101 protein-coding genes, 1 tRNA gene, 1 other RNA gene and 1 pseudogene (1 of these 104 only partly in view) are annotated in these 110,721 nt (G+C 63.1%); 50 read left to right on the top strand and 54 right to left on the bottom strand.

Features of this window, described 5'->3' with window-relative positions; all coding sequences use genetic code 11:
* A partial coding sequence (locus tag NKI37_RS12600) for a hypothetical protein (protein WP_352794453.1) occupies window positions 1-203 on the top strand: 203 nt, incomplete at its 5' end.
* 34 nt (window positions 204-237) lie between these two features.
* Here the strand turns inward: NKI37_RS12600 and NKI37_RS12595 are convergent.
* On the bottom strand, window positions 238-1,515 hold the full coding sequence (locus NKI37_RS12595) for a 4-aminobutyrate--2-oxoglutarate transaminase (RefSeq protein ID WP_352788923.1): 1,278 nt from the start codon (window positions 1,513-1,515) through the stop codon (window positions 238-240).
* A 195-nt stretch (window positions 1,516-1,710) separates the two neighbouring features.
* Here NKI37_RS12595 and NKI37_RS12590 point away from each other — a divergent pair.
* Window positions 1,711-2,494: pseudogene (locus tag NKI37_RS12590) on the top strand (efflux RND transporter permease subunit); the annotation flags it as partial.
* A gap of 12 nt (window positions 2,495-2,506) precedes the next feature.
* On the opposite strand, the gene NKI37_RS12585 reads toward NKI37_RS12590, so the two are convergent.
* The 12 genes from NKI37_RS12585 to ffs form a co-directional block, all read right to left on the bottom strand.
* Window positions 2,507-2,845: a DUF2185 domain-containing protein gene (locus NKI37_RS12585; protein ID WP_023696743.1), complete on the bottom strand. Its 339-nt coding sequence runs from the start codon at window positions 2,843-2,845 to the stop codon at window positions 2,507-2,509.
* Window positions 2,846-2,883: 38 nt separating this feature from the next.
* Entirely contained in the window at window positions 2,884-3,633 is a 750-nt protein-coding gene (locus tag NKI37_RS12580) for an ABC transporter ATP-binding protein (protein WP_023669527.1), read from the bottom strand.
* The gene (locus NKI37_RS12575; RefSeq protein WP_023669526.1) at window positions 3,630-4,466 is read right to left on the bottom strand and encodes an ABC transporter ATP-binding protein; all 837 of its coding nucleotides are present in this window, start codon (window positions 4,464-4,466) and stop codon (window positions 3,630-3,632) included. The genes NKI37_RS12580 and NKI37_RS12575 overlap by 4 nt, the downstream gene beginning before the upstream one ends.
* Before the next feature lie 10 nt (window positions 4,467-4,476).
* Window positions 4,477-5,397, bottom strand: coding sequence for an ABC transporter permease (locus tag NKI37_RS12570; protein ID WP_023669525.1), 921 nt, complete (start codon window positions 5,395-5,397; stop codon window positions 4,477-4,479).
* Complete coding sequence (locus tag NKI37_RS12565) at window positions 5,394-6,461, bottom strand: ABC transporter permease (protein ID WP_023669524.1); 1,068 nt, start codon at window positions 6,459-6,461, stop codon at window positions 5,394-5,396. Before NKI37_RS12565 ends, NKI37_RS12570 begins: the two co-directional genes overlap by 4 nt.
* A 19-nt stretch (window positions 6,462-6,480) precedes the next feature.
* On the bottom strand, window positions 6,481-8,124 hold the full coding sequence (locus tag NKI37_RS12560) for an ABC transporter substrate-binding protein (protein WP_023682026.1): 1,644 nt from the start codon (window positions 8,122-8,124) through the stop codon (window positions 6,481-6,483).
* Between the two features lie 264 nt (window positions 8,125-8,388).
* Window positions 8,389-9,666: a lytic murein transglycosylase gene (locus NKI37_RS12555; RefSeq protein WP_023696744.1), complete on the bottom strand. Its 1,278-nt coding sequence runs from the start codon at window positions 9,664-9,666 to the stop codon at window positions 8,389-8,391.
* Window positions 9,667-9,860: 194 nt separating this feature from the next.
* A complete protein-coding gene (gene recR, locus NKI37_RS12550) occupies window positions 9,861-10,466 on the bottom strand; it encodes a recombination mediator RecR (RefSeq protein WP_023696745.1) in 606 nt (201 codons plus the stop codon).
* Between the two features lie 97 nt (window positions 10,467-10,563).
* Window positions 10,564-11,532 carry a cell wall hydrolase gene (locus NKI37_RS12545; protein ID WP_023696746.1) on the bottom strand — a complete coding sequence of 323 codons (969 nt, stop codon included), beginning with the start codon at window positions 11,530-11,532 and terminating at the stop codon, window positions 10,564-10,566.
* A 218-nt stretch (window positions 11,533-11,750) separates the two neighbouring features.
* The gene (locus NKI37_RS12540; protein WP_023669519.1) at window positions 11,751-12,074 is read right to left on the bottom strand and encodes a YbaB/EbfC family nucleoid-associated protein; all 324 of its coding nucleotides are present in this window, start codon (window positions 12,072-12,074) and stop codon (window positions 11,751-11,753) included.
* 31 nt (window positions 12,075-12,105) lie between these two features.
* Window positions 12,106-13,917: a DNA polymerase III subunit gamma/tau gene (locus tag NKI37_RS12535; protein ID WP_023708186.1), complete on the bottom strand. Its 1,812-nt coding sequence runs from the start codon at window positions 13,915-13,917 to the stop codon at window positions 12,106-12,108.
* 204 nt (window positions 13,918-14,121) lie between these two features.
* An RNA gene (gene ffs, locus NKI37_RS12530) (signal recognition particle sRNA small type) lies at window positions 14,122-14,218 on the bottom strand.
* 157 nt (window positions 14,219-14,375) lie between these two features.
* Here ffs and NKI37_RS12525 point away from each other — a divergent pair.
* The 3 genes from NKI37_RS12525 to NKI37_RS12515 all read left to right on the top strand — a co-directional run bounded on the left by NKI37_RS12525 (window position 14,376) and on the right by NKI37_RS12515 (window position 16,153).
* Entirely contained in the window at window positions 14,376-14,795 is a 420-nt protein-coding gene (locus tag NKI37_RS12525; protein ID WP_023682032.1) for an HIT domain-containing protein, read from the top strand.
* A 35-nt stretch (window positions 14,796-14,830) separates the two neighbouring features.
* Window positions 14,831-15,772, top strand: coding sequence for an NAD(+) diphosphatase (nudC, locus tag NKI37_RS12520; RefSeq protein ID WP_023682033.1), 942 nt, complete (start codon window positions 14,831-14,833; stop codon window positions 15,770-15,772).
* Window positions 15,773-15,847: 75 nt separating this feature from the next.
* Window positions 15,848-16,153, top strand: a complete 306-nt coding sequence (locus NKI37_RS12515; protein ID WP_023669515.1) for a Dabb family protein — start codon at window positions 15,848-15,850, stop codon at window positions 16,151-16,153.
* Between the two features lie 6 nt (window positions 16,154-16,159).
* Here the strand turns inward: NKI37_RS12515 and NKI37_RS12510 are convergent, their stop codons facing one another.
* Entirely contained in the window at window positions 16,160-17,023 is an 864-nt protein-coding gene (locus NKI37_RS12510) for a prephenate dehydratase (RefSeq protein WP_023682034.1), read from the bottom strand.
* Between the two features lie 23 nt (window positions 17,024-17,046).
* Window positions 17,047-17,772, bottom strand: a complete 726-nt coding sequence (locus NKI37_RS12505) for a 3-deoxy-manno-octulosonate cytidylyltransferase (RefSeq protein ID WP_023669513.1) — start codon at window positions 17,770-17,772, stop codon at window positions 17,047-17,049.
* 193 nt (window positions 17,773-17,965) lie between these two features.
* On the opposite strand from NKI37_RS12505, the gene NKI37_RS12500 reads away from it, so the two are divergent.
* The 7 genes from NKI37_RS12500 to NKI37_RS12470 all read left to right on the top strand — a co-directional run bounded on the left by NKI37_RS12500 (window position 17,966) and on the right by NKI37_RS12470 (window position 27,525).
* Window positions 17,966-18,631: a c-type cytochrome gene (locus tag NKI37_RS12500; protein WP_023669512.1), complete on the top strand. Its 666-nt coding sequence runs from the start codon at window positions 17,966-17,968 to the stop codon at window positions 18,629-18,631.
* A gap of 151 nt (window positions 18,632-18,782) precedes the next feature.
* Window positions 18,783-20,660 (top strand): extracellular solute-binding protein, encoded by a 1,878-nt coding sequence (locus NKI37_RS12495; protein ID WP_023682035.1) that lies wholly within the window; start codon window positions 18,783-18,785, stop codon window positions 20,658-20,660.
* The gene (locus NKI37_RS12490) at window positions 20,660-22,528 is read left to right on the top strand and encodes an extracellular solute-binding protein (protein ID WP_352788929.1); all 1,869 of its coding nucleotides are present in this window, start codon (window positions 20,660-20,662) and stop codon (window positions 22,526-22,528) included. Before NKI37_RS12495 ends, NKI37_RS12490 begins: the two co-directional genes overlap by 1 nt.
* 174 nt (window positions 22,529-22,702) lie before the next feature.
* The gene (locus tag NKI37_RS12485) at window positions 22,703-23,800 is read left to right on the top strand and encodes a microcin C ABC transporter permease YejB (RefSeq protein WP_023745250.1); all 1,098 of its coding nucleotides are present in this window, start codon (window positions 22,703-22,705) and stop codon (window positions 23,798-23,800) included.
* Window positions 23,800-24,939, top strand: coding sequence for an ABC transporter permease (locus NKI37_RS12480; protein ID WP_023730907.1), 1,140 nt, complete (start codon window positions 23,800-23,802; stop codon window positions 24,937-24,939). The genes NKI37_RS12485 and NKI37_RS12480 overlap by 1 nt, the downstream gene beginning before the upstream one ends.
* A complete protein-coding gene (locus NKI37_RS12475; protein WP_352788933.1) occupies window positions 24,936-26,564 on the top strand; it encodes an ABC transporter ATP-binding protein in 1,629 nt (542 codons plus the stop codon). Before NKI37_RS12480 ends, NKI37_RS12475 begins: the two co-directional genes overlap by 4 nt.
* Before the next feature lie 19 nt (window positions 26,565-26,583).
* Entirely contained in the window at window positions 26,584-27,525 is a 942-nt protein-coding gene (locus tag NKI37_RS12470) for a 2-hydroxyacid dehydrogenase (protein WP_023696755.1), read from the top strand.
* Window positions 27,526-27,537: 12 nt separating this feature from the next.
* On the opposite strand, the gene NKI37_RS12465 is transcribed toward NKI37_RS12470, so the two are convergent.
* Both NKI37_RS12465 and NKI37_RS12460 read right to left on the bottom strand, forming a co-directional pair.
* The gene (locus NKI37_RS12465) at window positions 27,538-27,894 is read right to left on the bottom strand and encodes a hypothetical protein (RefSeq protein WP_023725789.1); all 357 of its coding nucleotides are present in this window, start codon (window positions 27,892-27,894) and stop codon (window positions 27,538-27,540) included.
* Between the two features lie 104 nt (window positions 27,895-27,998).
* Window positions 27,999-28,931, bottom strand: coding sequence for a methyltransferase domain-containing protein (locus NKI37_RS12460; protein ID WP_352794451.1), 933 nt, complete (start codon window positions 28,929-28,931; stop codon window positions 27,999-28,001).
* A gap of 105 nt (window positions 28,932-29,036) precedes the next feature.
* Between NKI37_RS12460 and NKI37_RS12455 the strand changes: the two genes are divergently transcribed.
* On the top strand, window positions 29,037-30,047 hold the full coding sequence (locus NKI37_RS12455) for a ligase-associated DNA damage response exonuclease (RefSeq protein WP_023731394.1): 1,011 nt from the start codon (window positions 29,037-29,039) through the stop codon (window positions 30,045-30,047).
* A 244-nt stretch (window positions 30,048-30,291) separates the two neighbouring features.
* Entirely contained in the window at window positions 30,292-31,890 is a 1,599-nt protein-coding gene (locus tag NKI37_RS12450) for a cisplatin damage response ATP-dependent DNA ligase (protein WP_352788938.1), read from the top strand.
* A 7-nt stretch (window positions 31,891-31,897) separates the two neighbouring features.
* On the opposite strand, the gene NKI37_RS12445 is transcribed toward NKI37_RS12450, so the two are convergent.
* On the bottom strand, window positions 31,898-33,121 hold the full coding sequence (locus NKI37_RS12445) for a hypothetical protein (RefSeq protein ID WP_352788941.1): 1,224 nt from the start codon (window positions 33,119-33,121) through the stop codon (window positions 31,898-31,900).
* Between the two features lie 352 nt (window positions 33,122-33,473).
* Here NKI37_RS12445 and NKI37_RS12440 point away from each other — a divergent pair.
* From NKI37_RS12440 to NKI37_RS12415, 6 genes are all read left to right on the top strand, one after another.
* Window positions 33,474-33,549: transfer RNA gene (locus NKI37_RS12440), tRNA-Thr, on the top strand.
* A gap of 492 nt (window positions 33,550-34,041) precedes the next feature.
* Window positions 34,042-34,230, top strand: coding sequence for a hypothetical protein (locus NKI37_RS12435; protein WP_023669500.1), 189 nt, complete (start codon window positions 34,042-34,044; stop codon window positions 34,228-34,230).
* Window positions 34,230-35,411 carry an acyltransferase family protein gene (locus tag NKI37_RS12430; RefSeq protein WP_023703507.1) on the top strand — a complete coding sequence of 394 codons (1,182 nt, stop codon included), beginning with the start codon at window positions 34,230-34,232 and terminating at the stop codon, window positions 35,409-35,411. The genes NKI37_RS12435 and NKI37_RS12430 overlap by 1 nt, the downstream gene beginning before the upstream one ends.
* Window positions 35,408-36,520 (top strand): glycosyltransferase family 2 protein, encoded by a 1,113-nt coding sequence (locus NKI37_RS12425; RefSeq protein ID WP_023682047.1) that lies wholly within the window; start codon window positions 35,408-35,410, stop codon window positions 36,518-36,520. Before NKI37_RS12430 ends, NKI37_RS12425 begins: the two co-directional genes overlap by 4 nt.
* The gene (locus tag NKI37_RS12420) at window positions 36,517-37,563 is read left to right on the top strand and encodes a glycosyltransferase family 2 protein (RefSeq protein WP_352788944.1); all 1,047 of its coding nucleotides are present in this window, start codon (window positions 36,517-36,519) and stop codon (window positions 37,561-37,563) included. Before NKI37_RS12425 ends, NKI37_RS12420 begins: the two co-directional genes overlap by 4 nt.
* Complete coding sequence (locus NKI37_RS12415; protein WP_027049321.1) at window positions 37,563-39,359, top strand: ABC transporter ATP-binding protein; 1,797 nt, start codon at window positions 37,563-37,565, stop codon at window positions 39,357-39,359. The genes NKI37_RS12420 and NKI37_RS12415 overlap by 1 nt, the downstream gene beginning before the upstream one ends.
* A 123-nt stretch (window positions 39,360-39,482) precedes the next feature.
* Here NKI37_RS12415 and NKI37_RS12410 read toward each other — a convergent pair whose 3' ends face one another.
* The 5 genes from NKI37_RS12410 to NKI37_RS12390 are packed head-to-tail and all read right to left on the bottom strand — an operon-like array spanning window position 39,483 to window position 44,722.
* On the bottom strand, window positions 39,483-40,313 hold the full coding sequence (locus NKI37_RS12410) for a dipeptide ABC transporter ATP-binding protein (RefSeq protein WP_023682050.1): 831 nt from the start codon (window positions 40,311-40,313) through the stop codon (window positions 39,483-39,485).
* Window positions 40,313-41,158, bottom strand: a complete 846-nt coding sequence (locus NKI37_RS12405) for an ABC transporter ATP-binding protein (RefSeq protein ID WP_023682051.1) — start codon at window positions 41,156-41,158, stop codon at window positions 40,313-40,315. Before NKI37_RS12405 ends, NKI37_RS12410 begins: the two co-directional genes overlap by 1 nt.
* A complete protein-coding gene (locus tag NKI37_RS12400) occupies window positions 41,158-42,042 on the bottom strand; it encodes an ABC transporter permease subunit (protein ID WP_050485757.1) in 885 nt (294 codons plus the stop codon). Before NKI37_RS12400 ends, NKI37_RS12405 begins: the two co-directional genes overlap by 1 nt.
* A gap of 26 nt (window positions 42,043-42,068) precedes the next feature.
* On the bottom strand, window positions 42,069-43,076 hold the full coding sequence (locus NKI37_RS12395) for an ABC transporter permease subunit (protein WP_352788947.1): 1,008 nt from the start codon (window positions 43,074-43,076) through the stop codon (window positions 42,069-42,071).
* A 47-nt stretch (window positions 43,077-43,123) separates the two neighbouring features.
* Window positions 43,124-44,722: an ABC transporter substrate-binding protein gene (locus NKI37_RS12390; RefSeq protein ID WP_352788950.1), complete on the bottom strand. Its 1,599-nt coding sequence runs from the start codon at window positions 44,720-44,722 to the stop codon at window positions 43,124-43,126.
* 473 nt (window positions 44,723-45,195) lie between these two features.
* Here NKI37_RS12390 and NKI37_RS12385 point away from each other — a divergent pair, with 473 nt between their 5' ends.
* Window positions 45,196-47,187, top strand: coding sequence for a long-chain fatty acid--CoA ligase (locus tag NKI37_RS12385; protein WP_352788953.1), 1,992 nt, complete (start codon window positions 45,196-45,198; stop codon window positions 47,185-47,187).
* A gap of 80 nt (window positions 47,188-47,267) precedes the next feature.
* Complete coding sequence (locus tag NKI37_RS12380) at window positions 47,268-47,924, top strand: class I SAM-dependent methyltransferase (protein ID WP_352794455.1); 657 nt, start codon at window positions 47,268-47,270, stop codon at window positions 47,922-47,924.
* A gap of 84 nt (window positions 47,925-48,008) precedes the next feature.
* Here the strand turns inward: NKI37_RS12380 and NKI37_RS12375 are convergent, their stop codons facing one another.
* The 3 genes from NKI37_RS12375 to pgi all read right to left on the bottom strand — a co-directional run bounded on the left by NKI37_RS12375 (window position 48,009) and on the right by pgi (window position 50,671).
* Window positions 48,009-48,230: a hypothetical protein gene (locus NKI37_RS12375; protein ID WP_155923253.1), complete on the bottom strand. Its 222-nt coding sequence runs from the start codon at window positions 48,228-48,230 to the stop codon at window positions 48,009-48,011.
* 69 nt (window positions 48,231-48,299) lie between these two features.
* Entirely contained in the window at window positions 48,300-49,031 is a 732-nt protein-coding gene (locus tag NKI37_RS12370) for an HAD family hydrolase (RefSeq protein WP_023688783.1), read from the bottom strand.
* The gene (pgi, locus tag NKI37_RS12365) at window positions 49,028-50,671 is read right to left on the bottom strand and encodes a glucose-6-phosphate isomerase (protein WP_502896342.1); all 1,644 of its coding nucleotides are present in this window, start codon (window positions 50,669-50,671) and stop codon (window positions 49,028-49,030) included. Before pgi ends, NKI37_RS12370 begins: the two co-directional genes overlap by 4 nt.
* 427 nt (window positions 50,672-51,098) lie before the next feature.
* Between pgi and pdxR the strand changes: the two genes are divergently transcribed.
* Window positions 51,099-52,592 carry a MocR-like pyridoxine biosynthesis transcription factor PdxR gene (gene pdxR, locus NKI37_RS12360; protein ID WP_352788956.1) on the top strand — a complete coding sequence of 498 codons (1,494 nt, stop codon included), beginning with the start codon at window positions 51,099-51,101 and terminating at the stop codon, window positions 52,590-52,592.
* Window positions 52,593-52,799: 207 nt separating this feature from the next.
* A complete protein-coding gene (locus tag NKI37_RS12355) occupies window positions 52,800-54,404 on the top strand; it encodes a trimethylamine methyltransferase family protein (protein WP_023669483.1) in 1,605 nt (534 codons plus the stop codon).
* 17 nt (window positions 54,405-54,421) lie between these two features.
* Here the strand turns inward: NKI37_RS12355 and NKI37_RS12350 are convergent, their stop codons facing one another.
* Both NKI37_RS12350 and NKI37_RS12345 read right to left on the bottom strand, forming a co-directional pair.
* The gene (locus tag NKI37_RS12350) at window positions 54,422-54,820 is read right to left on the bottom strand and encodes a hypothetical protein (protein ID WP_023696770.1); all 399 of its coding nucleotides are present in this window, start codon (window positions 54,818-54,820) and stop codon (window positions 54,422-54,424) included.
* 140 nt (window positions 54,821-54,960) lie between these two features.
* Window positions 54,961-56,766 carry an IlvD/Edd family dehydratase gene (locus NKI37_RS12345; RefSeq protein WP_023669481.1) on the bottom strand — a complete coding sequence of 602 codons (1,806 nt, stop codon included), beginning with the start codon at window positions 56,764-56,766 and terminating at the stop codon, window positions 54,961-54,963.
* A 143-nt stretch (window positions 56,767-56,909) separates the two neighbouring features.
* Between NKI37_RS12345 and NKI37_RS12340 the strand changes: the two genes are divergently transcribed.
* Window positions 56,910-57,368, top strand: a complete 459-nt coding sequence (locus tag NKI37_RS12340) for an SRPBCC family protein (RefSeq protein WP_023826843.1) — start codon at window positions 56,910-56,912, stop codon at window positions 57,366-57,368.
* 160 nt (window positions 57,369-57,528) lie between these two features.
* On the opposite strand, the gene NKI37_RS12335 is transcribed toward NKI37_RS12340, so the two are convergent.
* The 3 genes from NKI37_RS12335 to NKI37_RS12325 form a co-directional block, all read right to left on the bottom strand.
* Window positions 57,529-58,719 carry an Mrp/NBP35 family ATP-binding protein gene (locus NKI37_RS12335; RefSeq protein WP_027049316.1) on the bottom strand — a complete coding sequence of 397 codons (1,191 nt, stop codon included), beginning with the start codon at window positions 58,717-58,719 and terminating at the stop codon, window positions 57,529-57,531.
* Window positions 58,720-58,796: 77 nt separating this feature from the next.
* Entirely contained in the window at window positions 58,797-59,801 is a 1,005-nt protein-coding gene (locus tag NKI37_RS12330; RefSeq protein ID WP_023688789.1) for an inorganic phosphate transporter, read from the bottom strand.
* Window positions 59,802-59,804: 3 nt separating this feature from the next.
* Window positions 59,805-60,446 (bottom strand): DUF47 domain-containing protein, encoded by a 642-nt coding sequence (locus NKI37_RS12325; RefSeq protein ID WP_023673429.1) that lies wholly within the window; start codon window positions 60,444-60,446, stop codon window positions 59,805-59,807.
* 158 nt (window positions 60,447-60,604) lie between these two features.
* On the opposite strand from NKI37_RS12325, the gene NKI37_RS12320 reads away from it, so the two are divergent.
* From NKI37_RS12320 to NKI37_RS12270, 11 genes are all read left to right on the top strand, one after another.
* Window positions 60,605-61,504, top strand: coding sequence for a LysR family transcriptional regulator (locus NKI37_RS12320; protein WP_023688790.1), 900 nt, complete (start codon window positions 60,605-60,607; stop codon window positions 61,502-61,504).
* 194 nt (window positions 61,505-61,698) lie between these two features.
* Entirely contained in the window at window positions 61,699-62,178 is a 480-nt protein-coding gene (locus tag NKI37_RS12315; protein WP_352788960.1) for a formate dehydrogenase subunit gamma, read from the top strand.
* A complete protein-coding gene (locus tag NKI37_RS12310) occupies window positions 62,175-63,731 on the top strand; it encodes a formate dehydrogenase beta subunit (protein ID WP_023673426.1) in 1,557 nt (518 codons plus the stop codon). Before NKI37_RS12315 ends, NKI37_RS12310 begins: the two co-directional genes overlap by 4 nt.
* 10 nt (window positions 63,732-63,741) lie before the next feature.
* Window positions 63,742-66,654 (top strand): formate dehydrogenase subunit alpha, encoded by a 2,913-nt coding sequence (gene fdhF, locus NKI37_RS12305; protein WP_023698931.1) that lies wholly within the window; start codon window positions 63,742-63,744, stop codon window positions 66,652-66,654.
* Between the two features lie 32 nt (window positions 66,655-66,686).
* A complete protein-coding gene (locus NKI37_RS12300) occupies window positions 66,687-66,911 on the top strand; it encodes a hypothetical protein (protein ID WP_023688794.1) in 225 nt (74 codons plus the stop codon).
* On the top strand, window positions 66,911-67,738 hold the full coding sequence (gene fdhD, locus NKI37_RS12295) for a formate dehydrogenase accessory sulfurtransferase FdhD (protein ID WP_023698930.1): 828 nt from the start codon (window positions 66,911-66,913) through the stop codon (window positions 67,736-67,738). Before NKI37_RS12300 ends, fdhD begins: the two co-directional genes overlap by 1 nt.
* On the top strand, window positions 67,728-68,042 hold the full coding sequence (locus NKI37_RS12290; RefSeq protein ID WP_023688796.1) for a formate dehydrogenase subunit delta: 315 nt from the start codon (window positions 67,728-67,730) through the stop codon (window positions 68,040-68,042). The genes fdhD and NKI37_RS12290 overlap by 11 nt, the downstream gene beginning before the upstream one ends.
* 134 nt (window positions 68,043-68,176) lie before the next feature.
* Entirely contained in the window at window positions 68,177-69,730 is a 1,554-nt protein-coding gene (locus tag NKI37_RS12285; protein ID WP_352710319.1) for an alpha/beta fold hydrolase, read from the top strand.
* 110 nt (window positions 69,731-69,840) lie between these two features.
* On the top strand, window positions 69,841-70,320 hold the full coding sequence (locus NKI37_RS12280) for a carboxymuconolactone decarboxylase family protein (protein WP_023688798.1): 480 nt from the start codon (window positions 69,841-69,843) through the stop codon (window positions 70,318-70,320).
* A gap of 76 nt (window positions 70,321-70,396) precedes the next feature.
* Window positions 70,397-70,759, top strand: a complete 363-nt coding sequence (locus NKI37_RS12275) for a nuclear transport factor 2 family protein (protein WP_352788963.1) — start codon at window positions 70,397-70,399, stop codon at window positions 70,757-70,759.
* Between the two features lie 55 nt (window positions 70,760-70,814).
* Window positions 70,815-71,129 (top strand): hypothetical protein, encoded by a 315-nt coding sequence (locus NKI37_RS12270; protein WP_023738143.1) that lies wholly within the window; start codon window positions 70,815-70,817, stop codon window positions 71,127-71,129.
* 27 nt (window positions 71,130-71,156) lie between these two features.
* Here NKI37_RS12270 and NKI37_RS12265 read toward each other — a convergent pair whose 3' ends face one another.
* The 10 genes from NKI37_RS12265 to NKI37_RS12220 form a co-directional block, all read right to left on the bottom strand.
* Complete coding sequence (locus NKI37_RS12265) at window positions 71,157-71,855, bottom strand: DUF3592 domain-containing protein (RefSeq protein ID WP_023673418.1); 699 nt, start codon at window positions 71,853-71,855, stop codon at window positions 71,157-71,159.
* Window positions 71,856-72,008: 153 nt separating this feature from the next.
* Entirely contained in the window at window positions 72,009-73,436 is a 1,428-nt protein-coding gene (locus NKI37_RS12260) for a gamma-aminobutyraldehyde dehydrogenase (RefSeq protein ID WP_023831166.1), read from the bottom strand.
* Window positions 73,437-73,541: 105 nt separating this feature from the next.
* Window positions 73,542-74,357 (bottom strand): ABC transporter permease, encoded by an 816-nt coding sequence (locus NKI37_RS12255; protein ID WP_023673416.1) that lies wholly within the window; start codon window positions 74,355-74,357, stop codon window positions 73,542-73,544.
* On the bottom strand, window positions 74,347-75,312 hold the full coding sequence (locus tag NKI37_RS12250) for an ABC transporter permease (RefSeq protein WP_023685099.1): 966 nt from the start codon (window positions 75,310-75,312) through the stop codon (window positions 74,347-74,349). The genes NKI37_RS12255 and NKI37_RS12250 overlap by 11 nt, the downstream gene beginning before the upstream one ends.
* Before the next feature lie 220 nt (window positions 75,313-75,532).
* Window positions 75,533-76,531: an ABC transporter ATP-binding protein gene (locus tag NKI37_RS12245; RefSeq protein WP_352788966.1), complete on the bottom strand. Its 999-nt coding sequence runs from the start codon at window positions 76,529-76,531 to the stop codon at window positions 75,533-75,535.
* 203 nt (window positions 76,532-76,734) lie between these two features.
* Entirely contained in the window at window positions 76,735-77,889 is a 1,155-nt protein-coding gene (locus NKI37_RS12240; RefSeq protein ID WP_023688802.1) for an ABC transporter substrate-binding protein, read from the bottom strand.
* Window positions 77,890-78,101: 212 nt separating this feature from the next.
* On the bottom strand, window positions 78,102-79,013 hold the full coding sequence (locus tag NKI37_RS12235) for a LysR family transcriptional regulator (RefSeq protein WP_023673412.1): 912 nt from the start codon (window positions 79,011-79,013) through the stop codon (window positions 78,102-78,104).
* A gap of 80 nt (window positions 79,014-79,093) precedes the next feature.
* Entirely contained in the window at window positions 79,094-79,705 is a 612-nt protein-coding gene (locus NKI37_RS12230) for a DedA family protein (protein ID WP_023702654.1), read from the bottom strand.
* 55 nt (window positions 79,706-79,760) lie between these two features.
* Window positions 79,761-79,982: a hypothetical protein gene (locus NKI37_RS12225; protein ID WP_023715587.1), complete on the bottom strand. Its 222-nt coding sequence runs from the start codon at window positions 79,980-79,982 to the stop codon at window positions 79,761-79,763.
* Between the two features lie 123 nt (window positions 79,983-80,105).
* Window positions 80,106-80,870: a DeoR/GlpR family DNA-binding transcription regulator gene (locus NKI37_RS12220; protein WP_352788969.1), complete on the bottom strand. Its 765-nt coding sequence runs from the start codon at window positions 80,868-80,870 to the stop codon at window positions 80,106-80,108.
* 420 nt (window positions 80,871-81,290) lie between these two features.
* On the opposite strand from NKI37_RS12220, the gene NKI37_RS12215 reads away from it, so the two are divergent.
* The gene (locus NKI37_RS12215) at window positions 81,291-82,175 is read left to right on the top strand and encodes a phosphotransferase family protein (RefSeq protein WP_023703531.1); all 885 of its coding nucleotides are present in this window, start codon (window positions 81,291-81,293) and stop codon (window positions 82,173-82,175) included.
* Window positions 82,172-84,625, top strand: a complete 2,454-nt coding sequence (locus tag NKI37_RS12210; RefSeq protein WP_023715586.1) for a GcvT family protein — start codon at window positions 82,172-82,174, stop codon at window positions 84,623-84,625. The genes NKI37_RS12215 and NKI37_RS12210 overlap by 4 nt, the downstream gene beginning before the upstream one ends.
* A gap of 12 nt (window positions 84,626-84,637) precedes the next feature.
* On the opposite strand, the gene NKI37_RS12205 is transcribed toward NKI37_RS12210, so the two are convergent.
* Window positions 84,638-85,270, bottom strand: a complete 633-nt coding sequence (locus NKI37_RS12205) for a class I SAM-dependent DNA methyltransferase (protein WP_023715585.1) — start codon at window positions 85,268-85,270, stop codon at window positions 84,638-84,640.
* A 107-nt stretch (window positions 85,271-85,377) separates the two neighbouring features.
* On the opposite strand from NKI37_RS12205, the gene NKI37_RS12200 reads away from it, so the two are divergent.
* The gene (locus tag NKI37_RS12200; RefSeq protein ID WP_023715584.1) at window positions 85,378-86,280 is read left to right on the top strand and encodes a phosphotransferase family protein; all 903 of its coding nucleotides are present in this window, start codon (window positions 85,378-85,380) and stop codon (window positions 86,278-86,280) included.
* A gap of 1 nt (window position 86,281) precedes the next feature.
* Here the strand turns inward: NKI37_RS12200 and NKI37_RS12195 are convergent, their stop codons facing one another.
* Both NKI37_RS12195 and NKI37_RS12190 read right to left on the bottom strand, forming a co-directional pair.
* Window positions 86,282-87,205: a DMT family transporter gene (locus NKI37_RS12195; RefSeq protein WP_023715583.1), complete on the bottom strand. Its 924-nt coding sequence runs from the start codon at window positions 87,203-87,205 to the stop codon at window positions 86,282-86,284.
* Between the two features lie 72 nt (window positions 87,206-87,277).
* On the bottom strand, window positions 87,278-88,558 hold the full coding sequence (locus NKI37_RS12190; protein WP_352788974.1) for an amidohydrolase family protein: 1,281 nt from the start codon (window positions 88,556-88,558) through the stop codon (window positions 87,278-87,280).
* A 175-nt stretch (window positions 88,559-88,733) separates the two neighbouring features.
* Here NKI37_RS12190 and NKI37_RS12185 point away from each other — a divergent pair, with 175 nt between their 5' ends.
* Together NKI37_RS12185 and NKI37_RS12180 are read left to right on the top strand one after the other, a co-directional pair.
* A complete protein-coding gene (locus NKI37_RS12185) occupies window positions 88,734-90,491 on the top strand; it encodes an ABC transporter ATP-binding protein (protein ID WP_023702647.1) in 1,758 nt (585 codons plus the stop codon).
* A gap of 54 nt (window positions 90,492-90,545) precedes the next feature.
* Entirely contained in the window at window positions 90,546-91,016 is a 471-nt protein-coding gene (locus NKI37_RS12180; protein ID WP_156033682.1) for a hypothetical protein, read from the top strand.
* A 10-nt stretch (window positions 91,017-91,026) separates the two neighbouring features.
* Here NKI37_RS12180 and ilvD read toward each other — a convergent pair whose 3' ends face one another.
* Complete coding sequence (gene ilvD, locus NKI37_RS12175) at window positions 91,027-92,871, bottom strand: dihydroxy-acid dehydratase (RefSeq protein ID WP_023702645.1); 1,845 nt, start codon at window positions 92,869-92,871, stop codon at window positions 91,027-91,029.
* 270 nt (window positions 92,872-93,141) lie between these two features.
* On the opposite strand from ilvD, the gene NKI37_RS12170 reads away from it, so the two are divergent.
* Window positions 93,142-93,612, top strand: coding sequence for a VOC family protein (locus tag NKI37_RS12170; protein ID WP_023688814.1), 471 nt, complete (start codon window positions 93,142-93,144; stop codon window positions 93,610-93,612).
* A gap of 83 nt (window positions 93,613-93,695) precedes the next feature.
* Here NKI37_RS12170 and NKI37_RS12165 read toward each other — a convergent pair whose 3' ends face one another.
* Complete coding sequence (locus NKI37_RS12165) at window positions 93,696-95,288, bottom strand: peptide chain release factor 3 (RefSeq protein WP_286461313.1); 1,593 nt, start codon at window positions 95,286-95,288, stop codon at window positions 93,696-93,698.
* Between the two features lie 140 nt (window positions 95,289-95,428).
* Here NKI37_RS12165 and NKI37_RS12160 point away from each other — a divergent pair, with 140 nt between their 5' ends.
* Complete coding sequence (locus NKI37_RS12160; RefSeq protein ID WP_352794448.1) at window positions 95,429-96,502, top strand: NAD(P)/FAD-dependent oxidoreductase; 1,074 nt, start codon at window positions 95,429-95,431, stop codon at window positions 96,500-96,502.
* Here the strand turns inward: NKI37_RS12160 and NKI37_RS12155 are convergent.
* From NKI37_RS12155 to NKI37_RS12145, 3 genes are all read right to left on the bottom strand, one after another.
* Entirely contained in the window at window positions 96,496-97,869 is a 1,374-nt protein-coding gene (locus tag NKI37_RS12155) for an amidase (protein WP_352788981.1), read from the bottom strand. The genes NKI37_RS12160 and NKI37_RS12155 overlap by 7 nt on opposite strands.
* 300 nt (window positions 97,870-98,169) lie before the next feature.
* The gene (locus tag NKI37_RS12150) at window positions 98,170-98,964 is read right to left on the bottom strand and encodes a class II glutamine amidotransferase (RefSeq protein WP_023685116.1); all 795 of its coding nucleotides are present in this window, start codon (window positions 98,962-98,964) and stop codon (window positions 98,170-98,172) included.
* Window positions 98,965-98,979: 15 nt separating this feature from the next.
* The gene (locus NKI37_RS12145) at window positions 98,980-99,234 is read right to left on the bottom strand and encodes a DUF6356 family protein (RefSeq protein ID WP_023685117.1); all 255 of its coding nucleotides are present in this window, start codon (window positions 99,232-99,234) and stop codon (window positions 98,980-98,982) included.
* Between the two features lie 113 nt (window positions 99,235-99,347).
* Between NKI37_RS12145 and NKI37_RS12140 the strand changes: the two genes are divergently transcribed.
* From NKI37_RS12140 to NKI37_RS12115, 6 genes are all read left to right on the top strand, one after another.
* Window positions 99,348-99,818: an Lrp/AsnC family transcriptional regulator gene (locus NKI37_RS12140; RefSeq protein WP_023672880.1), complete on the top strand. Its 471-nt coding sequence runs from the start codon at window positions 99,348-99,350 to the stop codon at window positions 99,816-99,818.
* An 85-nt stretch (window positions 99,819-99,903) separates the two neighbouring features.
* Entirely contained in the window at window positions 99,904-100,389 is a 486-nt protein-coding gene (gene dut / locus NKI37_RS12135) for a dUTP diphosphatase (RefSeq protein ID WP_023698959.1), read from the top strand.
* A complete protein-coding gene (locus NKI37_RS12130; protein WP_023831176.1) occupies window positions 100,390-101,049 on the top strand; it encodes an HAD family hydrolase in 660 nt (219 codons plus the stop codon). It abuts the gene before it with no gap.
* A gap of 176 nt (window positions 101,050-101,225) precedes the next feature.
* Window positions 101,226-102,044 (top strand): hypothetical protein, encoded by an 819-nt coding sequence (locus NKI37_RS12125; RefSeq protein ID WP_352788984.1) that lies wholly within the window; start codon window positions 101,226-101,228, stop codon window positions 102,042-102,044.
* A 77-nt stretch (window positions 102,045-102,121) separates the two neighbouring features.
* Entirely contained in the window at window positions 102,122-102,925 is an 804-nt protein-coding gene (locus NKI37_RS12120) for an isocitrate lyase/PEP mutase family protein (RefSeq protein ID WP_023736182.1), read from the top strand.
* Window positions 102,926-102,938: 13 nt separating this feature from the next.
* On the top strand, window positions 102,939-103,937 hold the full coding sequence (locus NKI37_RS12115; RefSeq protein ID WP_352788987.1) for a proline racemase family protein: 999 nt from the start codon (window positions 102,939-102,941) through the stop codon (window positions 103,935-103,937).
* A gap of 5 nt (window positions 103,938-103,942) precedes the next feature.
* Here NKI37_RS12115 and NKI37_RS12110 read toward each other — a convergent pair whose 3' ends face one another.
* Both NKI37_RS12110 and NKI37_RS12105 read right to left on the bottom strand, forming a co-directional pair.
* Window positions 103,943-104,644 (bottom strand): sulfate transporter family protein, encoded by a 702-nt coding sequence (locus NKI37_RS12110; RefSeq protein ID WP_023736183.1) that lies wholly within the window; start codon window positions 104,642-104,644, stop codon window positions 103,943-103,945.
* A gap of 197 nt (window positions 104,645-104,841) precedes the next feature.
* Window positions 104,842-105,744: a DMT family transporter gene (locus NKI37_RS12105; protein ID WP_352788990.1), complete on the bottom strand. Its 903-nt coding sequence runs from the start codon at window positions 105,742-105,744 to the stop codon at window positions 104,842-104,844.
* Between the two features lie 215 nt (window positions 105,745-105,959).
* On the opposite strand from NKI37_RS12105, the gene NKI37_RS12100 reads away from it, so the two are divergent.
* Entirely contained in the window at window positions 105,960-106,952 is a 993-nt protein-coding gene (locus tag NKI37_RS12100; protein WP_023692653.1) for an adenosine kinase, read from the top strand.
* Window positions 106,953-107,023: 71 nt separating this feature from the next.
* Here the strand turns inward: NKI37_RS12100 and NKI37_RS12095 are convergent, their stop codons facing one another.
* The 3 genes from NKI37_RS12095 to NKI37_RS12085 all read right to left on the bottom strand — a co-directional run.
* The gene (locus NKI37_RS12095) at window positions 107,024-108,097 is read right to left on the bottom strand and encodes a sensor domain-containing diguanylate cyclase (RefSeq protein ID WP_023732507.1); all 1,074 of its coding nucleotides are present in this window, start codon (window positions 108,095-108,097) and stop codon (window positions 107,024-107,026) included.
* Window positions 108,098-108,221: 124 nt separating this feature from the next.
* A complete protein-coding gene (locus NKI37_RS12090; protein ID WP_023698953.1) occupies window positions 108,222-110,501 on the bottom strand; it encodes an NADP-dependent malic enzyme in 2,280 nt (759 codons plus the stop codon).
* Between the two features lie 142 nt (window positions 110,502-110,643).
* Window positions 110,644-110,721 carry the final stretch of a glycosyltransferase family protein gene (locus NKI37_RS12085; RefSeq protein ID WP_032934763.1) on the bottom strand. The gene runs 1,104 nt beyond the window's last position, so 78 of the gene's 1,182 nt are visible here — the last part of the coding sequence; the start codon falls outside the window, past its right edge; the stop codon is at window positions 110,644-110,646.

The following is a 110,721-nucleotide window of genomic DNA, read 5'->3' as shown; positions in this document are numbered from 1 at the left end:
CAGGAGTTGGGTGTCTCTCCCCCTTGAGCGACGGGCGCCCGCTGCTGTGGCGCGCCACCCGCCAGATCGTCGCCTCTCTGATCGCGACCATCTTTACTCAACCTTCCTTGGCGGCCCTGCGCCAAAATCTCCATGCCTTGCGATATCGCTGGCGCGAACCACCACGAAAGCGCAAGTTTCAGTCCATGCCAAAGCTATCTTAGCGCCTATGCCCACCAGGGGGAGGTAGGGTTTGCGCTAGACAGCGCAGACTTCGCGGATCGAGCTTTCCAGAATGTCGAGCGCCTCGTTCATGACATTGTCCTGGATGGTGATCGGAGCCAGGAAACGGATGACGTTGCCGTAGACGCCGCAGGTCAGCAGGATCAGCCCCTTGTCGAGCGCCTTCAGCCGGATCGCATTGGCGATCTCGGCCGACGGCAGGCCCTTCTTGACGTCGTTGAACTCGACCGCGTTCATGAAGCCGAGACCCCTGATGTCGACAATCTCGGGCACATCGTCGCGGATCGACTGCAGCCGCTGTTTCAGCCGGGCGCCCAGCGTATTGGCGCGGTCGCACAGCTTTTCGTCCTCGATTACGTCGAGCACGGCGTGTGCTGCGGCGACACCGATCGGGCTGCCGCCATAGGTGCCGCCGAGCCCGCCAGGACCGGGCGCATCCATGATCTCGGCGCGGCCGGTGACCGCCGCCAGCGGGAAGCCGCCGGCCAGGCTTTTCGCCATGGTGGTAATGTCGGCCGCGACCTCATGATGATCCATGGCGAACATCTTGCCGGTGCGGGCAAAGCCGGTCTGCACCTCATCGGCGATCAGCAGCATGCCGTGCTGGTCGCAGAGCTTGCGCAGCGCCGTCAGGAATTCGCGCGGCGCGTCGTAGAAGCCGCCCTCGCCCTGGACCGGCTCGATGATGATGGCGGCAACGCGAGCCGGATCGACATCGGCCTTGAACAGTTTGTCGAGTGCGACCAGCGAATCGGCTGTAGACACGCCGTGCAGCGGCACCGGAAACGGCGCGTGGTAGACGTCGCCCGGCATGGCGCCGAAGCCGACCTTGTAGGGCACGACCTTGCCGGTCAGCGCCATGCCCATGAAGGTGCGGCCGTGGAAGCCGCCGGCAAAGGCGATGACGGCTTGGCGGCCAGTGGCGTTGCGGGCGATCTTGATGGCGTTCTCGACCGCTTCAGCACCCGTAGTGACGAAGATGGTCTTCTTCTCGAACTTGCCGGGCAGCATGCCGTTCAGCCGTTCGGCCAGCCTGACATAGCTCTCATAGGGCACGACCTGGTGGCAGGTATGGGTGAAGCGGTCGAGCTGTGCCTTGACCGCCTCGATCACCCTGGGATGGCGGTGGCCGGTGTTGACGACGGCGATACCGGAGGAGAAATCGATGTATCGGCGGCCTTCTACATCCCAGATCTCCGAATTCTCGGCGCGGTCGGCATAGATCTGCGTCGTCATGCCGACGCCGCGCGAGATCGACTGGTTCTTGCGCTCGGAAATGGCTGCGTTCTTCATTTCGTCCCTCATCGGGCCGACGCCCGTTCTCGTTAGATGAATGCCAAGGCCTCTTCTGACCTTATTTCACGTTTTCCTCAAGTTGGCACCGCCGCCGGGCGATTGGGCCTGTCGTCGATGCGGGCCACTTCGACAGACCGGTCTTAACCAGCCGACCGATACACGTACGGGGCAGTCCGTGACAGCTCACCCGTCACCGGGAACGGCGAAGCGATCCCGCTCGCCGCGGTGGCGAACTTCCGCTACGACCTCGAACAGCCGACGGTGTGGCGGCGCAACCGCATCCCGATGATCACCGTTCGCGCAGGCCTCGTTGGCGACGTGCTGCCGGCCACCGTCGTCAACGAATTGAAGCCGTCGGTCGACGCCTTCATCGCCAAACTGCCGCCCGGCTATTCCGTTGCAACCGCCGGCTCGGTCGAGGAAAGCGCCAAAAGCCAGGGACCGATCGCAGCGGTGGTGCCGCTGATGCTGTTCGTGATGGCGACCATCCTGATGATCCAGTTGCAAAGTTTTCAGCGCCTGTTCCTGGTCGTGGCGGTGGCGCCGCTCGGCCTGATCGGCGTGGTCGCGGCCCTGGTGCCGAGCGGCGCACCGCTCGGCTTCGTCGCCATTCTGGGCGTCCTGGCGCTGATCGGCATCCTGATCCGCAACTCAGGTGATCCTGATCGTGCAGATCGAGGATCTGGTGGCCGAGGGCCAAGACCGCTGGGAAGCCGTGATCGAAGCGACCGAGCACCGCATGCGGCCGATCGCGCTGACGGCCGCGGCCGCCAGCCTAGCGCTGATCCCGATCGCGCGCGAAGTGTTCTGGGGCCCGATGGCCTACGCCATGATGGGCGGCATCATCGCCGGCACGGCGATCACGCTGCTGTTCCTGCCGGCGCTTTATGTGACGTGGTTCAGGATCAAGGAGCCTAAGCAGGGGGACGAACCATCTGTTCCGGAGAACGGCGAACTGGCGCAAGACCCCGCTTAAGGCTTTGCCGGATCATTCGTTATCGTTAGAGGGTTCGGGGCGCGATTTCGCTCGCTGCCATGGCGATGATTTTGACGTCCGCCAAGCATGCCAGCCTTTTGGCAAGTCGGCCAATGCCAGGATGCTTTCATCCTGCTGCACCACCTCTTGCAGGCCAACGAGCATTATCTCGCGTTCATCCCAATCTCGAGAGTCGCTGCTATAGAATTGCCAACTGCCCCCTTCATCGTTGTAGTTCTCGTCATCGTCAGCTTCATGCACAACGTATGCGATCCAGTCGCCCCGTTTGAATATGCTCTTGTCCGATAGCACCGCGACATTGGGCGGATCTGCAAACTTCCATTCTTCCATGGAATTCCCCAAGCGATTATTCTGCGGAAGAAACTAGTTCACGCCGTCCGAACAAACCCCTCGCTCGCCCTAAGCAAATTGCGTGTGTAATCCTTCTCCACGCGGTGCCCGATCAGCTGGCCCGCCGTCAGGTTCTCCACCGCTTCGCCATTCTGCATCACCATCAGGCGCTCGCACATATGGGTGATGATGGCGAGGTCGTGGCTGACCATCAGGAAGGTCAGCTTGCGCCGACGGCGAACCTCTTCCAGCAGGTTGAGCACTTCCGCCTGCACCGAAGCGTCGAGCGCCGAGGTTGGTTCGTCGAGCAGCAGGATCGACGGTTCGAGGATGAGCGCCCGCGCGATCGCCACGCGCTGACGCTGACCGCCGGAGAGCTGGTGCGCGTAGCGGAAACGGAAACCGTTGCCTAATCCGACCTCGTCGAGGGCGCGCTGGATGCGTTGCTCGCCATCGGCAAAGCCGTGAATGGCGAGCGGCTCCTGTAGCAGGCGGTCGACGGTCTGACGCGGGTGCAGCGAACCATAGGGGTCCTGGAAGACCATCTGCACTTCGCGATAAAAAGCCTTGTCGCGGCGCGCTCCCAGCGTCTTGCCATTGACCGTGATAGTACCGGATGCGACAGGCACCAGGCCGGCAATGGCTTTGAGCAGCGTCGACTTGCCGGAACCGCTCTCGCCGACCAGGCCGAAGGATTCGCCGGACTTCACCTCGAGGTTCGCCCCTTTCAGCGCGCGAAAACGGTCGAACACCACCTCCAGCCCTTCAATCGAAATGGCTGGCGTCATGCCGCCCACTCCGGCTTGCGGTCGAGCACCGGCAGCGGGTGGCGTTCGTAACCGATCCTGGGCATGCAGTTGAGCAGGCCGCGCGTGTAGGGATGCTGGGCGTCGCGCAGCTCCGACGCCTTGAGCTGCTCGACCACCTTGCCGGCATACATGACGATGACGCGGTCGCAGAAGGAGGCGACCAGCCGCAGATCGTGCGAGATGAAGATCAGACCCATGCCGCGCTCACTGACCAAGCGGTCGAGGATGCCGAGCACATCGAGCTGAACGGTGACGTCGAGCGCCGAGGTCGGCTCGTCGGCGATCATCAGTTCCGGTCCGGCGATCAGCATCATTGCGATCATGGCGCGCTGGCCCATCCCGCCGGACACCTCGTGCGGATGCAGGTCGAAGACACGCGAGGGATCGCGGATCTGCACAGCTTCCAGCATGGCCAGCGCCCGCTCGCGCGCTTCGGCCTTGGAGACCTTTTCATGCGTGCGCAGCGTCTCGACGATCTGGCGGCCGATGCTCATCACCGGGTCGAGCGAATATTTCGGATCCTGCAGGATCATGGCGATGCGTTTGCCGCGCAGCGCCCGGCGCTGGCGGGCGGGTATGTCCAAAAGATCGATGCCGTCCAAGGCGAGCTTCTTGGCCGAAACCAGAGCCTGCGGCGGCGTCAGCCCCATGATGGCGCGGCCGGTCTGCGACTTGCCGGAGCCGCTTTCGCCGACAATGCCCAGCCGCTCTCGGCCGAGCGAGAAGGTGACGCCGCGCACCGCCTGGATGAGGCCGGTCCGAGTCGGGAAGGTGACGCGCAGGTCGTCGACATCGAGAAGTGCACCGCTCATTGGTCACCACTCATTGGTCGCCACTCCGGGGATCGAGCGCATCGCGCAGGCCGTCGCCCAGCAGGTTGAAGCCGAGACTGACGATCAGGATGGCGAAGCCGGGCGCGCCGGCCACCCACCATTGGTCGAGCACGAAGCGACGGCCGGACGCGATCATGGTGCCCCATTCCGGCAGCGGCGGCTGCGCGCCGAGGCCAAGGAAACCGAGGCCGGCGGCGGTGAGGATGATGCCGGCCATATCGAGCGTCACCCGGATGATCAGCGAAGAGATGCAGAGCGGCATGATGTGGCGCAGCACGATGCGGAACGGCGAGGCGCCCATCAATTGCACCGCCTTGATGTAATCGGAATTGCGCACGGTCATCGTCTCGGCCCGCGCAATTCGCGCGTAAGGCGGCCACGAGGTGATGGCGATGGCCAACACCGCGTTTTCGATCCCGGGGCCAAGGGCGGCGACAAAGGCCAGTGCCAGGATCAGCTTGGGGAAGGCGAGGAAGATGTCGGTAATGCGCATCAGAATGGCATCGGTCCAGCCGCCGGCATAGCCGGCGACGGTGCCGACCAAAAGGCCGATGGGGGCTGCGATGACAGCGACAAGAATGACGACATAGAGGGTCCAGCGTGAGCCAAAAAGAATGCGCGAATAGATATCGCGGCCGAGATCGTCGGTGCCGAACCAATGCGCCGCACTCGGCGCCAAAAGCCGGGCATTCTTGAGATCGCCGATGGTCGGCAAATAGGGCGCCAGCACATCGGCAAAGGCTGCGACCAGCAGCAGCGCGATGATGATGAGCAGGCCGAGAAACGCCAGCCGGTTGGCGGAAAAGCGCCGCCAAGCGACGTAGGCGCGGCCGAGCCGTGCCTGCATGCGCGAGGCCGGCCGATCGCTGAGCAGCCAATCGCGGCGCGTTTGGATTGCTTCGGCGCTCATCCTGTCTTCGTCCTCGGATCGAGCACCTTGTAGAGAACGTCGGACAGGAGATTGATGCCGATGAACACCGAACCGATGACGATGGTGCCGCCGAGCACGGCGTTCATGTCGGCGTTCTGCAGCGAATTGGTGATGTAGAGGCCGATGCCGGGCCAGGAGAACACCGTCTCGGTCAGCACCGAACCTTCGAGCAGCCCGGCATAGGACAGCGCGATCACCGTGACCATCGGCACCGCGGCGTTGCGCAGCGCATGGCCCCAGATGATTCGCGTTTCAGACAGGCCCTTGGCGCGCGCGGCGACGATGTATTCCTGCGACAGCTCATTCAGCATGAAGGAGCGCGTCATTCGGCTGATATAGGCGAGCGAGAAATAGCCCAGCAGCCCTGCCGGCAGGATGATGTGGCGGTAAGCGTCGTAGAAGACATCCCACTGGCCCTGCAGCGCGGCGTCGAGCAGGTAGAAGCCGGTGATCGGTGTGAATGTGTACTCGTAGACGATGTCGAGGCGGCCAGGAAAAGCCACCCATTGGAGCTTGGCGTAGAACAGGACAAGCCCCAAAAGCCCGATCCAGAAGATAGGCACGGAATAGCCAATCAGGCCGACAATGCGAACGATCTGGTCGATGAGACTGCCGCGTTTTACCGCTGCCAGCACGCCGAGCGGCACGCCGATCAACGAGCCTATCAGAGTGCCCAAAGTCGCCAGTTCGATCGTTGCCGGAAAGGCACGGCGGATGTCGGTCATCACAGGATTGGTGGTCAGCACAGAGGTGCCGAAATCACCGTTCAGCGCATGCTTGAGATAGATATAGAATTGCTCGATCAACGGAAGATCGAGCCCCATCTCGCGGCGGGTGCGCTCGACGACATTGGCCGGTGCGCGGTCGCCGAGCACCGCCAGCACCGGATCGATCGGGATGACGCGGCCGATGAAAAAGGTCACCGCGAGCAGGCCGAGATAGGTGGTGACGGCGATGACCAGGAAGCGGCCGATCGCCAACAAGATAGCGACGGCGCGGGCGCTTCCCTGCCCCGCCGTCGCCTGGTTTTCAATCGCGCTCATCAGGGCGCGTCCGCCGGCGCTATTCCTTGGAGACCGGGCCGACGAAGTTGGTGTCGAAGCTCGGACCGAGCGCAAAGCCTTTCAGGTTTTTGCGCAGGCCTGCCACTTCCAATTGCTGGTGGATGATGACGAAGGGGCTGGTGTCGAGGATCGTCTTTTCAAGACTCTTGTACATATCGGCGCGCTTGCCGGCATCCTTCTCCAGCAAGGCTGCTTCGGTCTGCTTTGTCAGGTCCGGGATGTCCCAGGCATTGCGCCAGGCCAGCGTCTTGGTCTTGCCTTCATCCGAATTGTCCGGGTTTGAGGCAAAGGTCTGGGCGTTGGAGTTCGGATCGAAATAGTCCTGGCCCCACTGGCCGATATAGATGTCATGATTGCGGGCGCGGTATTTGGTCAGCGTCTGCTTGCCGTCGCCCGGGATAATTTCCAGCTTGATGCCGGCTTGGCCAAGCGTCTGCTGGATCGATTCCGCCATGCCCGTTGTCGGCTGTCCCGTGCGTACGTCCATGGTTACGCTGAAGCCGTCGGCCAGGCCGGCCTTGGTCAGCAGTTCCTTGGCTTTGGCGACGTCGAACTTGAACGGATTTTCGTCCAGTTCGCCCAGCACGCCCTTGGGCAGGAAGGTCTGGTGAATCTCGCCAATGCCCTTGAGGATGGTCGTGCTCAGCGCATCGTAGTCGACCAGATATTTGAACGCCTGGCGAACCTCGGGCTTGGCGAGGTTCGGATTCTTCTGGTTGAGACTGATGTAAAAGACCGTGCCCTTCGGCGCGCTGGTCGTGGTGAGATCGGCATTCTTGGCGATGGCGTCGAGATCGTTCGGCTCGAGGTTGCGGGCAACGTCGATGTCGCCTGCTTCGAGCGCCAGGCGCTGTGCCGAGCTTTCCTTCATGTTGCGGTAGATGACGCGGGCGAGCTTGGCCTTCTCGCCATTGTAATTGTCGTTGCGCTCCAGCACGACGACCTCATTGGCCCGCCATTCGCGCAGCTTGTAGGCGCCGGAGCCGGCATAACCGGTCTTCAGGAAGGCGTTGCCGAAATCGTTGTCCCATTTGTAGTCGGCACTCGGCGTCACCGCGGCGACATGTTCCTTGACCAGCTTTGCGTCGACGACCGAAGCGACCGTTGCCGACAGGCAGTTTAACACGAAGCTCGGCGCATAGGCCTTGTCGACGGTGAACTGGAAGGTGGTATCGTCGACGGCCTTGGCCTTGTCGGCAACATTGTCGCCGCTGATGCCGAACTGGTTGATGATGAATGCCGGCGGCTTATCCAGCTTGATGGCGCGCTCGAAGGAATAGGCGACATCGGCGGCCGTCAGTGGATTGCCCGAAGCGAACTTTAGGCCGGGCTTGAGCTTGAACGTATAGACCAGGCCGTCGTCGGAGACGGTCCAGCTCTCGGCAAGGTCGCCCTTGACCTTGGAGGTGTCGCTGAGGTCGAGGCGGACCAGCAGATCATAGGTGTTGCCGGTGACTTCGGCGGTCGACAGTTCGAACGCCTCGCCCGGATCCATGGAGATGATGTCGTCGATGGCAAAACCTTCGACCAGCGTGTCGGCGGGGGTCACGGCAAAGGCCGGCGCGACGCCAATGAGCAGAGCGGACATGGCAGCACCTGCGAGCCAGACGCGCGAACGTAGAGCAAACTTTTCCATCATCATGATGATTGTTCCCTGTTTTGTTGATTGTTGACCCCGAGTTCCCGGCTCAGGGCTGCAGTAATCTTTTTCGCGGCCGGAGGACGACCGTTAGACCCCATACCGTGTTGATTTTTTTCCAGTTGGTCAACACCCTATCCGGCAGCCCTCCAACCGGCAACGGGCATTTTTGCGAGCCGGCATACTGGACCGGAATATGCTGTGCGCGTCGAAGCATGGGCGAGCCAATTGCAGCCGCCGATGGGGAAAAATCTGCTCTTTTCGGTGTTACTTGATGGCAGCAACCAGATCGGCGTCGGGGAAGCAGGTGGCGGGGCGGCCGTTCTTTTCCTGCCAGCTGCCGATCGAGCGGCGGGTCTTGAAGCCGGGCAGGCCGTCGGCGCTGCCGACATCGTAGCCCTTGGCCTCCAGCGCCCGTTGCAGCGCGGCGATGTCGGAACGATGCAGGCCGCCGACCGCACCCCAGCTGCCGACGAAATCAGCATCGCCATGGGCGATGCGGTCAGCGCCATGGCCGATGAACAGGGCGTAGAGGTCGCTGGTGTTGTATTGCTTCAGCACGTAGAAATTTGTCGTGGCGATGAAGGCCGGACCGCTGCGTCCGGCCGGCATCAAAAGGAACCCTTCCGCCTTCGGTTCGTTGGCCGGAAAGGCTTTGCCGCCGACGCGGCTGATTCCCATCGCCGCCCAGGCTGAGATCTTCTTGCCCTGGTCGGGACCTTCGAGCGAGCAGGAAACGCTTTCCGGAACCGTCACCTCGAAACCCCAGCCACGCCCCTTCACCCAGCCATAGTGGACGAGATAGTTGGCGATCGAGGCCAGCACGTCCGGCGTCGAATTCCAGATGTCCGGGTGCCCATCACCGTCGTAGTCGACGGCGTGCTTCAGGAACGAGGTCGGCATGAATTGCGGCTGGCCGAGCGCGCCGGCCCAGGACGATTTCATGGCGCCGACCGGCGCCAACCCATGCTCGACGATCTCGAGCGCCGCCAGTACCTCGGTGCGGAAGAAGTCCTTCTTGGTCGACATGAACGCCTTGGTGCCGAGAACCTCGAAGGCGTCGTAGGGCATTTTCGCCGCGCCGAAGCCGGTCTCGCGGCCCCAGATCGCCAACAGTATCTCGCCCGGGACACCGTAGCGCTTTTCGATCGCAGCCAGCGTCTTGGCGTTGGCCGCCTCGCGCGTGCGCCCACCTGACGTGACGGCGCGCACCGTCTTTTCGGCGAAATAGGCGCCGGGCGAACCGAACTCGGCCTGATGCTGTTTTTGCGGAGTTTTGGGTTTCTCGCCGGGCAGGACGAGGTCGGGCAATTTGAGGTTCGGCTTCACGCCGTCGAAAGCGGCGTCGAAGGTGGATTTGGAGATGCCTTTGGTCTGGGCTTCCGGCCAGAGATCGGTTTTCAGCCAGGCGCGGAACTGGTCGTCGATTTTGGCGGCGGAGGCGGGGGCTACAAAAAGCAGGGCAACGAGGGATGCGAGAAGCGCAACGAGCGCCAATCCAAAAGATCCGCGTTCTGTCGCGCCCCCCTCTGTCCTGCCGGACATCTCCCCCTCAAGGGGGGAGATTGGCTGTCGCTTCGGTTTTCGCCAACCACCAGCGTTGAAAGAAGAATGCCGCCCGAGAAGCTGCTGATCTCCCCCCTTGAGGGGGAGATGTCCGGCAGGACAGAGGGGGGTGTTTGGCGCAAACCTCGAAGAATGCGAAGCTTTCATGTCGCACATCCTGCCCGCCAATTGCGTCAAAACGCCGTCCGCGAGCGCAAGGCCGCCGCCAGCGTCCCCTCATCCAGATAGTCGAGTTCGCCGCCGACCGGCACGCCATGCGCAAGTCTGGTGACCTTGATCTCGAAACCCGAGAGCTGGTCGGTGAGATAATGCGCCGTCGTCTGGCCCTCGACCGTGGCGTTGACGGCGAGGATCACCTCCTTCACCTCGCCGCCGGCGACGCGGTCGACCAGCGAGCGGACATTGAGCTGGTCGGGGCCGATGCCGTCGAGCGGCGATAGCGTGCCGCCGAGCACGTGGTAGCGCACATTCATGGCCGCCGCCCGCTCCAGCGCCCAGAGGTCGGAGACATCCTCGACGACGATCAGCGTCGAGGCATCGCGGCGCGGATCGGTGCAGATCATGCAAGGGTCGGAGGTATCGACGTTGCCGCAGGTCGTGCAGATGCGCACCTTGTCGGCGGCTTCAGCCATGGCGGCGGCGAGCGGCGACAAAAGCTGCTCCTTCTTCTTGATGAGGTGCAGTGCCGCACGCCTGGCCGAACGCGGCCCTAGCCCCGGCACCTTGGCCAGGAGCTGGATCAGGCGTTCGATCTCGGGACCGGCGATTCGCTTCGACATCGCACTGATCTAGGATTTTTCCGCGCGCTTTGAAACATGCCGCATACGCACCGAGCCCGCCATGCTGCCATGGCGGGCTTGGAAACTGTTTTTGGCGTCAGTAAGCTGACGCTGGCCGGGTCTGGTCGATAATCATCGCGCCGATAGCGTCGGTATTCTCAGGCGTCGACTGGAAGCCCATCGACGCTTCCTGCGTTGCCGATGGAACCGAGGTGATGTGGCGGGCGTTCAGCGTGCCGCCGAAACGCGAGGCATCGGGCTCGGCCATCGGCTCCTGCATCGCCACCTCCGTCTGCTTGGCGGCGACGCGGGCGCTCTTGGCGGGCGCCGCGGAAGCCGTCACATAGGTCTGCTCGGCCGGGGCACGTGTCGCCTTGGCTGCGCGAACCGCCGCGGCCTGCTTGGCAGGATCTGGACGGACAATGGTCTTCACCACCGGCTCGGCGTAGGCAACCTGCACCGGCGCTTCAGGCACAGGCGCGCGCGGCTGCGCCGAGGCAACCATGGTCGTGGATTCATCCGGCAGCGGCTGCCAGTTGCGACCGCGCTTCTCGTAGAAGGCGTTGCCGCCGGCAACCATGGTGTAATGCATGTTCTTGTAGGGGAACCTCAGGCCGGCGGTGTGGAAGTACATCGTGTTTTTCAGCTTGGCCTTGCGCTCGCCCTTGAGCACCGCATCGGCGGCCTCCTCGACATCGGGCATCGCTTTCGAATTCATCGCCCGCGTCATCACGCCGGGCGCGAACTGGCCCGGTTCGCCAACCACTTGGCAAATGGTGCTGCCATGATTGCCGGAGCGCAGCCGGTTCATCACCACCGTGCCGACGGCGATCATGCCGTCACGGCTCGAGCGGTTGGACTCGAAGAACATCGCCCGCTCCAGACATTCCTTCTCCTTCGGCGTGTTGCGGTAGGCGCGCGTCGAAAGGAAGCTGGGCGTGATGGCGTCGGTCAGACTGGCGACCGACAGGCCGTGCGAAGACGTGGTCTGGCTGCAACCGGCCAGGAACATAGGGGAGAAGATGATGCCGAGCAGAAGCGGCGTCTTCCATCGCGTCGCGATCAACAAAAATGCCTCATTGTCCAGATGCCACCCCGCCCCGAGATGTGGCAAGAATGAGACTCTTAAAGGCAAAAAGATGGCTAAAGGATTAGCTTTCGTGCAGCATAGGTAAAACTTTATAAATGCCCGGATATGTCCGCGTGAGCAAAGCCGGAGAAAGTCTTAACAACAGCCTCCGCAGCCGATTTCCCTTCATAATCAATTAACTGGTTGGAGCCGGCTCAGAACGGCAATTTCATTCCGGGCGGGATCGGCAAGCCTGCCGTCAGCGCCTTGGTCTTCTCCTGCATAATCTGCTCGACCTTATTTTTGGCGTCATTGTGAGCGGCCAGCAGCAGGTCTTCGAGAATCTCGACCTCGTCCTCCTTGAACAGCGACGGATCGATCTTCAGCGACTTCATTTCGAACTTGCCGGTCAGCGTGACATTGACCAGCCCGCCGCCCGCCTGCCCGCTTGCTTCAATCGTCGCGATCTCGTCCTGCATGGCCTGGAACTTGGCCTGCATTTCCTTCGCCTTGCCCATCAGGCCGAGAAGATCTTTCATGGTCGGGTCCTTTGCGGATTCGTGGCTATGGTCAGGTTTCGTCGTCGTCGGACGGCGGCTCGACCGGCGCTTCGGCCTTGTCGGTGTCGACTTCCGGCGCGTCGGGAATGCGCACGTCGATGATCTTGGCGCCGGGAAAGCGCGCCAGGATGGCGGCCACAGCCGGATCGCTTTTCGCGTCGGAGAAAGCAGTCTCGCGCCTGGTCGATTCCATCTCGGCCAGCGTTTGGCCGCCCTCTTCCTTCGACAATGACACCAGCCAGTTGCGGCCGGTCCAGGCGCGCAGCTTCGTCGTCAAGTCGTTGAGCAGCATCTTGGGCGCATCGGCGGTCAGGCCGACGTCGATACGGCCGGGCTCGATGCGCACCAGGCGAATACAGCTCTTGACCAGCACCTTAAAGGCGATGTCACGCTGCGCGTCGGCAAGAGCGACAATATCGGCCAGCGATTTCAGCGGCGGCGATTGCGGCTCGACGACCGGCTGCGGAGGCGCGACAAAGGCGACCGGGGGCGCGTCGACCAATCGCATGGTTTGCGCACCGGCTGGCCCGGACGGCATCCGGGTCTGCGCTACCGCGCTGGCGCCGCCGCCATTGCCGGCATTTACCGGCGCACCATTCGGGCGTGACGCACCACCGGACGCCGGAGCGCCGCTCTCTAGAGATTTCAGCGCCTCGTCCAGCGTCGGCAGGTCGGCGGCATGCGCCAGCCGGATCAGCACCATCTCGCCGGCGCTGACCGGTCGGTTGGACGACTGCACCTCGGGAATGCCTTTCAAGAGCATCTGCCAGGTTCGCGACAGAACCTTGACCGACAGCGTGCTGGCGAAGTCGGCGCCGCGGCGGCGCTCATCCTCGGACAGGGAAGCGTCGTCGGCAGCCGTCGGCACGAAGCGCAGCCGGGTGACGAGGTGGTTGAATTCGGCCAGATCGGTCAGCACGGCAGCCGGATCGGCGCCGGTGTCGTACTGGTTGCGGAATTCGGCAAGGGCGGCCGCCACATCGCCTTTCATGACATGTTCGAACAGGTCGACGATGCGGGCGCGGTCGGCGAGACCCAGCATGGCGCGCACCGCTTCGGCGCTGACGGCGCCGCCGCCATGGGCGATTGCCTGGTCGAGGATGGAGAGCGAATCGCGGGCCGAGCCTTCGGCGGCGCGCGCGATCATCGCCAGCGCGTCGTCGTCTACCGAAATGCCTTCCTTGCCGGCAATGGAGGCGAGATGCGCGACCAGCGCGCCGGCATCGATGCGTCTCAGGTCGAAACGCTGGCAGCGCGACAGCACGGTGATCGGCACTTTGCGGATTTCGGTGGTGGCAAAGATGAATTTGACGTGCGGCGGCGGCTCTTCCAGCGTCTTCAACAGGCCGTTGAAGGCCTGGGTGGAGAGCATGTGCACTTCGTCGATGATGTAGACTTTGTAGCGCGCCGACACCGGGGCATAGCGCACGCGCTCGATAATGTCCCTGATGTCGTCGATGCCGGTATGCGACGCGGCGTCCATCTCGATGACGTCGACATGGCGGCCTTCCATGATCGCCTGGCAGTGCTCGCCCAGGAGGGCGAGGTCGACCGAGGGATGGTCGACCGTCGGCGTCTTGTAGTTGAGCGCCCGCGCCAGGATGCGCGCCGTCGTGGTCTTACCGACGCCGCGCACGCCGGTCAGCATCCAGGCCTGGGCGATGCGGCCTGTGGAGAAAGCGTTGGTCAAAGTGCGGACCATCGGCTCCTGGCCGATCAGTTCCGAGAAATTCGACGGACGATATTTGCGCGCCAGCACGCGATAGGCGACGGCCTTTTGCTTCTCCAGGTTTTCGGGGTCCGAATTTCCGGCTTCGCTCATTCGCCCGTAAAGCTCCAAAAGGCCGCGTCTCAGCGTAGCCGATTCCTGCTAGATCGTTTCACCGTTTTCTGAAACGGCAAACCGCTCTACCCTTTGCTTTAACGCAATTCCGGACGGGAAACCGCTCACACTTTCCCTGGAATTGCTCCAATAGTCTCGCCCGCGCTGCAATGCGTCGTCAATGTCGCGAGAGGGGCCGATGAGGTGGGAGGCTGGAACAATGACCCGTTCCGGGCTCGTTAGGGCTGCTTCCTTCCGGACCTGACCCGGTTGGCGAGTGGATCGTCCACCACCAACCTCCCGCGTTCCATATCGGCAATTCAGCGATCAAATGCAAGGGTGCATTGAGAATCGGATGCCCTTGAACTCCGCCGCTCAATGAATCGCTTGCAGCCCCCGTGCAGCCGCTCTAGCGTCATGAGTTTGGGAATAATGCGAGAAGCGCAAGGGAAACGCCAATGCTACCGGGCCTCAAGGCCGGATTCACGCTCGACTCCAGGCTGGAGGCGGATAGCGAGCAGCTGATGTGGCTCGGCCTGTGCGAGCTCAGGGTGATGAACGATAGCCGCTGGCCATGGCTGGTCCTGGTGCCGCAGCGGCCGGGGGCCGAAGAAATCCACGACATGACGCCGCTCGACCAGGCGATGTTGACCTTCGAAACCAACATGGTGGCGCAGGCGCTGAAAAGAACCACGGGCTGCACCAAGATCAACACCGGCGCGCTCGGCAACATCGTTCGGCAATTGCATGTCCACGTCATCGCCCGCTCGGAAGGCGATCCGGGCTGGCCGGGGCCGGTGTGGGGGCACGGCATGCGCGAGCCCTATGAGCGTTCAGGCATCCGCCAATTTGCGCAACAGATCAAGGCGGCGCTATAAGCCGCCTGTGTCCATCCCTAGACGTTCGAGCTTCCATGACCTTTCGCCTTTTTGACGCGCCCTTGCGCGAACCGAGCCAGTTCGTCGGCTTCGCCGGAAACACGATTGATCGGCAATCCGAGAACCGCGCCGACGATTCCGTCGAAAGGGCGTTGGCCGATCCCTCGGCACGTCTTCTGCCGATGCATGGCGGACGGCTGTATCTGAAATTGCACGATGGCAGCTTCGACCCTTGGTTCGATCTGGCTGAGAGCCAGAAGCTGCAGCCATCACTCGCACAAGGCGTGCTGCTTGGCTTTGCCGAGAGCGGCCCGGTCCTTGCCGTGCCGGTCGGCCTCGATCCCGAACAGCTACCGGAGACCATGAAGGCGATCGATTATCGCTCGGTCTATATGCAGGGGCTGATCGACGAGGCGGCAGCGGGCGCGCTGGCGCAAGGCGCCGCCCTGCTTGCCTGGCATGCCACCCATCGCTTCTGCAGCAAATGCGGCCATGAATCGCATATGCGGGCCGGCGGCTACAAGCGCCATTGCCCAAATTGCGGCACCGAGCACTTTCCACGCACCGATCCGGTGGCGATTATGCTGACGGCGACGCGGGAAAAATGCCTGCTCGGCCGCGGCCGGCATTTCGGGCCCGGCATGTACTCGGCGCTTGCCGGCTTCATCGAGCCGGGCGAGACGATCGAGGCGGCGGTGCGCCGCGAAACGCTGGAGGAAGCCGGCATCCGGCTCGGCCGCGTCGTCTACCATGCCAGCCAACCCTGGCCGTTCCCCTATTCGCTGATGATCGGCTGTTTCGGCGAACCGCTCAATGACGACATCCAGGCCGATCTCAACGAGTTGGAAGATTGCCGCTGGTTTTTTCGCGACGAGGTGCGTTCCATGCTGGAGAGGACGCACAAGGACAATCTGGTCACGCCGCCGAAAGGCGCGATCGCGCATCATCTGATCCGCGCCTGGGTCGACAGCGAATAAGACTTGTTATTTTACGCAATTCCGGACGGAAAACCGCTTCACACTTTTCCTGGAATTGCTTAACGGGAGCAAAAAATGATCCGTCACACCGTGGTTTTCACCCTGAAGCACCCGCAGTACTCGCTGGAGGAAAAGCGGTTCCTCTCCGATGCCAAGCGCATTCTCAGCGCAATCAAGGGCGTCACCCATTTCGAGCCGCTGCGGCAAGTCAGCCCGAAAAACGACTATCACTTCGGCTTCTCGATGGAGTTCGTCGATCAGGCCGCCTACACCAGATATAACGAGCATCCCGACCACGTTGCCTTCGTGCGCGACCGCTGGATCCCGGAAGTCGAAACCTTCATGGAAATCGACTATGTGCCGCTGACCCTGCTGGTTTAGGGAACCTTAGTCCGCGACCTTCCACTGCTCGCGCGACTCGCTGGCGGGATAGACACCCAAAATGCGCACTTCGCGCGAGAAGAAGCGCAGTTCGTCCAGCGCCAGCTTGACCAGTGGATCGTCGGGATGGCCCTCGATATCGGCGTAGAACAGCGTCGCGGTGAAGGCGCCCAACTGATAGCTCTCCAGCTTCGTCATGTTGACGCCGTTGGTGGCGAAACCGCCCATTGCCTTGTAGAGCGCAGCCGGCACGTTGCGGACACGGAACATGAAGGTCGTCATCATCTTGGTGTCGGCCGAGGGCCGTTCGGCCAATCGCTTGTCCTTGGTCAGCACGACAAAGCGGGTGACATTCGAATCCGTGTCCTCGACGTTCTTCTCGATGATGTCGAGGCCGTAGAGTTCTGCGGCTAGCGCCGGGGCGAGCGAGGCCATGGTGCGGTCCTTGAGCTCCGAGACCAGCTTCGCAGAGCCCGCCGTGTCGCCGGCGATCACCGGCTTCCAACCGTTCTTGCGGATGTATTTGCGGCACTGTCCCAGCGCATGGATATGGCTGTGCACGGTCTTGATCTCTTCGCGTTTGACGCCTGGCAGCACCATCAGCTGGAAGTGGATCGGCAGAAAATACTCGCCGACGATGTGGAGTTTCGATTCCGGCAAGAGATGATGAATGTCGGCGACGCGGCCGGCGATGGTGTTTTCGATCGGGATCATGGCGAGGTCGGCCTTGTTGGTCTCGACCGCGTTGAAGGCATCCTCGAAGGTGGGGCACGGCAACGGCTCCATCGAAGGGAACATGTTGCGGCTGGCGGTGTCGGAATTGGCGCCCGGTTCGCCTTGGAAGGCTATTCTGTTGGTCTTGTCAGGCATGCCGATATCTCAGGTTGAAGGTCTCAGGAAAGAATTTGTCGGGCGCGTTCGAGGTCTTCCGGCGTGTCGACGCCCAGCGGCAGCGATTGCACGATCTCGGCATCGATGCGCATACCGGCCTCCACCGCCCGCAACTGCTCCAGCCGCTCGCGCCGTTCGAGCGGCGAAGGTTTTAGCGCGACGAAGCGTTCGAGGGCTGAGCGCCGATAGGCGTAGAGGCCGACATGGTGATAGAGCGGCCCCTCGCCCCAGGGCGCGGTGGCGCGGGTGAAATAGAGCGCCTTCAGCCGCGTCGCCGACAACGGCGAACCGACGATCTTGACGACGTTGGGGTTGGCCTTTTCCTCGTCGCGGACGATCTCGACGCCGAGCGTGGCGATGTCGACCGCAGCGTCCTCGAACGGTTTCAGCGCCGCACCGATGATCTTGGGATCGATGGTCGGCAGGTCGCCCTGCACATTGACGATGGTTTCGACCTTGCGATCGGGGTCGAGGGCGGTCAGCGCCTCGAAGATACGGTCGGAACCGGATTCGTGGTCGGTGCGCGTCATCACCGCCTCGAAACCGTGCGCGCGCACCGCTTCGGCCACGTTGCGCGTGTCGGTTGCCACCACTACCCGGCCAAGCCCAGCCTCAGCGGCGCGGCGGGCGACATGGACGATCATCGGCGCGCCGGCTATGTCGGCCAGCGGCTTGCCCGGCAGGCGCGTCGAGGCCATGCGGGCCGGGATCAGGATGAGCGTGGACATCGAGGTTGCAAGGCGTTCGAAAGAGGATGGGGAAAGTGGCAAAAGGTCTCACTGGAAGCGCCCTTATAGGTGTTGCAACGCCCAAGCAAAAGACCTAGTTTCCGCCCGATTTGACCGGCTCGACGGGGTGGGTCACGATACCGACGGACGGAGTGGACGGAGAGGTCCGCCGGAAAAGGGAGCCCTGGGGCGTATGGATTCCAACGAAGTCAACAAACTGCTCGCCGGGTTGCTTGGAACCTGTTTCGTCGTCTTCTCGGTCGGTTTGGTGTCCGACGCCCTGTTTGCCTCGCCGGCGCCGGAAAAACCCGGCTTTGCCATCGAGGCGACGGAGCCTGCCGAAGGCGGCGCCGCCGGACCCGCAGCAGAGGCGAAGCCGATCGCCGACCTTTTGGCCACCGCCAATGTCGAGCAAGGTGCGGCCGTCTTTAAGAAATGCCAGGCCTGCCATTCCGGCGAAAAAGGCGGCCCCAACAAGGTCGGCCCGGATCTCTGGGACATCGTCGACCGCCCCGTCGCCGAGCATGAGGGCTTTGCCTATTCGGCCGGCATGAAGGAGTTTTCCAAGGGCGGCGCCGAGAAGTGGACCTATGACAATCTCAACCACTTCATCACCTCGCCGAAGAAATTCGTGAAGGGCACGGCGATGGGCTTTGCCGGCCTGCCGAAGGACGAGGACCGCGCCAACGTCATTGCCTATCTGCGCACGCTGTCGGATAGCCCGAAGCCGCTGCCGACGCCAGGTGCCGCCGCCGATGCAACGGCGCCGGCCAAGCCGGCCGAGGGTGCCGCTCCGGCCAAGCCGGCTGAAGGTGCAGCTCCAGCCCCTGCGACGCCGGCACCGGCGCCCGCCAAATAACCGAATTGTCATCTCCATGACCTCAAAAAAGCCGGGTTCAGCCCGGCTTTTTGTTAGGAAAATCGCATATGCGGCGACAAAGCCGCCGCATGGCGGTTTTCACCGGCGTCAAATCATTTAGGATTGCCGGGCATCGCGACGAGGAGAACGCATGACGGTTGGCCGAACGCTTCTGAGGTCCTTTCTGGTTGTGGGCGCCCTCGCAGGCGGCCTGCAGGCATCCTTCCCCCAGGAATGGCACACCACCTCTTCGCTGATCGGCCCCTCCAAATATGGCGAGAACTTCCAGCGCTACGATTATGTGAATCCGGATGCACCGAAGGGCGGTACCTACAATTCGGTCGTTTCCGGCACGTTCGACAGCTTCAATCCCTACGTCGTGCAGGGCTCGCCGGCGGCCGGCCTGCAGCCATTTGGCGGCGGCCTGCTCTACGACACGCTCATGGATCAAGCGACTGACGAAGGCAGCGTCAGCCACCCGCTCATCGCCGATGCCTACAAGTACCCTACCGACTATTCCTCGGCCACCTACCGGCTCGACCCACGGGCGAAATGGCATGACGGACAGCCGATCACCACTGACGACGTGATCTGGTCGTTCCAGGTGCTGAAGGCCAACAGCCCGATGTACAGCCGCTATTTCGAAAACGTCACCGACGCCGTCGCTGTCTCGGACCGTGAGGTCGAGTTCCACTTCGACCAGAAGGGCAATCGCGAACTGCCCAAGATCCTCGGCGACCTTGTCGTGCTGCCCAAGCATTGGTGGGAAGGCACCGACGACAATGGCAAGAAGCGCGACATCACCAAGGGGACGCTGGAGCCGCCGCTGGGCTCGGCTGCATACAAGATCGCCAGCTTCAAGGCGGGGTCGGAAATCGTCTGGCAGCGCGTCCCCGACTATTGGGGCGCCAAGCTGGCTGTGAAGATCGGCCGGGAGAATTTCGACACGCAGCACTTCACCTACATTCTTGACGACAACGCCTCCTGGGAGGCGTTCAAGAAAGGTGGCCTCGACGATATCAAGCCGGAAAACAGCTCGAAGCGCTGGGCGACATTTTATGATTTCGCGGCGATCAAGGCCGGCGATGTGATCAAGCAGGAGTTCAAGACCACCTCGCCCGAGCCGATGCAGGCTTTCATGCTCAACCAGAGACATAGGTTGTTTGCCGATCGTCTGGTCAGGGCCGCGCTCACCTACCCGTTCGATTTCGAATCGATGAACCGCACGCTGTTCTTCGGTTTCAACACTCGCACCCACAGCTATTTCCAGGGCACGGACCTAGCCTCCAGCGGCTTGCCGCAAGGCAAGGAATTGGAGATCCTGGAGAAGTACCGCGACAAGCTGCCGCCGGAAGTATTCACCCAGGAATTCAAGTTGCCGGTCTACGATTCGCCGCAGGCGGAGCGCAAATATCTGAAGCAGGCGGTCGACCTGTTCGCCCAGGCCGGCTGGGTGATCAAGGGCGGCAAGATGGTCAACGCCAAGACCGGCGAGCCATTCAAGTTTGAAATCCTAGGCTCGAATGAAACCGACCAGGTCATTTCCAGCCCCTGGATCGCCAATCTGCGCAAGATCGGCGTCGATGCAACACTGCGCATCGTCGACCCGAGCCAGTACACCAACCGCGTCAGAAACTTCGATTACGACGTCATCACAGGACAGCTCCAACAGTCGGAATCGCCCGGCAACGAGCAGCGCGATTTCTGGAGCTCCAAGGCCGCCGACACACCGGCATCGCGCAATTATTCCGGCATCAAGAACCCGGTCGTTGACGCCCTTGTCGACCGCATCATTTTTGCCACGGATCGCGATGACCTCGTCGCCACCACCCATGCGCTCGACCGCGTGCTGCTGTGGAATTACTATGTGGTGCCGCAATACTATCGCGCCGTTGTGTGGCTGGCTTACTGGAACAAGTTCGGCATCCCGGAAAAGCAGCCCGGCTACCGTGGCGCCGATATCGATTCCTGGTGGATCGATGCGGACAAGGAAAAGGCCCTGGCCGCCAAGTACAAGGGCAGCAATTGATGGCGGGGCTCCCTCGCCGCGATTTCCTGGCCCTCAGTGGCGCCGCGGCCGTTGCTGCGCTGCTGCCGGGCAAGGCTTTCGCCGCCAGCCCAACCGGCGTGAAACTGCATGGACTGTCGGCTTTCGGCGACCTCAAATACAAGCCGGACTTCACTCATTTCGACTATGTCAATGTCGATGCGCCGCAAGGTGGCGTCTTCAACTTCCTGCCGCGCAACTGGCTTGCCAACCAGACGCCGCTGACCTTCAACACGCTGAATTCGTTCGTTCCCAAAGGCGATTCGCCCCAGCGCACGGAGATGTGCTTCGATTCACTGATGGTGAGAGCGTACGACGAACCTGACGCCCTTTACGGGCTGATCGCTGACGGCGTGACGATTTCCGACGACCGCAACGACTTCACCTTCTCGCTGCGCCCGCAGGCCCGCTTCCATGACAGGACGCCATTGACGGCAGAGGATGCCGCCTTCACCTTCAAGCTGCTCAAGGACAAGGGGCACCCGTACTATTCCCTGCCGCTAACGCATCTGGATGACGCGATTGCCGTGGATGCCCACACGCTGCAGCTTAGGTTTTCCGGCAAGCAGACAAGCCGCACCATCCTCAACGTCGTCGAGTTCCCGGTCCTGTCGAAGGCGTTCTACACGACCAACCCGTTCGATTCCTCGCAGATGAACCCGCCGTTGGGGTCAGCCGCCTACAAGGTCGGTCGCTGGTCGGCAGGGGCCTGGATCGAATATGAGCGTGTGGCTGATTATTGGGGCAACGACCTGCCGGTCAATCGCGGCCAGAACAATTTTCAGCGGATCCGCGTTGAGTTCTATCAGGACCGTAGCGTTGCCTTCGAAGCGTTCAAGAAGGGAGAAATCCTCTACAGGGAGGAATTCACCTCGCGCGTCTGGGCGACCGGCTACGACTTCCCAGCCTTCACTGCTGGCAAGGTGGTGAAGCACGAATTCCCGGCCGAAACGGTGCCTTCGATGCAGGGCACCGCCGTCAACCAGCGGCGCGAGCAGTTTCGCGACTCGCGCGTGCGGCAGGCGATCGGGCTGTGCTTCGACTTCGAATGGACGCGGCGCAATTTCTTCTACGGTTCCTATGAGCGCTCGCAATCCTGCTTCGAGAAATCCGAATTTCGCGCCGAGGGCAGACCGTCGCCACAAGAATTGGCTCTTCTTGAGCCGCTGCGTGAGCAGATTCCCGCCGAGGCTTTTGGCGAAGCCGTGGTCCAGGACGCGTCGAACGGCTCCGGCCGCGACCGGCAGTTGCTTGGCAAGGCGGCCAAGCTTCTGGCCGAGGCCGGCTGGAAACGGTCCGGCAATTTCGTCGTGAACGACAAGGGTGGTCGGTTGTCCGCAGAGTTTCTTGTCGACGACGAAGTCTTCGAGCAGGTCTACTCGCCCTGGGTCGAAAACATGAAGGCGGTCGGCATCGATGCCTCGATCCGGCTGGTGGATGCCGCGCAATATCAGCTGCGGCAGAATTCGTTCGACTACGACCTCGTCTCGGTCGCGGCCTCGTTTCCGGCGACGCCAACCCGTGACGACCTCGAAACCATTTTCCATTCGCGAGCAGCTACCGTATCGGGCTCTCGCAATCTGCCGGGAACGTCGAGCCCGGCCATCGACGCCCTGGTTGACGCCGCGGGCGCCGCCAAGGATCGCGAAGGCCTGACAATTGCCATGCGCGCGCTCGACCGGGTCTTGCGTGCACGGCGGGATTGGATTCCAAGTTGGTTCCTGGCGAATCATCGAAGCGCCTATTGGGACATGTTCGGTTTTCCCGAGCGGAAACCCGATTTCGACTTCCCGGTCGAAGCGCTGTGGTGGGTCGACAAGGGCAAGGCGGCAAAAATTGGCAAAGGGTAGGCTGTTGCGCGGCACTTTACCCTCCCCCTCGTGGGGAGGGTCGGTGAGCACTTCGTGCGCAGCGCGAATGGCGAACCGGGGTGGGGGTGTGACGGCGTACGCCGGATCGAGACTACCCCCACCCCGCCCCGCTTCGCGGATCGACCCTCCCCACAAGGGGGAGGGTGAAAGCTGATGGGCGCCTACATACTGCGCCGTATCCTGCTGATGATACCGACCCTGTTCGGCATCATGGCGGTTGCTTTCGTCGTCACTCAATTCGCACCGGGTGGACCGGTCGAGCAGGTCATCGCCAGCCTGACCAACCAGGGCGGCAGCGACCGCCTCGGCAGCGGCGGTGGCGATGCAGGAGGCGGCGGCAATTTCGATGTGGCCGGTGACGTCGGCTCGAAGTATCGCGGCGCGCAAGGGCTCGATCCGGAATTCATCAAGAAGCTGGAAAAGCAATTCGGCTTCGACAAACCACCGCTCGAACGCTTCGTCATGATGCTGTGGAACTATGCCCGCTTCGATTTCGGCGACAGCTATTTCCGTGACATCTCGGTTCTTGACCTGATCCTGGAGAAGATGCCGGTGTCGATCTCGCTTGGGCTGTGGATCACGCTGTTGTCCTATCTGATCTCGATCCCCCTTGGCATCCGCAAAGCGGTCAAGGACGGCTCCGCCTTCGACGTCTGGACCAGCGGCGTGATCATCGTCGGCTATGCCATACCGGCCTTCCTGTTCGGCATATTGCTGATGGTGCTGTTCGCGGGCGGCTCCTTCTGGGACTGGTTCCCACTGCGCGGCATCGTCTCCGACAATTGGGACCAATTGTCGTGGCCCGACAAGATCGTCGATTATTTCTGGCACATGACCTTGCCGCTGACGGCGCTGGTGCTGTCGGCCTTCGCGACGACGACGCTGCTGACCAAGAACTCCTTCCTGGAAGAGATACGCAAACAGTATGTGGTGACGGCCCGTGCCAAGGGCCTGTCGGAGCGGCGGGTGCTTTACGGACATGTGTTCCGCAACGCAATGCTGATCGTCATTGCCGGCTTTCCAGCGGCCTTCATCTCGGCCTTCTTCACCGGCTCGCTTTTGATCGAGAACATCTTTTCCCTCGACGGTCTCGGGCTGCTCGGTTTCAGGTCCGTGTTGGCGCGCGACTATCCGGTCGTGTTCGCCAACCTCTATATATTTTCGCTGCTTGGTTTGTTCGTGACGCTGTTGTCCGACCTGATCTACACATGGGTCGATCCGCGCATCGATTTCGAGCGGAGAGACGTCTGATGACGCAAGCTGCAGCCGAGATCACACCGACAAGGATCGCCCGCCCCTGGCTGTCGCCGCTCAACAAGCGGCGCTGGCAGAACTTCAAGGCCAACCGGCGCGGCTACTGGTCGTTGTGGATATTCCTCGCTCTGTTCGTGCTGTCGCTGTTTGCCGAACTGATCGCCAACGACAGGCCGATCGTCGCCTACTACAAAGGCGAGATCCTGTTCCCGGTGGCGGTCGCCTACCCCGAGGAAAAATTCGGCGGCTTCTACGCCGTCACCGACTATCGCGACCCGGTCATCCGCGACGAGATCAACGCCAATGGCTGGATGATCTGGCCGCCAATCCGCTATTCCTACCGCACCGTCAACAATGCGATCCCCGACGCCGCTCCCGCAAAACCGTCATGGGAATACGACGCGCAGAGGCGATGCAGCCAATATCCGCAAGGCGCTGCCGATCCTGACTGCATTGTCGGCAACTGGAACTGGCTGGGTACCGATGACCAGGCGCGCGACGTGCTGGCGCGCATCATCTACGGGTTCAGGATTTCCGTGCTGTTCGGGTTGATCCTGACTGCGGGTTCGTCGGTTATCGGCGTCGCCGCCGGCGCGCTGCAAGGGTATTTCGGCGGCTGGACCGACCTTCTCTTTCAACGCTTCATAGAAATCTGGTCGGCGATACCGCTGCTGTATCTGCTGCTGATCGTCGCCGCCATCCTGCCGCCGGGCTTCTTCATCCTGCTCGGGCTGATGCTGCTGTTCTCCTGGACGTCGCTTGTCAGCGTGGTGCGCGCCGAATTCCTGCGCGCTCGCAACTTCGAATATGTCAACGCTGCCCGCGCCCTTGGCGTGTCCAACCGCACCATCATGCTGCGCCATCTTCTGCCCAACGCCATGGTCGCGACGCTGACCTTTATGCCTTTCCTGGTCAGCGCCTCGATCTCGACGCTGACCTCGCTCGACTATCTCGGTTTCGGCCTGCCGCCAGGCACCGCTTCGCTTGGCGAACTGCTTAAACAGGCGCAGAGCAATCTCAACGCTCCCTGGCTTGGTATATCCGGCTTCGTGGTCATCTCGCTGATGCTGTCGCTGCTGGTGTTCATCGGCGAGGCGACGCGCGATGCGTTCGATCCGCGCAAGGCGTTCCGATGAGCGAGCCCCTGCTCTCGGTCCGCGATCTCAGCGTTGCCTTCACGCAAGGCGGCAACCAGTCGATAGCCGTCGACCACATCTCCTTCGACCTCGCCAAGGGCGAGACGGTGGCGCTGGTCGGCGAATCCGGTTCCGGCAAATCGGTCTCGGCGCTGTCGGTGCTGAAGCTTCTGCCCTACCCGACGGCCAGCCATCCCTCGGGCAAGATCCTGTTCCAGGGCGCCGACCTTTTGGCGATGAACGAAAAGCAGTTGCGCAGCGTGCGCGGCAACAAGATCACCATGATCTTCCAGGAGCCGATGACCTCGCTCAATCCGCTGCACACGATCGAGCAGCAGATCGTCGAGATCCTGGCGCTGCATCAGGGCATGGGCGACCGCCAGGCCAAGGCGCGCACGCTGGCGCTGCTCAACGAGGTCGGCATTCGCGAACCGGAAAAGCGGCTCGACGCCTATCCGCACCAATTGTCCGGCGGCCAGCGGCAGCGCGTCATGATCGCCATGGCGCTGGCCAACGAACCGGAACTGCTGATCGCCGACGAACCGACGACGGCGCTCGACGTCACCGTGCAGGCGCAGATCCTCGAATTGCTGGCGGAGTTGAAGAGCCGTAAGGGCATGTCGATGCTGTTCATCACCCATGATCTCGGCATCGTCCGCAAGATCGCCGACCGCGTCTGCGTGATGACCAAGGGCAAGATCGTCGAGACCGGACCGACGAAGGACATCTTCGCCAACCCGCAGCACGCTTATACCAAGCACCTGCTCGCCGCCGAGCCGAAAGGCAAGCCGCCGGCCGCCAACGACGCCGCCAAGCCGGTTATGACCGGCAAGGACATCAAGGTTTGGTTCCCGATCAAAAAGGGTTTCTTTCGCACCACCGTCGACAATGTGAAGGCGGTGGACGGCATCGACGTCACCGTGCGCGCCGGCCAGACCCTCGGCGTCGTCGGCGAATCCGGCTCCGGCAAGACGACGCTCGGGCTGGCGCTGGCGCGGATGATCTCATCGACCGGCACCATCCAGTTCAATGGCAGCGACATCAACCAGCTTTCCTTCAACGCCATGCGGCCGCTGCGCCGCGAGTTGCAGATCGTTTTCCAGGACCCGTTCGGCTCGCTCAGCCCGCGCATGTCGGTCTCGGAGATCATCGAGGAAGGCTTGAAGATCCACGAGCCGAAGCTGTCGCCCGATCAACGCGACGACAAGGTCGTCGCCGTGCTGAAGGAGGTCGGGCTCGATCCGGCGACCAGGAACCGCTATCCGCATGAATTCTCCGGCGGCCAGCGCCAGCGCGTCGCCATTGCGCGCGCCATGGTGCTCAATCCACGCTTCGTCATGCTGGACGAACCGACCTCGGCGCTCGACATGAGCGTGCAGGCGCAAGTGGTCGACCTCTTACGCAATCTGCAGGCCAGGCACGACCTTGCCTATCTGTTCATCAGCCACGATCTGAAAGTCATTCGCGCCCTTGCCAATGACGTCATCGTCATGCGCAATGGCAAGATCGTCGAAGCCGGCCCTTCCGAACAGATTTTCGAGCGGCCGCAGACCGACTATACGAAGGCGCTGATCTCGGCCGCGTTCAAGATCGAGACGGCGCCGGTCGGTATCGTCAGCGAATAACAGGGAATACAATCCGCAAATGGAAAAAGGCAAAATCCTGCTTGCCGTCACCGGCTTTCATCCGCAGCGCTGGCGCGAGCTGCTGTCGGCCGAGCGCGAAGTGGTGCTGGAGCCGGACGGCGCTTCGGATCCGTCGATCACCTATGCGGTGGTGTGGAAGCAGAAGCCGAACCTACTGAAATCGCTGCCCAATCTGCGCGCAATCTTCTCGATCGGCGCCGGCGTCGACCACATCTTCGCCGATCCCGGCCTGCCCGATGTGCCGATCGTCAAAGTGGTCGCCGAGAACCTGACGCAGTACATGACCGAATATGTCGTCTGGCGCGTGCTCGACCATCACCGCCAGGGCATGCTCTATCGTGCGCAGCAGCCGAAGAAGACCTGGCACGAACCGCCGCAGCGGCCGGCCGGTGACATCTCGGTCGGCATTATGGGGCTCGGCAATCTCGGCCGCGCGGCGGCATCGGTGCTGTTGTCGCTCGGCTTTGCCGTCAATGGCTGGTCGCGGAGCGACAAGGCCATGAAAGGCGTTGCGACCTATGCCGGAGAGGCCGGGCTGATCCCCTTCCTCAACGCCACCGACATACTGGTGGTGCTGTTGCCGCTGACGCCGGACACGCACGGCATCATCAATTACGGCGTGCTGAAGGAATTGCGCAAGCGAAACGGCCTCGGCGGCTCGGTGCTGATCAATGCCGGGCGCGGCCGGCTGCAGAAGGACGCCGACATCTTGCGAGCGCTGGACGACGGCACGCTGAAGGAGGCGAGCCTCGACGTGTTCGAGGTCGAGCCGCTGCCGAAGACCAGTCCGCTTTGGAGTCACCCGAAAGTGTTCGTGACGCCGCACGCGGCGGCGACCTCCGACCCTGTCCACCTGGCGCCGAGCATGTTGCGGCAGATGGATGCCTTCGAGCGCGGCGAAAAGCTTGATAACGTGGTCGACCGCAAGGCGGGGTACTGAGGAAGTTCAGGTTCAGCTCGGCAGGGTGAACTTCTTCTGTTTGTTGGGCTTGCCGCAGTCGCGGCGGACGATCGAGCGGTTCATGGCGTCGATCTTGCCACTTGCCAGATCAGTATCGCGCTTGCTTTTGGAGCGCATATCCGGCGTGAACGGGCCGAAGCCCATCGCCGGATTGGAGAAGCTCGGCTTGGCGTCCGTCGACAGATGGTATTGCTGCGCCAGTTCGTTGCGCTGCGCCAGCAACTGGTCGCAAGGCACGTTGTCATATTGCAGCGACGATTGTACGTCCTGGTCCTGCCGCTCCGACATCGAGCTGCTGCAGCCGGCCATCGCCAGGCAGGACGCCAAGACCATCATGTTCCAGCGCATGTGTTCCTCCTCAATGCCTGCCGAGGGCTTTTCTCGGCTTGTATCCTACCTGATGCCGCGCGAGCCGCAAAAATCCTATTCACGTTTTCGAACAAGACGAGACATCAACCCTTGGACGAGGGCACCGCCAGCGCGGCAAGCCCGCCGACCGGCTGGCGGCGATCCCAGCGGATGACGGTCGGCTGCATCGACAGCACCGACAGGCCGTTTGCGGCAAGCACCCGCTCGACATAGGCTTGAGAATGGGCGTAGCGACGAGACGGCTGCAGCGCAAAACCGGCGTCGCCGCCCGCCCCGCCCTTGGCTGGCGTTTCGACGGAAAAGGCAAACAGGCCATTGGTGGCCAGAATGCCGGCGACGGTCTTCACCACGCGATCGAGCGCGCCGACATAGATGAACACGTCGGCCGCCACCACCAGATCGGCTTTCGGCCCGGCATAGGCAAAATGCTGCAGATCGGCCTTGGCGAGCAGGTCGTAGACGCCCTTGGAGCGGGCCTTTTTCAGCATGGCGGCGGAGATATCGTAGCCCTCCAGCCGTTCGGCGACCGGCCGCAGTTTCTCGCCCATCAGACCGGTGCCGCAACCGAGATCGAGCGCCAGCGAAAAGCGGCCCGGTCTTGCCGCGCGAATGGCGCGATCGAGAAACTCCGGCAGCCGGTAGCCGAGCTTGTCGACCAGCGAGTCCTCGAAAGTCTCGGCATAGTGGTCGAACAGCGTCTCGACGAAGGCGCTGGGTGGCGCTGCGGCAGCCGGCGCCTTGCCGATGAGTTGCAGCTTCAGCGCAGCGCCAAGGCGATCCGCCGGGTCGAGTTTCAGCGCCGTCGCCCAGGCTTGAGCCGCCACGTCGAGCCGCTCGGCCGTCTCCTGCATCTCGCCAAGACGGAACCAGCCCGCCGCCCATTGCGGCGCCAGTTCCAGCGCGCCGAGCAGCAGCTCCGCCGCTGCCGCGTGGTCGCCCGAGCCGAAAAGCATCTCGGCATAGTCGGCGCGACGGTCGGCGGTCAGGTCGCCGGACGAGATTTTCAGCGGTTGCATGGCGATGGCCCCGCCTGCTGATGCGGCCGGTGGCTGGCTGTAGGCCGAGTCAGCAGTCTCTTGCAACAGGCTTCCCGCGCTGGAATTAGCCACTATCTTGACTGGATGCGCGCCAGCGACCTGCTCCATCCCCGGCCTGAAGGCCTTTATTGCCCATGCGGCGATTTCTTCATCGACCCGGTGCGGCCAGTCAACCGGGCGTTGATCACGCATGGCCATTCCGACCATGCCCGCTCCGGCCATCGTTCGGTGCTGGCGACGCAGCAGACGCTCGACATTATGGGGTTGCGTTATGGCGAGGATTTTGCCGGGACAACGCAAGCGGCCGTGCTTGGCGAAGCGATGGCGCTGAACGATGTCAGCGTCACCTTCCATCCGGCCGGCCATGTGCTGGGCTCGGCGCAGATCGCGGTCGAGCACAAGGGCAGGCGCATTGTCGCCTCCGGCGACTACAAGCGCCAGAAGGACGCGACCTGCGCACCGTTCGAGCCGGTCCAATGCGACGTGTTCATCACCGAGGCGACCTTCGGCCTGCCGGTGTTTCACCATCCGCCCGACACGGAGGAGATCGCCCGCTTGCTCAAATCAGCGGCGCAGTTTCCCGAGCGATCGCATCTGGTCGGCGCCTATGCGCTGGGCAAGGCACAGCGGGTGATGCGGCTGCTGCGCGATGCCGGTTATGACAGGCCGATCTATATCCACGGCGCGCTGGCCAAGCTCAGCGAATATTACCAGAGCCAGGGCATCGACCTCGGCACGCTGGAGCCGGCAACCGTCGACAGCGGCGGCAAGCAGGATTTCACCGGGGCCATCGTTGTCGGCCCGCCATCGGCCTTCGCCGACCGCTGGGCGCGGCGCTTTCCCGACCCGATCTCGTGCTTCGCCTCGGGCTGGATGCGCATCCGCCAGCGCGCCAAGCAAGGCGGCGTCGAACTGCCGCTGATCATTTCCGACCACGCCGACTGGGACGAACTGACCGCCACCGTCAAGGAGACGGGCGCCGGCGAAATCTGGGTGACGCATGGCCGCGAGGAAGCGCTGGTGCGCTGGTGCGAGCTGGAAGGCATCGCCGCCAGGCCACTGCACCTTGTGGGCTATGAGGACGAGGGCGATTGATGGTGATTTTTGATCCAGAAATCGCCGGCGCGGCGATCCTTCCCACCCCCCTCTGGCCTGCCGGCCATCTCCCCCGCAAGGGGGGAGATCAGATGTCACCTCCCCTTTCGCCAATCGCCAACCTCGCAAGATGGGCGGCAAGATCAAGGCTGCCAATCTCCCCCCTTGCGGGGGAGATGTCCAGCAGGACAGAGGGGGGTGTGCCAGAACGCAAACCTCTGCCGTCAACGCGGTCCTTGCATCCATGAACCGCTTTGCCGAACTCCTCGACCGCTTGGTGCTGACGCCGTCGCGCAATGGCAAGCTGACGCTGCTCGTCGATTATTTCCGCAGCGTCGAGGACCCCGACCGCGGGCTGGCGCTGGCGGCTATCACCGGCGACCTCAACATTGCGGCGGTCAAGCCGGCGATGCTGCGCACGCTGGTCACCGAGCGCATGGATCCGGTGCTGTTCGGCTATTCCTACGACTATGTCGGCGACCTCGCTGAAACCGTGTCGCTGGTCTGGCCGCAAACGCCGGGACATATCCCCAACCGGGAGCCGACGCTTGGCGACGTCGTGGCGAAGCTGCAGGCGGCGAGCCGCTCGGACGGACCCAAGGTGCTGGCCGGGCTGCTCGACAGCGCCGGCATTTCAGCGCGCTTTGCCATCATCAAGCTGGTCACCGGCGGCTTGCGCATCGGCGTTTCGGCGCGGCTGGCCAAACAGGCGCTGGCCGATTTCGGCAAGGTCGATGTCGCCAAGATCGAGGAGCTGTGGCACGGGCTGACGCCGCCCTATATCTCGCTGTTCGCGTGGCTGGAAGGCAAGGCCGAGAAGCCGAAGCGGACCGCACTTGCCCTGTTCAGTCCGGTGATGCTGTCGAACCCGGTCGGCGACGGCGACCTCGAAAAGCTCGATCCGGCCGACTATGCCGCGGAATGGAAATGGGACGGCATCCGCGTTCAGGCGGTGTGCGAGGGCGGCGTGCGCCGGCTCTATTCGCGCACCGGCGACGATGTGTCCGGCGCATTCCCCGATCTCGCCCAGGCAATGGATTTTTCCGCCGCGCTCGATGGTGAATTGCTGGTCGGCGAGCCCGCGGCGACCGGCACCTTTTCGGACCTGCAACAGCGGCTCAATCGCAAGAGCGTGGCCCCGAAGATACAGCAGCAATACCCGGCGTTCATGCGCTGCTACGATGCGCTGCAGATCAACGGCGAAGATTTGCGCGCGCTACCTTTCCGCGAGCGGCGGGCCCGTCTTGAGGCCTTCATCACAACGCTGGACCCGCACCGTTTCGATCTGTCGCCATTCGTCGAATTCCCGGATTGGCAAACGCTGGAGGAACTGCGCCGCGCGCCGCCGCACCCGATCATCGAAGGCGTGATGCTGAAGCGCTGGGATTCGCCCTATCTTGCGGGACGGCCGAAAGGCCCGTGGTTCAAGTGGAAGCGCGATCCGCACACGGTCGATGCTGTGCTGATGTATGCGCAGCGCGGCCATGGCAAGCGGTCAAGCTTTTATTCCGACTATACGTTCGGCGTCTGGTCGGGGCCGGAAGGCGCAGAGGAACTGGTGCCGGTCGGCAAGGCCTATTTCGGCTTCACCGACGAGGAGCTGAAGCAGATCGACAAATTTGTCCGCGACAACACGGTCGAGCGTTTCGGCCCGGTGCGCTCGGTGCGCGCCGACCGCAGCCAAGGCCTGGTGCTGGAGGTGGCGTTCGAAGGTCTCAACCGTTCGACCCGCCACAAATCCGGCGTTGCGATGCGATTTCCCCGCATCTCACGGCTGCGCTGGGACAAGCCGACCGCCGAAGCCGACCGCATCGAGACGCTGCAGGCGCTGCTGGATCGCTAGGCAGCGCTCACGGTTCGATCGAGACGCGGATCTCGTAGATGTCGACCGCCTTGCCCTGCTTGTCGAAGTCGGAGTTGATGGCGATGCTGCCGGCGGCGCCCGGGGGCTTGTCAGGGAATTTCACGTCGAACAGATATTCGTTACGCTGCTGGCCGACCGCATAGCGCTTGCGGCCGCAGTCGCCGAGATCGCCGAAATTGCAGTCGACGGAGATCTGCGTGTCCTTGCCGTCCTCGGCGCGGGCGACGATGTCGAACACGGCATGTTTGCCGGCAAGCTTCTCCAGCACGCCCTGCCCGACATCGAAGCTGATGGCCGAGCCGGAAGCACCGGAGCGGATGCGCAGGAAGGAGCCGGTGTCGTCCTGCACGACATCGGCCTTGGCGTCGGACGGGGTCGCCACATGCGTTGGATCGGTGGGTGTAAACACGTTGATCCAGTCGCGCGTCTGTTCGGCGACACCAGGCTGCTGCGGCGCGCCAGGCTGCTGCGGCTCAGTTGTATCGGCAGGCGGCGTGAAGTCGTCATCGTCGACGGTCGGCGGCGCTTCGGGCGGCGCCGTGTCGAGCTGCGCCGGGGTCTTGAAGACCCCGGTCTGGACGGCGAAATAGAGGCCGATGCCGGCGGCGGCGAGCAACGTCACGCCAAAGAAGATCGCCGTCAGCGGCAGGCGGCGGCCCCTTATCCGCCTTTCATCACGGTCAGGCGCCACTTCCGCCGCGGCCTCGGCCGGCGCGGAATCGGCCATATCGATCGCCGGGGCGCCGGGCAGCGTGGCGTCAGGCATGATGTCGGGGACGACCGGCAGCACGCGCGAACGCGGCGCGTCGGATGCCTCGGGCTGAACCGGTTCATCAACGACGATCGCCGGCGACGGTCCGGCCGCGACACCTGTCGGGGCATCGACCGCGGGCGCTTCGGCGGCGCCCTGTACGGCGTCTTGCGGCTGCGCAACGCGTTGCGTCAGCGCGGTATCTTGTGTCTGCGCAGCGCTCTGCGTCGGCGCGGCGACATCGGGGACCGCGGGCAGGAATTCGGATTCGATCTCGGCGATCTTTTCCTGGATCGCCTTGCGGCGCTTGATGGCGGCTTCCACCGTCACGCCGGGATTGGCCTGGAGCACGCGGTCGAGCGCCGCGAAAGCCGACCGATAGACCCTCTCGCGAAATGCCCGGTCCTCGGCGTTGCCTTTCTCGAAGGCGTTGCGGATCGCTTTTTCGATCGCGTCCAAGCGAATTTCCCCTGTCCGTTCGCTTACATTGCCATGATCGTTAGCCGCAGGAGACCAATCAATCAACGGGCGAGCGCCCGCATTCTGCCTTACAGGCCTGTTCAAGGCCCATTTCGATGCGTTTTGGCAATAAAATCAGTCGGTTTTGCCGCCTTGCCGGGCAGTTTGTGCGCAGTCCACCGCGACGTCTCCGCGTAGCCGAAAAAGCAAATGAGGCGGTGGCTCATTGCGCGCCAATGGAAAATGCCGGGACGAATTGCCGGATGCCGGCTCGAAATCGCGGTTGCCCATCTTGAATTAGCGGCCGGTTGAGTCTATCACCCAGCCGATCCTGGAACCTCGCGCTTCCCGGGCCGCTTTAGCTCAGTTGGTAGAGCACATCATTCGTAATGATGGGGTCAGGTGTTCGAGTCACCTAAGCGGCACCAGTTCTCCATCCGACGCAAGCGTGACGGCAGGTGCAAGGCTAATGCACGTCACTCCCTACGCCAACACCGGCACTTCCTGTCTGCCTCGTCGACATGCGCCATATGGCCGCCGCCACAGGATTGCGTCGTCAGACGCTTGACCATCGACTATGCTGCATCGCGCAAGATCGATAACCTAGAGAACCCGACACTACAAGCATAATTTATAAGATACAAAACCACTACCTTAGAATAATCTTCGTCAATTTTGACCTATATCAGACACTTCGGATTATAGTTGTGTAATTAAACCGTGTCTTTTCTGACATGGTACCACTTCTCGTACAGCATTGCGGACGTGAAAAACCCTCAGCGACGCAACGCACTCGCAAATCATACCCGTTTTTAGCACTAACTCACACAAATATTACAGCTCGATAGATATTTTGTGTTGCACTGCACCATTGCCCGGTTGCACCATTTCTTGGGGGATTTGGTACTGGGAAGTGCGCCGTGGAGGATTCCGCCAAGTTGATCAGCTTGAATTTTTCGCTGGCCAGCACCGATTTCGAGGCTGCCCCGCGCAAAAGGCGCGGGTTTGATGTTGTCGGCGCACTCTCGACGCTGGCAGGCCTCGACCTGAGGCCCGGAATGCAGGGCCGCTGGCTTCATCGGAGATTTCAGACCGGCGGAAATGGCTGATGGCGGTCGCGCGTGACAATCAGTTGGACGCTCTGCGCGCCATCGCTGTCACGATGGTTCTCTATTCCCATTTCCTTGCACCCAACGGGTCCTCCTTTTGGGGCCACATCGGGGTGCGGCTTTTTTTTGTGCTGAGCGGCTTCCTGATCACACGACTGCTGCTCGAAGCGCGCGCCGCGGCCGAATTCAAAGCCGGCCCTGCATTGAGTTCCTTCTACATCAGGCGCGCGCTGCGCATATTCCCGCCCTATTTCGCCGTGCTTGGGTTCGTCTGGCTGACCGATCTGGAGCAGTCCAGTGGATCGCTCGTCTGGCATGCGCTTTACCTGTCGAATTTTTGGTACGCGCTGCGCAACGAATGGACGCCCTGGCTACTCTGCCATTTCTGGAGCCTGAGCATCGAGGAGCAGTTCTATATCGCCTGGCCGCTGGTCGTGCTTCTCGCACCCCGCCGGCGGGTGGAAGCGATCACTATCGGCGTCATCCTGTTGTCGCTGGCCTATCGCTTCTACTGGCCGATCACCGCCACCCCGGCGCTAGCGCGCGACCTGCTGCCGCCAGCATCGATGGACGCGCTGGCGTTTGGTGCTTTGCTTGCCTGCCGGCGGACCAGAGGCGCCGGCCTGCCGCAATGGATGCGGCTAGGCTGGCCAGCCCTTGCGGCTGTCTTCCTGGCGATTGAGTGGCTTATCCCTGCGCCGGCCGATCCTATGCTGGAATGGGCCCGCTGGGCGTTGCTGCAGATCCTGCCCCTGGTGCCGCTGGTGGCCGTTGTGGCCGCCTGTTCAGCCGGCCTTGGCGGCGTCCTCGGCAGGGTTTTCGAACTGCCACCGCTGCTGTCACTGGGCCGCATCAGCTACGGCGTCTATCTTTACCATCCGATCCTTCTGTCGCTCGCCGTCAAGTCACAGCCCTGGATCCCGCTCAATGTCTCGGAGCAGGGGCCAGGGCGTTTCCTGGTCGCGAGCGCCGCCACGATCGCCGTCGCTTCGATCTCGTGGACGACTTTCGAAAAGCCGCTCAACGGCCTCAAGCGCCGCTTCCCCTATGTAGCGCGCCGCCGCTCCCAGGCACGCTCTGGCGATGCCGGCTGGCTCGGCAGGGCGGCGGACGCCTATCCCGGCGGATCCCCCGATGGCCGCGCCGCACTCGAACTCCGGCGAACGGATGCGCAGAGATGACCACCGCGCCGCTCGTCTCCGTCCTGCTGCCGGTCTACAATGCCGGGCCTTATCTCACCGCTGCGCTGGAGAGCATTCTGCGGCAAGACTACGATCGCCTGGAGGTCATCGCTATCGATGACGGATCGACTGACAACTCGCTCGAGATTCTCGAACGATACCGCAGGGCAGACAATCGCGTTTCTGTCATCTCGCGTGAGAACCGCGGCCTCGTCGCCACCCTCAATGAAGGGCTACGACTGGCCCAGGGCGAGCTTGTTGCGCGAATGGATGCGGACGATGTCGCCTATCCCCGGCGCCTCTCGCGCCAGGTCGCACTGTTCGAGCGGCGGCCCGATCTCGGCTTCTGCGGCGCCTGCGTTGATACCTTGCTTCACGGCCGTATCGCCAAAGGCAGGCTAGACCCGGTGTTCCGGCTCGGCCGGCTCGACATATTGTCGATGTTCTTTACGATATTCTTACATCCGACGGTGATCTATAACAGGAAGGTTATTGGGAACAACGATCTCTATTACGATCCAAAATATAGGCATGCCGAGGATTTCGATCTCTTCAGACGGCTTGCCGGCCGTTTCCCGGCGACCATATTGCCCGATAGCCTGCTCGTCTATCGCATCCATGCGGGAAGCGTGACCATGCGGCATGCCAAGGAAATGCGCAGGACGCATTTGCGGATCGTGGCCGAAAATCTCGAGCGTGAGGGGCTTGCGGAAACCACAGCGGATCTGCGCGACATCGGCGAGGCCGTCTCTTTCGACACGGTTTCGCGCGCAGCCGATTTCATCCGTGCGCTCGAAGAGCGGATTTCCGAGCTTCCGACCGACACACGGCCAAGCTTCGAGGCAGGCGCGCTGAACCTGTTCTATTTCCTCTACCAACTCGTCGGCGACGAAGGAGAACCGCCGCTGACCCACGAATTGCTCACGCGGACGGCGAGATGGAATTTCATCCGGCGCCGCGAACAATATGCGCTGCGTCCCGGCGTCTGGGCGCCTTGGCTCAGCCTGCTCTCGATAAGGGCCGGAAAGCGGGCCGACGCGGTGGCCTACTTCTTCAAAACCACGCCGGCCGAAGCGGTGCTTGCGCGTTATCAGCGGGGACTGGTATGACCGGCAGGCCCCACCCGCTCCTGCGCGATCACCAGTTTGCGAGTGCGCCTGTCCCGACATCTCCCCGATCGGAGCGGCCGTCGCTCGAGGTCAGTTTCATCGTCTGCACGCGCGACCGCGCCGCTGTGCTGGAGGCTTGCATAGCCTCGATCCAGGCCGCATGCCGGGTGCACGCCACCTTCGCGGCAGAGTTGGTGGTGGTCGATAATGGTTCACGGGACGGCACGTCAAAGCGGCTGGCCGCTATCGCCGAAACTTCCGACATCCCAGTCACAGCCGTCTCGGAGACTCGCCCCGGACTAGCCGCTGCCCGCAATGCCGGATTGGCGCGAGCGCGAGGCCGCGTGCTGGTCTTCGTCGACGACGACTGCAAGCTCGACCGCGACTATCTCCGCGACCTGGAGCGGCACTACCGGAGTGGCGAGAAGTGGCTGATCCGCGGCGGCCGGGTCGAGCTCGGTGATGCCCGGGACCTGCCCTTCACCATAAAGCTCCGCGAGGCAAGCGAGCGGCTGACCCCGGCGGTCCACCCCGGCGGCTTCGTGCTCGGCTGCAACATGACCATGCACCGCGACGTCGCGGCCCGCATCGGCTCGTTCGACGAACGCTTCGGCGCTGGCGGCCCGCTACGCTCGGCTGAAGATACTGATTATCTCGTGCGGGCGATGCTGCTCGGCATGCCGGTCGAGTACGTGCCCGACATGACGGTCTTGCATCATCACGGCCGGCGAGACCGCAAGTCGATCGACAGGCTGCACCGCGACTATAGCCTCGGTAATGGTGCGCTGTGCCTGAAACATGTCCGCCACGCCCCTTGGCTGCTTCGCCATGTCTATTGGTCTGCGCGGGCCGCGTTCAGGGAACTGGCGGGCCGTCCTCGCTTTGACCGCGACCTCGATCTGTCGCACTGGCCTATTGTCGTTATGAATCTGGCAGGTGCCGCCAGATTTGCGCTGCTCGTCATGATGGGATGGCCAAAACGGCTGCCGCTGCGCCACGACCGACAAGCCAGCGAAGCCAATGCGGAGGCCAGAGCGCGATAATGTCACTGATTCCGTCAGCCCTGCCAATGCTGCGCCGCGCGCTTGGTGGCAGGCTGTTGCGGCTCGTTCCCGTCGTGGTGGGGCTCGGGCTTGCGGGCGCCGCGCTGGAAGGCCTCGGCATCGGTCTCATCATTCCGCTGCTTGGCATCATTATGGGACGTGGCGAAACATCAGGCATGGCCGGTTTCTCCGCCCTCCTCCAGCAGGTTGGAGCGGACCTCGGCGAGCGCCAGCGGCTGATCGCCATTTCGGCCGCGATCCTCGGTTCGATCGTACTGAAAAATGTCTTTGCCTTCGCCAACACTCTGCTGACCAGCTACATCTACGGCAAGGCAGGTTATTCGATCCGTAGCGCACTGTCGGAGCAGTTGCTCAGGGTCGGCTACCCCTTTTTCCTGCAGCAAAGCCCCGGGCGGCTGCTCAACATCATCTCCAACGAATCCTGGCGAGCATCCGACGCTATCCAGGCCCTGCTCGGCGCGATCGTCAGTGCCTCGGCCGCCGTCATCCTGCTCGCCTTCCTCCTGCTCCTCTCTTGGCAGATGACGCTGCTGGTGACTCTAGGGCTGGCGCTTGTCCAGCTGGCGCACGGGGTTTTGTCGTCCAATCTGAAGGCGCCGAGCCGCAGCGTCGTCTCGCGCAACAGCGCACTGGCGTCGCAGATGCTGCATCTGGTGCATGCCGGGCGCCTGATTCGCATCTTCGGGCAGGAGAACCGTGAAAAGGCGGTCTTCGCCAAAGCGTCCGACGGGGTGCGGCGGGCGGCTTTCGTGCTTTCAATCCGCCAGGGCGTCTTGCCGCCACTGACCGAGGTATTGCACGCGATGCTGTTCCTGGCGGTGGTGATCGGAGCCTGGCTGGCGAATGTAAGCTTCCCGCTGACCGTCGCCTTCCTCATCCTGCTCTACCGACTGCAGCCGCATATGCGGGCCTTGCAGATGTCCTGGAGTCAGTTGCAAGGCATGAGCGGCTCGCTGGAGGAGGTACAATGGCTGCTCGATCCTTCCGACAAGCCCGAGGCGCCGCAGGGCAGCCTGCCGTTCGACGGCTTGCGCCAAGGGATCAGCTTCGATGATGTGAGCTTCGCCTATTCCGGTCCCCTGTCAGGCCCCGACGCGCGCGAGGCGGTGCTGCATAAGGCGGTGTTCGACATCCGCAGCGGCCGCTCGACGGCGCTGATCGGCCGCTCGGGCGCCGGCAAGACGACGATCGTCAATCTCCTGTGCCGCTTCGTCAAACCCGACAGCGGCAGGATCCTCGTCGATGGGGCACCGCTCGATGAAGTGGACCCAAGCCAGTGGCGGCGGAACATTGCCCTGGCCAGTCAGGAGCTGGAACTGGTCGATGGCACCATTTTTGAAAACATTATCTACGGCTACGACACGGCGTCGGCCAGCGACGCCATGCGCGCCGCAAGGCTGGCCGAGGCACATCAATTCATCGAGCACCTGCCGCAGGGCTACGCGACACTGGTCGGATACCGGGGCATCAACCTGTCAGCCGGACAAAGGCAAAGGATCGCCCTGGCGCGGGCGCTGGTGCGCGATCCCGATATTCTCATCCTCGACGAAGCCACCAGTGCGGTGGATGGGTTGTCAGAAGCCGCTATTGTCGAGACGCTGAAATCGCGGGCCGGCCGCCGCACCACCATTGTCATCAGTCATCATTACAGCACCATATCGTTCTGCGACGACGTGGTGATCTTGAGCCGCGGTCGGGTGAAAAAACAGGCCCCCTTCGCAACCCTGGCAATGCTCAGCATGGACGAGCTTTACCAGCACGGAGCGGGTGAGTGATGGGGCGCACCCCAACCTGCGACGCGGCTTGCGCCCGGCAGCTCGCAGATCGCGATCAATCCTGCCGGCAAACCACCGCCGCGACGCATTTCCGATTGTTCAAAAACAATTCTCGGTGGGAGGTCAGGCGGCCTTCTTCTTCGCCAGCCGCGCCTTGATCGAGGCGACGTCGGCGCGCGGCGTCGCGGCGAACAGCGTCCTGGTGTAGTTGTGCTTGGGGTCGGCGAAGACCTCCTCGCGCGAGCCGTATTCGACGGCTTCGCCGAAATACATCACCATCACATCGTCGGCGATGTAGCGCACGACCGACAGATCGTGGCTGATGAAGACATAGGTCAGCTGGAATTCGTCCTGCAGGTCGGCGAGCAGGTTGAGCACCTGCGCCTGCACCGAAAGATCGAGCGCGGAGACCGGTTCGTCAAGCACCAGCAGGCTCGGGTTCAGCATCAGCGCGCGGGCAATGGCGATGCGCTGGCGCTGGCCGCCCGAGAACATGTGAGGATAGCGATTGTAGTGCTCGGTTCCGAGGCCGACTTTCTTCAGCATCCTCATGGCGAGGTCGCGCCGCTCTTCGGCCGGCTTGTCGGTGTTGATGAGCAGCGGCTCGCCCAGCACATCTCCGATCTTTTGGCGCGGATTGAGCGATCCGTAAGGGTTCTGGAAGACGATCTGCACCTTGCGGCGCATCTCCCTGGTCAGGCCGTTCCTTGCGATGTCGACCTTGTTGCCGTCGATGAACAGTTCGCCCGACGTTGCCGGATCGATCAGCGTGATGATGCGCGCCAGCGTTGACTTGCCGCAGCCCGATTCACCGACGATGGCCAGCGTCTTGCCCTTGTCGACGCTGAACGAGACGCCCTTGACCGCATGCACGGTGCGCGCGCCGCGAAACAGGCCGCCGCCGACGTGATAGTCGCGCACGATGTCCTTGCCTTCGACGACCTTGATGCTCATCAGACGCCCCCGGCAGCCGGTTCGAACAGCATGTCCGAGACGGTCGGCAGCCGGTCGCCGACGGCATTTTCCGGCAGCGCCGACAACAGCGCGCGGGTGTAATTGCTCTTCGGCGATTCAAACAGCGACAGCACGTCGGCCTCTTCCATCTTGCGGCCCTTGTACTGGACGATGACGCGGTCGGCCGTCTCGGCGACCACGCCCATATTGTGGGTGATCATGATCAGGCCCATGCCGTATTTGACCTGCAGCGAGACCAGCAGGTCGAGGATCTGCTTCTGGATGGTAACGTCGAGCGCGGTGGTCGGCTCGTCGGCGATCAGAAGCTTCGGATTGCAGGCGATGGCGATGGCGATCATCACGCGCTGGCACTGGCCGCCCGACATCTGGTGCGGAAACGAGTTCAGCCGTTCGGCCGGCTCGGCAATGCCGACCTGCGTCAGCAATTCGATGGCGCGCTCGCGACGCTGGGCCTTGTCCATGCCCATATGGAAGCGCAGCACCTCCTCGATCTGGAAGCCGACGGTGAAGCACGGATTGAGACTGGCCATCGGCTCCTGGAAAATCATCGACATGTCCTTGCCGACGATCTTGCGCCGGTCGGCCGGGCTCATCTTCAGGAGATCGCGGCCGTTGAAGCTCATCTCGTCGGCAGTGACCGTCGCCGTCCACGGCAACAGCCCCATCACAGCCAACATCGACACCGACTTGCCGGAGCCGGATTCGCCGACGATGGCCAGCACTTCACGTTCGTTCACATGGAGCGAGACGCCATCGACCGCGCGGAACGGGCCGGATGCGGTCTGGAACTCAACGACGAGATTGCGGATGTCGAGCAGCGCCATTACGACCTCCTCAGCTTCGGATCGAGCGCATCGCGCAGACCGTCGCCGATCAGGTTGATGGCAAGCACGGTGATGAGGATGGCCAGACCGGGGAAGGTCACCACCCACCAGGCGCGCAGGATGAATTCACGCGCCGAGGCGAGCATGGTTCCCCATTCCGGTGTCGGCGGCTGGGCGCCAAGGCCGAGAAAGCCGAGAGCGGCCGCCTCCAGGATGGCGTTGGAGAAGGACAGCGTGCCCTGCACGATCAGCGGCGCCAGGCAGTTGGGCAGGATGGTGCGCAGCATAAGCCTTATATGGCCGGCGCCGGCGACCTTGGCGGCGACCACATATTCGCGGCTCTTTTCGGCCATGACGGCAGCGCGCACCAGACGGGCAAAGTGGGGTTGCAGGACAAGCGCGATGGCCAGCATGGCGTTGAACAGGCCGGGGCCGAGGATGGTGACCAGAACCAGCGCCAAGAGCAGCGACGGGAAGGACAGGATCAGATCCATGACCCGCATGATCGCCACGTCGACCCAGCCCCGGAAATAGCCGGCCAAAAGGCCGAGCGTGATGCCGCCGACAAGCGCCAGCGTGACCACGACGGCGCCGATGAGCAGCGAGAAACGCGCGCCATAGAGCAGGCGCGAGAGCATGTCGCGGCCGACCGCGTCGGTGCCAAGCAGATATTCCATGCTGCCGCCTGCCTGCCAGGCCGGCGGACGCAGGAAAGCTGTCTTGTCCTGGATGTCGGGCGCATAGGGCGCGAGCAGCGGTGCAAAGAGCGCGGCCAGCACCAAAAGGATGAAGACGAACAGGCCGATGACGGCGCCGCGGTTTACCGAGAAATAGTGCCAGAAAGTCCTGAAGCCGGTCAGTCGGTCAGGGTTGCCGGCGGCCATCGGGGCGATTTCGGTCGACTGGCTCATCACGCCGCCCTGATGCGCGGGTTGATGACGGCATAAAGCACGTCGACGATCAGGTTCACCGCCATGACGATAAGGGCGATCAGCAGCAAGCCTGACTGCACGACGACATAGTCGCGCTTGGATATGGATTCGACCATCCACTTGCCGATGCCCGGCCAGGCGAAGATGGTTTCTGTGAGAATGGCGCCGGCGAGCAGGGTACTGACCTGCAGGCCGATGGTGGTGACCACCGGGATCAGCGCATTGCGCAGCGCATGCACGCCGATGACGCGGGACGACGACAGGCCCTTGGCGCGGGCGGTCCGCACATAGTCTTCGCCCAGCACTTCGAGCATGGCCGAGCGCGTCTGGCGCGCGATCACCGCCAGCGGGATGGTGCCGAGCACAATTGTCGGCAGCACCAGGTGGCTCAATGCCGAGCGGAAAGCATCCCATTTGCCGTAGAGCAGGCTGTCGAGGGTCAGGAAGCCGGTGATCGGCTTGATAAAGAACTGAAGGCCGATGCGGCCTGAAACCGGGGTCCAGCCGAGATAGCCGGAGAAAAAGATGATCAGCAGCAGGCCCCACCAGAAAATCGGCATGGAATAGCCGACAAGGGCGGTGCCCATCAGCCCCTGGTCGAACCAGGAGCCGCGTTTGACTGCAGCAATGATGCCGGCCGGGATGGCCAGCATCATGGCGAAGATCATGGCGAAGACTGAGAGCTCGATGGTTGCCGGGAAGAGCGTCATGAAATCTTCGATGACCGGCCGCTTGGACGAAATCGACACGCCGAAATTACCGGTCGCGGCATCGCGAACATAATGCGCGTATTGCTGCCAGATCGGCAAATTGTAGCCGAACTGTTCCTTCAGTTCCGCGTAACGCTCGGGCGACACGCCATGCTCGCCGGCCATGGCAAGAATGGGATCGCCGGGCAGCAGCCTGACGAAAGCGAAGGCGCAGATGGTGATGCCGATCAGCGTCGGCAGCACCAAGACGATTTTGTGGAAGAGATATCGGAGCATCTTGAAAAGCGGGCGGCGCCTGATTGCGCGCCGCCCGCCTAACAGTTCTATTCGGCCTTGTCGACGCCGTCGAAGCGATGAATGCCGAGCGGGTCCATCATGAAGCCGCTGACATTCTTGCGCACGACTGCGTAGACCTGGCTGTGTGCCATGAGGAAGGCCGGAGCCTGCTTCTGGAAGACAACCTGCGCCTCTTCATAGAGCTTGGTGCGTTCGGCCTGGTCGCTGGTCTTCTTGGCCTTCTGGATCAGATCCTCGAAGTCCTTGTCGCACCAGCTGGAGTAGTTCGACACGCCGATGGCCGAGCAGGCGAACAGCGTGGCGAAGAAATTGTCCGGATCGCCATTGTCACCGGTCCAGCCGATCTGGAAGGCGCCCGGCCGTTCCTTCTTCTTGCCTTCCTCGCGGTACTTCGTCCACTCGTAGCTGACGATTTCCGCCTTGACGCCGACCTTCGCCCAGTCAGCCTGGATCAGTTCGGCGGCGCGCTGGAAGTTCGGGTTGTAGGGACGGACGCGGTCGGAGGCCCAAAGCTGGATCTCCTTCAATCCGGCATCGGCCAGCACCTTCTTGGCTGCTTCCGGATCATAGGCGTCGGACTTCACGTCCTTGTTCCACGACCACATGGTCGGCGGGATCAAGTTTACGGCCGGCGTGGCGCCAGCGTCCTGGAACAGCGACTTGATGAGCGATCCCCGATCGATCGCCTGGTTGAGCGCATGGCGCACTTCAGGCTTGTCGAGCGGCGGGATGGTGGTGTTGTAGCTCATATAGCCGATGTTGAGGCCAGCCTGATCCATCAGGGTCACGTCGGCGTTGGCCTTGATCGTGCCGATGTCGGCAGGATTCGGATAGGGCGCGATATCGCATTCGCCGGCGAGCACCTTCTGGATGCGGGCGGTGGCGTCAGGCGTGATCGCGAAGACGAGATCGTCGATCTTTTCCTTGCCCTTGAAGTAGTCCGGGTTGGCCGCATAGCGGATGACCGAATCCAGCTGGTAGTCGACGAACTGGAACGGACCTGTACCGACCGGCTTGGTCGAGAAGTCGGCCATCTTGCCGTCTTTTTCCAGCTGGTCGGCATATTCCTTCGACACGATCGAGGCGAAGTCCATGCCGAGATTGGCCAGCATCGGCGCGTTCGGCTCGGTCAGCGTCAGCTTCACGGTCAGGTCATCGACCTTTTCCCACTTGGCGACGTATTTCGGCATGTCCATGCCGGTGTAGTAGTCCCAGGTCAGGTTCGGCAGGTACTTCTCGCCGTTCCAGGGGTTTTCCTTGTTGAACTGGCGATCGAACGAAAAGACGACGTCGTCGGCATTGAAATCACGCGTCGGCTTGAAGAAATCCGTCGTCTGGAACTTCACGCCCGGATGCAGGTGGAAAGTATAGACCAGACCGTCGTCCGAAATCTCCCATTTGTCGGCGAGACCGGGCACAACTTCGGTGCCGCCATGCTTGAACTCGACCAGGCGCGAATAGACGGTGCGCGACGAGGCGTCGAAGTCGTTGCCGCCCGTCGTGGTACCCGGGTCGAAGTTGGCCGGCGAGGCCTCCGAGCAATAGACCAGCGTCTTGGCATTGGCCACACCGCCGAGGACGCTTGCAGCCAGCAACGCGGCTGCAAAAGTCAGTTTCTTTTTCATTGAGCACTCCCTGATGTTCTTCCAAGCCCCTCTATAGGCTCGCGAAGCGCGCATATAAGCACCGTTTTTCCGGCTTTGGAACACCCTGTTTGCCTACCCCACCGTAAGCAGAAAATATTTCTCGGTCTTTGACGAACTGCAGAAACAAATAGCAAAATCTGCTAATCACGGGATTGTTAACGACCGCATTTTTTCATTGATCGCAGCAATCCTAAGCCAAAAATCCACAAGCCTGGGTTTCGCCGAGATGACAGGACGGCATTGCCTGAGCTGGCATCGCGGGAAGGATTTCGACGGCAAATCTTTGCCGTCCTGCCGCTGGGGCAAGACTTGCACGGCCGCCGATAGTCGCAATAGATAGATGACACGCTGGATTTTCCGGGAATCCGCGACATCGCTGCAGCGGAGGACGCCTCACCACATCGAGGCGGCGCAGCAGGAGCAGGCAACAGAACGACCGAGGGAGGCTAGAGGTGGCGAAAGCAACAAAGACAACGGCCCCGGCGAAAGCAAAAACGGCGAGAGCTTCAAAACCGGCCGCCGCTGCCGCCAAGTCGAAAGCGCCACCGGCCAAAGCCACTCCCGCTGTCAAGCCAACGGCAACCTCGACGCCGGCGAAGGCAAGCGCCAAGCCGGCAGCGAAACCTGTGGTCAAGCGCGCGGCGAAGACAGCACCCGCTGCAAAGCCCGCCCAGCCGCCAGCCGCCAAGACAGCCGCGGCGAAGCCCGCCTCGAAGCCGTCGCCGGGCGCGGCCAAAAAACTGCCGAATACGCTGACGGCGCTTGCCGCGGGCTTGCCGGAAAAGCCATGGCTAAAAAGCTATTCGAAAGTCGTGCCGGCGGAGATCGGCGCCCTGCCCTACAGTTCGATCGGCGACTTCCTCGTCGGCGCCTGCAAGCAGTTTTCCGGCCAGCCGGCATACGTCTGCATGGGCAAGTCGATCTCCTATGCCGAACTCGAGCGGCAATCGGCCGCCTTCGGCGCTTATCTGCAATCGAAGGGCCTGCAGAAAGGCGCACGCGTGGCGCTGATGATGCCGAATGTGCTGCAATATCCGGTGGCGATGATGGCCGTGCTTCGCGCCGGCTATGTCGTGGTGAACATCAATCCGCTCTACACGCCGCGCGAGCTCGAACATCAGCTCAAGGATTCCGGCGCGCAGGCGATCGTCATTCTGGAGAATTTCGCCAGCACCCTGGACGCGGTGATTGCCAGGACGGCGGTCAAGCATGTGGTGGTCGCGGCGATGGGCGACATGCTCGGCGCCCTCAAGGGCACGATCGTCAACCTCGTCGTGCGCCGGGTGAAGAAGATGGTGCCGGCCTGGTCGCTGCCCGGCCATGTCAAATTCAATGCGGCGGTGAAGGCCGGCGCCGGCATCGCCTTCAAACCGGCCAAGATGGAGGCCGGCGACGTCGCCTTCCTGCAATATACCGGCGGAACCACGGGGATTTCCAAAGGTGCTGTGCTGCTGCACTCCAATGTGCTGTCCAATGTCGCGCAGAACACGCTGTGGCTGCAGGACGCCTATGCGATCAAGCCGAAACCGGCGCATCTCAACTTCATCTGCGCACTGCCGCTCTACCATATCTTCGCGCTGACGGTGAACGCGCTGATGGGCATGCAGCAGGGCGCCCAGAACGTGCTCGTTCCCAACCCGCGCGACATTCCCGGCTTCGTCAAGGAGCTGCAGAAATACCCGATGCACATTTTCCCCGGCCTCAACACGCTGTTCAACGCGCTGCTCAACAACGAGGATTTCCGCAAGCTCGACTTCAAGCCGCTGATCATGACGCTGGGTGGTGGCATGGCGGTGCAGAAGGGGGTTGCCGAGCGCTGGAAGGCGCTGACCGGCAATTCGATCACCGAGGGCTACGGGCTGTCGGAGACCTCGCCGGTGGCCACCGCCAACAAGTTCAGCGACAGCAATTTCACCGGCACGATCGGCCTGCCGCTGCCGTCGACCGAGATCGTCATCCGCGACGATGACGGCAACAACCTGCCGCTCGGCGAGGTCGGCGAGATCTGCATTCGCGGGCCGCAGGTCATGGCCGGTTACTGGAACCGGCCGGACGAGACCGCCAAGGTGATGACCAAGGACGGGTTTTTCAAATCCGGCGACATGGGCTTCATGGACGAGCGCGGCTACACCAAGATCGTCGACCGCAAGAAGGACATGATCCTGGTCTCCGGCTTCAACGTCTATCCCAACGAACTCGAGGAAGTCGTCGCCCAGCATCCGGGCGTGCTCGAAGTGGCGGCGATCGGCGTGCCGGACGAGCATTCGGGCGAGGTGCCGAAGCTGTTCGTGGTCAAGAAGGACCCGGCGCTGACCGTTGAGGCGCTGACCGCCTATTGCCGCGAAAACCTGACCGGCTACAAGCGGCCGAAATACATCGAGTTCAGGACCGAACTGCCGAAGACTCCGGTGGGCAAGATTTTGCGCCGGGCGCTGCGGGAATAGATTTGAACGACGAGCCTAGTCGCGGCGAAAGTGTAGACGACAATCCGCGTCCCGACGCGGCGACGTTCATCAAGGCGAACATGCGCCTTGCGCCTGTTCCAGCACTTCCTGAAATCCAACTCTACACGGCTCATCCCGGCAGCGGCCTGAGGCGGCTTGTCGATCCGCACCAAGGCGCGGACGACGATGCGGTTGAGCCAGTCGACGACGCGCCTCAGCCACCGCCGCCCTACTGGGCCTATCCATGGGCCGGCGGGGCGGTGCTTGCGCGCTATATACTCGACCATCCGCAAAGCGTAGCCGGCCGACGCGTGCTCGATCTCGGCGCTGGCTCCGGCCTCGTCGGCATCGCCGCCGCCAAGGCCGGCGCCAGCGCGGTGATCGCCGCCGAGATCGATCGCAACGGCGTCGCCGCGATCGGCCTCAACGCGTTGGCCAACGGCGTCGAGATCACCATTGTCGACCAGGATATCACCACGGGCCCGCCGCCAGCGGTCGATCTCGTGCTTGCCGGCGACGTGTTCTACGGCCGCGAGGTTGCTCTGCGGGTGATCCCGTTCCTCGACCGCTGCCTGGCAGCCGGCATCGAGGTGCTGGTCGGCGATCCCCGCCGCGCCGATCTGCCGCTGTCGCGGCTACGATTGCTCGCCGAATATCAGGTGCCGGATTTCGGCGACGCAAAGGGTGATGTGACCAAGCCGAGCGGTGTGTTTTGGTTCGAGCCGGAAGATTGCTAGCGCGACGCGGCAAAGCCCAGTCGCTCTGAATGGCCGGATTCTACTCATTGTGGACAAACCTCAAGGGGCAGAAAATAGATTGGATTAGCCGTTGATAGGAGAAGTCGAATGGCGTGGATTAAAGTTGTTCAACGTATCGGCTTCATAGTTTGCCCAAAGTGCGAAAATCGCGGCTTCGAGCTTCAGCCTGGCGAAGACATCGATAACGCAAGCGCCAAGATCAGGTGCGGCAAATGCGGGTACGTTTGCTCTGCTGATGAGTAGCCCACTATGTCCGAAAACAAACCAGAAGCTCCATAGTTTCATGGCTGCTTCCCCCAACTCGGCCATTGGCGGGGAAATCCCGAGCCGAATTGAGTTTGCCCCAGGCCCCCGTCAGACCGTCTCCTTGACCCGCGCCGACAGAAAGTCCGGCAAGTCGGCAACCGAATCCAGAACGACATCGGCGATCGACGCCAGCGATTCCCGCGTGCCGGTGCCGGAGAGCACGCCGACCGCCAGGCCGCAGCCGCCGGCACGCGCCATCTCCAGGTCGTGGCGGTTGTCGCCGACCATGGCGATCTCGGACGCCTTCAACCCGGTCAGGTCGCAAAAGGCGACGATCGTGTCCGGCGCCGGTTTCGGATTGGCGACCGCGTCATAGCCATAGGCGGCGGTGAACAGCTGCGCGACGCCGAGCGTGACCATGGTCTTTTCGGCACCGGCAGTCGAATCATTGGTGGCGACGCCGAGCCGGTAGGATCGCTTGTGCAGAGCCGTCAGCGCCGCGACGATGCCGGGCAAGGCCACCGCCATCGATGAGCCTTGCACCGAGGTGATCTCGTTGAAGCGGGCGACGGCCAGCATCTGGTCCTCGTCGGACAGGCGCGGGAACCACAGTTCGACGACATCCATATTGGTGCCCGAGGCGAAGATGGAATCCGGCTTGAAGCGCTTGGCGACAAAATCGAAGCCCGCCGCTGAAAGCAGCCTGTCGGCTTTCCAGCGATCGCCCTCGGCAGCATCCATGGCCATGAAATCGGCGATGCCGAGCCAGGTCGCGTTGAAATCGACAAGCGTGCCGTCCTTGTCGAACAAGATGCCCTTGATGTCGGCCGGATTTTTCATTGAGCCCCCCGCAGTTGCTGGATGCGCGCCACCAGCCCGGCCGTCGATGCGTCGCGCTTGGCGGCGCTCTCCTTGCCTTCCACGACTGGCAACAGGCCGGTCGCCAGCTCCTTGCCGAGCTCGACGCCCCATTGGTCGAAGGAATTGATGTTGAACAGAGTGCCTTCGACGAAGACGCGGTGCTCGTAAAGCGCGATCAGCCGGCCGAAGGTGCGCGGGTCGAGCTTGCGGTAGAGGATCGTCACCGAGGGGCGGTTGCCGGAGAAGACGCGGTGCGGGGCTATTCTGTCGACATCGGCCGGCTTCATGCCCTTGGCCAGCATCTGCGCGCGAGCCTCGTCCAGCGTGCGGCCCTTCATCAACGCTTCCGATTGGGCCAGGCAATTGGCAAGCAGTAGATCGTGCTGGTGCTTGAGATCAGGCTCATGGCCGACGGCAGCGGCAAGGAACTCGACCGGGATGAAATCGGTGCCCTGGTGCAGCAGCTGGAAGAAGGCGTGCTGGCCATTGGTGCCGGGCTCGCCCCAGACCAGCGGTCCGATCGGCGTCATCACCGGCGTGCCGTCGAGGGTGACGCCCTTGCCGTTCGATTCCATGTCGAGCTGCTGCAGATAGGCCGGCAACCTGGACAGTCGCTGGTCATAGGGGATGACGGCACGCGCCGGATAGCCGCAGATCACGCGATGCCACCAGCCGACCAGCCCAAGCAGCGCCGGCAGGTTCTTCTGCAGGGGTGCGGTGCGGAAGTGCTCGTCCATCTCATGCGCGCCATCGAGGAAGGCGCGGAAATTGCGCGGACCGATGGCGATCATCACCGGCAGGCCGATGGCGCCCCACAGCGAATAGCGGCCGCCGACCCAGTCCCAGAAGCCGAACACGCGATCCGCTTCGATGCCGAACTTGGAAACCAGGTCGAGCGCGGTCGAGACGGCGGCGAAATGCTTGCCGACGGCTTCCTTGCCGAGCGCCTTCTGCACCCATTCGCGCGCCGTCTCGGCATTGGTCATCGTCTCGACCGTGGTGAAGGTCTTCGAGGCGATGATGAACAGGGTGGTTTCGGCCGACAGGCCCTTCAGCGTGTCGTGGATATGGGCGCCGTCAATGTTGGAGACGTAGTGCGCGCGCGGGCCGTCGTGATAGGGCGCCAGCGCCAGCGTCGCCATGGCCGGGCCGAGATCGGAGCCGCCAATGCCGATGTTGACGATATCGGTGATTTTCTTGCCGGTGGCGCCGGCGGCCTTGCCGGAGCGAATGGCATCGGCGAAAGCGCCCATGGCGTCGAGCACGGACAGCACATCCGCCTTGACGTCCTGGCCGTCGACCGTGACGCCCTTGCCCGCGAGGTTGCGTAGCGCCGTGTGCAGCACGGCGCGGTCTTCGGTGATGTTGATCTTCTTGCCGGAAAACATTGCGGCCCGGCGACCTTCGAGATCGGCGGCGGCGGCGAGCTTCTCGAGCAGTTCCATCGTGCGCCGGTCGACCGCGCATTTCGACCAGTCGAGCAAAAGGTCGCCGTCGCTGGCCGAAAATGTCTCGAAGCGCTTGGGGTCCGCGGCAAACGCCTCGCGCATCGTGCCCGATGCCGCCGCGCGCGCAGCACGCAAGGCGACAAGCTGTTTGTCGAAGGAGGAATGATCCACTGCCGGCTCCTGATCGTTTTTCACGACATCTTATCAGACCGGATGTTTCCGGCGCGTGTCGTCGCGCTGATCTTATTGAGCCGAATTCCCCATGTTTCAATGCGTGGGGATGACGCAGTGCAGCATAGTGCGATGTGATGGAGCTACGACGCTGCGCGTCGCGCTGGATGATGTGATGGGAGTAGCGACGACGCTGCGCGTCGCGCTGGGGATAGTGAGGCGCGACGACGCTTCGCATCGCGCGGGCGTCCGCGCTGCGGGATGACGCAAGCGTCACCCGGGGATGCGACGACGCTGCGCGTCGCGCATAGATCACTGGCATAAATCCCAGCGATCAGAAAAATTGATTGGCGCAACCCCTTGTGCCACGGTTACCTTCCGCTGGTCCAGCCAAGCAAAAAAGACTGGCCATCGAGGAACACCTTCCATGCCACAGCGTAACGACACGGCCATATGGTCCGGCCTGTTCCGGATTTCGGCGGAATCGGGCCAGACCCTGCAGGCGCAGATCCGTCAGGCGATCGTCGCCGCCATTCTCGACCGGCAGATCGCCGCTTCGATGCCGCTTCCGTCCTGCCGCATCCTGGCTGAAAAACTCGGCGTCGCACGCGGCACTGTGGTGCTGGCGTTCCAGCAATTGGTCGACCAAGGTTTCCTGGTGGCGCGCGAACGGCGCGGCCATTTCGTCAATCCGGATGTGCTGGCCACCCCCGCCAAGCCGCACCAGAAGGCGCCGGACCAGCAAAACGAGATCGACTGGAAGGCACGCCGGCAGATCGCTGCCAGCGACATGCCGCCGCCGGCCAAGCACGACAACTGGATCAAGTCGTCCTACCCCTTCGTCTACGGCCAGTTCGACCCGGCATTGTTCCCGACCGCCGAATGGCGTGAGTGCAACCGCATGGCGCTGGCCGTGCTTGAGATCCGCAACTGGGCCTCGGACATGGTCGACCGCGACGATCCGCTCTTGATCGAGCAGATCCAGGCGCGGCTGTTGCCGCGGCGCGGCATCTTCGCCAATCCGGACGAGATCATCGTCACGCTCGGCGCCCAGAACGCGCTCTATATGCTGGCGACACTGCTGATGACAAAGGGCTCCAAGGTCGCGATGGAAGACCCGGGATACCCCGACGCGCGCTCGATCTTCCGCCTGGCAGGCGCCGAAATCCAGCCGGTTCCGGTCGATCAGTCCGGCATCGTCACCTCGTCCATCCCCAACGATTCCGGCTTTGTCTTCGTCACCCCCAGCCACCATTGCCCGACCATGGTGCCGCTGTCGGCAGAGCGGCGGCAGGACCTTCTGGCGCGCGCCAACGGCCACAACCAGATCATCATCGAGGACGGCTATGACAGCCAGCTTCTCGACGAGGCGCCGCAGCAGGCGCTGAAGAGCCTCGATCGCTCGGGTCGCGTCGTCTATGTCGGCTCGATGTCGAAGACGCTGGCTCCGGGCCTGCGGCTTGGCTACATCGTCGCTTCGGCTGGACTAATCTCCGAGCTTAGGGCGCTGCGCCGCTTCATGCTCAGGCACCCGCCGGCCAACAATCAGCGCGCGGTAGCGCTGTTCCTGTCGCTCGGCCATCACGAGGCGCTGGTGCGGCGGCTGTCGTCGGCCTTCGATGAGCGGCGCAAGCGTCTGGTCCATGCGATTTCCGCATTCCTGCCGGAATGGCGCTCGACCGATTCGGCCGGCGGCACATCGCTCTGGCTGGAAGGCCCGCGCGGCACCGATTCACGTGGACTGGCCGAGGCCGCGGCCTCGCGCAGCGTCATCATCGAGCCGGGCGACCGCTTCTTCGATCGCACCGAAAAGCCGTCGCGTTTCATGCGCTTGGGCATTTCCTCGATCGCACTGCAGCACATCGAGCCGGGTATTCGCGAACTCGCGACTGCAGCCGGACGCAGGCCCGCGGCAGCCTGATTTGCCTGTGCCGGAGCTTTGAACAGCCCCGGCCCTTGGCGTGATCACCAACATTCTGCATTAGCTCTCTGGCATACTCGGCTGCGTTGACTGGCCCATAGGCTGGGCCAATGGCAACGGCATAGTCGGCTGACAGAGGGACGAAGCAAGCCGACGGTGGACCAATCATCGCGTCGTGTTTCGCAAGCTAAAGGTGGAGTGCCCCCCATGTCAGTGGCTGTTGAGAAGCAGGATGCGGCTCCTAAAGATGCATCAGCCGACCAGCGTTCGCGCCGATCCGGCGGGCGCGAAGCGCGCCGCGCCATGCGGGCCGCACCGCTTGCCGACGATATCCGGCCGGTGCGCGCCGGCCTCGAAGGCGGCAGCTACGGGCCGCTCAACCAGAACGACCAGGAGCGCATCCATGAAGCGGTGCTGACGCTGCTGGAGACCGTCGGCTTCGCCAATGCCATTCCCTCCTGCATCGAGGCGCTGACCGGGGTCGGCGCCGTCTATGGCGATGACGGCCGCGTCCGTTTCCCACGTGGGCTTGTGATGGACACGATCAGACGAGCCGCGCGGAATTTTACGCTGCACGGCCAGGACCCGAGGCATGACATGCTTATCCAGGGCAAGCGCGTGCATTACGGCACGGCGGGTGCGGCGGTGCATCTGGTCGATGTCGAAAAGCGCGAATACCGCGAGTCGCTGGTGCAGGACATTTATGATGCCGCTCGCCTCGTCGAAGGGCTCGACAACATCCATTTCTTCCAGCGGCCGATGGTGCCGCGCGACATTCCCGATCCGCTCGAAATGGACTTCAACACGCTCTACGCCTGCGTGATGGGGACGTCGAAGCATGTCGGCACCTCGTTCACGGTGCGCGAGAACGTGCAGCCGGCGCTGGAAATGCTTTATGCGATCGCCGGCGGCGAGGAGAATTTCCGCGCCCGGCCGTTCGTGTCGAACTCCAATTGCTTCGTCGTGCCGCCGATGAAGTTTGCCGAGGACGCCTGCGGCGTGCTCGAAGCCTGTGTCGACGGCGGCATCCCGATCCTGCTTTTATCGGCCGGCCAGGCCGGCGCCACCGCTCCGGCGGCAATTGCCGGCGCTGTGGTGCAAGCGGTGGCCGAAGTGCTGGTCGGCCTCATCTACGTCAACGCCATCAAGCCCGGGCATCCGGCGATCTTCGGCACCTGGCCGTTCGTCTCCGACCTCAGGACCGGCGCCATGTCGGGCGGCTCGGCCGAGCAGGCAGTGTTGACTTCGGCCTGTGCGCAGATGGCGCAGTTCTACGATCTGCCGGGCGGTTCGGCCGCCGGCATGACGGATTCGAAACTGCCCGACATCCAGTCCGGCTATGAAAAGGGCATCACCGATGTGATGGCCGGTCTTGCCGGCCTCAACTTGGTCTACGAATCGGCGGGTATGCATGCCTCGCTGCTCGGCTTTTGCCTGGAGAGCCTGATCATCGACAATGACATGCTGGGCCACTGCCTGCGCTGCGTGCGCGGCATCGAAGTGACCGACGAAGCGCTGTCGATCGACACCATCACCGAAGTCTGCATGAATGGCCCAGGCCACTATCTCGGCAATGAGCAGACGCTGCGCCTGATGCAGACGGAGTATTTCTATCCTGCCGTCGGCGACCGCTTTTCGCCCAAGGAATGGAACGAGAAGGGCCGGCCCGACATCTTGCAGCGGGCGATCATCGAAAAGAAGCGCGTGCTGGCCGAGCGCTTCCCGCGCCATGTGCCGAAGCTGCTCGACGACAAATTGCGTGCCCGCTTCGGCGAGATGATCAAGCTGCCACGCAGCGGCATGGGCGGGTAAGCTTCACCTTACGAAGGTCAGTCCGCACTTAGCCCAAAGCGCTCGACGACTTCGGCGCTGATCAGCTTGCCATGCAGCGCCATCAACACGATCTGGGCATCCAGGCTGTCGCCGGTTTCAAGCGCAGCCTCGATGCGGCGCTCAGCCTCCAGCCGCCGCTCCGGCCCATTGGCCTGCTCGAAGGTTTGTGGGCCCGCGATGCAAAAGCCGAACAGCTGCGCCACGGACCGGTAGGCGTCGGGCGGCGGCTCGTCCGGCCAACGATCCTTCATCAAATTGACGATGGTGAGCTTTACCCCCTCGGGAACAATCGCCGGATGAAGATCGGCGCCGCGCAGCGCGTTGTCCAGTTCCCGCAAGTCACCCGAGCGGCCGAACATGCCGAGGAAACCGAGGGAAGAGCGCCGCTTCGTCATTGATGGGTGTTATCCCTCGTGCAGGACCTGTCGAGACGACGTATCTGTAGACTTGGCCCAATCGATACAAGAGCGTTGCCATGAGAAAAGGCGGCCTACCCGATGGCAAGCCGCCTTCGATTTCACCAAACTTGCAACGCTTAGTGGTTGTCCCTCGGCACGCCGCTGGTATGGGCGACGTCCTGGTATTTCACCGCCGGCTTCAGCACCATGCCCTCCGAGAACTGGTCGACCATGGAGCGCTGGATTTCCTGCCATGGCGTCTGGTGCTTGGGATAGTGATAGCCGCCATCGTCCTGCAGTTCGGCACGGCGCCGCGTGATTTCCTCGTCGGAGACGAGGATGTTGGCAGTGCCTTTGCGTAAGTCGATGCGCACACGGTCGCCGGTCTTGAGCAGCGCCAGGCCGCCGCCAATGGCGGCTTCCGGGGAAGCGTTGAGGATAGAGGGCGACCCCGATGTGCCCGACTGGCGGCCATCGCCGATGCAGGCCAGCGCGTGAATGCCCTTCTTGATGAGATAAGCGGGCGGCTGCATGTTGACGACCTCGGCGCCGCCGGGATAGCCGATCGGGCCGGCGCCGCGCATGAATAGGATGGTGTGCTCGTCGATGCCTTGCGCCGGATCGTCGATGCGGGCGTGGTAGTCCTCCGGCCCGTCAAAGACCATGGCGTTGCCTTCGAAGGCTTCCGGGTCGTTCGGGTTGGAGAGATAGCGTTCGCGGAATTCCGGCGAGATGCCGCTCATCTTCATGATGGCGGAATCGAACAGATTGCCGCTGAGATTGATGAAGCCGGCATTGGCCTTCAGCGGCTCGGCAACAGTGCGGATGACATCGGTATTCTCGTTGGCGACCCCCTTGCAATTGTCGCCGATCGATTTCCCGTTGACGGTCATGGCTTCGGGATAGGGCAGCAGCTTGGCCTTCATCAGTTCGGCAACCACAGCCGGCACACCGCCGGCATGATGATAGTCCTCGCCGAGATATTCGCCAGATGGCTGCAGATTGACGATGAGCGGCACATGGAGGCCGACCGTCTGCCAGTCGTCATTGGTGAGCGGCACGCCGAGATGGCGGGCAATCGCGTTGAGGTGGATCGGCGCATTGGTCGAGCCGCCAATCGCCGAATTGACGACAATGGCGTTCTCGAACGCCTTGCGCGTCATGATGTCGGATGGCTTCAGATCCTCATGCACCATCTCGACGATGCGCTTGCCCGTCTCATAGGAGATCTGGCCGCGCTCGCGGTAGGGTGCCGGAATGGCAGCCGAGCCCGGCAATTGCATCCCGAGCGCCTCTGCCAGCGAGTTCATCGTGGTGGCGGTGCCCATGGTGTTGCAATAGCCGGTCGACGGCGCCGATGAGGCGACGATGTCCATGAACTCGTCATAGTCGATCTCGCCGGCGGAGAGCCGCTGGCGCGATTCCCAGACGATGGTGCCGGATCCCGTGCGCTTGCCTTTGTGCCAGCCATTGAGCATCGGTCCGACCGAAAGTGCTATGGCCGGAATATTGACGGTGGCCGCCGCCATCAGCAGCGCCGGCGTGGTTTTGTCGCAGCCGATGGTCAGCACGACGCCGTCGAGCGGATAGCCGTAAAGCACTTCGACCAGGCCGAGATAGGCAAGGTTGCGGTCGAGTGCCGCGGTCGGGCGCTTGCCGGTCTCCTGGATCGGATGGCACGGGAATTCGAAGGGGATGCCGCCCATCGAGACGATGCCTTCGCGCACGCGCTTGGCGAGTTCGATATGATGGCGGTTGCATGGCGACAGATCCGAGCCGGTCTGGGCGATGCCGATCAGCGGCTTGCCCGACATCAACTCGGCCCGCGTCAGGCCGTAGTTCAGGTAGCGCTCGAGGTAGAGCGCGGTCATGCCTGGATTGTCGGGATTGTCGAACCACTCCTGCGAGCGAAATTTCTTCTTTCCGGTGGGGGCGCCTGCCATCATGGTCTCCGTATTTGTAAGACAAATCGATATGGCAACGCGCGGAAGCAGGCAAGAGGGCGCACCGTCGCAACCGGACTTTGGTGCGATAGACACAGACCAGACCTTGCGTTAGGCCTTCGAAGTCTGTCCGGGAGGTGTCGATGGCTTTGGTGATCGAAGGCGAGGAACGCATTGCCGCCCCCCTGCAGAAAGTGTGGGACGCGCTGAACGATCCGAAGGTTTTGCAGGCGACCATTCCCGGCTGCCAGCACCTGGAGATGAAATCGCCGACCCAAATGGCGGCGACGGTGGTGTTGAAGATCGGACCGATCAAGGCGACATTCAACGGCGAGGTGACGTTGAAGAACCTGAAGCCGCCGCACTCCTACACCATCCAGGGCGAGGGCAAGGGCGGTATTGCCGGCTTCGCGAAGGGTGGCGCCGACGTGACGCTGACGGCGGACGGGCCGGATGCGACGGTCCTCAAATACGCGGCCAAGGCCGAAGTCGGCGGCAAGATCGCCCAACTCGGCAGCCGGCTGATCGAATCGACTTCGAAGAAGCTGGCCGGGCAGTTTTTTTCAAGTTTTGGCGAGAAGGTGGGCTCCCCTCCCCCTTGAGGGGAGGGTGCCTCGTGAAGCGAGGCGGGTGGGGTCGCCTCAACTGCCTCAACGTGAGTTGAGCTGCCTCGACTTGTAAAGAAATAGCGTCGAGCGTGTCACCGCGGACCCCACCCGGCCCTTCGGGCCACCCTCCCCTCAAGGGGAAGGGATATCCGAGCTACTCGAACACGATGTTCGGCACCGCCGCTTCGGCCGCGCCGCGTTCTTCGTTGACCCGGTCCCAGACCTTCGAAGCAATGCCGCGATAGATCTTCGCCTCGGCGCTGTCTGGCTTCGACGCCACCACCGGAGCACCTTCATCAGAACTTTCGCGAATGCCCATTTCCAGCGGCACTTCGCCGAGGAAGGTCACGCCGAGTCGCTCGGCCTCGCGCCGCGCCCCGCCATGGCCAAAGATGTCGTAGCGCTTGCCGGTATCGGGGGCTATGAAATAGCTCATGTTCTCGACGATGCCGAGCAGCGGCACGTCGACCTTCTTGAACATATTCAATCCTTTGCGGGCGTCGATCAGCGCCAGGTCCTGCGGGGTCGAGACGATGACGGCGCCGGCCAGCGGCACCTGCTGGGCCATGGTCAACTGGGCGTCGCCGGTGCCGGGCGGCATGTCGACGACGAGCACGTCGAGGCGGCCCCATTCGACCTCGCGCAGCATCTGCGTCAGCGCCGACATCACCATCGGACCGCGCCAGATCATCGGCGTCTCCTCGTCGACGAGGAAGCCCATCGACATCACCTTAAGGCCGTAATTCTCCATCGGTTTCAGGATCTTACCGTCGACGGTCTGCGGCCGGCCATGGATGTTGAGCAGCCTGGGCATGGACGGGCCATAAATATCGGCATCGAGCACGCCGACACGCAAACCGTTGGCGGCGAGGCCAAGCGCGATGTTGACAGCGGTGGTCGACTTGCCGACGCCGCCCTTGCCGGACGCCACCGCGATGATCGCCTCGATGCCGGGCACGCCGCGCTTGCCCGAGCTTTGCGAGGCCGGGGCGTGCGGGGCTGGGGAGTGTGGAGCTGGGCGCGGCGCGGCGGGCGCGGCCGTCGGTGCCGGCCTGGGCGCGGGGCGCGACGCAACCGGAGCCTCCATGCCGCCGCCCTTCTTCTCCGCCGTCAGCGCGACGACGGCGCCGGCGACACCAGGGATCGCCTTGACGACACGCTCGGCTGCAGCGCGCAGCGGCTCCATCTCCTGTGCGCGGGCGGCGGGAACGGTGATCGAGAAAAACACTTTCGAATCGGCGATGAAAATCTCCGAAACCATGCCGAGGTCGACGATGTTGCCGGTGAAGTCCGGCCCGTTGACCGTCTTTAGACGCTCGGTGACGATTTCCTTGGTGACGGACATGCATTATCCCCTAAGGCGTTTGGCTGCGGCTCAGATAGTGCAGATTGGCAGCGACTCCAAGCACCACGGTGTCCGCCTCACCTTGCCAGGCCAACCGCAAGGTAGGTGAGCGCCGAAATTGCAGCCGTGGCCGGCAAGGTGACGATCCAGGCGATGACGATGTTGCCGGCAATGCCCCAGCGCACGGCCGAGACGCGGCGGGCGGCGCCGACACCGATGATGGCCCCGGTGATGGTATGGGTGGTCGACACGGGGACGCCGAGCCAGGTGGCGGCAAACAGGGTGATGGCGCCGCCGGTCTCGGCGCAGAAGCCCTGCATCGGATTCAGCCGGGTGATCTTCGAGCCCATCGTGTGAACGATGCGCCAGCCGCCGAACAAAGTGCCGAGCGCCAGTGCTGTCTGACAGGTGAGGACGACCCACAGCGGCACGTAGAACGTCCCGCCGAGCATACCTTGCGAATAGAGCAGCACGGCGATGATGCCCATGGTTTTCTGGGCGTCGTTGCCGCCGTGCCCTAGCGAATAAAGCGAGGCCGAAAAGAACTGCATGACGCGGAAGGTGCTGTCGACGGCGAACGGTGTCTGGCGCACGAACAGCCAGGAAACGGCCAGGATCAGGACCAGCGCCAGAACAAACCCTGTCGCCGGCGACACGACGATTGCGGCGACCGTCTTGCCAAGCCCGGTCCAGACGATGGCGCCGGGCCCAGCCTTTGCAACGCCGGCGCCGACGAGCCCGCCGATCAGCGCATGCGAACTGCTGGACGGGATGCCGGCAATCCAGGTGACGATGTTCCAGACGATGGCGCCGACGAGCGCCGAGAAGATCACCGCCGGCGTGACGATGCTGACGTCGACGATACCTTTTCCCACGGTTTCAGCCACGTGAAGGCCGAAGAACATGAAGGCGATGAAATTGAAGAAAGCCGCCCACAGGACCGCATACTGCGGTCTCAGCACGCGGGTGGAGACGATGGTGGCGATGGAGTTCGCCGCATCGTGCAAGCCGTTTAGGAAATCGAAAAACAGCGCGACGGCGACAAGGCCGATCAGCACGGGAAAGGCGATGGTGGCTTCCATTGCCTAAACGTTCTCGATGACGATGCCGCTGATCTCGTTGGCGACGTCCTCAAAGCGGTCGACCACCTTCTCCAGCTGGCCGTAGATCTCCGAGCCGATCAGGTAGGCCATCGGATCGCTGCGGCCATGCCGCTTGAACAGGTCCTTCAATCCCTGCTCATGCAGATCGTCGGCGCGGCTTTCGACGCGCATCACCTCTTCGGCGATGGCGTTGAGGCGTACCGTGTGCGTGCCGACCTTGCTGAGCAGCGGGATCGCTTCGGCAACCAGCCTGGAGGCGGCAACGATGACGCCCCCCATCTCCTGCATCAGCGGGTCGAATTCCTTCTTTTCGAACAGCTTCACCGTCTTGACGGTCTTGTGCATCATGTCGATGGCGTCATCCATCGACTGGATCAGGTCCTTGATGTCGCCGCGATCGAAGGGCGTGATGAAGGAACGCCGCACCGCCAGCAGCACTTCGGCCGTGATATGATCGGCCTCGTCCTCGAGATCGATGATCTTCTGGCACCAACGATCGATGTCCTTGCCCTGCAGGAGCTGCTCCAGCGCCTCGGCGCCGCCGACCACGGTGCGGGAATGCCGTTCAAAGAGGTCGAAGAAGCGATCTTCGCGCGGCAAAAGCTTGCGGAACCAGCCCAGCATGTCCGATCTCCTCGTATTCCATCCAACCACATAGCGCCGTGTTCGGCCGGGGGAAACAGCCAGCCGGCCCAAAGATGTGGATGCATGGCCAATTGCGGGTAGAGCTTGCGGCGAAAGGCAATTTCTCCGACCTTGCGCGCAACGAACGGACGGATGGTATGATCGACAAGCTCGAATTCTTCATCGCGCTGGCCAAGGAGGAGCATTTCGGCCGGGCGGCGGAAGCGTGCGGCGTCACGCAGCCGACCTTGTCGGCCGGGATCAAGCAGCTGGAGGGCCAGCTCGGCGTCATGCTGGTCAATCGCGGTTCGCGCTTTCAGGGGCTGACGCCGGAAGGCAAGCAGGTGCTGGTGTGGGCGCGTCGCATCGTCGGCGATTCCAGGACCATGCGCGAAGAGATGCGGGCGGCGCGACATGGCCTGTCCGGGCGTATCCGTATTGCCGCCATCCCAACCGCCCTCGCCATGGTGGCGCGGCTTACGACGCCATTTCGCGAGAAGCATCCGGGCGTCACCTTCTCTATCCTGTCGCGCACCTCGATCGAGGTGTTGTCGCTGCTCGGCAATTTCGACGTCGATGCCGGCATCACCTATCTCGACAACGAGCCTCTCGGACGGGTGACCAGCGTGCCGCTCTATGACGAGCGCTACCAGCTGATCACGGCGGTCGGAAATCCCTATTCGGATCGCGACAAAGTGACATGGGCCGAAATCAGCCAGCTGCCGCTCTGCTTGTTGACGCCGGACATGCAGAACCGCCGCATCATCGACCAGCATCTGGCCGAGGCCGGCGTGCAGGTGCGGCCGACACTGGAATCCAACTCGATGATCGTGCTGTTCTCCCACATACGGACAGGCAAATGGTCGTCGATCATGCCGCTCAACCTGGCGGAAACATTCGGTTTTTCCGAACCGATCCGGGCCATTCCGATCGTCGAACCGGATGCCAGCCACACTGTCGGGCTGGTCGCCGCGCCGCGCGAACCGCACACGCCGCTGGTGCAGGCGCTGCTGGACGAGGCGATGGCGCTGGCAGACGATTTCCGCGCCAATCGCTGAGCTAGTCATAACTGGTCAATCGGCGCGATAGAAATTTTCTATCGTGCAACGAAACCGCTTTATTGATTTCAGAGGTTTTCTCTGATTTCTTAAGCACTTAGCGATTAAGCGGCGTAGGCATGTCGTTGTTCCAAAACCGCGTCATGCTTTTGGACGATTATATGCATCGGTCGCTACGATAGGGAGGGCGCTGCGTGACGATGCAGCCTGCAAGTACCGAGATACGGTCGCGCACGGCGGCGATCATCCAGGAGTTGAAGGGCCTCGAAGGCCCCCTGCTGCCGATCCTGCACGAGATCCAGGAAGAATTTGGCCACGTGCCGCAGGACGCCGTGCCCGTCATCGCCGATGGGCTGAACCTGTCGAGGGCCGAAGTGCATGGCGTCGTGACCTTCTATCATGATTTCCGTGCCCGGCCGGCTGGCCGGCATGTGCTCAAGCTTTGCCAGGCGGAAGCCTGCCAGTCGATGGGTTCGGATGCGATCGCCGCAAAGGTCAAGCAGTTGCTCGGCATCGATTTCCATGAGACCACCCGCGACGGATCGGTTACGCTTGAGCCTGTCTATTGCCTCGGGCTGTGCGCCTGTTCACCGTCGGCGATGCTGGATGGTGAGGTGATCGGGCGGCTCGATGACGAGAAGATCGAAGAGATCGTCGCGGAGGTACGCTCATGATCCCGCGCATCTACATTCCAGGTGACTCCGGCGCGCTGGCGCTCGGCGCCGAAAAAGTCGCCAAGGCTGTTCGTGCGGAACTGGCCGAACGGGGTGTCGAGGCCAAGATCGTCCGCAACGGCTCGCGCGGCGCCTATTTCCTCGAACCGATGGTCGAGGTCGCGACCGAAAAGGGCCGCGTCGCTTACGGGCCGGTCAAGCCATCGGACGTCAAGAGCCTGTTCGACAGCGGCTTTCTCACCGGCGGGCATCACAAGCGCTGGCTGGGCGCGCCCGACAAAATCCCGTTCCTGGCCAAGCAGACGCGCCTGACCTTTGCGCGTTGCGGCATCAACGACCCGCTATCGCTCGATGCCTACAAGTCACTGGGCGGGCTCAAGGGCCTGCAGAACGCGGTGGCCATGGCGCCGCTCGACATCGTCAAACAGGTCACGGAATCGGGCTTGCGCGGCCGAGGCGGCGCCGGCTTCCCGACCGGCATCAAGTGGAAGACGGTGCTCGATACGACATCTGACCGCAAATACATCGTCTGCAATGCCGACGAGGGCGACAGCGCCACCTTTGCCGACCGCATGATTATGGAGGGCGACCCCTTCGTGCTCATCGAAGGCATGACGATTGCCGGCATCGCCACCGGCGCGACCAAGGGGTTCGTCTATATCCGCTCGGAATATCCGCATGCGGTGGCTGTCATGAACAAGGCTGTCGAGGTCGCCCGCAAGGCAGGCGTGCTCGGCGTCAGCGTGCTGGGTTCGCCCAACGCCTTCGACATGGAAATCCGCGTCGGCGCCGGCGCCTATGTCTGCGGCGAGGAAACTTCGCTGCTGAACAGCCTTGAAGGCAAGCGCGGCGTGGTGCGAGCCAAGCCACCGCTGCCGGCAATCCAGGGTCTGTTCGGCAAGCCGACGGTGATCAACAACGTCATCAGCCTGGCCTCCGTGCCCATCATCATGGACAAGGGTGCTGCCTTCTACAAGGATTTCGGCATGGGCCGCTCGCGCGGCACGATCCCGATACAGATCGCCGGCAACGTCAAGTTCGGCGGCCTGTTCGAGGCGGCGTTCGGCATGACGCTGGGCGAGATCGTCGACGATATCGGCGGCGGTACGGCCACTGGTCGCCCGGTGAAGGCGGTGCAGGTCGGCGGCCCGCTCGGCGCCTATTTCCCGCGCGGCCTGTTCGACACGCCGTTCGACTACGAAGAGTTCGCGAAGCGCGACGGACTGATCGGCCATGCCGGCATCACCGTGTTCGACGACACGGCCGACATGCTGAAGCAGGCGCGCTTTGCCATGGAGTTCTGCGCCATCGAAAGCTGCGGCAAGTGCACGCCCTGCCGCATCGGCTCGATACGCGGGGTGGAGACCATCGACCGGCTTGCCGCCGGCATCGAGCCGGAGAAGAACCTGGCACTGGTCACCGATCTCTGCAACACGATGAAGTTCGGATCGCTCTGCGCGCTGGGCGGCTTCACGCCCTATCCGGTGATGAGCTCGATCACCCATTTCCCCGAAGATTTCAAGCCCGCGCCGGCGCGCGTGGCTGCTGAATAGGAGCTGGCAGATGAATATCAAGGCCGACTTCCCGACACTCATCGAAGAACTCGATTACGGAACCCCGGAATCGAAGGCGCAAAAGCAGGTTACGCTGATCGTCGACGGCCGCAGCATCAGCGTGCCGGAGGGTACGTCGATCATGCGCGCGGCGATGGAAGGCGGGGTCGAGATCCCAAAACTCTGCGCTACCGACATGCTGGACTCGTTCGGCTCCTGCCGCGTCTGCCTGGTCGAGATCGACGGGCGCGGCGGCACGCCGGCATCCTGCACGACGCCCGTCGGCGAAGGCATGGTGGTGCGCACGCAATCCGAGCGGCTCGACGCCATCCGCCGCGGTGTCATGGAGCTTTACGTCTCCGACCACCCGACCGGCTGGAACGAGAAGGCCGGCACCGGCGCCAGCGAGTTCGACGTTGTGGCGAAATCGGTCGGCCTGACCGAGAACCGCTTCGGCATTGAGGGCCGCAACCACGTCAAGCAGGAAAACGGCGTCGCGCCCGGCCATGGCTCGCTGGCGGTCGACTACATCGCCCGCGACGAGTCCAACCCATATTTCACCTACGATCCGGCGCAATGTATCGTCTGCTCGCGCTGCGTGCGGGCCTGCGAGGAGGTGCAGGGCACCTTCGCGCTGACGATCGAGGGCCGCGGTTTCGAATCGCGCATGGTCGCCGGCATGCACGAGGATTTCATCGCCTCCGAATGCGTGTCCTGCGGCGCCTGCGTGCAGGCCTGTCCGACCGATGCGCTGCGTGAAAAGACCGTGCTTGAGAAAGGCATGCCCGAGCGCTCCGCCGTCACCACCTGCGCCTATTGCGGCGTCGGCTGCTCGTTCAAGGCCGAAGTGAAGGACGACGAAGTCATTCGCATGATGCCCTACAAGGACGGCAAGGCGAACCACGGCCACTCCTGCGTGAAGGGCCGTTTCGCCTATGGATATGCCACCCACAAGGACCGCATCCTGTCGCCTATGATCCGGGAAAAGGTCAGCGATCCCTGGCGCGAGGTGAGCTGGGAAGAGGCCATCGCCCATACGGCCAAGGAATTCCGCCGTATCCAGTATCAATACGGCCGCACCTCGATCGGCGGTATCACGTCCTCGCGCTGCACGAATGAAGAGACCTATCTCGTCCAGAAGCTGGTGCGCCAAGGCTTCCGCAACAACAATGTCGACACTTGCGCGCGCGTCTGCCACTCGCCGACCGGCTACGGCCTCGGCCAGACCTATGGCACCTCGGCCGGCACGCAGGATTTCGATTCCGTCGATTTCACCGACGTCGCCGTCATCATCGGCGCCAATCCGGCTTCCGCGCACCCGGTGTTCGCCTCGCGGCTGAAGAAGCGGCTGCGCCAGGGCGCCAAGCTGATCGTGCTCGATCCGCGCCGAACCGAAATGGTCAAGTCGGCGCATATTGAGGCCGACTATCACCTGCCGCTGAAGCCGGGCACCAACGTGGCGGTGCTGACGGCGCTGGCGCATGTCATCGTTACCGAAGGGCTTTTCGACGAAGCCTTCATCCGCGATCGCTGCGACTGGGCGGAGTTCCAGGATTGGGCTTCTTTCGTCGCCTTGCCGGAAAACAACCCCGAAATCGTGGGCAAGCTGTCCGGCGTCGATCCCGAACTGATCCGAGGTGCTGCGCGGCTCTATGCCAAGGGCGGCAATGGCGCGATTTATTATGGCCTTGGCGTCACCGAACACAGCCAGGGTTCGACCACGGTTATGGCTATCGCCAACCTTGCCATGGCGACGGGCAATATCGGCCGTCCCGGCGTCGGCGTGAACCCGCTGCGCGGCCAGAACAACGTGCAGGGTTCCTGCGACATGGGCTCGTTCCCGCATGAACTGCCGGGCTACCGCCACATCTCCGGCGAGGCGGTGCGCGACATCTATGAGACGTTGTGGGGGGTGAAGCTCGACGACGAACCGGGCCTGCGCATCCCCAACATGCTGGATGCCGCCGTCGACGGCTCCTTCAAGGGCATCTACATCCAGGGCGAGGACATCCTGCAGTCGGACCCTGATACCAAGCATGTCGCGGCCGGCCTGGCGGCGATGGAATGCGTGGTCGTGCACGACCTGTTCCTCAACGAGACCGCCAACTACGCGCATGTCTTCCTGCCGGGCTCGACCTTCCTGGAGAAGGACGGCACTTTCACCAATGCCGAGCGCCGCATCAACATGGTGCGCAAGGTTCTGGAGCCGAAGGCGCGCTACGCCGACTGGGAAGCGACACAGGAGCTTGCCCGTGCGATCGGGCTGGACTGGAACTATCAGCATCCCTCCGAGATCATGGACGAGGTTGCAAAAACGACGCCGAGCTTCGCCGGCGTGTCCTTCGAGCTGCTCGACCGTGTCGGATCCGTGCAATGGCCCTGCAACGAGAAGGCGCCGCTCGGCACACCGATCATGCATATGGATGGCTTCGTGCGTGGCAAGGGCAAGTTCATCCGCACTGAATATGTCGCGACCGACGAGCGGACCGGGCCGCGTTTCCCGTTGCTGCTGACCACCGGCCGCATTCTCAGCCAGTACAATGTCGGTGCACAGACAAGGCGCACCGAAAACGTCATGTGGCACTCGGAAGATCGGTTGGAGATCCATCCGCACGACGCCGAGAACCGCGGCCTGCGCGATGGCGACTGGGTGCGGCTGACCAGCCGTTCGGGCGAGACGACGCTGCGTGCGCTGATCACCGACCGGGTGTCGCCGGGCGTGGTCTACACCACCTTCCACCATCCGGACACGCAGGCCAACGTCATCACCACCGACTTCTCCGACTGGGCGACCAATTGTCCGGAGTACAAGGTGACCGCAGTGCAGGTCGGCGCGTCGAACGGACCTTCGGACTGGCAGCGCGACTATAACGAGCAGGCCGAGCAGAGCCGCCGCATCGCTCCGCTACAGGCGGCGGAGTAGTCTGGGTAGACTCGCCGCCGGAGGAAACAAGAGTGACTCAAAAGGAAGCCTACGAAACGCTTCTGCGCCTATGTGAGAAGCAAGGCGCCGACCTGAACCAGTTTTTGTTCGACATCCAGGGACATGCTTCCGAGGAGGATTTCAACAACCTTCGCCGCATTGTCGCGTACATAATGGGCTACGGGCATCATAAGGCCTATGAATCCATCGCGCGCGATGTTCCGGAACTGACACCGGATTGGATGAAGGGACCCTGATGCGCTCCCGCCAGCCAATCAGCCAGATCTCTCGCCTCGCCCACCGTGCAAGTGGCACCGCGGCGGCCAACCGCATGGTGCCGGAGGAGACGCCGGTGGCGTTCTCGTTTGCCGGCACCACCCATGCGGTGATGATGGCGAGCCCGGCCGACTTCGAGGATTTCGCGCTCGGCTTCTCGCTGACCGAAGGCATCATCGGTTTGCCTGACGAGATCGAGGCGATCGAGGTCGAGGACCATGGCGCCGGCATCGATATCCAGATCCGGCTGAAGGACCAGGCCAATACGCGCTTCGAGGCGCGGCGGCGGCGGCTCGCCGGCCCGGTCGGCTGTGGGCTGTGCGGCATCGAATCCATCGAGGAAGCGATGCGCTCGGTCGATAAGGTTGGTGCGTCCAAGCTTACGCTTGAAGCCGACGACATCACCCGTTCGGTAAAGCTTTTGTCCAAGGTGCAGCCTCTGCATTCAGAAACCGGCGCCGTGCATGCAGCGGGCTTCTACATTCCCGGCAAAGGCATCGTCATGGCGCGCGAGGATGTCGGCCGGCACAATGCGCTGGACAAACTGGCCGGCGCGCTGGCCAAGGCCGGCATTGACGGTGCATCGGGCGCGGTGGTGGTGACATCACGCGTCTCAGTGGAGATGGTGCAGAAAACGGCGGCGATCGGCTCCGCCTTCATCATCGCCGTGTCGGCGCCGACAGCCCTTGCCATCCGCACCGCCGAAGAGGCCGGCATGACGCTGGTGGCGCTGGTGCGCGGCGACGATTTCGATGTTTTCACCCACCCGGAACGGGTGGTCTTGGGAGTTGCCCAGCATGTCGCATGACGAAGAACACATCACGAGCACCGGGGAAAAGCTGGTGCGCATGGCCAACCAGATCGCCGCCTTCTTCCATTCAAGGCCCCGCGAGGAAGGTGTGGCGGGCGTGGCCGAGCACATCAACAAGTTCTGGGAGCCCAGGATGCGCCGGCAGTTCTTCGAGATGCTGGACAGTGGCGGCGAAGGTTTTGACGAACTCGTCGTCGTGGCCTCGGCCAGGATCAAGCGGCCGAAGACCGAGGAGCAGGCCGATGTGAGCATCGGCTACGTCCAACCCACGGGTGCAGAGAGCGCCGCTCCCCAGAAATAGCCTCCCCCAGAAATGGCGGGCGAACACGGTTCGCCGCGGGCTATATTCCTGTCTTCTAAAGTTTGGCTGCCGCATCCGCCAGGCGTCTGCTATGGTCGGCGATCAGAAATCGTCTGGCCGGGCGGGATAGCAACGTGAGGCCGATCGAGACGCGATATGCCCTCAGCGGCGACGTGCGGATCGCCTATCAGGTGGTCGGCCAGGGATCGTTCGACCTGGTTTTCGTGCCCGGCTTCATCTCCAATCTCGACCTGCATTGGGAAGACGAGGGCTACGCCAGGCTCTTGAAACGGCTCTCGGCGTTCTCGCGGCTGATCCTGTTCGACAAGCGCGGCACCGGCCTGTCCGACCGCGTCGACCCACGCCACCTGCCGAGCCTCGAAACCCGCATGGACGATGTGCGCGCGGTGATGGATGCCACCGGCAGCGGCCGCGCGGCCTTGCTCGGCGCTTCGGAAGGCGCGCCGATGGCAATGTTGTTTGCCGCCACCTATCCGGAACGGACACGAGCGCTGGCGCTCTATGGCGGTTATGCGCATTTCCACAAATGGGTGATGTCGCCGGAGCGCCTCGAGGCCTTCATCGCGACGGCCGGCACGGAATGGGGCACGGGCGCCACACTGCCCAACTTCGCTCCCGGCCGGGTAGATGATGCGCATTTCACCCAGTGGTGGGCCCGCTTCGAGCGGCTGTCGGCCAGTCCGACGGCAGCGGCCGCTCTTGCCCGAATGAATGCCGGGATCGACGTGCGCGGCGTGCTTTCGGCGATCGGCGCACCGACCCTGCTCATCCATCGCCGCAACGACGCGCGGGTCGACCCGGACGCCAGCCGCTTCCTGGCGAAAGAGATCGCCAATGCGCGATTGGTCGAGGTCCCCGGGCGCGACCACCCGATCTGGACCGGCGATGTCGACCGGGTGGCGGACCTGATCGAGGAATTCCTGACCGGCGAGCGTGCCGTGGCCGAAGCGGAGCGCGTGCTTGCCGCTCTTCTGGCGACACGCATCTACGACACGGCGCGGGTTGGCGACCGCATGTGGAGCGAACGTAGCGAGCGCTTCCAGGAGAGCTGGCGGCAGCTGGTCGGCCGTCATGGCGGACGCGTCGCCGGCATCCATGGCGAATTGATGATCTCGCGCTTCGACGGGCCGGCGCGGGCCATACGCTGCGCGGCGGCACTGCGCGATGCGGCGCAACATATGGGCATTGCAAGCGCCCAGGGCGCCCATGTCGGTGAGGTCGAAATGCGCGGGCCGCCGGTGGGGCTGATGGCACGGGTGACGATGCAGATCGCCGCCCATGCCGGGCGCGGCGATATTCTGGCGTCGCGGCTGGCCGCCGATCTGGCGGCGGGATCCGGCCTGCATTTCATCGATGCCGGGCGTGTCACGGTGGATGAGCTGGACGAGCCGCTGGCGCTGGTCCAGGCAACGTCGGAACAGCACCTGGAGCCGGCCTGCCGCCGCAAGGCGAAACCCGCCGAGCCGGCTCAACTGACGGCGCGCGAAAGCGAGGTGGTGATCCTGATCGCCGACGGCAAGAGCAATGCCGCGATCGCCGCCGAGCTGAGGCTCAGCGAGCATACGGTCAAGCGTCATGTCGCCAACATATTGCTGAAGCTCGATTTGCCGTCACGGGCGGCGGCAGCGGCATTTTCCGCCAGGCAGGCTGGCCCGGACGGGCCATAGGGACCATGGCGCTTTCGGGCGAAGCGGCCAGGTGGGGTCGAGGCGTACCAATTCTCTCCATGCAGGCCAGGCGGATGTCGCCGGGAAAGGCACTGCGGATGGAGGATGCAATGCTGAAGTCAAACAGGTCGATCAAATCGCTGGTGATAGCGGCAGGCGTTGGCGCGCTGTTCACGATCGCTCCCGCCAGAGCCGAGGATGCCTCGGCGGCCGCCGCCTACAAGGACATCGAGGCGACGCTCGGCTCAGTGCCGGACATGTTCAAGACGCTGCCCGATGTCGCGGTTGCCGGCGCCTGGGCCGAGATCAAGGGTGTGCAGCTCAACCCCAAGACCGCGCTCGACGGCAAGACCAAGGAACTGCTGGGGCTGGCCGTCGCCTCGCAGATCCCCTGCCAGTACTGCATTTATTTCCACACCGAGGCCGCCAAGCTCAATGGCGCGACCGATGAGGAGATCAAGGAGGCGATCGCGATGGCGGCCATCGTGCGCCACTGGTCGACGATGCTCAACGGCAGCCAGGTCGATTTCGCGACCTTCAAACAACAGACCGACGGCGTGTTCGCAGCCGTCAAAGCCAAGTCGCAGTGAAAGAAACTGCCGGGCGGTGCGCCGGGCATTGCTTGTGATCATTCAACCGCCCGATCAACGGGCCATGGAGGAGAAGATGCTGACCAAGACGCAGAGCGTGGACGGCGCGGCGATCAAGAAAGCGATCGAAGGACGGGACGGCAGGATGCTCGCTAGCTTCTATGCCGACGACGCACTGGTGCGGGTGATCGACCGCAACAATCCGCCGAGCAAGCCGCGCGAGATCCGCGGCCGGGCGGCGATCAACACCTTCTGGGACGACATCTGCAGCCGGGCGATGACCCACAAGGTCGACACCACCATCGCCGATGGCGACAATCTCGCCTTCACCCAGGCCTGCGCCTATCCGGACGGAACGAAAGTGTTCTGCGCGGCGATGCTGGAGCTGAAGAATGGGCGGATCGCACGACAGACCGTCGTGCAGGCCTGGGACGAGTAGTTCCACCGCGGAAAGATCAACCGCGGTTTGGGCCGCAAAACTGGAGGAGACAAAAATGTTCAGCGCCAGATGGCAGATCGACGCCAAGTTCGGGCACAAGCAGACCGTGCTCGACCTGTTGAAGAAATGGGAACGCGAGATCGGCTCTCAGGTCGGCATTGCCGATCTCGAGTTCCAGATCATGACCGGTTCGGTCGGAGCTCGGGAAGCGACGGTCGAATCGCATCATCAGGTCGAAAGCCTTGCCCAGCTGGAGGGATTCTTCGCCAGGATCGGCAAGATCGACGCGCACGCCAAATGGGGCAAGGAGATGGAGCCCTACGTCGTTTCAGGCACCAGCCTTTGGAACATCTACCGCATCGTGGAGTAGCCGTGCAGGTGCAGCAGTTTTCGGCCATCAGTTGCGGCGGCCGAAACTCGTCCGCTGCCCGGAAAACCGCCCTTCCCTGGCCGATCCGGCAGCCGCGACACGTGCCGGCTGATTGGGCAATGTGGCCTGCTTGGCCAGGGCCGCCGCTATCAAGGCGTCGGCCTGGCGCGCGCGCTGGTCCGCGCCGGCATCTCCGGCAGGGTTGCCCGCCACGGCGGAGGTCGACATCCGCCGGCGGGGTTTGAAAGCAAGATAGAGAAGCAACGCGCCGAGCAGTCCAGCGCCAATGACGATCGTCAAACGCGTGCCGGTCATGCCGGTGCGTTCGATCTGGGTGGGGTTGGCGGGGTTCTGGACGACGGTGAGCTTGTCGCCGACCTGCGGTTCGCGGGCACCGTTCTTGTTCAGCTCCATCGTGGCCTCGACGGCGTCGGCGCCGGTGCCGACGCGCAAGGTGCCGGTGAATTTCTGGGTCACCTTCCACTCTTTGTCAGCATGAACCGTCTTGAACGCATCCACCAGTTCGCACGGGATCGTGGCGGTGCTGACGGTCTTGTAGACAATCTTGTGGGCGGTCGATTCCATGTCGCATTCGACATTGACCGCGAGGATTTCAGCAGGCGCCTCGGGCCAGCCGCTCTTCTTGATCATGTCCTTGCCGCCGAACACAGCGATCAGCAGACAGAAGCCGCCAATGAGTACCAGCTTGATCTTGGTCGTGTTCATGCGCAAACCCCTCGCCGCGCGGTTTCCCGGCAAGAGGCTGCTCGTTCAGGTTGAATATTCAGTAAATCGTGAACTCCCGCCGTACCGCAAAAGTAACTCTCGCTTAATGTACAGAAAACGGGTTGGCGAATATTTTAGAGATAGTGGCGGCCTCTACCCATGCGCCACCATCACATGACGAACGGCGGTATAATCCTCCAGCGCATAGAGAGACATGTCCTTGCCATAGCCAGACTGCTTCAGCCCGCCATGCGGCATCTCGTTGGTCAGCATGAAATGGGTGTTGATCCAGGTGCAGCCATATTGCAGACGGGCGGCCGTCGCCATGGCGCGCGAGACGTTCTTGGTCCACACCGAGGATGCCAGGCCGTAGTCGCTGTCATTGGCCCAGTTCACAGCTTCATCGACCTCGGAGAAGCGGGTGATGGAAACGACCGGGCCGAACACTTCGCGGCGCACGATCTCGTCTTCCTGCAGCGCGCCGGCAACCACCGTCGGCTGGTAGTAGAAGCCGGAGCCTGCGCCCGGCTTGCCGCCGGTGGTGATCTCGATGTGCTTCAGTTCCGAAGCGCGCTCGACGAAGCTCGACACGCGATCGCGCTGGCGGCGCGAGATCAGCGGCCCGATCTCGTTTTCGGTGTCATCGGGCTGGTTGTATTTGATGGTCGAGACGGCAGATGAGAGATCGGCGACGAGCTTGTCGTAGATCTTCTTGCCGGCATAGATGCGGCAGGCGGCTGTACAATCCTGCCCGGCATTGTAGTAGCCGAAAGCGCGCAGGCCGTTGACCACGGCGCCGAGGTCGGCGTCGTCGAAAACGATGACCGGCGCCTTGCCGCCGAGTTCCAGATGCGTGCGCTTGACCGACTTGGCGGCGGCCTGCAGCACCTTCTTGCCCGTGGCGACGTCGCCGGTGATCGAAATCATGTTGACCTTGGCGTGATTAATCAGCGTGTTGCCAACGCTGTCGCCGCGGCCGAGCACGACATTGACGACGCCCTCGGGCAGAACCTCGGCCAGGATCCTGGCCAGCTTCAGCGCCGTCAGCGGCGTCTGCTCCGACGGCTTGAAGACGACGGTGTTGCCGCCGGCAATGGCCGGCGCCAGCTTCCAGGCCATCATCATCAGTGGATAGTTCCACGGCGCGATGGAAGCGACAATGCCGATCGGATCGCGCCGCACCATCGAGGTGTGGCCGGGAATGTATTCGCCGGCGACCACGCCCGGCATCGAACGCACAGCGCCGGCAAAGAAACGATAGCAGTCGACGATCGCCGGGATCTCGTCATTGAGCACGGCGTTGATCGGCTTGCCGCAATTCAGCGCCTCGAGCGCCGCGAACTCCCGCGCGTTGGCCTCGATGCGGTCGGCGATCTTGAGGAGATAGCCGGAGCGCTGCGCCGGCGTTGTGCGTGACCACAAGACGAATGCTCGCCCGGCGGCAGTAACAGCCGCCTCGATCTGCGCCTGGCTTGCTTCAGGCAGGTTGAGAATGGTCGCCCCGGTCTTTGGATTCAGAATCGGCTCCTCGGTCTCGGTGCCGTTCTCGAACTTCGAGCCGATCAGCATCTGGGTGTCCATGCAGGTTCTCCTCGGTCAGGAGCGAGTAGCGAATAGCGAGTAGCGAATAGGGCTGGTCGTGCAATCTCCCCTATTCGCTGTTCGCTACTCCCTATTCGCTGTTCTTCATTTGCCCGAACCGGCGATCTGGTCGCCGTCGCGGGTCAGGTAATAGGCGGCAAGGATGGGCAGCAGCGTCACCAGCACCACGACCATGGCGACGACATTGGTGACCGGACGCTGGCGTGGGCGGATCAGCTCTTCCAGCATCCAGATCGGCACGGTCTGCTGCTGGCCGGCGGTGAAGGTGGTGACGATGACCTCGTCGAAGGAGAGCGCGAAGGCGAGCATCCCCCCGGCAAGCAGAGCGGTGGCGATGTTGGGCAGCACGACGTGCCGGAAGGTCTGGAAGCCGTCGGCGCCGAGATCCATCGAGGCCTCGATCATTGAGCCGGAAGTGCGGCGGAAACGGGCGACCGCATTGTTGTAGACGACGACAACGCAGAAGGTGGCGTGGCCGAGCACGATCGTCCAGAACGAGAACGGGATGTCGGCTAGCGAGAAGGCCGAGCGCAACGCGATGCCGGTGATGATGCCGGGCAGCGCGATCGGCAGGATGACGAGCAGCGAGATCGTCTCGCGGCCGAAGAATTTCGTCCGTGACACGGCGGCGGCGCACAGCGTGCCCAGTATCAAGGCAATCGCGGTCGAGATGGCGGCGACACGGACCGAAAGCGACAGCGCCTGCCAGACATCCGGCCGGTTCCAGGTGACGGCGAACCATTGCGTGGTCAGCCCCGGCGGCGGCCAGACGAAGCTCTTCTCTTCCGTGGTGAAGGCGTAGACGAAGATCAACAAGATCGGCAGATGCAGGAACAGCAGGCCGCAGGCGGCAGCGATCTTGAGGCCGAGCGGAGCGGATTGCGAACCGTCAGAGCGCATCGAAGGCCCCCATGCGCTTGGCGCCCCAGAGATAGAAACCCATGATGACGATGGGCACGACGGTGAAGGCTGCGGCGAGCGGGATGTTGCCGGCTGTGCCTTGCTGCGAATAGACGGCCTGCCCGATGAACAGCCGCGATGTGCCGATGATCTGTGGGATGATGTAGTCGCCCAGCGTCAGCGAGAAGGTGAAGATCGAGCCGGCGACGATGCCGGGCAGCGCCAGCGGGAACAGCACGTTGCGGAAGGTCTGGCCCGGCGATGCGCCGAGATCGGAGGACGCCTCGACCAGATTGCCGGGCACGCGCTCCAATGCCGCCTGCACCGGCAGGATCATGAACGGCAGCCAGACATAGACGAAAGCGATGAAGGTGCCGGTGGCGGAGACCGACAAAGAGTTGCCGCCGACGACCGGCAGCGACAGCCAGCCATCGAGCACCCAGAGCAGATGCAATTTGGCGAGCAGCCAGGTCAAAATGCCTTCCTTGGCGAGGATCAGCTTCCAGGCGTAGATCTTGACGAGGTAACTCGACCATAGCGGCAGCATGATTCCGAGATAGAACAGCGCCTTCCAGCGGCCGCGGGCATAGCGCGCCGCATAATAGGCGATCGGGAAGGCGATGACGGCCGAGGCCAGCGTGACCAGCACCGCCATCGTCACCGTGCGCAGGATGATGTCGAGATTGGCGGGCTGGAACAGGTCGCCATAGGTCTTCAGCGTGAATTCGTGGTTGATGAGGCCGGAGAACTCGTCGATCGAAAAAAAGCTCTGCGCCAGAAGTGCGAACAACGAGCCGATATAGACAACGCCGAGCCATAGAACCGGCGGCAGCAGCATGAGGAACAGCAGCAGTTGCGGCTTGCGCCAGAAAAGGTCCGACAGTGCGCCGCGCATGCCACCGCTGCCGGGCAGGATGGCGGGGGCGGAGGTTGAGTTGAGCGCGGCGATGGTCATGGGGCGACCGCGTGCTGAAGGAACCCTGAGAAGCCGCGTTCCTTCACACCCCCCTCTGTCCTGCCGGACATCTCCCCCTCAAGGGGGGAGATCAGCAGTTTCGCTGCCTCGCCAAATCCCCAACGTTGAAGATTGGCGAAACCGGGAGGAACAGCCAATCTCCCCGCTTGAGGGGGAGATGTCCGGCAGGACAGAGGGGGGTGCTTGGCGCAAACCTCAATCATGCCGGCTCGTCCATCAAATGCAAATGCTCGCGGTTGAACGTCAGCACCACCGCTTCGCCTTTCGCCGGCAGCTTTGTCCCGGCCGGTACGATGGCGTGCAGCCTCAACCCGTCGGCGTCGAGCGTCAGCTTGGTCGTAGCGCCGAGATAGTTGGTTCCGACCAGGCGCGCGGCGACGCCCTCGCCTTTGGCGGCGCGGCCGATGCGGATGGATTCGGGACGCAGGCTGCCCCAGCGGTGCTGGCCGGAATAGCGCTGGACGAAGTCCGGCGGCAGTACGTTGGAGGAGCCGACGAAATCGGCGACGAAGCGGGTCTTCGGCCGCTGGTAGATGTCTTCCGGCGTGCCGATCTGCATGATCTTGCCGTCATTGAAGACGGCGACGCGGTCGGCCATCGACAGCGCTTCGCCCTGGTCGTGGGTGACGAAGACGAAGGTGATGCCGAGCGCCTTCTGCAGCGACTTCAGCTCTTCCTGCATGTTCTCGCGCAGCTTGAGGTCGAGCGCGCCGAGCGGCTCGTCGAGCAAAAGCACCTTGGGCTGGTTGACCAGCGCACGGGCCAGCGCGACGCGCTGGCGTTGGCCGCCGGAGAGCTGGCCGGGACGGCGGGCGCCATAGCCGGGAAGCCGCACCAGCGACAATGCCTCTTCCGCCGCCTTCTGCCGCTGCGGCTTGGCGATGCCCTTGACCATCAGCCCGTAGGCGACGTTGTCCAGCACGTTCAAATGCGGGAACAGCGCGTAGTCCTGGAACACCGTGTTGACGTTGCGGCGATAGGGCGGCACGCCCTCGGCTCGGTCGCCGAAGATCGAGATCGAGCCCGAGGTCGGCTGCTCGAAGCCGGCGATGAGGCGCAGGCAGGTCGTCTTGCCGGACCCCGACGGACCGAGCATGGCGAAGAACTCGCCCGGCACGATATCGAGATCGACCGCATCGACGGCGCGCACGCTGCCGAAATGGCGAGAGACTTTCTGGAAGGAAACGGCCGATGTCATGGGCTGTCCGTCTGTTGCCGGTTTGTGTTCGTCGAAATAGCTCTTGCCGCCACCAATCAGGCCAGCGGGCACGGCACTTCACCTCCCCCTCGATGGGGGAGGTCGCGGCGAAGCCGCGGGTGGGGTGACTAGCACCGGACGTCAGCGTTGCCCCCCCGACGCTGCGCGTCGACCCTCCCCACAAGGGGGAGGGTTAAGGGAGCTCACCGCCCGCCGATGACGCCGATATAGTCGGACACCCAGCGGTAGTAGGGCACGCAGTGGTCGTTCTGGGTGGCGCACTTCGAGACCGGCGTCTTCCAGAACTTGATCTTGTCGAAGTTCTCGTAGCCGTTGGTCTTGCAGCCTTCCTCGCCGAGCAGCTCGTTGCCCTTGCAGGCAGCGGGCACCACGGGGAGCGAGCCGAACCAGGCCGAGACATCGCCTTGCACCTTGGGCGACAGCGAATGCTCAAGCCACATATAGGCGCAGTTGGGATGCGCGGCGTCGGCCTCCATCATGGTGGTGTCGGCCCAGCCGGTGACGCCTTCTTCCGGCACGGTCGAGGCGACCGGCTTCTTGGCGGCAACCAGCGTGTTGACCTGGTAAGGCCACGAACCGGAAGCGACGACGCCTTCGTTCTGGAAGTCGTCGACCTGGATGGCGGCGTCATGCCAGTAGCGGCCGACCAGCGTCCGCTGAACACGCAGCAGCTCGAGCGCTGCCTTGTACTGGTCTTCGTTCAGTTCGTACGGGTCCTTGATGCCGAGTTCCGGCTTGTGGAACATCAAATAGTTGGCGGCGTCGGCGATGTGGATCGGGCCGTCATAGGCCTGGACGCGGCCCTTGTTGGACTTGCCGTCCGGCAGGTTCATTTCCTCGAAGACGACGTTCCAGCTCTTGGGCGCTTCCTTGAAGACATCGGTGTTGTACATCAGGATGTTCGGGCCCCACTGATAGGGAACGCCGTAATGCACCTTGTCGACGGTGAACCAGGGCGCATCCTTCAGACGGTCGTCTACCGCCTTCCAGCTCGGGATGAGATCGGTGTTGATCGGCTGCACGCGCTTGCCGGCAACGAGGCGCAGCGATGCGTCACCCGAAGCGGTGACTAGATCGAACCCACCCTCATTCATCAGCGAGACCATCTCGTCGGAGGTGTTCGCGGTCTTGACGTTGACCTTGCAGCCGCTCTCCTTCTCGAAGGAGGTCACCCAGTCATAGCCCTTGTCGGTTTCGCCGCGCTCGATGTACCCCGGCCAGGCAACGATGCTGACCTCCCCTTCGCCCTTGCCAAGTTCCTTGACCTGGGCGACGGCCTGACCGGAAAAGGTCAGCGCGACCGTCAAGGCGGTGCACGTCTTCAGGAATGAATTCATCGTCAATCTCCCATTTTGGCGCCTGACTGCGAAGCGAGTCGCCGCCGCGGTCAGCCGCAGGCTGAAAAGCGTCAGTTCATTCGATGGCACGTTGCCGCTCTGATGGCGGCTTTCGTCCCTGACATGAAAAGTGCTCGGAAAATTCCGGTTTCGCAAATTCATTTATCAGAAACGCGATATCGGTTTTTCCGATAGATAACCACGCAACCCTATCAACGCTGCTGGCGTACCATACGCTGCGACTGGGCAAGGCCGATGAAGTCGCGCGACGCCTGCGGCAGACCGGAGCCGCGGCGCCAGACCATGCCGACCTGGACGACCGGCAGGGAACCCGAAATGTCGCGCGATTCGATGCGGTCGCCTTCCAGCGACCACGGCCGGTAGACTAGGTCGGGCAGCAACGCCACGCCCGCACCTGTGGCGACGAGGCTGCGAACGGCTTCGACCGAGCGGGTGCGAAAGGCGACATGCGGCCTGGCGCCGATCGCCGCCAGAAGCTTGCCGGTGTTCTCCTCGATCTCGTCGACGGTCAGCATGATCAGCGGCTCGCCGGCAATGTCGCCTATGCCGATAATGTCGGCGCTGGCCAGCTTGTGGCCGAGCGGGACCCACAGCCGGTAGGCCGAGACCTCGAGGATTTCCGACTGCAGCGCGGTGCGGTCGCGCAAATTGGAGGTGACCATGACGGCAATGTCGAGCTTGCCGCCGATCAGCAGATGTTCGAGATAGTCGCCATTGTCCTCGATGGCCGAGACATCGACGCCGGGATAGGCGCGGCGGTAGCGCGCCAGCAGATCGGACAGCACATAGCCCGCGACCAGCGAGGTGACGCCGAGCTGCAGCCGCCCGCCGGCCACCACCTGGTCGTCGGAAAAAGCGCGGCGCGCGTCGGAGACGTCGGCCAGGATCTTGGTCGCATGGCGCAGGAACTGGTGGCCTTTGTGAGTAATGTTGAGGCCACGTGGATGGCGCTCGAACAATTCGACGCCGAGATCGCTCTCCAGCTCCTTGATCGCCTCGGTGACCGAGGATTGCGAGATGGAGAGGTTTTGTGCGGCGCCCGACACCGTGCCTTGCTCGGCGACGGCAATGAAGAACTGCAACTGGCGGATGGTGAAAGCCATGGCCGGACTAAACACCGGCGCGACGGGGAAGGAAAGCCGAAGGCGGGCCTTATACCCATACGGCTTGAGGCGCCTCCTGGTCAGCGGAATCCGAGGCGCCGCCGGCAGGCTGAACCGTAGCGCAGCGCGAGCATAAACGCCGTCTCCAGCGCCAAAACGATGACGATGATGCGAAAGCCGATGGCATAGGAATCCCGGCCGCTGCCGCGCATAAGGTAGCCGGTGACGAGGAAGCCGGTGTTCCATAGCGTGGCGCCGAGCAGCGTCGCCGCCGCGAAGGGCAAGAGTGGAAGACGGAGCGCGCCGGCCGCGATCGGCAGATAGTTGCGAACCGTCGGGATGAACTGCGCCAGCAAGGAGACCCGGACATGATGGCGGCGGTAGGCCTGACCAAGCTTGCTGTAGGTCGCATAGCGCAAGCAGACATATTTGCCGAAACGCTCGACCAGCCTGTCGGCACGATCCAATCCAATCCTACGGCCCACACTATACCAGACAAGGCAGCCTGTGATGGCGGACAGCGTCGTCACCAGAAGCAGGATCGCCAGCGCCAGGAGATCGGAGGCTGCCGTCATGCCGAGGAACAGCAGCAGCACATGCGAGGGCGGCAGCGGCAGGATCTTTTCAGTGAAGGCGAGACAGCCGACACCAAGCAGGCCGAAGCCCAGGATCGCCGACAGTGGATCAGTCATGCGAAGCGCCAGTCATAGGTTTTGAGGTTCTTGATCCTGGACACCTTATACACCGTCATACACCGTCGCCGGCGGAAAGTTGCGGAATGTCCAGCCAAGCCGGGTCCGCTTCCAGGTCGGAGCGCGCAAGCGTCCAGGAAAGACAAGGCATCGTTTGCAGCATGGTGGCCTCATTGGTGATGCGGGCGATTCGCCCGGCCCGCATTTCGACGAGGCGCTGTTTGCGGCTGCCAAGTTGCATGGACATTGCGAAGAGCGGGATGATTGAAAAAAGCAATTTTTCACCAGAACGACATCTTATGCGGCCGGCGACGCGGCGCGCATGATGCACAACATCGCCTTCGTGGTATCGGGTGGCGGCATGGGCCGGGATCGCGGCGCGCCAGTCGCTGGTGTTTGGCTAGGCCGCAGCGATGCTGAGGCGCGCTCCAGCCTCGGCAAGTGCCGAGGCAATGTCGCGCGGCGGCGGCTGGTCGGTGGCGAGTTCGGAAAAACCGTCGAAGCCGCAGACCTGGACCAGACCCTGGCGACCGAACTTGGTGTGGTCGGTGATGACCAGCGAGCGCTGGCCGCGCGACAGCACCATGCGGGCGAACTCCGCCTCTTCCAGATCGTAGTCGGCAAGGCCTGCGGCGGCATCGACGGCGCCGATCGAAATCACCGCATGGCTGACCGAGAAGCGGCTGACGAAATCGATCGCCGAGGCGCCGAAGGCGGCCCCGGAATCGCTGCGCAATTCGCCCCCGGCCATATAGACCTTGTTGCCGTTGACGGTGGCCAGCGTGCGGGCGATATCGGACGAGTTGGTGACGACCGTCAGCCGCCGGTGGCCGAGCAGTTCGCGGGCCAGGAACGAGGTCGTGGTGCCGGTGTCCAGCATGACCGATTCACCGTCGCGAATGGTGGCAGCGACCATGCGGGCGATCAGCCGCTTGGCCTCGGCATTGTCGCGCATGCGCCGCTCGAAGGGCGCTTCGCCGGCCATCGACGGCAGGCCGATGGCGCCATGCATCTTGAGCACCGAGCCATTGCCGGTCAGTGGCTTGACATCCCGGCGCACCGTTTCAAGCGAAACCCCCAGCCGGTCGGCGAGGCTGGCAATGGTGACGGTGCCCTCTTCCTTGAGGAGGCGGAGGATTTCGCAATGCCGTTTCGAATGGATCATCTGGCTTCCTCAATTTGCGGCCTGCCCGGTTTTAGGGCAATGCCGCCGTTTTTAAAGGAATTGCTCGTGGTTTCGGGCAAAACACCCAAAAAAAGTCACAACATTTCATTGACAGTTAGGTAGCACTGGCGTGACATTGACGGCGTGACAGCTTCGGAACTGCCACGGGAGGGTGATGGCAGAGCCGCAATTCACGGACCGGACCGTCTGGCCAGACCGTCTGGGTTTGAACTGGCACAAAAGTTTCTCAAATCCGCGGGGGCGGAGACCGGGTATCAAAACCTGGCCAGAGGGGCTCGTCGGTGCGGCGCGGGATAGGAGTTCCTGCGTCCCGCACCGACGAGATTTTTTACGTTTCCCAACGCTCGTTGCGCGGCGCATGGCGCCCAAGAAAGCTCCGCAAAAGTCAGGGATGGCCCCGTGACTGCTGAAGACCGCATCCGGGCCTTGCCTTGCTGGAATGGCAGCATCGACATTGCGCCGCTGCCGGGCGGCCTCAGCAATGCCAACTATCTGGTCAAGGACGCGGCCGGGCGGCATGTCGTGCGCTTCGGCCAGGACTATCCATTTCACCACGTCTTTCGCGACCGCGAGGTGATGACGGCCCGCGCGGCGCACGCCGCAGGCTTCGCGCCGGCGGTCCGCCATTCCGAACCCGGCATCATGGTCACGGAATTCCTCGGCGCGAAAACCTATGTTGCCGAGGACGTGCGCGCCAATATCGGCCGCGTCGCAGCCCTTATGCGCGGGTTCCATCGCGAGATGCCCAATCACATCTCCGGCGCCGGCTTCATGTTCTGGGTCTTCCATGTCATCCGCGACTATGCGCGAACGCTGAGCGAAGGCGGCAGCCGCAAGCGCGACGAGCTGCCCAGGCTGCTGGCTCTGGCCGACGAGTTGGAGCGGGCGCAGAAGCTGCTGCCGATCGTATTCGGCCACAACGATCTTCTGCCGGCAAATATCCTCGACGATGGCGACAGGTTGTGGCTCATCGATTTCGAATATGCCGGTTTCAACACCGCGATGTTCGATCTTGCCGGCGTTGCCTCCAACGCCGAGATGAGCGACGCGGAGTCCTTCACTTTCCTCACGGCGTATTTCATGCGCGAGCCGGATGAGGCGATCCGCCGCTCGCACGCGGCCATGCAATGCGCCTCGCTGCTGCGCGAGGCGATGTGGAGCATGGTTTCCGAACTTTACCTCGACGCGCCCGGCATCGACTACGTCGCCTACACCGCGGAGAACCTGACGCGGCTTGACGCGGCGCTGGACAATTACCGCACGAAATACGGGACACAGTCATGAGCTTGCCCACGCATGCCGGCATCGTCGTCATCGGCGGCGGCATTATCGGCTGTTCGACGGCCTATCACCTGGCGCGCGATCACAAGGCCGATGTCGTGTTGCTGGAACAGGGGAAGCTGACCTCGGGTTCGACCTGGCACGCGGCCGGGCTGGTCGGCCAGCTGCGCTCGTCCGCCTCGATCACCCGCGTGCTCAAATATTCGGTCGAACTCTACAAGGGGCTGGAAGCCGAAACCGGTCTTGCTACCGGCTGGAAGATGACCGGGTGCCTCAGGCTCGCCACCAATGCCGACCGCTGGACCGAATACAAAAGGCTGGCGACGACGGCAAAAAGCTTCGGCATGGACATGCAATTGCTGTCGCCGGACAAGGTGAAGAAGATGTGGCCGCTGCTGGAGACCGGCGACCTCGTCGGCGCCTCCTGGCTGCCGACCGATGGGCAGGCCAGCCCCTCCGACATCACGCAGTCGCTGGCCAAGGGCGCGCGCATGCATGGCGCCAAGCTGTTCGAGGACGTCCGCGTTACCGGCTTTGACATGACGGACGGGCACATCACCGCGGTGAAGACCAACAAGGGCGACATTGCTTGCGACAAGGTGGTGAACTGCGCCGGGCAATGGTCACGCCAGGTCGGCGCGATGGCCGGCATTTGCGTGCCGCTGCAACCGGTCAAGCACCAGTACATCATCACCGAGAAGATCGACGGGCTGGCGACCGACGCGCCGACAATCCGCGATCCCGACCGCCGCACCTATTTCAAGGAAGAGGTCGGCGGGCTGGTGATGGGCGGCTATGAGCCGAACCCGCAGGCCTGGACGACCGGCCTGCCGGGCGGCGATGTCCCCGTTGACTGGGAGTTCCGGCTGTTCGACGACGACTACGATCATTTCGAGCAGCATATGAGCCAGGCGATCGCGCGCGTGCCGGCGCTGGAGACGGTCGGCGTCAAGCAGATGATCAACGGGCCGGAGAGTTTTACGCCGGACGGCAATTTCATCCTCGGTGTCGCGCCCGAATGCGCCAACATGTTCGTCGGCGCCGGCTTCAACGCCTTCGGCATCGCTTCCGGCGGCGGCGCCGGCTGGGTGCTGGCGCAATGGGTTGTCGATGGTGAAGCGCCGCTCGACCTTTGGGTGGTCGACATCAGGCGCTTTTCCGGCCTGCATCGCGATCGGCAATGGGTCAGCGATCGCACGCTGGAAGCCTATGGCAAGCATTACACGATCGGCTTTCCACATGAGGAGTATTTGTCGGGCCGGCCGCGCATCGTCTCGCCGCTCTATGACCGGCTGAAAGAGCACCGCGCGGTGTTCGGCTCCAAGCTCGGCTGGGAACGGCCGAACTGGTTCGCACCGCAGGGCACCAAGCCCGAAGACGTCTATTCGATGGGCCGGCAGAACTGGTTCTCAACCGTCGGCGACGAGCACCGGCATGTGCGCGAAAAGGTCGGCATCTTCGACCAGTCGTCCTTCGCCAAATACGAAATGACGGGTTCGGATGCGGCTAAGGCGCTGGACTGGATCTGCGCCAACGATGTCGCCAAGCCGGTGGGACGGCTGACCTACACGCAGCTTCTCAACACGCGCGGCGGCATCGAGGCCGATTTGACGGTGGCCAGGCTCGCCGAAGACAAATTCTACATCGTCACCGGCACCGGCTTCCGCACGCATGATCTCTCCTGGATCGGCGACCATGTCGGCAAGGGCCTCGACGTGACGTTGAAAGATGTCACCGAGGATTTCGGCACGCTGTCGCTGATGGGACCGCGCGCCCGCGATGTGCTTTCGGCCGTCACCGACGCGGATGTCTCAAATGCCGCCTTCCCATTCGGCCATGTCAGCGAGATCGCTATTGCCGGTCACACGGTGCGGGCGCTGCGCGTCACCTATGTCGGCGAGCTCGGCTGGGAATTGCATGTGCCAATCGCCGCCACCGGCGAAATCTTCGACACGCTGATGGCGGCAGGCAAGCCGCACGGCATCCGGCCGATCGGCTATCGGGCGCTGGAATCACTTCGGCTGGAGAAAGGTTACCGCGCCTGGGGCTCCGACATCACCCCCAACGACACGCCTCAGGAGGCCGGCCTCGGCTGGGCGGTGAAGCTGAGGAAGAACACCGATTTCGTCGGCCGGCGGGCGCTCGAAAAGATCAGCGGCGCCGACCTGAAGAAACGCTTTGCCGGCTTCACGGTCGACGATCCCGATATCGTGCTGGTCGGGCGCGAGACGATTTTGCGCAATGGCGAACCGGTCGGCTATCTCACCAGCGGCGGTTATGGCTACACGCTGGCTAAGAACATCGGCTATGGCTATGTCCGCAACGCCGATGGCGTCGGCGACGATTTCCTCGGCTCGGGCGACTATGAGCTGGTGGTCGCCATGGAGCTGACGCCGGCGAAGATCCATCTCGAACCGATGTACGATCCTTCGATGAGCAGGATCAAGGCATAGGCTGCGCCAGACTCAGCTCACGCGCAGCACAAGGCCGCGGCTGGGCACGGTGTCAGCCTCGCCCGGCATCGAAACATAAGGCGCAGTCTCCTCGGCACGAACGACCCTGCCCTCAGCCTCGAGCGCAGCGATGCGATCGGCAAAGCCGGCGTTCCACAGCGTGTTCTTGATGGTCAGCACGATGACGCCACCGGGACGGCAGACGCGGATCAGTTCGTCCAGCCCCTCGGCGCCGACATGGCCGGAGGTGAAAACGCCGGCCGAGACGATGCCGGCATAGGCATTGTCGGCAAAGGGGAGCGGGCCGCCGAGCGCCAGGCAATGCAGCGCCGAATAGACGCCCTTTGCCGCCGCCTTGGCCAGCATGCCTTGCGAAATATCGAGCGCTTCGACCTGGGGATAGCCGGTGATGGCCAGCCACTCGCCGATCAGCCCGGTGCCGGCCCCGGCATCGAGAAGCGGGGCCGCGCCGCGCGGCAGATGCCGTGCGAGCAGGGCCAGGCAGATCGTCGGATGGCGGTAGCCGGCGGCCGACATATCGGCATCGTAGGTTTCCGACCAATTGTCGTAGATCGCGGCGACGTCCTCGGGCCGTTGCGCCGAATAGGCGGCGCCAAGCCCGCCATGATCCTTGTTGCCCGCCATGGCTGTTTCTCCGGCAGCTCGCTGCTCACCCTCGATCGGGATGATAGCCAAACGGCGAAAACTGTGGAACCGTTGTCGCAAGAAATAACACGCCAGGGGCAACAGGCATGGGGACCGACGAGGCACGCGCAACACTTGCGGCAATTCCGGCATTGGCGGGCTATGACGGACCGCTTGAGCGGCTGGGCGGGATGACCAATCTCGTCTTTCGGGCCGGCGATATCTGCCTGCGTATCCCCGGCAAAGGCACCGAGGAGTATATCAACCGCGCCAATGAAGCGGTGGCGGCGCGTGAGGCGGCCAAAGCGGGCGTCAGCCCCGAAGTGCTGCATGTCGACCCCGCGACAGGCGTGCTGGCGAGCCGCTTCGTTGCCGGCGCCGTGACGATGTCGCCGGAAAAGTTCAAGCTGCGCGCCGGCAGCCCGGCCCGCGCCGGCGAAGCCTTCCGCAAGCTGCACACGTCCGGTGCGGTATTTCCGTTCCGCTTCGAGCTGTTTGCGATGATCGACGACTATCTCAAGGTCTTATCGACCAAGGAAGTCGCCTTGCCGCCGGGCTACCACGACGTGGTGCGCGAATCCGACACCGTGCGTGCGTCCCTTGCCGCGCATAGACTGCCGATTGCCGCCTGCCATTGCGATCCACTGTGCGAGAATTTTCTCGATACGGGCGAGCGGATGTGGATCGTCGACTGGGAATATTCGGGGATGAATGACCCGCTCTGGGATCTCGGCGACCTCTCGGTCGAAGGCCGGTTCGACACCGCGCAGGAGGAAGAGATGATGCGCGCCTATTTCGGCGGCGAGGCAAAACCGGCCGAGCGCGGCCGCGTCGTCACCTACAAGGCGATGTGCGACCTGTTGTGGACGCTCTGGGGCCTTATCCAGCTTGCCAACAACAACCCGGTCGAGGATTTCCGCGCCTATGCCGACGGCCGCTTCGCCCGTTGCAAGGCGCTGATGGAAACGCCTGAGTTTTCACGGCATCTGGCGGCGGTGCGCCAAGGTTAGGTCAATTCACGCCTTTCGGCACGTTCTCCGGCGGCACGCCTGTTTCGACCACCTTCTGGCGGTGGAAGATGAACAGGCCGGCGAGCACGACGATGGCCGAGCCGATCAGGATGCGCGGTCCCGGCACGTCGCCGAAGAAGGCCAGGCCGAAGATCACCGCCCATAGAAGCAGGCTGTAGTGCAGCGGCGCCAGCGTCGAGGCAGGGGCCAGTTTCAGCGCCCTGGTAATCATCAGATGCGCGCTGCAGGAGACGATGCCGAGCAGGAGCATGGCGCCGAAATCGAGTGCCGAGGGCGTCTGCCAGGCGCCGATGGTCATCACGCCGCCGACCAGCAGCGTGCCGATAGTCTGCCAGGTGACCAGCGTTGTGTCGCTGGTGCCGCGCAGGCGGCGGCTGAGGATGATGGCAAAGGCGAAGGCGATGCTGCCGACCAGTGCGAACAGCGAGGACTGCGAGAACGCCGCCGAAGACGGCTTCAAGATGATCAGCACGCCGCAGAAGCCGACCATGATGGCGGCCCAGCGGCGCCAGCCGACCTTTTCGCCGAGCAGGAAATGCGACAGCGCCGCCACATAGATCGGCCCGGCCATGTAGAAGCTCATCACGTCGGCAAGCGGAAGATAGACGACGGCGGCATAGAACAGCGCCGTGTCCGCCGTGGTCGCCAGCACGCGCAGAATCTGGAGGACCGGCCGCTCCATCCGGAACAGTCTGCGGGCGCCCTGGTTGGCGATCATCGGGCCGAGCACGATGAAGGCGCCGATGGATCGGATCAGCACCACCTGGCCGACCGAGAAGCTGGCGACCAGCCATTTGCCCATCGCGTCGTTCAGCGCGAACATGAAGTCGCCGGCCAGCATCAAGAGGATGCCGGCCAGAAGCGCGTTCCTGATAGTGAAGGTGCGGACGAGCGACTGGGCCATGCGGCTCCCTAGCTGCAAGCGGTCGCTTTGACGAGGCAAATCGGTAAGACCAGCGGCGGAAATCGGCTGTTTCTACGCAGTTTTGTGCCGCCGGTTCACCTGTCCGGGACGGCCGGCGATCGACAGCCGTGTCTCCTGTTTCGTGCGCTCGGCCACCACCTTGCCCCTGGCGACGACGCACAGCCGTTCGGCACGTAACCTCAAGGCTTCGATCGGGTTGCCGGCATCGAGGATAACGAAGCTGGCGCGCTTGCCCACGGCAAGGCCGAGATGATCGAGGCCCATGATGGCGGCGTTGACGTTGGTGACCATGTCGAAGCAGCGTGCCATGTCGGCAGGGCTCGACATCTGAGCGACGTGAAGCCCCATGAAGGCGACGTCGAGCATGTCGGCGGTGCCCAGCGAATACCAGGGGTCGAGAACGCAATCCTGGCCCCAACCGACCCGGATGCCGAGCGCCAGCATCTCCTTCACCCGGGTCATCCCGCGGCGTTTGGGAAACGTGTCGTGGCGGCCCTGCAGCATGATGTTGATCAACGGATTGGGGATCGCCGACACACCGGCCTCGGCAATCAGCGGCAGGAGCTTGGAGACGTAATAATTGTCCATCGAGTGCATTGAAGTCAGATGCGAGCCGGCCACCTTGCCCTGAAGGCCAAGGCGCTGCGTCTCACAGGCAAGCTGCTCGATGTGGCGCGACAGCGGATCGTCGGTCTCGTCGCAATGCAGGTCGACCATCAGCCCGCGCTTCGCCGCGATTTCGCACAATTCGGTCACCGAGCGCGTGCCGTCGGCCATGGTGCGTTCGAAATGCGGGATGCCGCCGACGATGTCGACGCCCATGTCGAGCGCGCGCAGCGTGTTCTGGCGCGCCGTCGGCGAACGGTAGAAGCCATCCTGCGGGAAAGCGACCAGTTGCAGATCGATATAGGGCGCGACAATCTTCTTGACGTCGAGCAGCGCCTCGACCGCCAGCAGCCGGTCGTCGCAGACATCGACATGGGTACGGATGGCGAGCAGGCCCATCGAGACCGCCCAGTCGCAATAGGCGAGCGCCCGCTCGCGAACCGCGTTATGGGTCAACAGCGGCTTCAGTTCGCCCCACAGCGAAATGCCTTCCAGCAGCGTACCCGAAGCGTTGATGCGTGGAATGCCGTAGGACAGCGTCGCATCCATATGGAAATGCGGATCGACGAAGGGAGGCGAGATCAGATTGCCACGGGCGTCGATCGCCGTGCCGGCGCTGACATGCAGTTCGGGCTCGATGGCGACGATCGTCTCGCCGATGATGCCGAGGTCGGCGACGGTGCCGTCGGGCAGCGTTCCGCCGCGCACAACAAGGTCGAAATCCATCTGTCGTCATCTCCCTGAAGCTCGAACGCCGCAATCGTGGCGCAAAAGACACCGTGCCGCAGCCGATTGTCTCCGCGACAGCGAAAGGTTCCATCCGGCCACAACTCGCTCTATAAGCCGCCTTTCGCCCTGGTGGCGAATCCGAAATTCGTCAGTCAGGCATGGGATCGGCCATTTGTTTCGCTTCTTCCGTTCGACGGAAAACCAGCGCCTTATCGCAAGGCTTTTGCGGGAATCCTTTCACGCGCATAGATTTGGCTACGCTGCGGCCATTCTGTCGATGCTGGTTGTGGCGGCAACGACAGCAGCCAGCGCCTATATGCTGCGCGAAATCACCAATGAATTCGTGGTTTATAAGAGGATTGGGCAGGTCAATCTGATCGCGGCGGCGACCGGAGCGATTTTCATTCTCAAGGGCTTCGCAAACTTCATCCAGGCCTACTTCATGAGCAGGGTCGGCAATGCCATCATCGCCGACCGGCAGCGCAAGATCTATGACAGCATTCTCGCGCAAGGCATCGAATTCTATCATTCGACCTCTTCGTCCGAACTGATTTCGCGCATGACGAACAATGCCCAGGCCGCGCGCAGCGTGCTCGACCAAATCGTCACGTCCTATGTTCGCGACCTGGTGACGCTGGCTGCGCTGGTGGGGGTGATGGTCTGGCAGCAGCCGGCGCTGTCCCTGATCTGTCTGGTGATCGGGCCGATCGCCATTTACGGCGTCAATCGTATCCTGAAGCGCGTCCGAAAAATTGCCTCGCAAGAATTCCGTTCGCTCGGCCAGATCGTGCAGGTGATGCAGGAAACTGCGATCGGCGTGCGCGTCGTCAAATCCTTCGGCCTCGAAGGCGCCATGCGGAAGCGCATGTACAAGGCCGTGTCGGACGTGGAGAGCCGCGCCAACAACATCGCCACGCTGGAGGCCGCCACCAGCCCGGTTATGGAAACGCTTGCGGGGCTGGCCATCGCTGGCGCCGTTTTTGTCAGCGGCTTCCTGGTTCTGGGCGGCGGCGGTCAGATGCCGGGCAACATCATGGCCTTCATCGCGGCGCTGCTGTTGGCCTATGAGCCGGCCAAGCGCCTGGCCCGCGTACGCATCTCGCTTGAAACCGGCATTGTCGGCGTGCGCATGATGTTCCAGCTCGCCGACCGGCCGCTGACGCTGGCCGAAAAGCCGGATGCAAAGCCGCTGCGGGCCGGGCCGGGCGAGATCCATTTCGACAATGTCAGCTTCGCCTACCCCGAAAGCTCGCCGGTGTTCGAGGGACTGGACCTGACGCTTGCCGCCGGCAAAATGACGGCGCTGGTCGGACCCTCGGGCAGCGGCAAGTCGACCATCCTCAACCTGATCATGCGCATGTACGACCCGCAGGTCGGCAGGGTGATGTTCGACGGGCAGGACATTTCTTGTGCCACGCTCACCTCGGTCAGGGAAAAGATCGCCTATGTCAGCCAGGACACGTTCCTGTTTGCCGGCACGATCATGCACAACATCAGGCTCGGGCGCGAGGGCGCCACGGACGAGGAAGTAATGGCCGCCGCAAGGGCCGCCAATGCACATGACTTCATCAGCGCCCAGGCGAAAGGGTACGACACGGATGTCGGCGAGAATGGCGCGCTGCTGTCAGGCGGCCAGCGCCAGCGCATCTCGATCGCGCGCGCCATGCTGCGCAATGCCGAAATCCTGCTGCTAGACGAGGCGACCAGCGCGCTCGACGCCGAATCCGAGGCGCTTTTCCGCGACGCGCTGCAGCAGCTGACGGTCGGGCGCACCACCATCGTCATTGCCCACCGCCTGTCGACCGTGCACCAGGCCGACACGATCGTGGTGCTGGAGGCCGGCAAGGTGGTGGAAAGCGGCGCGCATCGCACGCTGCTCAACCAAGGCGGGCTGTATCAGAAGCTTTATGAATATCAGTTGATGCCATAACGGAGTGCGAGTATGCGCGCTGCTCGGTTCATGTCCTTTCTACGATCCGTCTTGTTGGGCACCTTTGCCGCGCAATCTCCTGCCATGGCTCTCGACTACGACAAGGCGCATCACCTCGACGCGGAGAACCTCGCCGAACAAGGAATCGCAAAGACCTACCAAGAAGTTTTGCCCGAGCTTCGGCAATATGTGAAAGACCCAATCGCAATCGAGGAAAGCGTAGACATGTACGCTTCACGATATGCCGTGCGCTCGGCTGGCCAGGAGTTCGTGATATACGCCCCGGATAGTGTGGGCAGCGAAGACAAAAGCTGGGGCACGGCCACTTATGTCTTCTTCAAAATCATCAATGACCAACTCACCCATTCGGGCGTGCGATACTACGCGCTCAACGGTGGAAACGACCTGTTCGGCATCTTCTTGACACCATCACAGGCGGAAGACGCAAAGCGATCGCTGCCAACCCGCACGGATTGGCCCTATCTTCCCGATCCGAAATCGCCTTGGTACGGCCAGTACCACTAGCCGGGCTGGATCACTCCGGCACGTGCCGCACCGCGCCCTTGTCGGCGCTGGTGGCGAAGGCGGCGTAAGCGCGCAGCGCGGTCGTCACCTTGCGCTTGCGCTTTTCCTCGGGCTTCCAGGCCATGGCGCCCTTTGCCTCCATGGCCGCGCGGCGCGCGTCGAGTTCAGCGTCGCTGACAGCAAGCCGGATCGTGCGGTTGGGGATGTCGATCTCGATCGTATCGCCTTCCTGCACCAGTCCGATCGTGCCGCCTTCCGCTGCTTCGGGCGAGGCATGGCCGATCGACAGGCCTGATGTGCCGCCGGAGAAGCGGCCGTCGGTGACCAGCGCGCAGGCTTTGCCGAGGCCTTTCGACTTCAGATAGCTCGTGGGGTAGAGCATTTCCTGCATGCCGGGGCCGCCACGCGGCCCTTCATAGCGGATGACGACGACATCGCCGGCCTTGATCTCGTTGGACAGGATCGCTTTGACGGAAGCGTCCTGGCTTTCGAACACGCGGGCCGGGCCGGTGAACTTCAGGATCGACTCGTCGACGCCGGCCGTCTTCACGATGCAGCCGTCGAGCGCCAGATTGCCTTTCAGCACGGCAAGGCCGCCGTCTCTCGAGAACGGCGTCTCGGCTGAGCGGATGACGCCCTTCTCGCGGTCGAGGTCGAGCTCGTCCCAGCGGCGGTCCTGGCTGAAGGCGACCTGTGTCGGCACGCCACCCGGAGCGGCGAGAAAGAAGTCGCGGACGCTCTGGCTTGAGGTGCGGGAAATGTCCCAATGGTCGAGCGCTTCGCCGAGGCTTGCCGTATGCACCGTCGGCAGGTTGCGGTTGAGCAGCCCGGCATTGTCGAGCTGGCCGAGGATCGCCATGATGCCGCCGGCACGATGGACATCTTCCATATGCACGTCGGACTTGGCCGGTGCGACCTTGCACAGCACCGGAACGCGGCGTGACAGCCGGTCGATGTCTTCCATGGTGAAATCGACCTCGCCCTCATGGGCGGCGGCCAGGATATGCAGCACGGTGTTGGTCGAGCCGCCCATGGCGATATCGAGCGTCATGGCGTTCTCGAAGGCGCCTTTGGAGGCGATGCTGCGCGGCAGTGCCGACTCATCATCCTGCTCGTAGTAGCGCTGGGCGAGATCGACGATGAGATGGCCGGCCTCGACGAACAGCCGCTTGCGGTCGGCGTGGGTTGCCAGGGTCGAGCCGTTGCCGGGTAGCGACAGGCCGAGCGCCTCGGTCAGGCAATTCATCGAATTGGCGGTGAACATGCCGGAGCACGAGCCGCAGGTCGGGCAGGCCGAGCGTTCGATGACCTTGACGTCCTCGTCGGAGATCTTGTCGTCGGCGGCGGCAACCATGGCGTCGACCAGGTCGAGCGCTTGTGTCTTGCCGGCGAGCACCACCTTGCCGGCTTCCATCGGCCCCCCGGAGACGAAGACGCTTGGGATATTGAGGCGCAAGGAGGCCATCAGCATGCCGGGCGTGATCTTGTCGCAATTGGAGATGCAGACCATGGCATCGGCGCAATGCGCGTTGACCATATATTCGACCGAGTCCGCGATCAGCTCGCGCGACGGCAGCGAATAGAGCATGCCGTCATGGCCCATGGCGATGCCGTCATCGACGGCGATGGTGTTGAATTCCTTGGCGACGCCGCCGGCCTTCTCGATCTCGCGCGCCACCAGCTGGCCAAGGTCTTTCAGATGGACATGACCCGGCACGAACTGGGTGAAGGAATTGACCACCGCGATGATCGGCTTGCCGAAATCCGAATCCTTCATGCCGGTGGCGCGCCACAGGCCGCGGGCGCCGGCCATGTTGCGGCCGTGGGTGGTGGTGCGGGAGCGATAGGCAGGCATGAATTTTCCTTGGCTGGCTGGCTGCGCCCGGTGCGGAGCGTGGCGGCGCGGAACTTGGATCGCAGGGTTTATAGACCGGCAAGTATGGTCTGGCCACTTTTTTGCAATGCGCCAGAGTCTCGCTGAAAATCAGGGTTTCGAAAAAGATTGCCGGCCAGTGTCGGATCGCTAGCCCGGCATCCGTCCTTGGACGACGGCAAGGGAATGGCACCATTTCTATAAGTCAGCAGCTTCACCTGTAACCGCAACCAAACACCCGAGGAGCATGACATGCAAAAGATCACCACCTGCCTGTGGTTCGATGGCCAGGCCGAAGAGGCGATGAATTTCTACGTCTCCATCTTCAAGAATTCGAAGGTGCTGAGCGTGCTGCGTTGGCCCGAAGGCCAAGCCGATGCCGGCAAGGCGCTGGTGACCACGTTCGAACTCGACGGCGTGCAGTTCCAGGCACTCAACGGCGGACCGCAATTCAAGTTCAACGAGGCGATGTCACAGTCGATCGACTGCAAGACCCAGGAAGAGGTCGATTATTTCTGGGACAAGCTCATCGAAGGCGGCGGCGAACCGTCGCAATGCAGCTGGCTGAAGGACAAGTTCGGCGTCTCCTGGCAAGTCGTGCCGGAGCAACTGCCGCGCCTGCTTCTGGATCCGGACCGGGCCAAGGCCGGGCGGGTGATGTCGGCGATGATGCAGATGAGCAAGATCGATATCGCCAAGATCGAGGAAGCTGCCAAAGGCTGAGTGAAGCCCTCAACGCCTCGCTGCCCCTCATCCGCGCTTCGGGCACCTTCTCCCAGTGAACGGGGAGAAGGCAAGATGGCGCCTTACGCCGCCTTGTCGCGGACCTGGTAGTCCTTGACGGTTGCGAAGCGGATCGCCTTCCAGCGTTCGGCTTCGTAGTTCAGCGAGAAGGCGTGCTGGGCCAGAAACACAGGGTCGTTGTCGAGGTCGCGGGCGATGTCGCCGCGATGCGCTTCGATGAAGCGAAGCGTCTCGCCCTTGTCGTCGGCCGAGATCCAGCGGCAGACCGAGAAGCGCGACATTTCGAATTCGACCGGCAGCGTGTATTCGAAATTCAGCCGCTCCTTCAAGACGTCGAGCTGCAACGCGCCGACGACACCGACGATGGCCGGCGAGCCGTCTTCCGGCGAAAACAGCTGCACGACGCCTTCCTCGGCCATCTGGTGCAGCGCTTCCTTGAGTTTTTTCGCCTTCATCGCGTCGCCGAGGCGCACACGGCGCAGGATTTCCGGCGCGAAGTTGGGTACGCCGCGGAACAGTATCTCCTCGCCTTCGGTCAGCGTATCGCCGATACGCAGCGTGCCGTGGTTGGGAATGCCGACGACATCGCCGGCAAACGCTTCGTCGGCGGTGACGCGGGTGCGGGCAAAGAAGAACTGCGGCGCCGACAGGCTCATCGGCTTGCCGGTGCGCACCAGCTTGGCCTTCATGCCGCGCTCGAGCTTGCCCGAACAGACGCGCACGAAGGCGATGCGGTCGCGATGGTTGGGGTCCATATTGGCCTGGATCTTGAACACGAAGGACGTCATCTTCTCCTCCGTCGCCTCGACCTTGCGGGTGTCTGCGTCCTGCGCACGCGGCGGCGGGCCGAAGGCGCCGAGCGCCTCGATCAGGTCGCGCACGCCGTAATTGCGCAGCGCCGAGCCGAAATAGACCGGTGTCAGATGGCCTTCGCGGAAGGCGTCGATGTCGAGCGGGCGGCAAGCTTCGCGCGCGAGCTCCAGCTCCTCGATGAAGGCCTCGCGCTCGTTTTCCGGCAGCAGGCCGGCGACGCGGTTGGAGTCGGGGCCGTTGACCGGCGTGCGCTCTTTCTCGGCATCGCCCCTGCGCACAGCGTTGAGCGCCAGGTGGTAGGTGCCGGCAAAAGTCTTGCCGCGGCCGATCGGCCAGGTGATGGGGGCAGTGTCCAGCGCCAACTTCTGCTCGATCTCGTCGAGAATTTCGAACGGGTCGCGGCTTTCGCGGTCCATCTTGTTGATGAAGGTGATGATCGGGATGTCGCGCAGCCGGCAGACTTCGAACAGTTTCAGCGTGCGCGGCTCGATACCCTTGGCGGCGTCGATGACCATGACGGCGCTATCGACCGCCGACAGGGTGCGGTAGGTGTCGTCGGCAAAATCCTCGTGGCCGGGCGTATCGAGCAGGTTGAAGACATTGTCCTCATATTCGAAGGTCATCACCGAGGTGACGACCGAAATGCCGCGCTCGCGCTCGATCTTCATCCAGTCGGACCGGGTCTGGATGCGGTCCTTCTTGGCCTTGACCTCGCCGGCAAGCTGGATGGCGCCGCCGAACAGCAGCAGCTTTTCGGTGAGCGTCGTCTTGCCGGCGTCGGGGTGGGCGATGATCGCGAAAGTGCGGCGGCGCGATACCGCCTGTTCGATGTCTTCAGCCAATTTCTGGAATCCTGTCTGTGGCGCGGGCTTCTAGCAGCGCATTGCCAGCCTGTCGACCGTTTCGGGCCGGCAGGCCTCGACCGCCCTTGAGCTTAACCCGCTGCGGTGGCATCAGAGGAGCCCATTTTGAGAGGTCCGGTATGAGCAGCGCTAAAGAAGTCATCGTCATCGGCGCCGGCATTGTCGGCGCTTCCATCGCCTGGCACCTGACCAAGGCTGGCGCGCGGGTGACGGTGGTTTCGGAGAGCGGCGCCGGTGGCGTCGCGACGCCCAATTCCTTTGCCTGGATCAACGCCAGCTGGGGTAACCCCGAAATCTATTTCCGGCTGCGCACCCGCGCCATGGCCGAGTGGAAGCGGCTGGCAGACGAGTTGCCTGGACTGCCGCTCGCCTGGTGCGGCGGCTTGTGCTGGGATTTGCCGGCCGACCGGCTCGAAGCCTACGCGGCTGAGCACGCTTCCTGGGGTTACGGCATCGAACGCGTCGACGCCGGGCGGGCAGCGCAAATCGAGCCCAATCTCGTCGAGCCGCCGGAATTCGCTGTCTATGTCGCGGAAGAAGGCGTGGCCGAACCGGTCGCAGCGGCCAAGGCGCTGCTGGCCGACGCAGAACGGCAAGGTGCGCGCGTTCTCTCCAGTTCTGTAACCGCACTTGTCCAGACCGATGGCAGGATTGCCGGTGTCGATACATCGCATGGGCTGATGCCAGCCGAAGAGGTGGTGATCGCAGCCGGTGTCGGGGCGCCCGATATTGCCGCTACCGCCGGCATCAAGCTGCCGATGGAGACGCCGCCCGGTCTGATCGTCCACTCGCAGCCCTACAAGAAGCTCCTCACCGGGCTGGTGCATGCCGAGAGGCTGCATATGCGCCAGACGGCGGAGGGCCGCATCATCGCCGGCTCGGATTTCGCGGGGAGCGATCCCGGTGAGAATCCCGACGCCACGGCGCGCGAGCTGTTTGCAGCAATGAAGGCGGCTTTGCGCGGCGCCGACGAACTGGAATTCGATTTCCACACGGTTGGCTACCGGCCGACGCCGATCGACGGCTTTCCGATCATCGGCCGCGCCGAGGGCGCCGACGGCCTCTATGTCGCCGTCATGCATTCCGGCATCACGCTGGCGCCCGCGGTCGGGCTGTTCGCCACGCGCGAAATTCTCGACGGCGAGCGTGATCCGCTGCTGACGCCTTATGGGTTGGGTCGGTTTGCTCAGTAGCCCGGCGGACGCTTGAAGCCGCCGGTCAGCGCTTCGATCGCCTTGGCGATGCCGAGCAGCCGCGATTCCGACCAGCGCTTGCCGACCAGTTGCAGGCCGATAGGCAGGCCGTCGCGGTCTTGCCCGCAGGGCAGCGAGAGTGCCGGATGGCCGGAATAATTGAAGACCGCGCCATAGGCCGGTAGCATCCAATAGCTTTGCTCCTTGCCGTCGACTTCGATCGGCGTGCCGGGCTCACAATGCGCGAAGGCCGTGGTCATGGCGACCGGGCACAGCAAGGCATCGCAGGTTTCGAAGAACCTGTCCCAGGCCAGGATCGAGCGGTCGCGGCGAGCGAGCGCCTCGAACCAATTGGTGATCGGCGTTGGCTGCTCCGGCGGTTCGGGCTGCGCTGCCTCCAGCATCATGCCGATCAGATCGCCGCCCTGCTCCAGATCGTCATGCAGATCGATCTCAGGCAAGTTCGCTTCTTCCACAATCACCCCTGCTGATTGCAACCGCTTGGCCAGGCTTTCGGCGGCGACAGCGATTTCGCCAGCCACCGGAAAGCCGGGGAAGGACGGCGCGACGGCGATGCGCAATGTCTTGAGGTCGAGCCTGGGCATGGCCTCTACGGGCACCGGCGCGAGGTCGGTGTCTGCTCCGTCCGGGCCGGCGATGATTTTGTAGATCAGCGCAAGATCGTCCACGCTGCGCGCCAGCGGGCCGAGGCAGGACATCAACCGCACGCTTCGCGCCGCGCCGTTCGGATCGGGGAAGGCGCCGGCCAGCGACACGCGGTGCTCGGTCGGTTTCAACCCGTAGACACCGCAAAAAGCCGACGGCAGGCGGATCGAATCCTGCATGTCGGTTCCCACATCGAACGGCGTCATGCCGGTCGCCACCGCTGCCGCGGCGCCACCGCTGGACCCGCCTGACGTGCGCGAGCGGTTCCACGGATTGCTGGTGCGACCGAACAGCGGATTGTCCGACTGCCAGTCGCCCAGCATGGTCGCGACATTGGTCTTTCCAATCAGGATGCCGCCTGCGGCTTTCAATCGGGAGACGACCGGGCTGTCCGATTTTGCCGTATGGTTGGCGAAAGGCGGGAAACCGACCGTGGTCTCCATGTCGGCCGTTTCGTGCGTATCCTTCAGGGTGAAGGGCACGCCATGCAGCGGGCCGAGCGCATCGCCATGCGCCAATGCCACGTCGGCGTTTTCAGCGCGCTCACGGGCGCCTTCGCGGTCGAGATTGACGATGGCGTTGACGGCCTCGTTGTGTCGGTCGATTTGGACCAGATGGGCGTCCAGAGCTTCGACGGCGGAGATCTTTCGCGCCGCGATTGCGGCGGCGAGATCGATGGTCGAGGAAAAGGCGAGGTCCATGATTGCTCCGGCTGCTGCCAAACGTATCGCGGTTTGAAACCAAGTTCAGCATTCGGAGATCATCGGCGCTTGATCAAAATTGCGCTTGCCGGTCGGTTGAGGTTGGCGCTCTACGGCGCCCCCTCTGTCCTGCCGGACATCTCCCCCACTTTGGGGGGAGATTGGCAGCTTTGGCTTCGGCGCCCCTTTTCCTGCGTTGAAAATTGGCGAAGGCCGCCGTGACCTCCAATCTCCCCCCTCGTGGGGGAGATGTCCGGCAGGACAGAGGGGGGCGCGAAGGAATGCGGCTTAGACTAGGGCCTAGACGACCAGTGCCAGCCTTGCCACAGCCGGCACGAACGGCCGAATGCTCATCCCATCGCCAGTGATCGTGACAAAACTCGCCGGCGGGATCGCCTGCCAGTCGCCGCCTTCGCGGTCGAAGGGTTCGGACACGATGCAACGACCGCCGTTGCGGAGCGACGTGTACAGCGTCGGTGCGTGGGCATCGCTTGCGTAGCGCACGGCATAGAGCGCGCGCCCATCCGAAAGGGCCGCAGTGAGTTTCAAGGCCGGTTCGAGACCGGCGTGGCGTGACGCCTCCAGAACCCGAGCGGTGGCGCGCGATACTGCCCCTTGCGGGTCGCCAGCAAGACCCTCGTCGATCATCAGCAGGAAAAACAATTCGGAATCGGTGGTGCCCTCGCGCTGGTCGAAGACGGCGTCAGAGAGCGAGTTCTCCAGCGCGCGGCGGATCTTTTCGAAGCCGCCGATCTGGCCGTTGTGCATGAACGACCAGTTGCCGGAGATGAAGGGATGGCAGTTCATGCGGCTGGTGGCGCCGCCGGTCGACGCCCTGACATGGGCGAGGAACAGGCCGGATTTGATCTGCCGGCATAGGCTTTTCAGATTGGGATCCGACCAGGCCGGCAGGATGTCGCGGTAGAGGCCGGGCTCGGGCCGGTCGCCATACCAGGCAAGGCCGAAACCGTCGCCATTGGTCGGCGACTTGGCTTCCTGGGCGCAATGGCTCTGGGCGATCAGCGAGTGGCAAGGTGCGGTGACGACGTCTTCGAGGAAGACCGCTTCACCCAGATAGGCCGCCCATCGGCACATGGCTTCTAACCAATCCTAGGCGCGATCCAAGAGAGCCTGGGGCTCCTTGACCGCGTGCGAGCCTCTGTTGTGCGTCCGCTCGTAGAGTTCGCGAACGATTCGGCTTGCCGTAGTTTCGAAGAGAAACGGCAAGAAAGCGTGAACGAGTGCCGCACCAGCGGCCATCAGGAGGCGCGAGCAGAACCAGGCGGCAAAGGCCATATGGCTGAAATAGGTCTCGCCCACCTTGGCCGGGTGAGAGGTGAACAGCTTCGAAAACAGCGTCGTCATGGTGATCCCTCCTGCCGGGATAAGCCCCGATGTGGGTATCCTGCCACGGGGTAAAGGTTCATCGGTCTCAATTTGTCCTTGTCTAACGCCGTGGTTCGGGACATTCATCCCACATGGCGCTTGAATTTGATGAAATCGACCGAAGATTGCTGGCCGAGCTGCAACGCGACGGCACACTATCGGTCGATCAGCTCTCCGAAAAAGTGTCGCTGTCGCGCAACGCCTGCTGGCGCCGGGTCAAGCGGCTGGAAGAGGACGGCGTCATCACCGGACGGGTGGCGCTGGTCGATGCCGACAAGCTCGGGCTCGGACTTTCGGTGTTCATCCTGATCCGCACCTCCAATCATGACCCGGACTGGCTGCAGAAGTTCCGTGCGGCGGTGACCGGTTTTCCCGAGATCACCGGGGTCTATCGCATGTCCGGCGATCTCGACTACGTGCTGCGCGCCCGCGTCGCTGACATGAAGGCCTATGACCGGCTCTATCAGCGGCTGATCGCCAAGGTGGCGCTGTCGGACGTTTCGGCCTCCTTCGTCATGGAGGAGATCAAGGAGACGACCGTCGTTCCGATGGAATTGCGCTAGGTCACACTGACGCCTGAAAGAAAGCCGTTGATAGGCCTGCGGACGAGTTGACCGAATCGCCGTTCGCGCCGATAGGATCGATTTTATGCGCGCAGCCTTCCAAAATTCCTCCGTCATTGGTCCCACTGTCGGCTTCGTCAGGTTGCCGCATGGAGATGGACTTCCCCTTCCCGCCTATGAAAGCACCGGCGCCGCCGGCATGGATCTGCGCGCCGCGGTGCCGGAAGACCGGCCGCTGCTGATCCTGCCTGGCAAGCGCGCCTTGGTGCCGACCGGTCTGATCCTGGAAATTCCCGAAGGAATGGAAGGCCAGGTGCGGCCGCGCTCCGGCCTTGCCTTCAAGCATGGGCTGACCGTCCTCAATTCACCAGGCACGGTCGACAGCGACTATCGCGGCGAGGTTAAGGTGCTGCTGGTCAACCTCGGCGACGAGGATTTCGCGGTGACGCGCGGCATGCGCATTGCCCAGATCGTCTTTGCCGCGGTGACGCAGGTGACGGTTGAGGAGCGCTCGCTGGCCGGCGCCACGACGCGCGGCGCGGGCGGGTTCGGATCGACCGGCACCGCCTGAATGAGCATACCGAAACTGGTCATCTTCGACTGCGACGGAATCCTGGTCGACACCGAGAACCTTGCCAACCGGCGGCTTGCCGAGTGGTTTGTTGCCGCCGGTTATCCCACCACATTCGAATATTGCCGCAAATATTTTTCCGGCCGCAGCATGGCTTCGGTGCAGAAGGAAATCGAAGAGACGACCACGGTGCGGCTCGGCGCCGATTTCGTCGATCGCTGGAATGCCGGCCTGCCCGATCTGTTTGCGCATGGCGTCGAGGCGATCCCCTATGTGCGCGACTTCATCGAGGCGGTTCGCGCGGCCGGCATTCCCTATTGCGTCGCCACTTCTGCGCGTATCTCGAAGATGCACATCACGCTCGGCCAGACCGGGCTGCTGCCGCTGTTCGAGCATGCCATGTTCTCTTCGACCATGGTCAGCCGCGGCAAGCCGTTCCCGGACCTGTTCCTGCATGCGGCAAAGACCATGGGTTTTGCGCCGGCCGACTGCATCGTCATCGAGGACAGCGTTGCCGGCACGCAGGCCGGCATTGCCGCCGGCATGCGTGTCTATTCCTATCATGGCGATCCCTATTCCGACCGCGATGGCCTGGCCAGCGCCGGCGGCGTCCTGTTCGACGACATGCGCGAACTTGCCGGGCTGGTGCCGATCCACTGAAGCTGTGTTAGGTTCCGCGCGGCCAGCCTGAGGCGCCCATGCCAACGAACCTGCTTCGCTCCATCCTAAAGCGTTTCACCGTTTCATGGAAACGGCGAACCGCTCTATCTTTTTGTTTTGTCGCAATTTCCGGCCGGAAAACCGCACACACTTTTCCTGAAATTGCTCTAGCGCTTGTGCTGCTGCCGTGGCTTTGGACCGCAGCCGGCGCGCAGGCCGTCAGCTTCCCGGAATTCGGCAGCGCCATCCCCGGCCACATGGATGTGACCTATCTGGACCTCGCAAGGATGGTCATTCCCGGCCTCGCAGGTAACAGCAACGGTTTCTACCGGGGTGGATTGCCGATCGAGATGCGCCACATCGAGGGACCGGATGGCGGCGGTTCGCCGCCTGAGACATCGGGCCTCTCCAACGCCGGCGTGCTCGCCATCAAGGCCGGGGGCAAGGACCGGCTGGCGATGCTCTACGACCTCGGCGACTCTCCCGACAGCGCCGAAGGCTATGCCGTGCTGGCGCTCTACGACATCACAGACAAGCCGAAGCTGCTCGACGCCGTCAATGTCGCGCTCGACCGCGGCACCTATTTCCGTGAACCGGGCAAGCTTTCCGTTGGGCCGAACGACGACATCGTGATCACCATGAGCGCGCATTTCAATTCGAGCCAAAACTACGCGATCACGCCGCTGATCATGCTGCGCGACGACAAATTCCAACTGATCGACATGATCTTCACCTTCGATGAGAACCTGTGCGCCTACAGCCGCAAGCAGGACGTTGCTTTCCAGACGATCGCTGACGGACAGCCTTATGCCGCGGTCAAAGTGACGGTGACCGACGCCACGGTGCTCAACGGCGAGAGCTGCGACGACCAGCCGCCCAAGCCTGAAGCCCACGCAATTTCCGTCACCTATCATTGGGACAAGAAGACGTTGCACTACGTCAAGGATTCCGATGCGCTGGACAGATTGGCAGGAGAGAGCGCCAAACGCTTCTGAGCCAACCGCATTTGTTTGCCCGGTGCATTGCTGCACGATAGAATCTGCCGGCATTTCCGCATCTGAAGGGAGCACTCATGGACAAGGGCAAGATCTTTCGCGACCTGCACGCCTCGACCTTCGTCATGCCCAACCCCTGGGATGTCGGCACGACCAAGCTCCTGGCCTCCTTCGGCTTCAAGGCGCTGGGGACGACCAGCGCCGGTTTTGCCTTCTCGCGCGGCCTGCCCGATGGCGCAGTGACCTTCGAGGCGATGATCCACCATTGCCGCGAGCTGACGGCGGCAACCAGCCTGCCGGTGTCGGCCGATCTCGAGAAAGGCAAGGGCGACAGCGCGACGAGTGCCGCCGAGACGGTTTTTGCGGCCGAAGCGGCAGGTCTCGCCGGCTGCTCGATCGAGGACCATACCGGCGATCCCGACAAGCCCATCTATGAGTTTTCACACGCCGTCGAGCGCGTTGCAGCTGCTGCTGAGGCCGCACGGGCGCTCAAGCATGATTTCGTCTTCACCGCACGGGCCGAGAATTTCCTTTGGGGCAAACCGGATCTCGACGACACGATCAAGCGGCTGCAGGCCTTCGAAAAGGCCGGCGCCGATGTGCTCTATGCGCCCGGCCTCAAAGATGTCGAGACCATCCAGAAAGTCTGCTCGGCGGTGAGCAGGCCGGTCAATGTCATGGCACTCCCGGCCTTCACCATCGCCGACCTTGCCATGGCCGGGGTCAAGCGCATCTCGCTCGGTCCGTGGCTGACCAATTTCGCCTTCGGCATGCTGGAAACCGCGGCGCGCGAGATCCAGCAGGACGGCACGTTCGGCTTCACCCGGGCCGCCATCCCGTTCGGCAAATTGCAGGCGCTGTTTTCCAAATCCTCAGGCTAGGGGGTCCCGGCGCATGACGCTCACCGTCGTCGACATGCACACCGGCGGCGAGCCGCTCAGGATCGTCACCGACGGCTATCCAGACATTCCCAAAGGCACGATCCTGGAAAAGCGCGCCTATGTGCGCGACCACCTCGACCATTTGCGCAAGCTGCTGATCTTCGAGCCGCGCGGCCACTACGACATGTATGGCGCGCTGATGGTGGAGCCCGACCTGCCCGGCGCCGAGCTGGCCGTGCTGTTTATGCACAACGAGGGCTATTCGACGATGTGCGGCCACGCCATCATTGCGCTTGGCCGCTACGCCGTCGACGAAGGGCTGGTGGTCAAGCAGGAGCCAATCACCACCGTCAACATCGAGGCGCCGTGCGGCATGGTCGTCGCCTCGGTCGAGGTCAGGGACGGCAAAGCGGGATCGGTGTCGTTCGAAAGCGTGCCGGCCTTTCTGTTTGCCCATGACCAACAAATCGAATTGGGGGGATACGGCAAGATTGCGTTCGACATCGCCTATGGCGGCGCCTTCTACGCGCTGGCCGACTGCCATCAATTCGGCCTGGAGTTCGGCCGCAGCCGGGTGCGCGATTTCGTCGACGCGGCAACCGCGCTGACCGAGCGGCTGAAGGCGGCGTTCCCTCTATCGCATCCCGACCATGCCGATCTCGCTTTCCTCTACGGCACCATCCTCACCGATGGACACGATGCGTTCTCCGGCGAGGCAACAAAAAACATCTGCGTCTTTGCCGATGCCGAGGTCGACCGCTCGCCGACCGGCTCCGGCGTCACCGCGCGGCTGGCGGCAATGCATGCCAAGGGTGAGATCAACCCTGGTCAGGAGCGGTCCTTCGAAAGCATCGCCGGCTCGCGCTTTTCCGGAGCGGTGGCGCGCACGACCATGGCCGGCCCGCATGATGCGATCATCGCCCGCGTCGGCGGCCGCGCCTACTATTCGGGCCGGGCGGAATTCACCGTCGAGCCGGATGACGAATTGGGACGCGGTTTTCTTCTGCGTTGATAGGCCTATCGCCCGGCGCTCTCCCGCGCGCCGACCGCCTTGTGCAGATGCACCATCATGGCGGCGGCAAAGAGCGGCGTCAGCAGGTTGAGCAGGGGCACGGCGAGGAAGGCAGCGATGAGCAGCCCGGCCAGAAAGACGGTGCCGGCATATTTCCGGCGCAACGCCCTCGCCTCATCTTCCGGGCGGAAGCGCATGGCGGCGAATTCGAAGAATTCACGTCCGAGCAGATAGCCGTTGACGATGAAGAAGGCGGCGATGTTGACGCCCGGAACCAACAGAAGGAGCAAGGCGACGATGTTGCCCAGGATGACGACGCCGAAGAATTTCACCGACAACACGAGCGAGCGCAGCGCCGGCATGGCGCGTCCGACGGGATCGGCCGGATAGTCGGTGCGCTCGACCACTTCGGCGATGTCGTCGAGAAACAGGCCGGCCACGATTGCCGTCGCCGGCGCGATCAGCAGCGCCATCCCGAAGGCAAGCGCGATGGCAGCGATGATGCCGCTCAGCCATCCGGCCCAGGACGGCAGGCCGGGCAGCAAGGAGTGAACCCATGGCAGGGCCAGCCAATCGACAAGCCCGGTCAAGACGAACCACAAGGCGACCAGCGCCAGGACGGTCAAGCCCAGCGTCTTCAGGAAAACCGCGCGGAATTCGGGAGAAAACAGCCGGCTGAAGGCGGCGCGGGCAGCGTTGAAGATCACGGCGTTTCACCCCCAGGAACGAACGGATATCTCCGACATAGGCTGAGACCCTGTCAGCCGCAAGCCTGCCGGAGCGGGCGCAATTCCGGACGGGAACTAGAGCATGATCCCAAAAAGTGGGTACCGGTTTTTGGAAAAGATCATGCTCCAACAAAGGGTTAGATCATGATGAGATTTCAACCAAATCTCATCATGATCTAGCGCGCCAGCGCCCGGGAGCGGGCTGGGATGGTCATTGCCGCAACGCCGACGACGACGCAGCCCATGCCCCAGAGCGCCGTCGGCCCGATGCTTTCGCCGAGGAACAGGACACCGATGCCGACGCCGATCGGCACGCGCAGATAGGCCTGCGACGTCGTGCCGACCGAACCCAGCGTGTGGATGAGGCGGAAAAAGATGCAGAAGGCCAGCGCCGTGGAGAACACCGACAATGCCAACAAGGCCAGTATCGACGCCATTGAAGGCGACAGCGTCCACGGGCGGTCGAAGGCCAGGCTCAAGGGGACGAGGATGACCGCGCCGCACAGCATCGAGCCGGCGGCCGGCAGCATCGGGTCGAGTCCCCTAAAGCTGCGGCCGAAAATGGCGGCGCCGGCATAGCAGACCGTGGCGGCAATGACGGCAAGCTGCGCCCACAATTGATGGCCGAGCCCGCCAAGCGCCTGGGTGCCGACGATCAGGCAAATGCCGGCAATGCCGGCACCGACACCGAACAGCTTGCGTGCGGTCACGGATTCATGGCGGGTGATAAGCGCGGTCAGCAGGAAGGTGAAGATCGGCGAGGTCGCGTTGAGAATGGTGGCCAGACCGGCGTCGATGGAGCGCTCGGCGGCGGCGATCAGCGTGAACGGCACGACGCTGTTGAGGCAGGCCTGGACCATGAACCGCCACAAGGTCGCGCTGTCCTTGGGCATGGCGAGGCCGCGCCAGCGGATCAGCGCGAGCAGGATGGCGCCGGCAATCAAGGTGCGGGCAGCGATGAAGGATATCGGCGGGATCGTCTCGACACCGATCTTGATGAAGGTATAGGACGGGCCCCACAGGGCGGCCAGCACGCCAAGCAGCGCCAGTTCGGTGGTCATGTCGGTCTTTGCTTGCATGCGGGTGCTTCCAGCGCTTGATTTGAGGCCAAGCTTGTAGGCGACCCGGCGGTCAGATGCTTCGGCCACGGTCGAACTGTGATGGAGCCTCGTCCCAGGCGCGCGCGCCGGCTTGGGCCGGCAAAGGATGGAAATCGGTTGCCATTTTTCGGGGTGATGCTGTAGACCCGCCCGGGCGCGGCAGAAAGCCGGCAGGTTCCGAGGCGGAGACATTGATGCCGGATTTTGACGTGCTTTGCATCGGCAATGCCATTGTCGACATCATCGCCCAGTGCGACGACGCTTTTCTCGAGACCAACGGCATCATCAAGGGTGCGATGAACCTCATCGACACCAAGCGCGCCGAGCTGCTCTACAGCCGCATGGGGCCGGCGATCGAGGCCTCGGGCGGCAGCGCCGGCAACACGGCGGCGGGCGTCGCCAGCTTCGGCGGCCGCGCCGCCTTCTTCGGCAAGGTGTCGAACGATCCGCTCGGCGAAATCTACGCCCATGACATCCATGCCCAGGGCGTTGCCTTCGACACCAGGCCGCTTGAGGGACAGCCGCCGACGGCGCGCTCGATGATATTCGTCACCCCCGATGGCGAGCGTTCGATGAACACCTATCTCGGCGCCTGCGTCGAACTCGGCCCGGAAGACGTCGAGGCCGACAAGGCATCCGGCGCCAAGGTTACCTATTTCGAGGGCTATCTGTGGGATCCGCCGCGCGCCAAGGAGGCGATCCGGCAGACGGCGAAGCTCGCACACGAGGCCGGGCGCGAAGTGTCGATGACGTTGTCGGATTCGTTCTGCGTCGACCGCTACCGGGACGAGTTCCTCGAGCTGATGCGCTCGGGCACTGTCGACATTGTCTTTGCCAACAGCCACGAGATCAAGTCGCTCTACCAGACAAAATCCTTCGACGAGGCGCTGGCGGCTATCCGCAAAGACTGCAAGATTGCCGCCGTCACCCGCTCCGAAAAAGGCTCAGTGATCGTGCGCGGCGACGAGACCGTCACCATTCAGGCGACGACGATCCGCGAACTGGTCGACACCACCGGCGCCGGCGACCTCTATGCCGCCGGTTTCCTCTACGGCTACACCTCGGGGCGCAGCCTGAAGGATTGCGGCGATCTCGGCTCGCTGGCCGCCGGGCTGGTGATCCAGCAGCTCGGGCCACGGCCGCGGCAAAACCTGCGCAGCGCGGCCCAATTGGCGGGGTTGCTGTAGGGCCGTCTTTCGGCGCGCAGCGCCGAGCCAGATGAGGGGTTCCCGCCGGATCAGGCTGTCCGGCGCTCCGCTCAGGCGGTGCGGCGAAGGTCGTCGGACGTAGGCCCGGGTTCCAAAGCCCCGGCGGTGACCAGCCGGTTGCGGCCGCTCTTTTTGCCGATGTACATCAGTCGGTCGGCGAGCGTTATCAGCGCCTCCGAATCGGACGCTTCCGCCGGGTAGATGGCGACGCCAACGGTGCAACCAACATGGATGGCTCCATTCGGCGTCGGCACCTTGATCCGCAGCTTTTCCAGGATACGTTCGGCGACGCCCACGGCCTTCTGTCGGGCCCGGCTAGCCTCTCCTGAAAACAGGAATGCGAACTCGTCTCCACCGAGCCGCGCCACGAAATCAGCGCTGCGCAGGATGGTGCGAAGCTGACCCGCCACCTCCTGCAGCAGCGCGTCGCCGGCCTCGTGGCCGAGCGTGTCGTTGACCTTCTTGAACCTATCGAGGTCGATGAACAGCAGGCCGGCCGCCTGGCCGGTGCTGTCGCAGCGGTCGATCACCGACCTCAGCTCGTTGTGAAAGGCGCGCCGGTTGGGCAGGCCGGTCAATGCATCGTGGTTGGCCGAATGATCGCTCTGCTGCTTGGCCAGCTCGATCTCGCGCTTTTGTACGGAGAGTTCCTCATTGGCGGCCTTGAGTTCGAGCAGCAGTTCGGCATTGAGATCCTCGACTACCTTACGGTCGCTAATGTCGACGACGAAACCTTCGAGGAATTCGAGTTCGCCGGCACCATCCCAGACCCCGCCTCCGATCTCGCGCACCCAGAGCGGCTCGCCGACCTGTGGCACGATGCGGTAGTCGACGTTCCAGTTGCAGCGCGCCTCGAGCGCGGTATCGACGGCGGCATAGACCGCAGCGAGATCATCCGGGTGGATCGCCGAGACATAGTCGCGCACGGCATTTTGAATGAAGTCGCTCGGCCGATAACCGCTGACGGTTAAAATGCCGTCGCTGATGTAGAGCATGGTGTAGGACGCATCGTTGCGGCAACGGTAGAGATAACCGTCCATGCGGCCGGTGATGCTCAGCAGCGCATCCAGGCGCTCGTCGTGATAGACCCCCTGGCCGACCACAGATGCCGTGTCATGCTTCATGGCCGCACCCCCGTTTTGGCGGTCTGAGCGCGCCGCCAATGCCATAAGGCCATAGGGGGCGAGAACGTTCCCTATAGCAGCCGAATATTATCAATCTCTTATGCGTTGGCGATTTTGCCGCCAATCAGGCTCCCGCGCTATAGGCCGCGATCGCAGCCATGTTGACGATGTCCGAATCCTTGGCGTTGAGCGAGACGATCTGGACCGGTTTGTTCAAGCCGACCAGCAGCGGGCCGATGACGGTGGAGCCGCCGAGTTCCTGCAGCATCTTGGTCGAGATCGAGGCCGAGTGGAACGCCGGCATGATCAGCACGTTGGCCGGGCCGGTCAGCCGGATGAACGGATACTGCGCCATGGCACGGGCGTTCAACGCAACGTCGGCGGCCATCTCGCCGTCATATTCGAAATCGACGCGGCGCTTGTCGAGGATACGCACCGCTTCCTGCACCCGCTCGGAGCGTTCGCCCTGCGGGTGGCCGAAGGTCGAATAGGCAAGCATGGCGAGCCTCGGCTCGTAGCCCATGCGGCGGGCAAATCCCGCCGCCTCTTCGGCGATGTCGGCGATCTGTTCGGCATTGGGCATGTCGTGCACGGCGGTATCGGCGACGAGGACTGTTTTGCCCCGCGCGAGCACGATGGAGACGCCGATGACGCGGTGTCCGGGCTTGGCGTCGATGACGCGGCGGATATCGTCAAGCGCCGTGGAATAGTTGCGGGTGACGCCGGTGACGATGCCGTCGGCATCGCCCAGCGCCACCATGCAGGCAGCGAAATGGTTGCGGTCGTTGTTGATCAGCCGCTGGCAGTCGCGGAACAGGAAGCCTTTGCGCTGCATGCGCTCGTAGAGATAATCGGTGTAGATGCCGTTGCGGCGCGAAAGCCTGGCATTGATGATCTCGATGCCTTGCTTGTTCAGGTCGATGCCGGCGTGCCTGGCGTTTTCCTTGATTACATCGTCGCGGCCGAGCAGGATCGCGGTGCCGAGCTTCTGGTTCACATAGGAGACGGCGGCGCGCATCACCTGTTCTTCCTCGCCCTCGGCAAAGACGATGCGCTTGGGCTGGCGGCGGACGCGATCGTAGATGCGCTGCAAGGTCGAAGCGATCGGGTCGCGGCGGGCCGACAGCTCCTGCGCGTAGCGGTCGAGGTCGAGGATAGGCTTGCGGGCGACGCCCGACTCCATCGCCGCCTTGGCCACCGCGAGCGGGATGGCCGAGATCAGGCGCGGATCGAACGGCACCGGGATGATGTAGTTCGGGCCGAATTTCGGCCGGTTGCCCTGATAGGCGGCGGCGACATCGTCGGGCACGTCCTTGCGCGCCAGGTCGGCCAGCGCTCTCGCTGCGGCGATCTTCATGTCGTCATTGATGGTGGTGGCCCTGACATCCAGCGCACCGCGGAAGATGTAGGGGAAGCCCAGCACATTGTTGACCTGGTTCGGATAGTCGGAACGCCCGGTGGCCATGATGGCATCGGTGCGGATCTCGGCCACTTCCTCGGGTGTGATCTCCGGGTCGGGGTTGGCCATGGCGAAGATGATCGGGTTCTTGGCCATCGACTGCACCATCTTGGTGGTCAACGCACCCTTGGCCGACAGGCCGAGGAAGACATCGGCGCCGTCGAGCGCCTCGGCCAGGCTGCGCGTGTCGGTCTTGACCGCATGCGCCGACTTCCACTGGTTCATGCCCTCGGTGCGACCCTGGTAGACGACGCCCTTGGTGTCGCACAGAATGATGTTGTCGGGGGCAAAGCCCATCGCCTTCATCAGTTCGATGCAGGCGATACCGGCCGCACCGGCGCCGTTGCAGACCATTTTCGTGGTCTTCATGTCGCGGCCGGTGATCTCCAGCGCGTTGATCAGCCCGGCGGCCGAGATGATGGCGGTGCCGTGCTGGTCGTCGTGGAAGACCGGGATGTCCATCAGTTCGCGCAGGCGCTGCTCGATGATGAAGCATTCCGGCGCCTTGATGTCTTCCAGGTTGATGCCGCCGAAAGACGGCCCAAGAAAGCGCACGCAATTGATGAACTCGTCGGCATCCTCGGTGTCGACTTCGAGGTCGATGGAGTCAACATCGGCGAAACGCTTGAACAGCACCGCCTTGCCTTCCATAACCGGCTTGGAGGCCAGCGCGCCGAGATTGCCGAGGCCGAGAATGGCGGTGCCGTTGGATATGACGGCGACCATGTTGCCGCGCGTCGTGTAGTCGAAAGCGCGGCTGGGGTCTTCGGCAATGGCCAGCACAGGAACCGCGACACCCGGCGAATAGGCGAGGCTCAGATCGCGCTGCGTCGCCATCGGCTTGGTGGCGACGATCTCCAGCTTGCCGGGGCGGCCCATGGCGTGGAATTCCAGCGCCTCCTCGGCGCTGACGGAGGGGCCGCTATTTTCGGTTTTCTTGGCCATGATGCTTTTGATTTCCTCGCCGGTGTCGCCCCCTTGAGACGGGTGCGTGTTTTTGAAACTTCTGGATCAAGGCTACACGCCACCGCTGTAAATCGCCAAGCGATCTTCACGCCCGCAGCGAATCTCCCGAAGTCGAACGGCGTCACGTCGGCTCTGGCTCGCTGACGAAGGCAGCGATTTCGCGCACCGTTCCCCGCCGCATCATGCCGTCTGTGCCGGG

The sequence above is a fragment of the Mesorhizobium sp. M0626 genome, from assembly GCF_040320665.1.
Taxonomy (GTDB): Bacteria; Pseudomonadota; Alphaproteobacteria; order Rhizobiales; family Rhizobiaceae; genus Mesorhizobium.
The sequence above is the reverse complement of the archived record's forward strand: the minus strand, read 5'-3'. Positions and strand labels throughout refer to the sequence as shown.

Bases quoted from the DNA above. Each gene is read 5' to 3' on its own strand.
- NKI37_RS12595 (WP_352788923.1), bottom strand. From the start codon at position 1,515: ATGAAGAACGCAGCCATTTCCGAGCGCAAGAACCAGTCGATCTCGCGC.
- NKI37_RS12585 (WP_023696743.1), bottom strand. From the start codon at position 2,845: ATGGAAGAATGGAAGTTTGCAGATCCGCCCAATGTCGCGGTGCTATCG.
- NKI37_RS12580 (WP_023669527.1), bottom strand. From the start codon at position 3,633: ATGACGCCAGCCATTTCGATTGAAGGGCTGGAGGTGGTGTTCGACCGT.
- NKI37_RS12575 (WP_023669526.1), bottom strand. From the start codon at position 4,466: ATGAGCGGTGCACTTCTCGATGTCGACGACCTGCGCGTCACCTTCCCG.
- NKI37_RS12570 (WP_023669525.1), bottom strand. From the start codon at position 5,397: ATGAGCGCCGAAGCAATCCAAACGCGCCGCGATTGGCTGCTCAGCGAT.
- NKI37_RS12565 (WP_023669524.1), bottom strand. From the start codon at position 6,461: ATGAGCGCGATTGAAAACCAGGCGACGGCGGGGCAGGGAAGCGCCCGC.
- NKI37_RS12560 (WP_023682026.1), bottom strand. From the start codon at position 8,124: ATGATGATGGAAAAGTTTGCTCTACGTTCGCGCGTCTGGCTCGCAGGT.
- NKI37_RS12555 (WP_023696744.1), bottom strand. From the start codon at position 9,666: ATGTCCGGCAGGACAGAGGGGGGCGCGACAGAACGCGGATCTTTTGGA.
- recR (WP_023696745.1), bottom strand. From the start codon at position 10,466: ATGTCGAAGCGAATCGCCGGTCCCGAGATCGAACGCCTGATCCAGCTC.
- NKI37_RS12540 (WP_023669519.1), bottom strand. From the start codon at position 12,074: ATGAAAGATCTTCTCGGCCTGATGGGCAAGGCGAAGGAAATGCAGGCC.
- NKI37_RS12535 (WP_023708186.1), bottom strand. From the start codon at position 13,917: ATGAGCGAAGCCGGAAATTCGGACCCCGAAAACCTGGAGAAGCAAAAG.
- NKI37_RS12525 (WP_023682032.1), top strand. From the start codon at position 14,376: ATGCTACCGGGCCTCAAGGCCGGATTCACGCTCGACTCCAGGCTGGAG.
- nudC (WP_023682033.1), top strand. From the start codon at position 14,831: ATGACCTTTCGCCTTTTTGACGCGCCCTTGCGCGAACCGAGCCAGTTC.
- NKI37_RS12515 (WP_023669515.1), top strand. From the start codon at position 15,848: ATGATCCGTCACACCGTGGTTTTCACCCTGAAGCACCCGCAGTACTCG.
- NKI37_RS12510 (WP_023682034.1), bottom strand. From the start codon at position 17,023: ATGCCTGACAAGACCAACAGAATAGCCTTCCAAGGCGAACCGGGCGCC.
- NKI37_RS12505 (WP_023669513.1), bottom strand. From the start codon at position 17,772: ATGTCCACGCTCATCCTGATCCCGGCCCGCATGGCCTCGACGCGCCTG.
- NKI37_RS12500 (WP_023669512.1), top strand. From the start codon at position 17,966: ATGGATTCCAACGAAGTCAACAAACTGCTCGCCGGGTTGCTTGGAACC.
- NKI37_RS12495 (WP_023682035.1), top strand. From the start codon at position 18,783: ATGACGGTTGGCCGAACGCTTCTGAGGTCCTTTCTGGTTGTGGGCGCC.
- NKI37_RS12490 (WP_352788929.1), top strand. From the start codon at position 20,660: ATGGCGGGGCTCCCTCGCCGCGATTTCCTGGCCCTCAGTGGCGCCGCG.
- NKI37_RS12485 (WP_023745250.1), top strand. From the start codon at position 22,703: ATGGGCGCCTACATACTGCGCCGTATCCTGCTGATGATACCGACCCTG.
- NKI37_RS12480 (WP_023730907.1), top strand. From the start codon at position 23,800: ATGACGCAAGCTGCAGCCGAGATCACACCGACAAGGATCGCCCGCCCC.
- NKI37_RS12475 (WP_352788933.1), top strand. From the start codon at position 24,936: ATGAGCGAGCCCCTGCTCTCGGTCCGCGATCTCAGCGTTGCCTTCACG.
- NKI37_RS12470 (WP_023696755.1), top strand. From the start codon at position 26,584: ATGGAAAAAGGCAAAATCCTGCTTGCCGTCACCGGCTTTCATCCGCAG.
- NKI37_RS12465 (WP_023725789.1), bottom strand. From the start codon at position 27,894: ATGCGCTGGAACATGATGGTCTTGGCGTCCTGCCTGGCGATGGCCGGC.
- NKI37_RS12460 (WP_352794451.1), bottom strand. From the start codon at position 28,931: ATGCAACCGCTGAAAATCTCGTCCGGCGACCTGACCGCCGACCGTCGC.
- NKI37_RS12455 (WP_023731394.1), top strand. From the start codon at position 29,037: ATGCGCGCCAGCGACCTGCTCCATCCCCGGCCTGAAGGCCTTTATTGC.
- NKI37_RS12450 (WP_352788938.1), top strand. From the start codon at position 30,292: ATGAACCGCTTTGCCGAACTCCTCGACCGCTTGGTGCTGACGCCGTCG.
- NKI37_RS12430 (WP_023703507.1), top strand. From the start codon at position 34,230: ATGGCGGTCGCGCGTGACAATCAGTTGGACGCTCTGCGCGCCATCGCT.
- NKI37_RS12425 (WP_023682047.1), top strand. From the start codon at position 35,408: ATGACCACCGCGCCGCTCGTCTCCGTCCTGCTGCCGGTCTACAATGCC.
- NKI37_RS12420 (WP_352788944.1), top strand. From the start codon at position 36,517: ATGACCGGCAGGCCCCACCCGCTCCTGCGCGATCACCAGTTTGCGAGT.
- NKI37_RS12415 (WP_027049321.1), top strand. From the start codon at position 37,563: ATGTCACTGATTCCGTCAGCCCTGCCAATGCTGCGCCGCGCGCTTGGT.
- NKI37_RS12410 (WP_023682050.1), bottom strand. From the start codon at position 40,313: ATGAGCATCAAGGTCGTCGAAGGCAAGGACATCGTGCGCGACTATCAC.
- NKI37_RS12405 (WP_023682051.1), bottom strand. From the start codon at position 41,158: ATGGCGCTGCTCGACATCCGCAATCTCGTCGTTGAGTTCCAGACCGCA.
- NKI37_RS12400 (WP_050485757.1), bottom strand. From the start codon at position 42,042: ATGGCCGCCGGCAACCCTGACCGACTGACCGGCTTCAGGACTTTCTGG.
- NKI37_RS12395 (WP_352788947.1), bottom strand. From the start codon at position 43,076: ATGCTCCGATATCTCTTCCACAAAATCGTCTTGGTGCTGCCGACGCTG.
- NKI37_RS12390 (WP_352788950.1), bottom strand. From the start codon at position 44,722: ATGAAAAAGAAACTGACTTTTGCAGCCGCGTTGCTGGCTGCAAGCGTC.
- NKI37_RS12380 (WP_352794455.1), top strand. From the start codon at position 47,268: ATGCGCCTTGCGCCTGTTCCAGCACTTCCTGAAATCCAACTCTACACG.
- NKI37_RS12375 (WP_155923253.1), bottom strand. From the start codon at position 48,230: ATGAAACTATGGAGCTTCTGGTTTGTTTTCGGACATAGTGGGCTACTC.
- NKI37_RS12370 (WP_023688783.1), bottom strand. From the start codon at position 49,031: ATGAAAAATCCGGCCGACATCAAGGGCATCTTGTTCGACAAGGACGGC.
- pdxR (WP_352788956.1), top strand. From the start codon at position 51,099: ATGCCACAGCGTAACGACACGGCCATATGGTCCGGCCTGTTCCGGATT.
- NKI37_RS12355 (WP_023669483.1), top strand. From the start codon at position 52,800: ATGTCAGTGGCTGTTGAGAAGCAGGATGCGGCTCCTAAAGATGCATCA.
- NKI37_RS12350 (WP_023696770.1), bottom strand. From the start codon at position 54,820: ATGACGAAGCGGCGCTCTTCCCTCGGTTTCCTCGGCATGTTCGGCCGC.
- NKI37_RS12345 (WP_023669481.1), bottom strand. From the start codon at position 56,766: ATGGCAGGCGCCCCCACCGGAAAGAAGAAATTTCGCTCGCAGGAGTGG.
- NKI37_RS12340 (WP_023826843.1), top strand. From the start codon at position 56,910: ATGGCTTTGGTGATCGAAGGCGAGGAACGCATTGCCGCCCCCCTGCAG.
- NKI37_RS12335 (WP_027049316.1), bottom strand. From the start codon at position 58,719: ATGTCCGTCACCAAGGAAATCGTCACCGAGCGTCTAAAGACGGTCAAC.
- NKI37_RS12330 (WP_023688789.1), bottom strand. From the start codon at position 59,801: ATGGAAGCCACCATCGCCTTTCCCGTGCTGATCGGCCTTGTCGCCGTC.
- NKI37_RS12325 (WP_023673429.1), bottom strand. From the start codon at position 60,446: ATGCTGGGCTGGTTCCGCAAGCTTTTGCCGCGCGAAGATCGCTTCTTC.
- NKI37_RS12320 (WP_023688790.1), top strand. From the start codon at position 60,605: ATGATCGACAAGCTCGAATTCTTCATCGCGCTGGCCAAGGAGGAGCAT.
- NKI37_RS12310 (WP_023673426.1), top strand. From the start codon at position 62,175: ATGATCCCGCGCATCTACATTCCAGGTGACTCCGGCGCGCTGGCGCTC.
- fdhF (WP_023698931.1), top strand. From the start codon at position 63,742: ATGAATATCAAGGCCGACTTCCCGACACTCATCGAAGAACTCGATTAC.
- fdhD (WP_023698930.1), top strand. From the start codon at position 66,911: ATGCGCTCCCGCCAGCCAATCAGCCAGATCTCTCGCCTCGCCCACCGT.
- NKI37_RS12290 (WP_023688796.1), top strand. From the start codon at position 67,728: ATGTCGCATGACGAAGAACACATCACGAGCACCGGGGAAAAGCTGGTG.
- NKI37_RS12280 (WP_023688798.1), top strand. From the start codon at position 69,841: ATGCTGAAGTCAAACAGGTCGATCAAATCGCTGGTGATAGCGGCAGGC.
- NKI37_RS12275 (WP_352788963.1), top strand. From the start codon at position 70,397: ATGCTGACCAAGACGCAGAGCGTGGACGGCGCGGCGATCAAGAAAGCG.
- NKI37_RS12270 (WP_023738143.1), top strand. From the start codon at position 70,815: ATGTTCAGCGCCAGATGGCAGATCGACGCCAAGTTCGGGCACAAGCAG.
- NKI37_RS12265 (WP_023673418.1), bottom strand. From the start codon at position 71,855: ATGAACACGACCAAGATCAAGCTGGTACTCATTGGCGGCTTCTGTCTG.
- NKI37_RS12260 (WP_023831166.1), bottom strand. From the start codon at position 73,436: ATGGACACCCAGATGCTGATCGGCTCGAAGTTCGAGAACGGCACCGAG.
- NKI37_RS12255 (WP_023673416.1), bottom strand. From the start codon at position 74,357: ATGCGCTCTGACGGTTCGCAATCCGCTCCGCTCGGCCTCAAGATCGCT.
- NKI37_RS12250 (WP_023685099.1), bottom strand. From the start codon at position 75,312: ATGACCATCGCCGCGCTCAACTCAACCTCCGCCCCCGCCATCCTGCCC.
- NKI37_RS12245 (WP_352788966.1), bottom strand. From the start codon at position 76,531: ATGACATCGGCCGTTTCCTTCCAGAAAGTCTCTCGCCATTTCGGCAGC.
- NKI37_RS12240 (WP_023688802.1), bottom strand. From the start codon at position 77,889: ATGAATTCATTCCTGAAGACGTGCACCGCCTTGACGGTCGCGCTGACC.
- NKI37_RS12235 (WP_023673412.1), bottom strand. From the start codon at position 79,013: ATGGCTTTCACCATCCGCCAGTTGCAGTTCTTCATTGCCGTCGCCGAG.
- NKI37_RS12230 (WP_023702654.1), bottom strand. From the start codon at position 79,705: ATGACTGATCCACTGTCGGCGATCCTGGGCTTCGGCCTGCTTGGTGTC.
- NKI37_RS12220 (WP_352788969.1), bottom strand. From the start codon at position 80,870: ATGATCCATTCGAAACGGCATTGCGAAATCCTCCGCCTCCTCAAGGAA.
- NKI37_RS12210 (WP_023715586.1), top strand. From the start codon at position 82,172: ATGAGCTTGCCCACGCATGCCGGCATCGTCGTCATCGGCGGCGGCATT.
- NKI37_RS12205 (WP_023715585.1), bottom strand. From the start codon at position 85,270: ATGGCGGGCAACAAGGATCATGGCGGGCTTGGCGCCGCCTATTCGGCG.
- NKI37_RS12200 (WP_023715584.1), top strand. From the start codon at position 85,378: ATGGGGACCGACGAGGCACGCGCAACACTTGCGGCAATTCCGGCATTG.
- NKI37_RS12195 (WP_023715583.1), bottom strand. From the start codon at position 87,205: ATGGCCCAGTCGCTCGTCCGCACCTTCACTATCAGGAACGCGCTTCTG.
- NKI37_RS12190 (WP_352788974.1), bottom strand. From the start codon at position 88,558: ATGGATTTCGACCTTGTTGTGCGCGGCGGAACGCTGCCCGACGGCACC.
- ilvD (WP_023702645.1), bottom strand. From the start codon at position 92,871: ATGCCTGCCTATCGCTCCCGCACCACCACCCACGGCCGCAACATGGCC.
- NKI37_RS12170 (WP_023688814.1), top strand. From the start codon at position 93,142: ATGCAAAAGATCACCACCTGCCTGTGGTTCGATGGCCAGGCCGAAGAG.
- NKI37_RS12160 (WP_352794448.1), top strand. From the start codon at position 95,429: ATGAGCAGCGCTAAAGAAGTCATCGTCATCGGCGCCGGCATTGTCGGC.
- NKI37_RS12155 (WP_352788981.1), bottom strand. From the start codon at position 97,869: ATGGACCTCGCCTTTTCCTCGACCATCGATCTCGCCGCCGCAATCGCG.
- NKI37_RS12150 (WP_023685116.1), bottom strand. From the start codon at position 98,964: ATGTGCCGATGGGCGGCCTATCTGGGTGAAGCGGTCTTCCTCGAAGAC.
- NKI37_RS12145 (WP_023685117.1), bottom strand. From the start codon at position 99,234: ATGACGACGCTGTTTTCGAAGCTGTTCACCTCTCACCCGGCCAAGGTG.
- NKI37_RS12140 (WP_023672880.1), top strand. From the start codon at position 99,348: ATGGCGCTTGAATTTGATGAAATCGACCGAAGATTGCTGGCCGAGCTG.
- dut (WP_023698959.1), top strand. From the start codon at position 99,904: ATGCGCGCAGCCTTCCAAAATTCCTCCGTCATTGGTCCCACTGTCGGC.
- NKI37_RS12130 (WP_023831176.1), top strand. From the start codon at position 100,390: ATGAGCATACCGAAACTGGTCATCTTCGACTGCGACGGAATCCTGGTC.
- NKI37_RS12120 (WP_023736182.1), top strand. From the start codon at position 102,122: ATGGACAAGGGCAAGATCTTTCGCGACCTGCACGCCTCGACCTTCGTC.
- NKI37_RS12115 (WP_352788987.1), top strand. From the start codon at position 102,939: ATGACGCTCACCGTCGTCGACATGCACACCGGCGGCGAGCCGCTCAGG.
- NKI37_RS12105 (WP_352788990.1), bottom strand. From the start codon at position 105,744: ATGCAAGCAAAGACCGACATGACCACCGAACTGGCGCTGCTTGGCGTG.
- NKI37_RS12100 (WP_023692653.1), top strand. From the start codon at position 105,960: ATGCCGGATTTTGACGTGCTTTGCATCGGCAATGCCATTGTCGACATC.
- NKI37_RS12095 (WP_023732507.1), bottom strand. From the start codon at position 108,097: ATGAAGCATGACACGGCATCTGTGGTCGGCCAGGGGGTCTATCACGAC.
- NKI37_RS12090 (WP_023698953.1), bottom strand. From the start codon at position 110,501: ATGGCCAAGAAAACCGAAAATAGCGGCCCCTCCGTCAGCGCCGAGGAG.